The following is a 105006-nucleotide window of genomic DNA, read 5'->3' on the forward strand; positions in this document are numbered from 1 at the left end:
CCATCTGCAATGTCTTCATCGACGCCGCTCCTCCGCTATGCGATTTCACCCCACAGGCGCAGACGCGACACGCCGCCGTCCGGAAAGATATTGAAACGCACATGCGTGACCGGGCCCAGCGACGCGAGGTTGTCCGCGAAGGTGTGGACGTGGTCCATCTGCAGTTTTTGTTCGCCGAGCAGCACCGGCCAGAACATCGCCTGCGTGACGAGCGAATCGTCCGTGCCGCCCGTCACCGACGCGGCTTGCAGCGAGCAGCGGTCCGGGAAATTGCCCTTGAAGTGCGCCGTATCCACTTCGATCTTGCGGATCACGCCCGGCCTCGCCAAAGCGACGATCGCCCAGTCGTTGCCCGGCTCGCGACGGCGCCGGGTTTCCCAGCCGTCGCCCATGTTGACGCCACGGCCCGGCATCAGCATCTGCGAGGCCGGCCCGAAATGCTGGTTGTTCGCGGCGACCAGATACGCGCCGTTTTCGATGGCGGCCAGGTCCAGCAGCGTGCCGCGCTCAACGCGCTCCCAATCGCGCTTAGGCTGGCCGTACACGCGCAGGCGGGCGAGGCCGCCGTCCGGGTACAGATTCACACGCAGATGAGTGAAGGCGCGCGCGTCGCTCACGTCGACGTAGTGGTGCTGGTTGCCCTGCAACGTGGTAGCCGGCACGAGCGTTTGCCAGTCGGCGTTGTCGGGCGGCACGTCGCCGTCCACGTAGCAGGCGTCGATCGACGCGGCCGGCGGAAAATTGCCGGTGAAATGGCTCGTATCCAGGTCCACGCCGTACACGACGCCCGGGTGCGCGAGGCGAATCACACAATAATCGTGACCGGTGGTGCGCTTGCGGCGGGTTTCCCAGCCGTCCATCCACTTGCCGTGGTCGTCGTACTTACCGGGAATGAACACCGCCGGTTGCGGCTCGAGCATGCGTTCTTTCGGCGCGAAGAATTCGTCGCTGGCGAAGAGCGCCTTCGCGCCCAGGCGCGGATCGGCGAGGTTCATATAGCGACGGGTGAAAGCAGGAGCGTTGGGGTCGAGGATCGGATTAGCCATTGTCTCTAGTCTCGGTCAGGCGCGAAAAAGTGAAGGAGAGCCGGCATGTGCAGCCTCTGCCGGCGCTGAAGGCGCGCTGCGTTGGCGCGCGCGGATTCGAAAGCGGATTTCAAGCGGTTTAGACGGCAGGAGCGTGTTCGCCAGCGGCGGGCGCGGCGTCGTCGCCGGCCGGCACGTAGCGCAATGCCGCGTCGCGATTCAGCACGCGATGAGCGCGCGCCCGGTCGATATCGTTCTCCCACACGGCGACCACCACTGTCGCCACGCAGTTGCCGATCAGGTTGGTCAACGCGCGCGCAATGCCGACGAACCAGTCGACCGGCAGGATCAGCACGAGGCCGAGCACGGGAATCGCCGGAATCGCGGACAGCGTGGCGGCCAGAATCACAATGGCCGAGCCGGGAATGCCGTGCGCGCCCTTCGAGGTCACCAGCGAAACCAGCACCACCACGATCAGGTCGTGCATCGACAGTGGCGTGTTGGTGGCCTGCGCGATGAAAATCACGGCGAGCGTGAGGTAGATGGAAAAGCCGTCCAGATTGAACGAGTAGCCGGTCGGAATGACGAGGCCGACGGTCGAATCCTTGACGCCCATCCATTCGAGCTTGCGCATGATCTGCGGCAGCACGGCGTCGGACGAAGCGGTGCCGAGCACGATCGACAACTCTTCGCGCAGGTAGCGAATCAGCTTGAAGATGCTGAAGCCGGCCAGCCGCATGACGACGCCCAACACCACGACTACAAACACGAAGCAGCTCGCGTAGAACACGAGCACCAGCAAGCCGAGTTGCTTGAGCGACTCGACGCCATAGGTGCCGGTGGTGAAGGCGATCGCGCCCAGCACGCCGAGCGGCGCGAGCTTGATGATGAAACCCATCACGCGGAAAAACACTTGCGACAGTTCGTCGATCAGGCTGCTCACGCGCTGAGCCTTATTGCCGAGTAGCGACAGCGCCGAGCCGAACAGCACCGAAAACACCAGAATTTGCAGGATGTCGCCGGTGGCGAAAGCGTTGATCGCCGTGTCGGGGATGATTTTCAGCAGGAAGCCGGCCGTGTCCTTCAGGCTCTTGGCGTGCTCGGTGTACGTGGAGAGCGACGCGGGATCCAGCGAGCGCAGATCGATATTCATGCCGACGCCAGGACGCGTAACGTACGCCAGGACTGCGCCGATCACGAGCGCGATCGTCGTCATCACCTCGAAGTAGACCACGGCCTTCAGGCCGACGCGGCCCACTTTGCGCAAGTCGCCGGCATGCGCCATGCCGCTGACCACGACGCAAAAGACGATCGGGCCGATCACCATCTTGATCAGCTTGAGAAAGCCGTCGCCGAGCGGACGCAGCGATTGGGCGAAATGCGGGAATACGGCGCCGATCACGATACCGGCCACCAGCGCTATGACGACCCGGCCAAACAGCGAATTGAAAAATTTCAACACGGCTTCCTCCTGGTTTCGATTCACGTCTGTTCAGACTGGTCCGACCAGTGCTGTTATGTCGAATAGTAGGAAGCCGATATACTGGCGTCAAGGTTTCATAAAACAGTGTTTACCCGCTGTTTTTGCAGCGGTTTTTGGCCGGATCGGCGTCAGCAGACGGTAAGCTGCACGAGCGTTCGGACCGCGTATTACAATGCTGGTCAGACCGCGATTCCAAAGTGAGACAACAATGAAAAACGTCCCGCATACCGTTACCGATGCCGCCATCGCGACCATCCGCGAACGGATCGAAGCGGGCGTCTATCCCGTAGGCAGCTTGCTCCCGGCTCAGCGTCAACTCTCCGAAGAACTTGCGATCAGCCGCGCTTCGTTGCGCGAAGCGCTCTCCACGCTCGAAGCGCTCGGTTTGCTGGTGATCCGACCCGGCAAGGGCGTGTACGTGGAAAGGGCGCAGGCGCAGGCCGCGCAACCGTGGCGCTTCGCGGAGCAATCGTCACTGCCTGATACGTATCAGATGCGCTTCGCGCTGGAAGGCTTTATCGCGCGCATGGCGGCGCTCGCGGTCAGCGATTCCGACCTCGCGTGGTTCGAAGAGAACATCACGGCCATGCAAACAGCGCTCGCCTGCGACGAACTCGATGAAGCCGCCCGGCTCGACTACGACTTCCACATGCGGATCGTCAGCATTGCCGGCAATGCGGCGATCGAGTCGATCCTGAGCAGCAGCGCGGAGATCATGAAGGAAAGCCAGCGCATGCCGTATTACCGGCGTGAACTGGTGCTGTCCACGTACAACGAGCATCGCGTGATTCTGGATGCGCTGAAGGCGCGCGATTCCGCCGCGGCCGGCAAGGCCATCGAAACGCATATCTCGAACGCCGCGCAGCGCGCCGGCGTCTATTTCCCGACTCCGCAACCGCAGTAGGCGAAAAAAAACCGCTCCGAAGAGCGGTTTTTTACGCCTGCCACCGCCGACTCAAACCGGCTTTGGCAGGCATAGCTAGCGCACGAAGCGCCGTGATTTACTTCGCGTTGGCCAGCGCCACAGCCGTGTCCAGCATGCGGTTCGAGAAGCCCCACTCGTTGTCGTACCAGCTCGACACCTTCACCAGACGGCCCGACACCTTGGTCAGCGTCGCGTCGAACGTCGACGAAGCCGGGTTGTGGTTGAAGTCGATCGACACCAGCGGTGCATCGTTGTAGCCGAGGATGCCCTTCAGCGAGCCTTCCGACGCTTCCTTCATGATCGCGTTGACTTCTTCGACCGTCGTGTCGCGCGCGGCGATGAACGACAGGTCGACGACCGACACGTTGATCGTCGGGACGCGAATCGCGTAGCCGTCCAGCTTGCCGTTCAGTTCCGGCAGCACCAGGCCGACCGCCGAAGCAGCGCCGGTCTTGGTCGGGATCTGGCTGTGCGTGGCCGAGCGCGCACGGCGCAGGTCTTCGTGGTACACGTCCGTCAGAACCTGGTCGTTCGTGTATGCGTGGATCGTGGTCATCAGACCGTTCACCAGGCCGATCTTGTCGTTCAGCGGCTTGACGAGCGGCGCGAGGCAGTTCGTCGTGCACGAGGCGTTCGAGATGACCGTGTCCGATGCCTTCAGCACGTTGTGGTTCACGCCGTAGACGATCGTGGCGTCGACGTCTTTACCGCCCGGCGCCGAAATGATCACCTTCTTCGCGCCGCCCTTGATGTGCGCGCTCGCCTTTTCCTTGGTCGTGAAAAAGCCCGTGCATTCCAGCACGACGTCGACGTTCAGCTCGCCCCACGGCAGTTCAGCCGGGTTGCGGTTGGCCAGCACGCGGATCTTGTCGCCGTTGACAACCAGGTAGTCGCCGTCCACCGACACTTCGCCCGGGAACTTGCCGTGCGCCGTGTCGTATTGCGTCAGGTGAGCGTTGGTCTTGGCATCGCCGAGATCGTTGATGGCGACGATTTCGATATCGTGCTTCTTGCCGTTTTCATAGAAGGCGCGCAGCGTGTTGCGGCCGATCCGGCCGTAGCCGTTGATTGCGACGCGAATCGTCATGGTCTATCTCCTGATGGCTAAAAAAATTCGTCCAGGTTCGTCTGACTGACAGCGTTGCCGCGCGTTCGCACGCAAACGGCAACGCTTGTCCAGGATCAGCCGAGTGCGGCTTTTGCCGTCTCTACCACGTGTTCGACGGTGAAGCCGAAATGCTTGAACAGCACGCCAGCCGGGGCCGATTCGCCGAACGTGTCGATGCCGACCACGCCGCCTTCCAGACCCACGTACTTGCGCCAGAAATCCGAAACACCCGCTTCGATCGCGACGCGGCGCACGCCTTGCGGCAGCACGCGTTCGCGGTACTCGGCGTCCTGCTTGTCGAACACGGTGGTCGACGGCATGGACACGACGCGCGCCGCGATGCCTTCGCGCGCCAGCGGCTCGACCGCGTTCAGCGCCAGTTCGACTTCCGAACCGGTGGCGATCAGGATGATCTTGCGCGCGACGATTTCGTCGTTCCAGTCGCGCAGCACGTAACCGCCCTTTTCAATGTTGGCGATCTGCGCGTCCGTGCGTTCCGAGAACGGCAGGTTCTGACGACTGAAGATCAGGGCCGACGGGCCGTGATGTTCGACCGCGTGGGTCCAGGCCACCGCCGTCTCCACGGTATCAGCCGGACGCCACACTTGCAGGTGCGGAATCAGACGCAGGCTCGCAACATGTTCGATCGACTGGTGGGTCGGGCCGTCTTCGCCCAGACCGATCGAGTCGTGCGTGAACACGAAGATCGACGGCGCTTTCATCAGCGCGGCGACACGCAGCGCGTTGCGGCTGTAGTCCGAGAACGTCAGGAACGTGCCGCCGAAGGCCTTGAAGCCGCCATGCAGCGCGACGCCGTTGATCGCGGCGCTCATGCCGAATTCACGCACACCGTAGTTGACGTAGTTGCCGGCAGCCTTGCCTTCGGCATTCACGCGCACCGGCTTGGCGGCCTTCCAGTTGGTCAGGTTCGAACCGGTCAGGTCGGCGGAGCCGCCGAGCAGTTCCGGCAGCACGGCCGACAACGCCTCGATAGCCTGTTGCGACGCCTTGCGCGTCGCGACGGTTTCCGCGCGCTCGTTCGCGCCGGCAATGATCGCCTTGGCCTTTTCCTTCCAGTCGGCCGGCAACTGCTTCGCATCGCGACGCTTGAATTCAGCGGCTTCCTGCGGATATTTGGCTGCGTACGCGGCGAACGCCTTGTCCCACTCGGCTTCGTTGCGTGCGCCGGCTTCCTTTGCGTCCCATGCGGCGTAGACCTCTTGCGGGATCACAAACGGCTCCCACTTCCAGCCGATCTTCTCGCGCGTGGCCGCAACTTCCTTGTCGCCGAGCGCCGAGCCGTGCGAATCGTGGCTGCCCGCCTTGTTCGGCGAGCCTTCGCCGATCACCGTCTTGCAGCAGATCAGCGTGGGCTTGTCGGATTGCTTGGCCTGCTTGATGGCTGCGTCGACTGCCTCGACGTCGTGGCCGATCACGTTCGGGATCACGTTCCAGCCGTACGCCTCGAAGCGCTTCGGCGTGTCGTCGTGGAACCAGTGCACCACTTCGCCGTCGATCGAGATGCCGTTGTCGTCGTAGAACGCGATCAGCTTGTTCAGCTTCAGCACGCCCGCCAGCGAGCAGGCTTCGTGCGAGATGCCTTCCATCAGGCAGCCGTCGCCGACGAACACGTACGTGTGGTGGTCGACGATCGTTGCGTCAGGCTTGTTGAACTCGGTAGCGAGCAGCGACTCGGCGAGCGCCATGCCGACCGCATTGGCCAGACCCTGGCCGAGCGGGCCGGTGGTCGTTTCGACGCCCGGCGTGATGCCGTATTCCGGGTGGCCCGGCGTCTTCGAATGCATCTGGCGGAAGTTCTTCAGCTCTTCGATCGGCAGATCGTAGCCGGTCAGGTGCAGCAGCGAATACAGCAGCATCGAGCCGTGGCCGTTGGACAGCACGAAACGGTCGCGATCGGCCCATTGCGGGTTCTTCGGGTTGTGGCGCAGATGGCGCGACCACAAAGCCACGCCGATTTCGGCCATGCCCATCGGCATGCCGGGGTGGCCGGAGTTCGCTTTTTGAACGGCGTCCATGGACAACGCGCGGATTGCGTTGGCCATCAAGGAAGTGGGTGCGGGAGACGGGGTCGTCATGTCGAGTCCGGAGACAGAGTCAGAAGGCGGTACGCGCTTGAGGCCCGGATGCTCGAATGCCAGCTCACTCGGGCGCACGGTGCGGCGCCAGGAGACGCGAAACGGGCAGAGCAAACGGACAAGGCTGAAAGCGTGACATTCTAACAGAACGTTGCCCGCCCCCCCCCCGCCCCGAAAGCCGACGGGTCGTGCGGCTCGGTGCGTCCGCCGAGGCCGCGCCGTGCTTCGCCCTTTACAATTGCACAACCTCAACCCACCGCGCTCCGCACGGAGCCCGCCAGCCGTGAGCGCTCCGCTGCTGTTCCGACCGAGTCCCGACGCCGTCTACGGATTTCCGCACGCCAGGCGCGTGGCGCGCGTCGAATCGCCTTACCAGCTAGTCGAAGTCTGGGACACGCCGCAGCTCGGCCGGCTCTTCACGCTCGACGGCCGTCCGATGACGTCCACCGGCGACGAGTTCATCTATCACGAATGCATGGTGCATCCGGCCGCGCTGGCGCATCCATCGCCGCAAGCGGCGCTCGTGCTGGGCGGCGGCGACGGCGGCGCCGCGCGGCAATTGCTGAGGCATGCGGGCATCGAACGGATCGTGGTGGCCGAGTTGGACGCCGAAGTGGTCCGCCTGACGCGCGAGCATCTGCCGGAAGTGCACGGTGGCGCCTTCGACAACCCTCGCGTCGAACTGGTGATCGGCGACGCCGCGCATTACGTCGAAGCCGCGGCGCCGGCGCAATTCGATCTGGTCGTGTTCGACCTGACGCCGCCCGACTCACCCGCCGCCGGCCTCTACACGCAAGCCTTCTATCAGCAGCTCAAGCGGATCATGAGCCCGACGGCCGCCGTCTCCGTGCACCTCGGTTCGCCGTATTTTCACGCCGAGCGCATCGCGCGCCTGCTCGGCGACCTGCGCGCGGCGTTCGCCATTGTCCGCACCATGAGCACGTTCATCCCTCTGTACGGCTCGCTCTGGATGATGGCCACCGCCAGCGACACGCTCGACCCGGCCGCCCTCACCGCCGATACGCTCGCGGCCCGCCTCGCCGCGCGCCAGATCGACGACCTGATGCACTACGACACGGCCACGCACGCCGGACTGTTCTCGGCATCCCGCTCAGTGCGCGATAAACTAAGTCAATTCTTAAAGCCAGCAAGCTAACGCGTGGGCAAAATGCTCGGTTCCGTCGGACTGCGCTATCGGCATCTCGATGCGCGACCATCCGCCTGGACTTGCTGCCTATGCCCCGCCAACCCTTTGGATCCGGAGAACTCCATGACCGCCTCCCGCCCCGCCGGTGTGCCTTGGTTGACCCCCTATCTGACGGTGCGCGATGCACGTGCCGCGTCCGCGTTCTTCACGGCGGCGTTCGGCTTCGAAGTGCGCGACAGTGTCCAGGACGACGGTGTCGTCATGCATGTCGAGATGACCTACCAGGGCCAGTTGATCGTGATGTTCGCACCGGAAGGCGCGTTCGGCTCGGCTGCGAAAACACCGAAAAGCGCGGGCGCGATCGCACCGCAATCGTTCTATGTCTATGTCGACGATGTCGACGCGATTTACGCGCGGGCGCTGGCCGCCGGCGCAAAATCGCTGAGCGAGCCACAGGATCAGTTCTGGGGCGACCGCTTCGCCCAGGTCGAAGATCTGGACGGCTACCGCTGGGCGCTCGCTCGCCACCTTTCGTGAACCAATGAGTATTTTTCTGATGCCACGCTTCTTCGTCGGAACGCCCCTTCAACCCGACGACATCATGCAGCTTCCCGATGACGTCGTTCGGCATGTGCTCGTGCTGCGTTTGCAGCCCGGCGATTCCATCGTGCTGTTCAATGGCGAAGGCGGCGAATATAGCGCCGAACTCGTCGAGGTCGAGCGCCGCTCGGCCAAGGTAAGAATCCGCGAATTCCGCAATATCGAAGTCGAGGCGCCGTATCGCCTCACGCTCGCGCAGGGCATCGCCGGCGGCGACAAGATGGACTGGCTGATCGAAAAGGCCGTCGAACTCGGCGCGGCAGCCTTTGTGCCGCTGACCACCACCCGCAGCGTCGTGCGTCTGTCGGGCGAGCGCGCGCAGCGGCGCCATGCGCATTGGCAAGGGATCGTGCGGGCGTCGTGCGAGCAGTGCGGGCGCAATCGCCTGCCGGAAGTCATGCCGGTGCGCGAGATCGCCACCTGGCTGGGCGCCATGCCTCGCACGCCTGACGAAGGCGACTTGCGCATTCTGCTGTCGCCGCGGGCCAGTATCAGCTTTTCCGCGTTGCCCGCCGAGCCGCCAAAAGGCCGCGTAACAGTGCTGGTCGGCCCGGAAGGCGGCTTTTCCGCCGCAGAGGAAGCGGCCGCGACCGATCACGGTTTCACCGCCGTCGGCCTCGGCCCGCGCGTGATGCGCACCGAAACTGCCGGCATCGCAGTGCTCTCGGCGCTGGCGGCCGGCTGGGGCGGCTGGTAAGCCGCCTGCGTGCCGGGTTTGCCGCCTGGACCGGCGGCGGCGCAGGTCACGTCGGCATCTACAGCAGCAAAAACAAAGGCCCGCCATTGGCGGGCCTTTGTCACTTAGCCCAAGCAGGAAACGCCCGGGCAAAAATACAAACGAAAATCTCAGGCGAACGAGTAAAACACGCGGAATGCCACCTTGCGCTCGGCCCAGAATTCGGAGGCTTCGCGGAACACGTCCAGCAGCGTTTCGCGCCCTTCCTTGTCGAACTTCTGCGCCACCGGCAACTGCTCGAGGACGATCACGAAGCCCGGCTGCGCACCCGCCTTATGAACCAGATCGGTCAAACAGTCGTAAAGCGCGTCGTAATTCTTGCCGAAGTGTTTCGGAAACAGGAACGACGTCGCGATAGTCTCCAGCACTTCCTGTTTGGACTGCGCATTGGCGCAATACGCATACAGAAAATGCTGGCCGAGCTGGTTGGCCTCGTCGGCCAGATCCTGCACGCGGAACGCGCGGATCGACTGTACGATGTTCGGTCGTACGGTCTTGAAAAGACTCATGGGCTCCTCGTTCGATGAAACCACAGTGCCTGCTTCGCTCTGGTTCTCGCGGCCCTGATCGGCGGCTCGCATCTGCATGACGCGCTGGAACAGATTGCCGTCGCCGGCCGCGAAAAGATCCGTCGCGACTCCGGAGTCGTGCGCGTAGACGTTGTCGCTCATGCCGTTCATCCCGATGTCATTCAACAATACGATTAAAACTGGTGTAGTGGTCGTCCGAGTAGTAACAATTGTCGGTTCGCTTCAGCGGACCTCCGCAGACGATGCGACGCGCCCCGCGATTACGTGAGCGAGGCGTGGAAACGGTGTATTCGTGGTAATAGCCGCGCCGATGGGCCGGCAGCAACCGTTCGCGATTGCCGAATACGATGCCGTCCTTCTCATACGGGTAAGGCCCGCCTGCGGCAATCAAGTTCAATGTATTGACCGCTTCGCGTGGCAACTGCGCCAGCGCGATCGTGCCCTGAAACTGCGCGTTCGAGTCGGCGGGCGCCGTGGAGTCGCGTGCATACGCGCCAGGCACGGGGCCAGATAGAGCGCACAGCGTAACAGCACTGATCAGCACGCCTTTCATGCGTTGCCACTTGCGTGCCATGTATCAAGGTTCCCCGCTGTTAGATCACGAGTTTGACGACCATGAAAGACGTAAGGGTATCGCTAATGGCCCCCGGAATCAACGCTCGCCAGCCGACCCCAGACTTCCAATCAGGCGGGAATGGCCCACCGGAGGGACTTTGACGACTTTTGACAGAAAAAATAGCTTAGTCAAGCTAAAATTTATTCTAACGGTGCGAATGAGGTGAAGGCGGGCGTGTGACGGGCGGTCGGCAGCCGCTGCGTCGGCGTCTGCAGGCATCTGAATGCGCCGTTGCAATGGCTTATAGCCATTGAGCGCTCTTTGAAGGCGGAATTTTGTCTGACTTGCCGTTTTTAGGGTGAGGTATCCCCTGTTCACCCTGAGGCGTGCCCGTTGCGGGCACGCCTTTTTTTTCGTGGCGCGGACGTTCCCGCGCCATGCTTCGTCTGTATCGCGGATTAACGCGCCGCGATCACATCCGCCACCAGCAGCGCCGTCATGTTGACGATCCGGCGCACCGTCGCCGAAGCCGTCAGCACATGGACCGGCTTGGCCGCGCCCAGCAGCATCGGACCAATCGCGATGTTGTTGCCCGCGGCGGTCTTCAGCAGGTTGTACGAGATGTTAGCCGCGTCGATGTTCGGCAGCACCAGCAGGTTCGCGTCGCCTTCGAGCGTCGAGTCGGGCATCACTTCGCGGCGCAGATTCGCGTCGAGTGCGATGTCGCCGTGCATTTCGCCGTCCACCTGCAGGTCCGGCGCGCGTTCGCGCAGGATAGCCAGCGTGTCGCGCATCTTCTGTGCGGTAGGCGCGTTGCTGGTGCCGAAGTTCGAATGCGACAACAGCGCGATCTTCGGCTCGATACCGAAACGGCGCACTTCTTCCGCCGCCATGATCGTGATTTCGGCGAGTTGCTCCGGCGTCGGATCGACGTTCACGTGCGTATCCACGAGGAAGATCTGACGATTCGGCAGGACCAGCGCGTTCATCGCCGCGTAGACCTTCGCGCCTTCCTTCTTGCCGATCACCTGATCGATGAAGTGCAGGTGCCGATGCGTGGTCGACACCGTGCCGCAGATCATGCCGTCGGCTTCGCCCTTTTCCACCAGCATCGCGCCGATCAGCGTGGTGCGGCGGCGCATTTCGAGCTTGGCCATCTGCGCGCTGATGCCCTTGCGCGACATCATCTTGTGATATTCCTGCCAGAAATCGCGGTAACGCTCGTCGTGGTCGGTGTTCACGACCGTGTAGTCCTGACCCGCGACCAGACGCAGACCGTAGCGCGCAATACGCTGCTCGATCACGGCCGGGCGGCCGATCAGAATCGGCTTGGCCAGCTTTTCGTCGACGATGATCTGCATCGCACGCAGCACGCGCTCTTCTTCGCCTTCCGCGAACACAATGCGCTTCTTCTCCGGCTCGACGCCGCGCGCCAGCTGGAAAATCGGCTTCATGGTCGTGCCGCTGTGGTACACGAACTGCTGCAGATGCTGTTCGTACGCGTCCATGTCCTCGATCGGACGCTCGGCGACGCCCGAATCCATCGCGGCCTTCGCCACGGCCGGCGCGACCTTGACGATCAGACGCGGATCGAACGGCTTCGGAATCAGATACTCAGGGCCGAACGACAGGTCCTGAATGCCGTACGCCGTCGCGACGATATCGCTCTGCTCCTGGCGCGCCAGTTCGGCGATCGCATTGACCGCCGCGATTTCCATTTCCCGCGTCACCGTGGTCGCGCCCGCATCCAGCGCGCCGCGGAACAGGAACGGGAACACCAGCACGTTGTTCACCTGGTTCGGGTAGTCGGTGCGGCCCGTGCACAGCACGGCGTCCGGTCGCACTTCCAGTGCGAGTTCCGGCAGGATTTCCGGCGTCGGGTTGGCCAGCGCCAGAATCAGCGGCTTGTCCGCCATCTGCTTGACCATGTCCTGCTTGAGCACGCCGCCGGCCGAGAGGCCGAGGAAAACGTCCGCGCCGCCGATCGCTTCGGCAAGCGTGCGGGCGTCGGTTTCACGCGCGAAGCGCTCCTTGTCCGGGTCCATCAGCTCGACGCGGCCCTTGTAGACCACACCGGCCAGATCGGTCACGGTGATGTTTTCGAGCGGCAGGCCGATATCGACCAGCAGGTCCAGACAGGCCAGCGCCGCTGCGCCCGCGCCCGAGGACACCAGCTTGACTTCCTTGATGTCCTTGCCGACCACCTTCAGACCGTTGGTGATGGCTGCCGCGACGACGATCGCCGTGCCGTGCTGGTCGTCGTGGAAAACCGGAATCTTCATGCGCTTGCGGCATTCGCGTTCGACGATGAAGCAGTCCGGCGCCTTGATGTCTTCGAGGTTGATACCGCCGAAGGTCGGCTCCAGCGCCGCGATCACGTCGACCAGCTTGTGCGGGTCGGACTCGTTCAGCTCGATATCGAACACGTCGATGCCGGCGAATTTCTTGAACAGGACGGCCTTGCCTTCCATAACCGGCTTTGAGGCGAGCGGCCCGATGTTGCCCAGACCGAGCACCGCGGTGCCGTTCGTGACCACGCCGACCAGGTTGCTGCGCGCGGTGAAGCGCGCGGCGTTCAGCGGGTTCTCGACGATTTCCTCACACGCGAATGCCACGCCCGGCGAGTACGCCAGCGCGAGGTCGCGTTGGTTGATCATCTGCTTGGTCGGGGCGATCGCGATCTTCCCGGGGGTGGGGAACTCGTGGTAATCGAGGGCGGCTTCGCGGAGTTTGCTATTGACGGGAGTCGACATAAGGCGGGCTTCGAAGGGCAGATTAGAATAGACGTTCGACGGCATTGTAGCCCCAATTGCCGGCCCAATTCCTTCAATACGGGTACAACTGCCGCGACTGAAACAGAGCGAAAGGCTGGCGTAACCTGCTGGCGTCCGAACGTCACCCGTCTCGGAGTTGCCGGCGGATCGCGTCTCGATCCCTTGCCCACTTCGTACAATGCGCGCCGTTAGCCGAACTTCGCGGCATTTATCCGTTCATCTATCGCCACCATGCTCTCCGAGTTTTCGCTGATCGATCGCTTCTTCGCCCGCCGCGCTGCGGCGCGGCCCTCCGACGCCGCGGGCGGCACGCTCGGCATCGGTGACGACTGTGCGCTGCTCGCGCCGCCCGCAGGCGAAATGCTGGCGATATCAACGGACATGCTGGTCGAAGGCCGCCACTTCTTTCCTGACGTCGATCCCGAGGCGCTGGGTCACAAAGCGCTGGCGGTCAATCTGTCGGACCTCGCCGCCATGGGCGCCAAACCGCTGGCGTTCACGCTGGCGTTCGCCCTGCCGAAAGCGGATGAAGCGTGGCTCGCCGCGTTCAGCGAAGGACTGTTCGCGCTGGCCGAACGCTACGGCTGCGAATTGGTCGGCGGCGATACGACGGGGGGCCCGCTGAATCTGTGCATTACCGTGTTCGGCAGCGTGCCGCCGCGCGCGGCGCTGCGCCGCGACGCCGCGCAGCCGGGTGACGATATCTGGATTTCCGGCACGCTCGGCGACGCGCGCGCCGGCCTCGGCGTGCAGCGCGGTGAGTGGTCCGCGGATGCCAGCGACGCTGCGACGTTTCGTCGCGCCCTCGAACGCCCGGAGCCACGTGTCGCCCTCGGGCTGGCACTGCGAGGCATCGCCCACGCGGCGCTCGACCTCTCGGACGGCCTCGCCGGCGACCTGCTGCACATCCTCGAACGATCGAATCTTCGAGCCGCCGTCGACGTCGACGCCGTGCCGCGCTCGGACGCGCTGCGCCGCCTCTCGCCCGAGATCCAGCGCCGCTGCACGCTCGCCGGCGGCGACGACTACGAGCTGTGTTTCACCGCGCCGGCCTCGGCGCGCGCCTCGGTCGAAGCGGCAGGTCGCGAGGTGGGTGTGCCGGTCACCCGCATCGGTACAATAAGCGCTCTCCAGGCGGCGACCGAGCGCCCGGCGATCAGCTGGCACGACACCGCTGGCGCGCCGCTCACACTGACGTTGCAAGGCTTCGACCACTTTCATGCAGACTGATCCCCCGCTCGGCGCTGCCGACAAACTCATCGGCGGCGAACCGCCGCGCGCGCCGCGCGCGCCCGATCCGCGTCCGCCGGGCCGTCAGCCGCGCCGTGCCACCGCGCGCTTCATGCTGTCGCATCCGCTGCACATCCTGTCGCTGGGGTTTGGCAGCGGCTTGTCGCCAGTCGCGCCGGGCACGATCGGCACGCTCTTCGCGTGGGCCTCGTTCGCCGTCCTGAGCCGCTACCTGACGGTGGTTGAATGGGGCGCGCTGATCGTGGCCGGCTTCTTCGGCGGGATTGCGATTTGCGGGTTTACCGCGAAGAAGCTCGGCATCGACGATCCGTCGCCCGTGGTGTGGGACGAAATCATCGCCTTCTGGCTGGTGCTGCTGATGGTCACGCCGGTCACGCTGACCGGCCAGCTGTGGGCGTTCATCGTGTTCCGCTTCTTCGACATGGTGAAACCGCCGCCCATCGGTTATTTCGATCGACGTCTGAAAGGTGGCTTTGGCATCATGTTCGATGACCTGGTCGCCGCGTTTTTCACGCTGCTCGTGATTGCGCTCTGGCGCATGTCCGTATAACCGTTGCCCGGCGGCCCGCGCGCCGCCGGGCAGCCACCGCCGGTCCCTGCTCTCCGGATTGACGCCATGCCTACCGATTCCGTCGTTCATCAGCTCGCCATTCGCGTGAGCAACCGTCTGCGCGACGAGCGCCTGATGCTCGTCACCGCCGAGTCCTGCACGGGCGGCATGGTGGCGACCGCAATCACCGACATTTCCGGCAGCAGCGGCTGGTTCGAGCGCGGCTTCGTTACGTATTCGAATCAGGCGAAGAGCGAAATGATCGGCGTGCCCGCCGAGTTGATCGAGAAGCACGGCGCGGTGAGCGAGCAGGTGGCGCGCGCCATGGCCGAAGGCGCGCTGCGCAATAGCCGCGCGCAGGTTTCGCTGTCGATCACCGGCGTCGCCGGCCCGGGTGGCGGCACCGAGACCAAGCCGGTCGGCATGGTGTCGTTCGGCTGGAGCAACCGGCTGCATACGTCGGTGGAAACGAAGATTTTCAAGGGCGACCGCGAAAAGATCCGCGTGCAGGCCGCCGCACATGCCTTGCGCGGGGTACTCGCCTTGCTCGACGAGCGCGAGCATTAACCCTTCTTCAACGCGGAAAGCCCATGCCTGATTCGCACGCAGTCAAGGACGAACTGGTCCGCCGCCTCGATCTCAAGCCGCATCCCGAAGGCGGATTTTTTAGCGAAACATATCGGTCGGCGGAGCGCGTGATGCGCGACAAAAACGGCGGCGGTTCCACGGAAACCCGCTCGGCGTCGACAGCGATCTACTACCTGCTCAGTGACGGCGCGCATTCGGCGTGGCATCGGATCAAATCCGACGAGGTCTGGCATTTCTATGCGGGCGAGCCGTTGCACGTTCACGTGCTCGACGAAACCGGCGCGCTGGTGACGCACAGACTCGGCAACGCGCTGACGCATGCCGACGCTGTGTTTCAGGCCGTGGTGCCCGCAGGTTTGTGGTTCGCGGCGGAGTGCGCGGATCCGGCGACCTTCGCGCTGGTGGGCTGCACCGTCGCGCCGGGTTTTGAATTCAGCGAATTCGAGCTGGCGGATGTCGATGCGCTGAAAGCGCGGCATCCGCAGCATGCGGCGTTGATCGAGCGGCTAGGGCCCGTTTGAACCCCACCCGCTCATGAAGCTGTCTTCGAAAAAACAGCCTGCGATTACCGGAACGCGTTGATCCGGTCGCGCGTTTCCATCGCGGCCTTCGCTGCGGCTTCGGCGAAATCGTCACCCTTGCCCGCGTAGATAATCGCCCGCGACGAGTTGATCAGCATGCCCGTGCCATTCGCGGTACGGCCGGCGTTAACCGTGGCTTGCACGTCGCCGCCTTGCGCGCCGATGCCCGGAATCAGCAGCGGCATATCGCCGACAATCCCCCGCACCACTTCGATTTCCTTCGGGAACGTCGCGCCGACCACCAGACCCAGTTGGCCGCTTGCATTCCATTTGTCAGCCGCCAGTTGCGCGACGACCTGATACAGCGGACGGCCGCCCGTTTCCAGGAATTGCAGATCGGAGCCACCCGCGTTCGACGTGCGGCACAGCACGATGACGCCTTTGCCTTCGTGCTCCAGATACGGCTGGATCGAATCGAAACCCATGTACGGATTCACCGTGACCGCGTCGGCCTGATAGCGCTCGAACGCCTCGCGCGCATATTGCTCGGCGGTGCTGCCGATGTCGCCGCGCTTCGCATCCAGAATCACCGGCAGCCCCGGATGGTTCGCGTGAATGTGGGCGATCAACTGCTCGAGCTGGTCTTCCGCGCGATGTGCCGCGAAGTAGGCAATCTGCGGTTTGAACGACGACGCATACGGCGCCGTTGCGTCGACGATCGTGCGGCAGAAGTCGAAGATCGCGTCGGGCCGGCCCGCGAGCGCGCCCGGGAATTTAGTGGGCTCGGGATCGAGGCCGACGCACAGCAGCGAGTTAGTGCGCTGCCAGGCGTCGTTGAGTGTCTGGATGAAATTGGACATGGTGGGTCTCGCGGCGAGCAGGAAAACGGAAGAGGCGCGTATTTTACCCGTCCTGCGGGGCGGTCCGCGCTGCGAGCGTGCGCAGCGTTGGTCCGGAGCGAGATGCGGACAGGCGAGGCTAGCGTCCGCAACGCGCCCTAGGTGCGCACATGCATCGGCCTGGCGCTCGCGAAGCGTGCGAGCCGATTGCCCGCAGCGCATCAGGGCATGCACACGTCCGCCCTGTCGCGCCACCCTCGCCCGCTACTGCTTACGCTTCGAGCCGCGCGCTCCCGGCATCGAGCGCAAACCGGTGCGCTCGACGGTGAAGCGGAACGTGCGCGTGAGACGCTCGCCGCGTCCCAGCAAGGTCATGCCGTTTTCACTCGCGCCGCCGGCCAGATTCATCGCGTTGATCGGATGATCGACGGGTTCGAAGCAGAAGAAGTCTTCGCCCGGCGGCGTGTATAGCACGTAGTAATCGGTATCGGCGGCAATGTTCAGCGACAGGCGGCGCTTGGGCCACACCACCGCCGCCTGGCCGCTCCAGCCGGTGAAAGCGTGATTGACGATGGTTTCCGGCAGCGGATACGCCACGCCGAATTGCCAGGCGGGCGGCGCCGGCACGTGCCGCACGGGCAGCCAGTCGTCGCCGGAGAGCCACAGGCCGCCGGCCGCCGCCGACAACTCAGTGTCCGCGTCACGCACGAAGAAGGGATGCACGCCCAGCCCGAAAGGCAGCGCTTCACGTCCGGCGTTTTCGATTTCGAGCGTCACGACGAGTGTCGGGCCGTCCAGCGTATAGGTTTGCGTCGCACTGTATGCGTAGGGCTTGCCATCGCGGCGATCGAGCGTGAGGCGGACGTTTTCACGGTCCGACTCGGCGACCTGCCAGGCCGATTGCCAACCGTCGCCGTGAATCGGCAGGGGTTCATCGGCGCGATTGCGCGGCACCTCGACGCGACGGCCCGCCACGTTGAAATGGCCGCCGCCGATCCGGTTCGAATACGGCAGCAGCGGATAGCACGCGAGTTCGTTCGGCTGCGTATCGACCCCGACATGTCGGCAGCGCCGAAAGATCGGCGTGAGCGCGCCGTCGTTGCGCCAGTCGAAACGGGTGACGCCGCCACCGAGCGTCGGCGCGACATCGAGACGCAAATGCGCATTGGCGAGCGTAATGCACGCGACATCGCCGCCGCTGGTTTCGCCGACGGCCACCGCCGACGTGCTGGGACCCGGAAGCACCGGATTGGCCGCCGCGGCGAGTCGCGAGCGTCGGCTCTGAGAGGTCTGTGGGGAGGAGGAAACGAGATTCGCAACAGTCATATCTGGCTCCATCGAGAGGCTTGGGACGTTGCCGTCATTGCTGACGGATGCTGTAGGGCGATTTTCTTGAACGGGTCGCCTCTGGGTCCGAACTGCATGCTGCCGATTTGCTGCCACTGGTATTGCAACATCAACTTGCGACACACTTTTAGATTCAATGCCTCATTGCGCTTCGTTGCTGCGTTGCTTCGTTGCTGCCTCGAGACCGAGGCAGCGTCATTCTGCGCTAAGCAGGCGCACCTTGGAACACCGGTTCCGGCAAACCACGCCGTCCGGGCGTCGCGATGAACACGCCGCCCGCCCGCGTATCGTCGGCGAGCGCCGCCGCATCGAGGTCGCAACGCGCGCTCGTAATGTACAGCGTGCCGAGTTGCGCCCCGCCCAGCGCGACGCAACTGGGCTGCGCGGTCGGCACGTCGACGCGCTCCGTTTCCACGCCGTCCGGGCCATAACGCACCACCCGCCGGCCGCCCCACTGCGCGTTCCACAGCCCGCCGTCGCGATCGACAGTCGAGCCGTCGGGTTCGCCGGTGGCGTCGGTCAGGCGCGTGAAGAGGCGATCGTTGGCGACGCTGCCATCCGCGCGATAGTCGCAGACGCGGATTTCGCGCGTGGGCGAATCGCAGTAGTACATCGTCGCGCCGTCGGGACTGAACGCGATGCTGTTCGAGATCGCCGGCGCGGGCAGCGGCAAACGCTCCAGCGACAAATCGTGATTGAGACGGTAGAACCCGCCGACGGGCTGCACCGGCGCGCTCTCATCTTTGGTCCCGAACACGAAGCGGCCCTGACGGTCGCAGCGGCCGTCGTTCACGCGCGTGTTCAAACCGGGTTCGACGTCGACGATGCGCCGTGTCTCGCCGGTAGCCAGATCGAAGAACGCGAGATGCGTGGCGAGACCAAGCAACAGGTAATGCGGATCGGCGCACAGCGCAAACGTGGCAAGCCGCTCGGGCATGCGCCAGAACGTGCTGCGGCCGTCGCTCGGGTCATAGCGCCACAGGCGCGCGCCTTCGATATCCGTCCAGTAGAAGCGGCCGGTTTGCGCGCACCATGTCGCGCCTTCGCCGAGCGTGCACTTCGTGTCGAGCAGCAGCGCCGCGCGCTGTGCAGCCGCGCCTGACGAAGCGTTCGCACTCACGCCCAGCCTCCGTCGACGATGATGTCCTGCGCGGTGATCATCTTGCTGTCGTCGGCGGCGAGGAAGAGCGCCATGCGGGCGAGGTCGGCCGGTTCCAGCTCGGCGTCGATACACTGCCCTTCCTTGATCGAGCGACGGCCCGCGTCGTCGAGCCACAGGCGCTTCTGCTTCTCGGTCATCACCCAGCCCGGCACGAGCGTATTGACGCGGATATTGAAGTGACCGAGGTCGCGCGCGAGACCGCGCGTCAAACCCTGCACCGCCGACTTCGACATGACATACACCGGATAGCCGCCGTTCTTCAACATCCAGCTGATCGAACCGAGGTTGATGATCGAGCCGCTGTTGGCCGCCTTCATGTCTTCCATCACCGCTTGCGCCGCGAAGAACTGGTGACGGATATTCACCGCGATGCCCGCGTCGAACGACTCGCGCGTGACTTCGCCGATCGTGTGGCGTTTGTCATTCGCGGCGTTGTTCACCAGCACCTGAATGGGCCCAAGCGTGGCCTTCACGTCGGCGATCGCTTTTTGCAGCGCGTCGATATCGGTGAGATCGCACGGCAAAAACAGCGGCTTGTGCTTCGAATCGCCGAGTTCGTCGGCGAGCGCTTCACCGGCGCTCGCATCGATATCGAAGAACGCGACGCGTGCGCCTTGCGCCGCAAAATGCTCGACGAACGATGCGCCGATGCCGGTCGCGCCGCCCGTGATCAATACCGTGCGATCCACAAGACTCGGATAGCGTGCGAAGGTGCTGTCCGCGAGACGGGCGTTTGCATTGGCCGGAGACGACATCGTTCGATTCCTTTTAGAGCAAGTGAGTGGGTCGCGCGTTTAATCCCGCGAGCCGCGGTTCTTCAACTGGTCGAGCAGCACGGCGGCGAGCAGGATCGCGCCGCGCACGAGGTACTGATAGAACGCGTCGATGTTCATCAGGTTCATCACGTTCTCGACCGTACCCATGATCAGCACGCCGATCACGACGCCGGAAATCGTCGCGCGGCCGCCGAGCAGCGAGACGCCGCCCAGGACGCACGCCGAGATCACGTTCAGCTCGAAACCTTCCGCGGCATTCGGCTGACCCGACGTGATACGCGAGGCCAGAATCACACCGGCCAGCGCGGTCACCGCGCCCTGAATCAGGAAGATGTAGACGCGCGTGCGTTCCACGTTGATACCGGCCAGACGCGACGCTTCCGGATTGCCGCCGATGGCGAGCGTATTACGGCCGTACACGGTCTGGTTGAGCATCACGCCGAACACGATGAAGCACAGCAGCGTGACCCAGATCGGCAGCGACACGCCGAAGAAGCTCAAGCCGCCCAGCGCGATGAACGTGTCCGACGACACGCCAACCGCCTGACCGTGCGAGACGATAAAGCCGAGACCGCGGACGATTTCCATCGTGGCGAGCGTGGTGATCAGCGCGTTGATGCGCAGATACGCGATCACCGCGCCGTTGACGAAGCCGATCACGGCGCCCGCCGCCACCGCGGCGATGATCGCAATGAAGGTGTTGCCGGTGGCGTTGAGCACCATCGCGCACAGCACGCCGGCGAACGCGACCGTCGAACCGACCGAGAGGTCGAAGTCGCGCGAGGCCAGACAGAACATCATCGTGCACGCGACCATGCCGATCTGCGAAATCGACAGCGCGAGGCCGAGCATGTTCTCGATCGAGAAGAAGTGATCGACGGTCAGCGACATCGTGATGAACATCACGACGAAGATCACGATCAGGCTGTACTCGGTGATCTGCTGCCACCATTTCGCCTTGTCGTTGGACTGCGGAATCAGCGCATCAGCGGCGCTCTTGGCGGCCTGTTGCGCGAGGTTTTCTCTGGCTTGCATGTTGAAGACTCCTCCCGTTCCCCACGGGTTGCCGGACTTTCGTCCGAATGATGTTCAGGCCGCCTGTTGGGCAGCGGTTTCGGGCAGCGCGGTCGAGCTTTGCGGCAGCGCGAGGCTCAACACCGATTGTTCCGTTGCATCCTTGCGCGCCAGTTCGCCGGAAATCCGGCCCTGGCGCATCACGACGATCCGGTCGGACACGCCGAGCACTTCCGGCAACTCCGACGAAATCATCACGATCGCGCAGCCGCGTTCGGCAAGCTGATAGATCACGTTGTAAATTTCGTGCTTCGCGCCGACGTCGATACCGCGCGTCGGCTCGTCGAGAATCACCACTTTCAGATCCGGCTCGGCCAACCAGCGCGACAGAATCGCCTTCTGTTGATTACCGCCCGAGAGGAAACGAATCTTCTGGCGGCGGCTCGGCGTCTTGATCTTCAGGAGCTTGATGAAACGGTCCGCGGTTTCCGCTTCCTTCTTGCGATCGAGGAATATCCCCGCGCGCAGATAGTGACGGCGGCAACTGATGTTGATGTTCTCCGACACGGTCGCCATCGCGACGATGCCTTCTTCCTTGCGGTCTTCCGGACATAGCACGATGCCGTGCCGGATCGCTTCGCCCGCGCTGCGCACCTTGATCGGCTTGCCATCAAGCACCAGCTCGCCGCCCTTCTTGTGATCTGCGCCGTACACCAGATGCATCAGTTCGCTGCGGCCCGCGCCCACCAGGCCGAAGAAGCCGACGATCTCGCCGCGCCGCACTTCGAAGCTGGCCGGTTGCGCAAGCGCGTGGCCTTCGATCGCTTTCGCCGCGAAGCGCACTTCGCCGAGCGGCCGCGCCGAATAGTTATAGATGTCCGAAATTTCCCGCCCCACCATCTCGCTGACGATGGTGTCGCGCGACACGCCTTCGAGCGTCGGGTGCGACGCAATCTTGCGGCCGTCGCGGAAGATCGTGCAGGCGTCGCATAGCTCGTAGATCTCGTCCATGCGGTGCGAGATGTAGATCATCGCGCGATTGTCGGCGCGCAGGTCGCGCACGAGCTTGAACAGCACCTCGGTCTCGCGGTGCGACAGCGAGCTGGTCGGCTCGTCCAGGGCGATCACGCGCGCGTTGCGCAGCAGTGCCTTGCAGATTTCCACCATCTGGCGTTGCGCGATCGAGAGCTTGCGCAGCTTCGCGTTCGGATCGAGCGCCACGCCCATCGCTTCGAGGCGTTCGCGCACGAAGCGTTTGGCTTCGCGCTTGTTGACCCAGCCGAGCGAGTTCGGCAACTGGCCAAGCAGCAGGTTTTCCGCGACCGTCAGATCGGGCACGTATTGCAGTTCCTGGTGAATCACCGCGATCCCTGCCGCGATCGACGACGCCGCGCTCGAGAAGCGCACCTCGTTGCCGTCGATCATCACGCGGCCCGAGTCGGGCTGATATTCACCGCCGAGAATCTTCAGCAGGGTCGATTTCCCTGCGCCGTTTTCGCCCATCAGGCCGTGCACCTGGCCGACGTTGACGTCGAAGGACACACCGTCGAGCGCGCGCACGCCTGGAAAGACCTTGCCAATATTGTCAAAACGTAGCGTCGCTGACACTTCGCCTCCTGTTGCTGTGTGAACCGTCTGTCTCTACTGCTGATGTCTTATTGCTGCTGACGGCGCGCCGATCTGTGCAGAAAGGCGCGCCGGCAGTTCACTTCATTGCACTGCGTACCGAATCACCCGGCTCAATTCGCCGCGAGGCCCATCTTCTGGCGCACGTCGGCAACGTTGTCACGCGTGGCCAGCATGCCGCTGGTCAGCGTCAGTGCCGGCGGTGCCTTGCCTTGCGTGATCCAGTCGTACATCAGCGTGGAGGTTTCTTCGCCATGGCGCTTCGGGCTGATGATGACCGTGCCGTAGAAGCCCGTCGGCGACGGCTTCTTGAACTCGTTCAGCGCCGATTCCGATCCGCCGATGCCGATACCGATCATGTTGTCCGCCTTGAAGCCGCGGCCTTCCGCTGCGCGCACCGCGCCGAGCACGCCTTCGTCGTTCAGCGCGTAGGCCACCCAGTGCTTGAAGTTCGGATTTTTCGTCAACGCGATGTTGGCGGCGTTGAACGCGTTTTCCGTGTCGGTCTTCGCTTGCGGCGCGGCGATGATGTTCGCCTTCGGGAAGCCGGCGGCAATCAGGGCGTCAGTCGCGCCGCTCGTGCGGTCATGCGCGGTCGGCAGCTGTTCGTAGGTCACGTCGATCGCGCCCACGTCCTTCATGTCCCAGCCGCGCTTCTTGATTTCCGCAGCCAGGCCGTCGCCGACCTGCTTGCCGATGTTGTATGCCGAGATGCCCATATGCGGCACCGACGCGATCGGCTTGCCCGCGCCGTCGACCAGACGGTCGTCCACCGTCATCATCTTCAGGCCGTCGGCCTTCGCCTTCGCGACGATGCCCGGCCCGAGCTTGACGTCCGGCGTGCAGATCACGAAGCCTTGCGCCTTTTGCGCCGACAGGTTATCGATTGCGCTCATCACCTTCTCGCCGGACGGCGCGCCGATCTTCACCAGCGTGAAGCCCTTCTCCTTGGCGGCGATTTCGGCGAACTTCCACTCGTCCTGGAACCACGGCTCTTCCGGCTGCTTCACGAGGAAGCCGATCTTCACCGGATCAGCGGCTTGCGCGACCGGTGCGTTGAAGAGCACACCCGTCGCCGCTGCTGCAAGCGTGAGGAAAATTCTACGTTTCATGATGCGTGTCTCCTGACTAATTGGTAACGAGAAGGTATCGGCCGCGTCTTCTTGTACCGGTTATGACACACGCGGCCAGCGCGTCGTCCGGTGTACTTCTTGCGCCCCTGCGCAATCCGGGTCTTGCAAAAATCAGTCGTGATACAGCGCCGAGCGCCCACCATCCACGGTGATACAGGTGGCGTTGATGAACGGCGCTTCGTCCGAGGCGAGAAACACCGCCGTCATCGCCACCTCTTCCGGGCGGCCGATGCGCTTCATCGGTTGCAGATCCAGCGTCGCCTGCTGCGCGGCGGCCGGATCGGCCTGTTCGTTCCACCAGTCGTGCGTCAATTGCGTTTCGATGTAACCCGGCGCGATCGCGTTGACCCGCACGTTGCGCGGCGCGTATTCGATGCCGAGCGCGCGGGTCAGGCCAATCACACCGTGCTTGGCCACCGGATACGGAAAGCAGCCCGGAATGATCTTGAACGAATGCGTCGAAGCGATATTCACGATGCTCCCCGCGCCGCGTTCGACCATGCCCGGCAGCACCGCGCGGCAACCGTTCCACACGCCGTCGAGATCGACGGCGAAGCAACGGCGCCAGTCGTCGTCCGTCATGGTCAAGGGATCGCAGAACACGTTGATGCCAGCGTTGTTCACCAGCACGTCGACCGAGCCGAATGCGCGTTCGGCTTCGCTCACCGCGTGCTGAACCGAAGCCGCCTGCGTCACGTCCGTAGGCACCGCGAGCACGCGCGCGCCGGTTTGCGACTTGATATGCTCCGCCGTCTGCTGCGCGGTTTCGATGTCCAGTTCGGCCAGCACGACTGCCGCGCCCTCGCGCGCGAACGCATGCGCGATCGCCGCGCCGATGCCGCGACCGGCTCCGGTGACGAGAGCAACTTTGCCGGCGAGCCGCTTCATTTCTTCGCACCCGCGCGGGCAATGCGCAAACCGTTGATGAACGCCTTCGCGTGCGATGCGGTCACGGCCGCGCTCTGACCCGGCTTGTACAACGCCGAGCCGAGGCCGAAGCCGTTCGCGCCCGCGCTGAGAAACGGCCCCATGTTGTCGGGCGTGATACCGCCGACCGGCACCAGCGGCACTTCCGCCGCGATCACCGCGCGCCATGCCTTCACGACCTGGCAGCCGAGTTGTTCGGCGGGGAACATCTTCAGCACGTCCGCGCCGTTCTTCAGCGCGATGAACGCTTCTGTCGGCGTCGCGACGCCCGGCGCGCAGGCCATGCCTTGCGCTTTCGCGGCGCTGACCACTTCCGGATCGCTATGCGGCATGACGATCAGTTCGCCGCCCGCCGACTTCACGTCGTTGACGAAACTCGGATGCAGCACCGTGCCCGCGCCGACGATCGCATCCGCCGGCAACACCTTGCGGATCGCAGCGATGCTGTCGAACGGCTGCGGCGAATTCAGCGGCACTTCGACGATCCGGAAGCCGGCTTCGTAAAGCGCCTGGCCGTGCTCGGCGGCATCGGCGGGCGTCACGCCGCGCATGATCGCGATCAGCGGACAGGCCTCGAACGCCGCGATCAAACCCGCGTGCGGCATGTACGGAGCGGGCAGATTGATGTGAGGTTGCATGTCGGTTCCTTGTTTCGTAAGCGGCGGCGTTGCCGGTTAGCCGGCGCGTGCCGCGTGAGCCGCCGGATTGACCAGCCCTGCCTGTGAGGCGACGCGCCACAGGCCGCGCTCGGTGGCGTGCTTGACCAATTCCGCTTGGGTGCAGCCGAACTGCGCCAGCGCGAGGCGGTAGCGCTCGCACAGCGCTTCGTTGCCGATCAGGCGCAGGCTCTGCCCGGCGAGCGTGCTTTGCTGTTGCGTGAGCACCGCGTCGAGGCCGGCCAGTTCGTGCCCGATCAGCAATCCCGACAGATAGTCGGGCTGTTGTTCGCGCGAAAGTTGTCCGGTGAGGCCGAGCGTGCGCGAGCTGAATATGGTCGCGAGCACACCCGCCTGACCCTTTTCCCGCGCGATGTTCACGCCATGCAGGAATGCGCCGGTGTCCGGCAGATCCGGCGTGAGCATCGTGCGGCCGAGGATTGTGTGCTCGCGCAATGCCGCGAACACTTCGCCGGTCATGAAGGTGTGAAAACGTTCGATCCGGCCCGCCTGCACCACCGCCCATTTCGCGTGAGTGCCGGGCAGACCGATCAGTGAGCGCTTGCTGTCGGCGGGATGGGTGGCGTTCGTGGCGTTCGTGGCGTTCGTCACGTTCGCTTCTTCGCCGAGCGCGCCAAAAATCTGCGTTTCTTCGCCGCGCATGACGTTGGGCAGTTCGCCGCGCTGCAGGACGCCCGGCACGATATGCAGCGTCACACCGCAGGCTGCCTCGACGCGGACGATGCCGGCCACCAGCGCATCGGCGCTCGCCGGCGTATCCACATAAGGCGCTTCCAGCCAGCCTTGCGCGCTGCCGACCATCCCTGCCGCGATCACCGGCACGCCGGGCGCGTCTGCGAGCCAGGCGCCGCAGACGTCCTCGAAAGCCGCGTCGAAGCCGCCCTGCTCCGCGCTGCGCGGCAGATTCATGATGCCCGCCGTCGATGCGCGCGTGGCCAGCACATTGCCGGACGCGTCATACAGATACGCGCGCAGCGAGGTCGTGCCCCAATCGAGCGCGATCAGCGCGGCGTGCGCGTGCGTGGCGTCGACTGCGCCTGCTGCGGCGTGGCTGGCTGCCGGGGTGGGAGAACCCGCTTGCTTCATCGCTTGATCCTGCGGGTTGCCGGTTGCGGGGCGCGCCAGCCGAGTTCTTCCGAGATCGCGCGCGCTTCGCGCTGCACGACCGGAATCAGTTCGTCCATGCGTTCGAGCGACATATACGGAATCGTGCTCGCCACCGAGAGCGCCGCCACCACCGCGCCCGACGCATCGCGCACCGGGGCCGCGACGCAGCGGATCGACGCCTCGTTTTCTTCGAGGTCGAAGGTGTAGCCGCCGGCGGCGTAGTTGGTCATGCGCTGCATGAAGGTCTGCGCGTCGGGACGGTTATCCGGCTTGAAGCTGACGCCGGCGAGCGCGCGACGCGATGCATCGAAAAGCGACTGCCAGACGTCGGGCGTGAGATCGAGCATCATGGCCTTGCCGATTCCCGTCGACGCCAGCGGCATGCGGTGCCCGACGCGCGAGCGCATTTCGAGGCCACGCGTGCCGGGGATCTTGTCGATGTACAGCACGTCGTCGCCATCGCGCACGCCGAGGTGGATCGTGTCGAGCGTCTGTTCCGCGAGCGATTCGAGATGCTGACGCGCGACCGCGGTGAGCGGCATCTGTTCGAGGGCGATCGTGCCGAGTTCGATCAGCTTCGGGCCGAGCAGGTAGCCGCCTTGCACCTGGCGGAGATAGCGGGCCTGCACGAGGCTGCTCACCAGCCGATGCGTCGTGCTGCGGGTCGTGCCGAGGGCGGCGCCGAAGGTGCGCAGGTCGCGCACGCCGGCCGCGGCTGCCTCCAGGATCGCCAGGCCGCGCAGGAGCGTTTGCGTGCCCGCTTGCTGCGGTGTGATGTCGAGCAGCGTGCTGGGTAAGGCGATTCCGTCGACCGGCGCCGGTTGGACAGCGGCGCTGGCGCGGGGCGCTTTCGAGGCCGGCGTCGGGCGCGGCGCGGCGCGGGGCGCTTGATCGGCGGATGACGCCAGATCGGCTTCGGACGCGGTCGCGGCGTGAGTGGGCATCGCTTTGTTCATGGCGATTCGCTTTTCGGTGGTTTTTTGCGCTTACAGCGCGGGGCCGGAGAGGGGGCCTTGGGTGCTCGCTGTGCGCGCCGTTCTGGCGATGCTTTGGGCGATGCTTTGGGCGTTGTGATGCTGCCTTTTTGCCTTGGGCATGGTTGGCTTTGTCTCCGGTTTTTTTGCTGTCGCTTTCGCGCTGCGTGGCTTTTTTTGCCGTTGCTTTGTTGCGCTTTGCGTGTTGGTTCGGATTGTAGGGCGGTTTTTGGGAAACCTCCAATATGTGAGTGGTTGATCCATATAATGGGAAGGTTGGTGCGTTGGGTTTTTTGTGGCCGCTTTGGGTTTTTGGCCTTTCCTTGCTTTGTTAGTGGTCTATTGGCGTTGCCCCTGTGCGGGGCGGCACCTACTTTCTTTGCCGCGGCAAAGAAAGTAGGCAAAGAAAGCCGCTTTGAACCGCCAGCCCATAAGCGGGTCCCCCGCACAGTCACGGTAGTGGCGCATCTGGAATCGGTGTTCTCGCACATTCGGCGCAAGTGACAAGGCCGTCATACCTCCCGACTCGCGCTGCGCGCTCGCCGGAACGGTCTGCCTTGAAGTGGATTTGTCTGTGCGCCGGGGGGCCGTCGGCTTCGCCTCGGCGTGATGCCAATCATTGAAATGTCAACGCCGGCGATCCAATCGCCAGCGGTCTGACACACCGTGCTGTTCCTTCGGGCGGTTACGCCCTGCCAAGCCTGGCCGCGCCCTCGCGGACGCGATCGCGTCCACGGAGTTGATCGCCATGTGCGTGACGGCCAACAACACCATTTTTTGATGCATTCCCTCGGAAGTTACTTAGTGCGGTCGCCGCGATTCCGACGAAGTGCCTAGGAAATTTCGGAAATGATGGCGGCGCGCACCTTTTAGCTTGGGTAGGTGATCACTGTCGGCGCGACTTGTCTAAACTTGGTTTGCCGTCGCGATTGCGATGGTTCAGGTTCGACAGCCTGATGCGTAGAGTAGAACCCGCGCGTCTGTATCGCAGGCGCGCGTTAGCTTAAGCACGCCTCCTTTCCATGGGCGGGCCTTGGCATGGAGACCTACGGGTCTGCCGGTTTGGTTCTACGCCGGTCTGTCGACCTGTCACTGTGCCCGCTCACCACCCTCCACGCGCGTGACGGGCGATCCAGTCAAGTTTCAGGGAGATCGCGCCATGAGTAAATCCATCAAAAATTCTCCAATCACGTCGCGCCCACCCGTTGACGCACTTCAATACGAAAAGCTCGCCCTATCCGCTTTCGGTTTAGTTGAAAGGCAACTAGACCAACTGGACAAACTGATCAAGCTTGCGGCCTCAATAGTTAGGAGTCCGGCAGTGACGCGAGATGAGAGACATAGTCAGCGGAAGTTGCTGGAACTGTTAATCGACACTGGGGAGGATTACCAGCGCGAAGTCGAAATCGACCGTGAGTTGTATCAGGTCATCGCGCTCGACGCGAAGGGCGTTGCTCAAAGCCGCATCACAGCGCGACACGCAGCGGACCTTCTCTCGAAGGCTACGCAGACTGCATCAGAAAAGCGCGAACGCATTGGCGCCACGAGAAAGCTGGAGAACGTGCGGCCCCGCTTCCGAACGATCGCGCGAGCAACTACCACGGCACATTGACGGCGCAATGCCCCACTACGACAGGCACCTGAAAAGCTAGAAGTATCGCGGCGCTACGTGACGAAGCCGCCACCCACGCGCCCTAATCGTCTAAAGGACACTGCGACACTAACCGAAGCGCGAATCATGCGTCCACCATGAGCGCTCTGGTGAACACCAGTGCGGAGCCGCATAAAAAAATGAGGCGCACTACTACGGCATTTCGCCGAGGCGAAGCCGACGGCCCCCACAGCGCACACAAACGCAACCAATGTTTTTGAGCAGACCGTTCCGGCGAACGCGTAGCGTGAGGCGGGAGGCATGACGGCCTTGTCACGAAGGCCGAGTGTGCGAGAACGCCGATTCCAGATGCACCACTATCGTGGCTGTGCGGGGGACCCGCTTATGGGCTGGCGGTGTAAAGCGGCTTTCTTTGCCTACTTTCTTTGCCGCGGCAAAGAAAGTAGGTGCCGCCCCGCACAGGGGCAACGCCAATAGACCACAAACAAATCAAGAAAAGGCCAAGCCCCCAAAGAACAAAACCACAACCACGCCGCAAAGGCCAAAAAAAGCTAATCGGGCAACTCCGCCGCCCCCATCCTGCGAGCAATAACCCGCGACCGCTGCGCAAGATAAGGCGACCCTCGATGCTCATCAAAATACTTAGGCTGCGGCAACATAACAGCCAACCGGGCCGACTGCGCAGCAGTCAACTTACTCGCTGAAGTCTTATAGTAATAACGAGCCGCGGCCTCAGCCCCATAAACCCCATTCCCCCACTCAACGGAGTTGAGATAAATCTCAAAGATCCGTTCCTTATCCATCAAGGCCTCAAGCATCCACGTAATGATGAGTTCCTGCCCCTTGCGGATATAACTCTTCTCCCGCGACAAAAACAGATTGCGCGCCAACTGCTGAGTAATGGTCGACCCACCGCGCACAATCTTGCCCTTGGCCTTATTCCGCTCCCAGGCCTGCAAGATAGCGTCCGTCTCATACCCATTGTTATTGACGAAATTCGCATCCTCGGAAGCGATGATCGCGCGCTTCAGATTGCGCGAAATCTGGTCATACGGCACCCACGTATGCTGCACGGAAAGATCCGGCCGATCCTGCGACAAGCGCCACGCGTCCGAACGCATAAACGCAGTGCTGCGTGGATTGACGTAATTCCAAACGGCGATCTGCGCGAAATAAAACGCCTGCGTCGCAATCCAAGCGATCGCCACCACCGCGCCCAGATAGACGATCCATCGCACCGGACCTGGCCGGCTCACGCGCCGCGTTGCTGTCATCGTGCTCCAGGTCCTCGTGTCGGTAAATTCGGCAAGGTAAGACGCAGCATTTGCGTGACGCGGTTAAGCGTGCGACGGCGCAGCCAACTGCGCACGCAATTCGGCCAGCACCGGCGCGCCGTCGGGCCGCACGCCGCGCCAAACGTAAAACGACTCGGCCGCCTGCTCGACCAGCATGCCGAGTCCATCGGCGCCGCGTGCACCCAGCTTCCGCGCGTGCTCCATGAATACCGTCGGATGCGCGCCGTACATCATGTCGTAGGCGAGCGTGCCGCTGCCGAACGCGCGGTCGTCGCACTCGGGCAACGACGCGTCCAGACTACCCGCCGTCGCATTGACGATCACGTCATACGCGCTCGCTTCGATCACCCGCGCGCTACCACCGCTCAGACGACACGAGGCGTCACTCGCGGCCTGCGCGAACTGGCCGACCAATGCTTCGGCCTTCTCCGCCGTACGATTGACGATGGTGAGCGTATGCGGCGCGCGCTCCAGCATCGGCAGAACCACGCCACGTGCGGCGCCGCCCGCGCCCAGCAACAGAATGCGCGCGCCCTTCAGCGACACGCCGAGATTCACCTCGATATCGCGCACGAGACCAAAGCCATCGGTGTTGTCGCCGAAAATACCGTTCGCGTCGACGCGCAACGTATTCACCGCGCCCGCAGCCGCCGCGCGCGGCGACAACGTGTCGGCCAACGCATGCGCTTCGAGCTTGAACGGCACGGTGACGTTCAGCCCGCGCCCGCCTGCCTCGATGAAGGCCCGCACATGCGGCACGAACGCATCCACCGGCGCGAGCAGACGGCCGTACTCGACCGGCTCGCCGGTCTGTTCGGCAAAACGTCCATGAATGAACGGCGATTTGCTATGGCCGACCGGATTGCCGATGACCGCATAACGGTCGAGTGAATCGTTGGCGCTCATCGTCCCGGCTCCGCAATCTGCTGGTCGGCGGCATCGCTCGCACCGTCGCCATTGGCGGCGTCGCTCGGCGTGGCCGCCTCGTTGCCCTCGAGTTCGGCTTCGGCCTGAGCCTCGGCTTCGCCTTCGGCGCTCTCGTCGGCAGCGTCGATGATTTCCTCTTCGCTCTCGTCCGGTTCTTCAGCCTCGCTGCCGCTCGTCACGGTCGGCGCGTCGAGCACGTGCAGGAGACGCACGGACGCTTCGACAGTCAACTCGTCGATCGACATCACTTCCATCTGCAAGCGCGTGCCGCGCGCATGCACGCCGAGACCCGGCACGTGCAGCAGCAACGGAATCTCTTCGAGACGCACCAGATCGCCCTTCACGACCGATGCCACCACCTGCTTCCTGTTTTCCTGCTTCAGCCAGCGCAGACACCAGAAGTACTCCATGCGGCGCTGATGATCGGCATACGCGGTGTAGGTATCGTCGAAACCTTGCACGACGGCGAACAGGTCGGCGTCTTTCGGCTTGAACGGTGCGGCCAATTTGGCGGTCACGCCGTGCTGCACACAGGCGATCAACTGCCACTGGTTCACCAGGTCGACATAACGGCGCAGCGGCGACGTGCTCCACGCGTACTGCGTGACGCCGAGGCCTTCATGCGGCGCGGCGTTGGTTTGCATGCGCGTGCGCTTCGGGCCGGTCGGCGCGCCGAACGCGCGCTGCGTGCGATAGATGCCCGGCACGCCATGATCGTGCAGGAACGCGCCCCACGACGAGTTGGCGAGAATCGCCAGCTCGGCGACGATCGTGTCGAGCGGCGAACCGCGCCGGCGCGGCGTGATCGTGATGTGCTCGCCTTCCACGTAGAAGTTGAAATCCGTATTGCGCTGCACTTCGCGACGCAAACCGTAACCGGCGCGCGCGGTCTGACGCTTCTCGAACAGCGCCTGCGCGAACGGCCACAGCACGGCGATGTCTTCCTTGTGCGGATAGTCGCCGGTGCCGGCGGCGAGCGCCTCTTCAGTCACCAGCTCGTCGAGCGTGTTGTGGCGCAGATTGTTCTTCACGAACACGCGCTCGGCGCGCGTTTCGCTCGCGACGATCTCCTGCGTCTCGCGATTGACGATCACATACAGAGAAAGCGCGGGGCGCAAGCCGCCTTCGGCCAGCGTGAACGCTTCGACGACGCTGTCGGGCAACATGGTGATCTTGTCGCCCGGCATGTACACGGTCGACAGGCGCGTGCGCGCGATCGCATCGACCTCGTCGCCGCGCTGAATACCGAGCGCCGGCGCGGCAATGTGCACGCCGATCCGCACACGGCCATCGGCCAGATGCTCGACGGAAAAGGCGTCGTCGATTTCGGTCGTGGTGATGTCGTCGATCGAGAACGCCTGCACGTTCGCTTCGGGCAGATCTTCGGGCAACGCGCCGACGGTAACCGGCGGGAAGCCGGTGCCGTGCGGGAAAAACTCCGAGAGGAATTTCGCCTCGTGCAATGCGCGCGCCGACGGAATGGCGCCGCATTCGAGCATCAGGCGCGCTTGCGAAATGCCGCGCGCCGCCGCCGCGCCTTCGAGCGCCTTGTATTCGATCGTGTTCTTGTCGGGCTTGGTCAGCAGCGCCAGCGCCTTGCTGCCGGTGAAGGCTTCCGGCAAACGGCCGGCCTTCAGCTCTTCCTCATAGCCGGCCTGCACCAGCGCCTGCTGACGCTTGCGCTCGAGTCCGGCAAGCGCCATCTTCAGTTGTTCTTGCGGCGCGCGCTGATACATGCCGCGGCCCTTGCGGCGGAAGTACACCGGCGAGCCGTGCATGCGCAACACCAGCGCGGCGCGCTCGATCGAGCCGAAGCGCTCGCCGAAATACTCGGCGCCGAGCGTGGCGAACGGGAATTCGTCGTCAGGCGCGCATTCCCACAGGAAATCCAGGTCGATCTCCTGCGCGGCGGCGTCGGCCTGTTGCATCAACTCGGCCGCAGTCGGCTTTTCGAATTCGATCAGCACGTCTTTCGCGCGCACCTTGGCGCGGCGTCCGCCCGGCAGCTCGACCTGAAACGCATCGCCCTGGCGCGACAGCACGCTGCCCGCCTTGAAACTGCCCGATTCCTCGAAGAAAACGTTCACTCAATACTCTCGTTCTGACTTGCATCTGCCGACGCGCCCGATCTTGCTCTGCGATCGGTCACTGCATGCGCGGCACGGCAACGTGTTCGTGGTAGTGGATCCGCGGCGCGTTACACGCGCGCCGGCGGCATGAATCTGATGAGCAGCCAATGTCTCGCTGCTGGAAAGCCCGGACTGGCCGACTCTACGCGGCTTCGCGCGGGGCGGGCGGTTCGACGTCTTCCGCGTTGCAAAAGGCCAGTACCTCGTCGACGTATTGCGCGAACTCGCTGATCGCGTGGTCGCTCCCTTCGATCAGCGTAGTGCGTGCGCCGGGATAGTGCGCGAGCATTTCGCGATAGTCGAGCACTTCGTCGCCGGTCGCGGCCATCAAATAATAGCGATCGGGCCGCGTGATCGACGCGACGCCGAGCGCGCGCAATTCATCCAGATGATGCGGCTCGACGACGATGCTGCCGCCGCCGTGCCACAACGGCTGCTCGCCGAGATAGGCGCTCAGGTCGCGCTGCGGCACGACTGCCGGGTTGAGCAGCACCGCCGGCCAGCCATGCTTCTCCGCCAGATAAGTGGCGAAATAGCCGCCGAGCGAACTGCCGATCAGCGTGACGTTTTTCGGCTTGGCTTCGGCCACCAGCGACTCGGCGAGCGCCACCGTCTCGAACGGCGAGACCGGCAGCATCGGACAGCACCATTCGTCGCTGCGGCCGAGTTCGACGAGCCGCGCCGCCAGCACGCGCGCCTTGAACGAATTGGGTGACGAGCGGAAACCGTGCAGATAGAGGATCACGAAGTGCCTCGCGCGGAAAGAGCGTCGAGCAGCTTCTGGTGCACGCCGCCGAAGCCGCCGTTGCTCATCACCAGAATCTGATCGCCGGGGCGCGCGGCGTGGACTACCGCCTTGACCAGCGCGTCGAGATTGTCGAAAGCCTGCGCTTTGCCGCCGAGCGGCGCGAGCGCCTCGCCGAGGTTCCAGCCGAGCGCGTCGCGGCCGGTCGGCGCGCCGTAGCCGAACACGAGATCGGCGTCGGCGAGGCTGGCCGGCAATTGCGCTTTCATCACGCCGAGCTTCATGGTGTTGGAGCGCGGCTCCAGCACGGCGAGAATGCGCGTGTTCTCGCGCCCTACGCGGGCGCGCAGCCCCGCGACGGTCGTGTCGATGGCAGTGGGATGGTGCGCGAAATCGTCATAGACCGTCACGCCGTCCACGCTGCCGCGCACTTCCATGCGGCGCTTGACGTTGCGAAAGCTCGCCAGCGACCGGGCGGCCTGCGCCGGCGGCACGCCGACGTGGCGCGCGGCGGCGATCGCGGCCAGCGCGTTCATGCGGTTGTGCTCGCCTTGCACCTGCCACTCGACCACGCCGACGCGCTCACTGTTGTGATAGACGGCGAAACGCTCGTCGACCGGCACGCCGTCTTCCGCGGGCAAGGTTTCCCAGCCGCCCTGCACACCAAAACGCTCCACTTCGCTCCAGCAGCCGCGCGTCAGCACGCGCTCCAGCGCGTCTTCACGGCCGTTCGTCACGATGCGGCCAATGCCCGGCACGGTGCGGATCAGATGATGGAACTGCGTTTCGATCGCGGCCAGATCCGGGAAAATGTCCGCGTGATCGAATTCGAGGTTGTTCAGCACGGCGGTTTTGGGCCGGTAGTGGACGAACTTCGAGCGCTTGTCGAAGAAGGCCGTGTCGTACTCGTCGGCTTCGATCACGAAGAAGCTCGAATCGGTCAGCCGGGCCGACACGTCGAAATTCAGCGGCACGCCGCCAATCAGAAAGCCCGGATTGAGGCCGGCGTCTTCGAGCAGCCAGGTCAGCATGGAGCTGGTGGTCGTCTTGCCGTGCGTGCCGGCCACCGCCAGCACCCATTTGCCGTTCAGCACGTGCTCGCCGAGCCATTGCGGGCCGGAGGTGTACGGCAGACCGCGGTCGAGAATGGCTTCCATCAGCGGGTTGCCGCGAGAGACCACGTTGCCGATCACGAACAGGTCGGCATTCAGACCGTTCAACTGGTCCGCGTCATAACCTTCGATCAGACGAATACCCTGTGCCTCGAGCTGGGTGCTCATGGGCGGATAGACGCCGGCGTCGCAACCCGTCACGGTGTGGCCCGCGCCGCGCGCGAGGACCGCGAGACCGCCCATGAACGTGCCGCAGATACCGAGGATGTGGATGTGCATAAGCCTGTCGTGCCGCGCGGGCGTTTTTTCTGGAACGACCCCCTAAACCTGCCGCTTCGCGCCAGGCCCCCAGAGGGGCAAGAAAACTTGGGGCGGGCCGGCGTTTTCCTGAGAGGGATGGGAGCGCAGAAGAGCGGCCGAATCGACCGTCTGCAAAGGACGCTATTGTAACCGACGCCTCCCGATCGCCCTATGAACGCTTGCCCGTACTTCCCGTGCCCGGCCGCGCGGTGCGACCCGCCAGGAAAGGCTGTCATCAATCTCTAGTATGATCGGGGGATGGTTCGCAAATCACATTTCGATCCGCAGCGCGTGCGCGAGGAAATCGCCATCGCGGCTGCGCGCATGATCGCCGAAGACGGTCTGGACTACGCCACGGCGAAGCGCAAAGCGGCCCGGCAAGTGGTCGGCGAGAGCCGTGTTGCCGGCGAATGGCTGCCGGATAACGACCAGATTGAAGAAGAAATCCGGGAATATCAGTCGCTGTTCCAGGGCGACAGCCAGCCTGCTCTATTGCGGCGCCTGCGCCGTATCGCGGTCGACTGGATGGAGCGGCTCGCGCCGTTCAACCCCTATCTGACCGGCGCGGTGCTCGGCGGCACGGCCGGCGAACACTCGGACATTCACCTGCAGGTTTTCTGCGACAACCCGAAAGAAGTCGCGATCTACTTCCTGAACGCGAACATCCAGTACGACGTTTCGGAAACGCGGCATTTCGCCGGCCGCGGCTATGTCGAGACGCTCAGCTTCCTGTGGCGCCCCACCAATGAAGGGCGCGAGGCGGAACCGGTCGGCGTGCACGTCGCGCTCTACGAAACGGACGACCTGCGCGGCGCGGTACGGGCCGACGCGCGCGGTCGTACCGCGCGCGCGAATCTGCAAGCCGTACAGACGCTGCTCGACGGCAACGACGTCGCCCCATCAACTAACTAGACTGACAAGATGAACACGAGACGGATTCTGGCGGGCGCGCTTGTCGCGATCGTCGCCGCGGGCGGCGGTGTGCTGGCGAGCCACTGGCTGAACGGCGGCAAAACCGAAGTCGCGGCCAATGCACAGCCGGTTTCCGGCGAAAGCGCTGTCGCCCAACTGTGGAGCGCTCCGGTGACCACCGTGGACGGCAAACCACAAACCCTAAGTTCGCTGAAAGGACACGCAATCGTCGTCAACTTCTGGGCCTCGTGGTGCGGGCCTTGCGTCGAGGAAATGCCGGCGTTGTCCCAGCTTCAGCGCGACTACGCAGAAAAAGGCATCCAGTTCGTCGGACTTGGCGTCGATTCGGACAAAAACGTTCAGGCGTTCCTGCAGAAAGTGAAAGTGGCCTACCCGGTGTATGTCACGGGCTTCGGCGGGGCCGACCTCGCGCGAGCCTTCGGTAATACGGCGGGCGGCCTGCCCTTTACCGTCGTAATCGACGCAAAAGGTGAGATTCGCTCGACAAAATTAGGACAAATCGATCCGCAAGCGCTGAAAAAGACCCTCGACGCGCTTTAAATTTCACATTCTTTTGACACTCAAATACCCGCAGAACGCGCAAAAATACGCGCAAATCGCTCGGATTTGAGAGAAGATGGGCGCCCGGCGCGGCGGCAAAATGCCGCCGTAATCTAACCGTACGTTCGGGAAACTAGACAAGTTTCTCTAATCAGCGCTAAAGTGCGCCCAATTCCACGGAAAAAGAAGCGACCATGACGCGACTGCTGGTACTGCACGGACCCAACCTCAACCTTCTCGGCACCCGGGAACCCGAGGTCTACGGTCGCGTGACCTTGCCGCAGATCGATCAGGCGCTGGCGGACCGCGCAGCGGACGCAGGCGTCGAACTCGCGTCGTTCCAGAGCAACCATGAAGGCGCTCTGGTGGACCGCATCCAATCCGCCCGGACTGAACAGACCGATTTCATATTGATCAATCCCGCCGCGTACACGCACACGAGCGTGGCGATTCGGGACGCACTGGCGGGGGTCGGCATCCCGTTCGTCGAGATTCATCTGTCGAACGTGCATCGTCGCGAACCGTTCCGGCATCACTCGTATTTTTCCGACCAGGCGGAGGGCGTCATTTGCGGCCTCGGCTGGAAGGGTTATCTGTACGCGCTCGAATTCGCGCTCGACCGGCTCGCCGCCGGCTCGTCGCGCGGCTGATTCCAAACACGTCTAATTTGCGCCGGCTGCGTATGCGCCGGCACTTTTCGCATTGAAAGGGGCTTCCTGATGGATCTACGTAAACTGAAAACTCTGATCGACCTCGTCTCGGAGTCCGGTATTTCCGAACTCGAAGTGACCGAGGGCGAAGGCAAGGTTCGCATCGTCAAGAATGCGCCGCCGGTTTACGTGCAACCGTCCGCCTCGTATGCGCCGCAATACGCGCAACCGGCGCCGGCCATCGGCGGCGAAGCGCCGGCCGCTGCCGCAGCTGCGCCGGCCACGCCGGCCGCCGCCGCGCCGCAAGGCCACGTGGTGACCTCGCCGATGGTCGGCACGTTCTACCGCGCGCCGTCGCCGGGCGCCGACCCGTTCGTCCAGGTGGGCGACACGGTCAAGGAAGGCCAGACGATCTGCATCATCGAAGCGATGAAGCTGCTGAACGAAATCGAGTCGGACAAGTCCGGCGTGGTGAAGGAAATCCTCGTCGAAAACGGCCAGGCGGTCGAGTACGGCCAACCGCTGTTCGTGGTCGGCTGACGCGGCACGCTTAGCGCTTCTTTTTTGCGCATGCCGCCCGCGCGCCCGCAGTCCCCAAGGCGCGCGACCGATCCTCTGAGGCAGCCGGCGTTGTGATCAACCCGGCGCCCATTGATGAGTCGAAAACCCGCTATGTTTGAAAAAATCCTCATTGCCAATCGTGGCGAGATCGCGCTTCGTATCCAGCGCGCCTGCCGCGAGCTTGGCGTCAAGACAGTCGTCGTCTATTCGGAAGCCGACAAGGAAGCCAAGTACGTGAAGCTCGCCGACGAGGCGGTCTGTATCGGCCCGGCGCCTTCCAACCTGAGCTATCTGAATATGCCCGCGCTGATCAGCGCGGCGGAAGTCACCGACGCCGAAGCGATCCACCCCGGCTACGGCTTCCTCTCGGAAAACGCCGACTTCGCCGAGCGCGTCGAGCAGTCCGGCTTCACCTTCATCGGCCCGCGTCCGGAAACGATTCGGATGATGGGCGACAAGGTCACGGCCAAGCAGACCATGATCAAGACCGGCGTGCCGTGCGTGCCGGGTTCGGAAGGCGCGTTGCCGGAAGATCCGAAAGAGATCGTGAAGATTGCCCGCCAGGTCGGCTACCCGGTCATCATCAAGGCCGCTGGCGGCGGCGGCGGCCGCGGCATGCGCGTGGTCCACACGGAAGCGGCGCTGGTCAACGCGGTCAACATGACGCGCGAAGAAGCCGGCCGTGCGTTCGGCAACCCGCAGGTCTACATGGAGAAATTCCTGGAGAACCCGCGGCACATCGAAATCCAGGTGCTGGCCGATTCGTTCAAGAATGCTGTCTGGCTGGGCGAGCGCGATTGCTCGATGCAGCGCCGTCACCAGAAAGTGATTGAAGAAGCGCCGGCGCCGGGTATCGCGCGCCGTCTGATCGATCGCATCGGCGATCGTTGCGCGGACGCCTGCAAGAAGATGGGCTATCTTGGCGCGGGTACGTTCGAGTTCCTGTACGAAAACGGCGAGTTCTACTTCATTGAAATGAACACGCGCGTGCAGGTCGAGCACCCCGTGACCGAACTGATCACGGGCGTCGACATCGTCCAGGAACAGATCCGCATTGCGGCCGGCGAAAAGCTCGCCTTCCGTCAGCGCGACATCGTGTTCAAGGGTCACGCGATCGAATGCCGGATCAACGCGGAGGATCCGTTCAAGTTCACTCCGTCGCCGGGACGTTTGACGTCGTGGCACATGCCGGGCGGCCCCGGCATCCGCGTCGACTCGCACGCCTACAATGGCTACTTCGTACCGCCGAACTATGATTCGATGATCGGCAAGCTGATCGCTTACGGCGCCACGCGCGAACAGGCGATCAAACGCATGCGCATCGCGCTGTCGGAAATGGTGGTGGAAGGCATTCAAACCAACATCCCGTTGCACCGCGAGCTGATGCTGGACGCGAAATTCGTCGAAGGCGGCACCAGCATTCACTACCTCGAAAACCGGTTGGCCGCGAAGCAGCAGGCCGCGCCGGAAGAAGCGTAAGTCATGAGCTACCGGGAACTGATCGCCGAGTTGGCACGCGAGCACGCGGAGGAATTCTCCGACGCGCTGCTCGAGTTGGGCGCGCTGTCCGTATCGGTCGAAGATGCGGACGCCGACACGCCCGACGAGCAGCCGCTGTTCGGCGAGCCCGGTCTCACGCCGGATCGCACGGCGTGGCAGCGTTCGCGCGTGATCGCACTGCTCGCGCCGGAACACGAGCCGGCAGTGCTGCTGACCGCAGCAGCCAATGAAATCGGCCTGGAGACAGCGCCGTCATTCACCGTGCGTGAAGTCGAGGATCAGGATTGGGTGCGGCTCACGCAGTCGCAGTTCGATCCGATCAAGATCGGCGAACGTATCTGGGTCGTGCCGTCGTGGCACGACGCACCGGACCCTGAAGCACTCGTGCTGGAGCTCGATCCTGGCCTCGCGTTCGGCACCGGCAGCCATCCCACCACGCGGCTTTGCATGGAATGGCTGGAGCAATCGGTGAAGCCCGGGCAGTCATTGCTCGACTACGGCTGCGGCTCCGGCATCCTTGCGATTCTGGCGAAGAAGTGTGGCGCCGATCCGGTGTACGGCATCGACATCGACCCGCAAGCGGTCGAGTCGGCGCGTCACAACAGCGAGCGTAACCGCGCGGACGTCACGTACGGTTTGCCCGACGAATGTCCCACTGGCGAGTTCGATATCGTGGTGGCCAACATTCTCTCCAACCCACTCAAGCTGATGGCGTCGATGCTCTCGTCGAAGGTCAAGCCGGGTGGCCGGATCGCGCTGTCCGGCATTCTGGCTCGGCAAGCGGACGAAGTCGCGCAGGTCTACGCACGATGGATCGATATCAGCGTATGGCGCGAACACGAAGGTTGGGTATGTCTGTCGGGAACGCGCCGCGAAAGCCATTAGAATAAGGCGTATTGTCCAACCAACGGCCTTCCGGCTTATCGGCTCAATATGCTCCTGGCGACGCGTTGCCCCTTCTGTGAAACCGTCTTCCGCCTGCAAACGGAACAGCTCGCGCTACGCCGCGGGCTAGTCCGCTGCGGGCATTGCCACGAAGTATTCGACGCGTCGAGCAGCCTGTTCGACATCACAGAAGGCGGTGATTTCTCCTCCGCCAAACCGGTCGCCGCTGCCGCGGCGATCGAAGCACTGTCGGGTGTGCGTCCGAAAGGTCCGGACTTCAGCGCCGAAGCCTGGGATCCGTGGGCGCCGGCACCCGACGCCACCATCGACAATCGTCTGCGGCACCATGCCGGCAATGTGCCGCTCTCGCCGGTCTCCACCGACGCAGGCGTCGCGGTCACGCCGCGCCACGCCGCGGAGCCCGAACTGCCGGCCGGCGCATTCACCGCGCCCATTCCACCCGACCACGAACCGATTCTGGCGGACGCGCCGCTCGACCCGTTCGCGTATGACGTCGATCCGCCCGTCGAAGAAGCGCCGCGCGTCTGGCATAAGACCGAGCGCGCGTCTGACGCGCCGCTCGAAGAGCCGGTCCTGGATGAATCGGCCACTTTGCATGGCATCCCTGACAATGAGCCGCGTTTCGGCGCGGCCGGCGTAGGCGCGGCGGGCGTAGGTGCGGCCGGTGTAGGTGCGGCCGGCGCAGGCGCCGCAAGCTTCGGTGGTGCCAGCGCGGCCGCTACCGCCGGCCCGGTTCCGGCAAGCGGCGAGCCCTTCTCCGTCCAGCCGGTCAACGACGGCGCCGAGCCCTTCCCCGTCGTGCGTGAAACGCGCCCGGCCGAGCCGCGGCGCACGGGCTGGATTATCGTCGGTTCGGTGGTGGCGGGACTGTTGATCATTGCGCTGCTCGCGCAGCTCGCCTGGTGGCAGCGCGAAACGGTGATGGTGTACTTGCCGCGCTCCCAGACGCTCTACGCGAAGGCCTGCGCGACGCTCGGCTGCCTCGTCACGCCACCGCACGACATCGACGGCTTGCAGGTCGAACCTTCCGATCTTCGGCAGATCGACGGCCCGCACAAGCTCGAACTGAAGATGCCGCTGCGCAACCGCTTCAACATTGCGCTCGCCTATCCGGCCATCGAGCTCACCCTTTTGGACGATCAGAACAATGTCGCGGTACGCCGCGTGCTGTGGCCGCAAGACTATGTACCGCCCGGCACGGCGATCGCGGCCGGCCTGCCCGCCCACACGACTCAGACCATGATCGTGCATCTCGACACGGGCAATGCGGTCGCTTCCAATTTCCGCGTACAGATTTTTTATCCGTAACGCATTCTTGCGTGCCCGGCACCGACCGGGTACGTCCACCGTCATTACTGACGAATTTTCGGAGCACAACAACATGAGTCAAGTCACGCTGGGTGGCAACCCGATTGAAGTAGCCGGCACGTTCCCGTCGGTCGGCCAGGCCGCTCCTGCTTTCTCGCTGGTCGGCAAGGATCTGAAGCCGGTGTCGCTGGCCGATTTCGCCGGCAAGCGCAAAGTGCTGAACATCGTCCCGAGCCTCGACACGCCGACCTGCGCCACCTCGACCCGCAAGTTCAACGAAGCCGCCGCCAAGCTGACCAACACGTCGGTGATCGTCGTGTCGGGCGATCTGCCGTTCGCCGCATCGCGCTTCTGCACGACCGAAGGCATTGAGAACGTCGTCACGGCATCCACGTTCCGTGGCCATGAGTTCGCGCAAGCCTACGGCGTCGACGTGACGAGCGGCCCGCTGACCGGCCTGACGGCTCGCGCCGTGGTGGTGATCGACGAGAACGACAAGGTCGTTCACGCTGAACTGGTCGGCGAAATCAAGAACGAACCGAACTACGACGCAGCACTCGCCGCGCTGAAGTAAACCCTTCGCGTACGAACTCCGGCGCCGCGCTTCATGCGCGGCGCTGTCGCATCGACGCTCCCTTTTCCTTTATCGTTTTTACAGGACGCTCGCCTTGGCTACGCTCATTTGCGGCTCGCTCGCCTACGACAACATCATGACTTTCGAAGGCCGCTTCCGGGAGCACATCCTACCGGAGCAGGTCCACATCCTGAATGTGAGCTTTCTCGTGCCGACCATGCGCCGCGAGTTCGGCGGCTGTGCGGGCAACATCGCCTATTCGCTGCATCTGCTCGGCGGCGACGCGCGCATCATGGGCACGCTGGGCTCGGTCGACGCGCAACTCTATATGGACCGGTTCAAGCAACTCGGCCTGTCGACGGAAAGCGTGCTCGTGGTGCCGGACACCTATTCCGCCCAGGCGATGATCACCACGGATCTGGAAAACAATCAGATCACCGCGTTCCACCCCGGCGCGATGATGCAGTCGCATCTGAACCGGGCCGATCAGGCCAGCGGCATCACGCTCGGTATCGTCGCACCCGACGGCTACGACGGCATGATCCAGCATTCGGAGCATCTGGCGGCCGCGGGCGTGCCGTTCATCTTCGATCCGGGCCAAGGTTTGCCGCTCTTCGACGGCGAGTCGCTGCGACGCATGATTGAACTCGCTACGTATGTAGCGGTCAATGACTACGAAGCCAAACTGGTCAGCAACAAAACGGGTTGGTCGATCGAAGAAATCGCCGGCAAGGTCGAGGCGCTGATCGTCACGCTCGGCGAGCAAGGCGCGCAGATCCATCACGCGGGCGGCGTCGAAGACATTCCGGCGGTCAAGGCACGGCAAGTGCTCGATCCCACTGGCTGCGGCGACGCTTTCCGCGGCGGCCTGCTGTACGGCATCGAGAACAAGCTTGGCTGGGCCACCACCGGCCGTCTCGCGAGTCTGATGGGTGCGCTGAAGATCGAACACCAGGGCCCGCAAAACTACGCGCCCAGCCGGGCGGAGATCAACGAGCGGTTCAAGCAGGCGTTCGGATACGACCTGCCGTAATACCGAGAGCTATTGGAGTTTAGGGAATGAGAACAACGAGTCGCCTGATAGTGGCCGCCTTGATCGCCGGTTCGCTTGCCATGTCGGGCTGTGCGTACAACAGCAGTTCCGCGGACGTGTACACGGCGTCGCAGGCACAGCGGGAAGAAACGGTCCGCATGGGTACGGTCGACAGCGTGCGCGCGGTGAAGATCAGTTCGAACAACGGTCAGCCGAGCGGTATCGGCGCGATCGGCGGCGGCGCGCTGGGTGCGGTGGCCGGCAGCAGGATCGGCGGTGGCACCGGCGCGATCGTCACGGGCATCATCGGCGGTCTCGCGGGCGCGATAGCCGGCAACTCGATCGAGAACGGCGTGGCTGTGCACGATGGCCTCGAGATCACCGTGCGGCTCGATAACGGCGACATCCGTGCCATTACCCAAAGCGCCACGGGCGAGATCTTCCGCGCCGGCGAGCGCGTGCGGCTGCTCTCCAGCGGTGGCGTCACGCGCGTCACCCACTAGGTTTCCCCTCTCGCGCGGCGAGGCTTTACGCCGCCGCGGCGACCTCACACGCATGCCCTCCCCTGTGCATGCGTTTTTTTTCGCCTGCGGATTTTGAAGCGCTTCTCGTAGCCGGCGCCTTCACCGGGGCAAAAAAAATCCCGTCGCCAGAAACCCGGCAACGGGACCCTGACCGAGTAGCGCTTGGTCATGCTGCTGAAGCGCTACTCGATCATCGACACACGATACGACGTGCCGAAGTACTTCTACGGCTTACGGACGGCTGCCCGTCGGGAACGGCCATGCCGCTGCCGGGTTCAGCGCGGTCTTCACCGTCGCCGCCGGTGCGCTCGAGACAGAAGTCGCAGCGGGTGCAGGAGCCGCCTTCTTGGCGACAGCCTTCTTCGCAGGGGCAGCCTTCTTGGCAGGAGCAGCGGCCTTCTTCGCGGCAGCCTTCTTGGCAGGCGCAGCCTTTTTAGCGGCAGCCTTTTTCGCGGGCGCAGCCTTTTTCGCAGCAGCCTTTTTCGCAGGCGCAGCCTTCTTGGCAGCAGCCTTCTTAGCCGGTGCAGCCTTCTTCGCTGCAGCCTTCTTGGCCGGTGCTGCTTTCTTTGCTGCAACCTTCTTCACTGCGGCTTTCTTAGCCGGCGCTGCCTTCTTGGCCGGCGCCTTCTTCGCTGCAACCTTCTTAGCCGCAACCTTCTTCACAGCGACTTTCTTGGCGGCGACCTTCTTGGCCGGCGCAGCTTTCTTCGCTGCAACCTTCTTAGCCGGTGCTGCCTTCTTCGCTGCAACCTTCTTCACTGCGACTTTCTTTGCAGCGACTTTCTTTGCCGGTGCGGCCTTCTTAGCCGGAGCAGCCTTCTTTGCTGCGGGCTTCTTAGCAGCCGCTTTCTTGATAGTTGCCATCATTTTCTCCTTCAGGTTTTCAGATGAGAGTCAGTTCAAACTACACCCTTCGTCAAAACCCGCTTCCCGCGGACGCTTCTCAGGGCGCGCGCTACGAAGCGGGCTATTCATCGGCGTACGCAGGTGCTGCGCGCTTACGCTAATGAATGCGGTAAGGCGCGCCGTGCCACAAGGCACCGCGCGCCAGATCTGATCGGCGTTGATACTCAACGCCGGCAATTGCTTGATCGAGCCGCCGGCGATCGCGCCAGCGGCTTTTTCCGGGGGGAAGTTTGCCCATCCCACTGAAGGGTTCGCAAAGTGCCTGTCATAGTTGTGGGCCGCGAAGGCACGCGGCGCACCGGGCATGCTTTGCATCAGGCGGTTCTGCTCCTAGCCAAAATTGCCGCGGCCCAAGCCAACGGCATCCCCATCAAAGAATGCATCTGCAGCACGAACCCGGATCACTCCCAGGTCAGCGCGCCGCCAGTCTGATATTCGATCACTCGCGTCTCGAAGAAGTTGCGTTCCTTCTTCAAATCGATCATCTCGCTCATCCACGGGAACGGGTTTTCCTCGTTCGGGTACAGCGGATCGAGACCGATCTGCTGGCAACGGCGGTTGCAGATGAAGCGCAGGTAGCTCTTGAACATCGACGCATTGAGGCCGAGCACCCCGCGCGGCATCGTGTCTTCCGCGTAACGATATTCGAGTTCGACTGCCTGCTGGAAGATCTCGCGGATTTCCGCGCGGAATTCAGCCGTCCAGAGTTGCGGGTTTTCGAGTTTGATCTGGTTGATCAGGTCGATGCCAAAGTTGCAGTGCATCGACTCGTCGCGCAGGATGTACTGGTACTGTTCCGCCGCGCCGGTCATCTTGTTCTGGCGACCCAGCGCCAGGATCTGGGTAAAGCCGACGTAGAAGAACAGGCCTTCCATCACACAGGCGAACACGATCAGCGAGCGCAGCAGCGTCTGGTCTGCCTCGAGCGTGCCGGTCTTGAAGGCCGGATCGGTCAGCACGTGGATGTACGGAATCAGGAATTCGTCTTTCGCGCGGATCGAGGAGACCTCGTGATACGCGTTGAAGATTTCGCCTTCGTCGAGGCCCAGCGATTCGACGATGTACTGGTAGGCGTGCGTGTGGATCGCCTCTTCGAACGCCTGGCGCAGCAGGAACTGGCGGCATTCGGGCGCCGTGATGTGGCGGTAGGTGCCCAGCACGATATTGTTGGCGGCGAGGGAATCGGCCGTCACGAAGAAGCCCAGGTTGCGCTTGACGATGCGGCGCTCGTCTTCGGTCAGACCGTTCGGGTCTTTCCAGAGGGCGATGTCGCGCGACATGTTCACTTCTTGCGGCATCCAGTGGTTGGCACAACCAGCCAGATACTTTTCCCAAGCCCACTTGTATTTGAACGGCACCAACTGATTGACGTCGGTCTGGCCGTTGATGATGCGCTTGTCGGCGACGTTGACTCGCGCTTCCGAAACGGCAGCCGTTCCGGTAGCAGCATGAGCGACGGGAGCGACAGCAATGTCGTTCGCGAATACGTCTTGAGCCGAGGGAGCATGAGGAGCGGAACGCGTTCCGACTTGCGAACCGACAGCCGATCCCGCAGCGTTGCGCAACACATTCTGTTGCGTAGCGCTCGAGGGAGTTACGGCAGTGATCTCGTCATCCCAGTTGAGCATAAATGTCACCATCAATTTAGAACGGTTTGTACCATCTTTTCACGAGCGATAAAAGAGTTCGCTGATGAAAAATCCTGTTTTCGATTCGCGTTGCTACGTTCATACAACACTTTGTTCAACAGAGTGTGTGCGTCACCTCATGTGAAGCGTGTTGAACGAGTGTCGTCGAGGTGCTTCGCGAGCTCGAAGAGCAACGTGTCGATGCGACGTTTCGCTGCTCTATCTATCTGTATTGCGGAGCGTGCTCGTAGCGTCTTGCGATTGCTGACTGCTCACTTGCGTGGCTCGTCGCGTTACTCGTCGCGGTGGTCCGCGCTTGCCCTGCGTGTGCTTCGCATGTGCCTCGCATCTGCTGCTTCGTCAGTGCTGGCGAGGTGAAGTTCAATGCCATGTCGAGCGATGCATCGGGCCGGCTGCGTTGATCGACCCATCGATCGAAGCGTTTGCTGCGCGCACTGTGTCGCGCGCTTCGTCTGGTGCTGCCGACTGCTGACTGCCGATTGACCGCGTCACGATGGCCGGGTCACGATGACCGCGTCACGGCTTCAGTGACCTGCGCTGCTTCGCTGCGTTGCGATGAGCGGCGCGCTTCCTGTTTCACTCGCTGCGCCGCTCATCTACTTCACTTCCACTTCACTTCTACTTCTCTTCCATCTGCTTCGCTGCTCGCTGCATGCGGGTCATTACCTACTACCCGTCAGCAAGCAGCGATCCCGCTGCTTGCCCGCTACTTACTGGCAAGCTTCGCACTCGTCGAAGCCAGGGTCGCCCGGACGCATCATGCACACCGGACCATCCGCTTCCGGCGCTGCTTCAGCCGCGACTGCTGGCGTGGCCGCTGCAGCCTGAAAGCCACCTGCGGCACCGCCAGCCGCGCCGTTGTTCGCACCGAAACCACCTGCCGCGCCGCCCGCTGCACCACCCGAACCTTCGCCGCCGCCCGAGCTCACCGCGTTCAGCGCGCCGTGTGCCACCGTCGACTTCTCGACGTGGGTCGCCGCCATCGTGCGGAGGTAGTAGGTCGTCTTCAGGCCACGCACCCAGGCGAGCTTGTAGATCTCGTCGAGCTTCTTACCCGACGCGCCGCCCATGTAGATGTTCAGCGACTGCGCCTGGTCGATCCACTTCTGACGACGCGACGCTGCTTCGACCAGCCACTTCGGATCGACTTCGAACGCGGTGGCGTAGATCGCGCGCAGGTCGGCCGGAATACGGTCGATGCGCGAGAGCGTGCCGTCGAAGTACTTCAGGTCGGCGACCATCACTTCGTCCCACAGACCGCGCGCCTTCAGGTCGCGCACCAGGTAGTCGTTGACCACCGTGAATTCGCCCGACAGATTCGACTTCACATACAGGTTCTGGAAGGTCGGTTCGATGCAGGCCGACACGCCGATGATGTTCGAGATCGTCGCCGTCGGCGCGATCGCGACGCAGTTCGAGTTGCGCATGCCGTACTGGGCGATGCGCGAACGCAGTTCGGTCCAGTCCATCGACTCGCTCGAATCGACTTCGACATAACCGCCGCGCGCTTGCTCCAGCAGCTTCACCGAGTCTTGCGGGAGGATGCCGCGATCCCACAGCGAGCCACGGTAGCTCGAGTAACGGCCACGTTCCTGCGCCAGTTCCGTCGACGCGTAGTAAGCGTAGTAGCAAACCGCTTCCATCGACGTGTCCGCGAACTTGACCGCTTCTTCCGACGCGTACGGCGTGCGCAGCAGATGCAGGCAGTCCTGGAAGCCCATGATGCCCATGCCGACCGGACGGTGCTTCAGGTTCGAGTTACGTGCCTTGGCGACCGCGTAGTAGTTGATGTCGATCACGTTGTCGAGCATGCGCATCGCCACGCTGACGGTGCGCTTGAGCTTGTCGTGGTCGAGCACGAGCGTGCCGTCGGCCTGTTCCTTCAGGTGGGCGACGAGGTTCACGGAGCCCAGGTTGCAGACGGCGATTTCGGCGTCGCTGGTGTTGAGCGTGATTTCCGTGCACAGGTTCGACGAGTGGACGACGCCGACGTGCTGTTGCGGCGAGCGCACATTGCACGGATCCTTGAACGTGATCCACGGGTGGCCGGTTTCGAACAGCATGCCCAGCATCTTGCGCCACAGTTGCGCCGCCGGGATCTTCTTGAACAGCTTGATCTCGCCGCGCGCGACCTTGTCTTCGTAAGCCGTGTAAGCCGTTTCGAACTCGGCGCCGAACTTGTCGTGCAGGTCCGGGCAGGTGGACGGCGAGAACAGCGTCCAGTCGCCGCCTTCCATCACGCGCTTCATGAACAGGTCGGGAATCCAGTTCGCCGTGTTCATGTCGTGCGTGCGACGACGGTCGTCGCCGGTGTTCTTGCGCAGCTCGAGGAATTCCTCGATGTCCAGGTGCCACGTTTCCAGGTACGCGCACACCGCGCCCTTGCGCTTGCCGCCCTGGTTCACGGCGACTGCCGTGTCGTTGACAACCTTCAGGAACGGCACGACGCCTTGCGACTTGCCATTGGTGCCCTTGATGTGGGAGCCCAAAGCACGCACGCGCGTCCAGTCGTTGCCCAGACCGCCGGCGAACTTCGACAGCAGCGCGTTTTCCTTCAGTGCTTCGTAGATGCCGTCGAGGTCGTCGTCGACCGTGGTCAGGTAGCACGACGACAGTTGCGAGCGGCGGGTGCCCGAGTTGAACAGCGTGGGCGTGGACGACATGAAGTCGAAGCTCGACAGCACGTTGTAAAACTCGATCGCGCGCGCTTCACGGTCGATCTCGTTGAGCGACAGACCCATCGCGACACGCATAAAGAATGCCTGCGGCATTTCGATGCGCACACCGTCGTGATGCAGGAAGTAGCGGTCGTACAGCGTTTGCAGACCGAGGTAGCCGAATTGCAGGTCGCGGTTGTTGTCGAGTGCTGCGCCGAGGCGCTTCAGGTCGAACTGCAGCAGCTTGTCGTCGAGCAGTTCGGCTTGCACGCCGCGCTTGATGAACTGCGGGAAATATTCGGCGTAACGCTCGCCCATTTCCGTTTGCGTGACTTCCTCTTCGAGGATCTCGCGGCGAATGGTGTGCAGCAGGATGCGGGCGGTGACCTGGCTGTAAGCCGGGTCCTTTTCGATCATGGTGCGGGCAGCCAGGATGGCCGAGTCGTAGACCTGGCTCATCGGCACGCCGTCGTACAGATTCTTGACCGTTTCCGCGATGATCGGATCGGCGCTCACGGCGTCGCCCAGGTTCGAGCAAGCCAGTTCGATGACGCCGCGCAGCGCAGCCAGATCGAGCGGACGCGTCACGCCGTTGTCCGTGACGTTCAGGCCCGGCGCGCTGGCGGCCACCTGGTCGTCATGGCCGCGAGCCTGCGTGCGCTTCTCGCGATACAGCACGTACGCACGTGCGACGTTGTGTTCGCCGCCGCGCATCAGCGCGAGTTCGACCTGATCCTGAATGTCTTCGATATGGAACGTGCCGCCGTTCGGGCGGCTGCGCACGAGTGCGCGCACCACGTTCTGCGTGAGTTGCTCGACCAGCTCGCGCACACGCGCCGACGCGGCGCCTTGACCACCGTTGACGGCCAGAAATGCCTTCGTCACGGCGATGGCGATTTTCGACGGTTCGAACGACACGACGCTGCCGTTACGACGGATCACCTTGTAGTCGGCGAAGGTCGCTTGCGGCGCGAGCGCTTGTGCGCCTTGTGCCTGGCCGAAGGCCTGGCCAGTCGGTGAGCCCTCATACCGGGTCGTCACGTTGTCGGTGGTTTGCATGTGCAAAGCTCCTGGTCCTGGAAATGTTGCGGGAAGATCCGCGGATTAAAACGAACGCTGCGCCGCCGCGTGCGCAAGCGATGGGGTGCAGGAAAAAGGCCGGCTAAGCCGGGTGGCGGGATGCGACAGCGATGAAGCCTGATTCGAATTGATAACGGTCTTCGTCGTGTGTGTCGCGATCACTGGCTGAGCCCTTTTCCTGAATGTTTTCTGGATGCCGCCGGTGGTCAATCCGGCCGCGCCACAGGAATTTTTTTCGCTGCCTGGAATGCTTGCGGCGCCATGCTCGGGAGCGGGGCGCCGCGGACTTATACACTCGGTTATGCACTCAGTTATTCACACGGTTATGCACAGCTGAACACAAGATGTAGTGCAGAACCGAATTTCTGGCACCAAGTATAGTGGAGATTCGAGACAGGTCAAATCGTTTTATTTGCTTTCGAAGTCTTGACTTTTGGATAGCGCAACGCGAACAAGGCGCGCAGCCGACTCCCCGGAGAACAAGGCAGCGCCTTGCTCTCCTCGCATCACGCGAAGTCGCGCGAAGAGTCGCGAAAGGGTCGTTACGGCGTTTTGGAAAACTTGAGATAGGGGAAATACTGAGCACTGAGCGAAGTGTCGCGCTGCAGACGCGGCCACTCGAAATGCGGCCCTGGATCGGTCTTGCGACCGGGAGCAATATCCGAGTGACCGGCGAGCGCCTCGACCGGATAGCGCGCCTTGAGCGCGTTCACAAGCGCGCCGAGCGTGCGGTATTGCGCCGCTTCGAAAGGCGTGGTGTCACTGCCTTCCAACTCGATACCGATCGAGAAATCATTGCAACGCTCGCGGCCGAAAAAATTCGACGGACCGGCGTGCCACGCGCGCTCGTTGCATGACACGAACTGCTCGAGCGCGCCGTCGCGATGAATCACGAAATGTGCCGACACCCGCACGCCGCGCAGGTGCGAGTCGTAGTACGGGTGAGCGTCGCAATCGAGCGTGTTGAGGAACAGTTCGGCAATCGCGGTGCCACCGAACTCGTTGGGCGGCAGGCTGATGTTGTGGACGACGATCAGCGTCGGCACGGCCCCTTCGGGTCGCGCTTCGAAATTCGGCGATGGCAGTTTGCGTGCGGCAGCGACCCAACCGTCGGCATCGACGGTGAACTCGACGCTCATCGAGCGTCGCGGCCCGTAGGTCGTGCGCCGTGACGCTGCGCGTGCGCGGCGCTGCAGAACGGCTGCCCCGCCACCACCACGGAATCGCTTTTCGGCGCGTGCACGCCGCATTCGACGCAACGGATCATCGGCTCGGCGAGTTGCGCCGGCGCGGGAGCGGACGCGCGCGCGCCGCCGTTCGAACCATTCGGGCCTTTCGCACCCGCGGCGCCACTGGCGCCGGTACCGCTGCGTTGAGACGCCTGCGCGTCATGACGACGTAGCGCCTTCACCAGCCACTGGCCGACGATGAACAACAGGATCAACAGAAATATTTGTCGCATGGGACACGCTCACACTACAGCACGGTGCAACAGCACCTCGAAAACAAAACGGCTGCCGACGTACGCCAGCAACAGCGCGACGAACGACGCCAGCACCCAGCGCAATGCCGCACGGCCGCGCCAGCCGGAAACCTTGCGCGCGGTCAGCAGCGCGCCGAACATCACCCACGAAAGAATCGCGAACACGGTCTTGTGATCGAGTTGCAACGCACGGTCGACCAGTTGCTCGCTGAACAGAATGCCCGACACGAGCGTGAGCGTCAGCAGGACAAAACCCGCGCCGATCAGACGGAACAGCAGTTTCTCCAGCGTGAGGAGCGGCGGCAGCGTATCGAGCCAGCTCGATAGCCAGCCGTTGCCCGCCGCGGCCGTATGCCGCTGCGCAATGCCACCGCGCATGGCATGCAGACGCCGCTCGACCAGCAGCATCAGAACAGCGTGCAGCGCCGCGATCGCGAACAGGCCATACGCAATATTGGCGATCAGAAAATGCAGCTTGAACATTGGCGCGGCGGAATACGGCAGCACGCGCACGCCGTTGAACGCCAGCGGCAACAAGGAAGCGATGCAGGCGAGCGGCAAGACCAGCAGGCGCAGACCGTCGAGCGGAAAGAAAAAACTCTCGATCCAGTAGATGCCGGCGCCGAGCCAGAACATGGCCGACAGCGCGAACGCGAAACCGAACACCATCGCGTTCTGAGGAAAGATGGTGGTATGCAGCAGTACGCCGTGAGCGAGCAGCGCCACGAACAGCAGCGCGCGGCCCGAGCCGCTCATGCCCGAAGCGGCCGGCGGTGCCGGCAGAGGCGCCGCGGCGGCCGGCACCGCCGGCACGCTTTCGAGCATGGGGCGCACGGCGGCGTGCCGGTGCGAGCGCCAGCCGGCCACGGCTAAACCGCCGTAGAGGAGCGCAGTGAGGGCATACAGTACAATATCCATATTCGAAGTTTACACTAGGCCCCTACTCCGCGACGTCTTCCGCTTCGCGCGCTGCCCGGGCCGCACTGTTCATCGCTCCCCATGCTCGACAATCTGACTCAACGGATGGCGCGCGTCGTCAAGACGCTGCGCGGCGAAGCCCGGCTCACCGAGGCGAACACCCAGGAAATGCTGCGCGAGGTGCGTCTCGCGCTGCTCGAGGCCGACGTGGCGCTGCCCGTCGTGCGCGAGTTCATCGCCAAGGTGAAGGAAAAGGCGCTCGGCGAGGAAGTCATCAGCAGCCTGTCGCCCGGCCAGGCGCTGGTTGGCGTGGTGCAGCGCGAGCTGACCGCGATCATCGGCGGCGACTACGAAGGCAAGGCAGTCGAACTCAACCTCGCCGTCACGCCGCCGGCCGTCATCCTGATGGCGGGCCTGCAAGGCGCCGGTAAGACGACCACCGTCGGCAAGCTCGCCAAGCTGCTGCGCGAGAAGTACAAGAAAAAAGTACTGACCGTGTCGTGCGACGTTTACCGCCCTGCCGCTATCGCGCAGCTGAAGACGGTGACCGAGCAGGTCGGCGCGGACTTCTTCCCGTCCGAGCCGGATCAGAAGCCGGTCGACATCGCGCGCGCCGCTGTGGATTGGGCCAAGCGCCACTATCACGACGTGCTGCTGGTCGACACGGCCGGCCGTCTCGGTATCGACGAAGCGATGATGAAGGAAATCACCGCGCTGCACACCGAGCTGAAGCCGGCGGAAACGCTGTTCGTAGTCGACGCGATGCTCGGCCAGGACGCGGTGAACACCGCCAAGGCCTTTAGCGACGCGCTGCCGCTCACCGGCGTGGTCCTCACCAAGCTCGACGGCGACTCGCGCGGTGGCGCGGCGCTCTCGGTGCGTCACGTCACGGGCAAGCCGATCAAGTTCGTCGGCGTCGCGGAAAAGCTCGACGGCCTCGAAGTCTTCTACCCGGACCGCATGGCGAACCGGATTCTCGGCATGGGCGACATTCTCGCCCTCGTCGAAGAAGCACAACGCGGCGTGGACGTGCAGGCCGCGCAGAAGCTCGCCGACAAGGTCAAGAAAGGCGGCGACTTCGATCTGAACGATTTCCGCGCGCAACTCACGCAAATGAAGGGCATGGGCGGCCTGTCGTCGCTGATGGACAAATTGCCCGCGCAATTCCAGCAGGCGGCCGCCGGCGCCGACATGGGCCAGGCCGAAAAGCAGATGCGTCGCATGGAAGGCATCATCAATTCCATGACGCCGCTGGAGCGCGCGAAGCCCGATCTGATCAAGGCCACGCGCAAACGCCGCATTGCCGCGGGCGCGGGCGTGCAGGTGCAGGAAGTCAACCGCATGCTGAATCAGTACGACCAGATGCGCACCATGATGAAAAAGCTCAAGGGCGGCAATCTGCAAAAGATGATGCGCGGGATGAAGGGCATGTTGCCCGGCATGCGCTAAGCTTTAGCAAGACGGCGGCGCGCGGCTGACTTCAGCTTGTGCGGGTTTGCTCTGTACCGCGCGCCGCCGATCTCACTCACACTATGTATACAGTTACCGCCCGTCAGACGTCATGAACCGCGAAGAAGCCCTCCACATTTTTAGCCACTCCGAAGAAATCGTTTCGGCCGAAGACGTCAACGCGTCGATCAGCGGTATGGCGGCCGCCATCCGCGACGAGATGAGCGAGGACTTTCCGCTCGTGCTGTCGGTCATGGGCGGCGCGGCGGTGTTCACCGGCATGCTGTTGCCGCACCTCGATTTCCCGCTCGAGTTCGACTACATCCATCTGACCCGTTACCGCAACACCACCAAAGGCGGCAACGAGATGCAATGGCGCGTGGCGCCGGCGGAGTCGGTGAAGGATCGCGTCGTGCTGGTACTCGACGATATTCTCGACGAAGGCGAGACGATGGCCGCGATCCGCGACCGTATCCTCGCCATGGGCGCGAAGCGCTTCCTGAGCGCGGTGCTGTGCGAGAAGATCATTCCGAAGGCCAAGCCGCTGCGCCCGGATTATTGCGGGTTCGAAGTGCCGGACCGTTATGTGTTCGGCTGCGGGATGGATGCGAAGGGTTACTGGCGTAACCTGCCCACGATTCGTGCGCTGACAGAAGGCGCGTAAGTTGCCTCATTTTCTCGCCGCCGCGAGGTGTATCGCGGCGTGACGAGGAGACGAAAAAGCGGCCCTCACGGGGCCGCTTTTTTTTCATGGGAGATCGCGGGGCTTTGCGCTGCGCTGTCCGCGTTGTGTTGCGTTGCGTTGCGTTGCGCTAAGAGTTGCGAGGCGCGGATTCCGTCGCGCGACAGCGAGCGCCTTTCAAAGTTGATGCACGAACGACCGGATACCTCCGAGCATCATCTCAACTGAAATCGCCACCAGCACGAGGCCCATCAAGCGTTCGAAGGCCATCATGGCACGCTCGCCGAGCCACGCCTGAATGCGCTCCGCCAGCATCAGCACGATCGCGCAGACGACCATCGTGACGGTTAGCGCGCCAATCCACTCGAACATCTTGCCGGGCGCCTGGGATGTCAGCAGCATCACGGTGGCAAGCGCCGACGGTCCCGCGAGCGCCGGAATGGCGAGCGGCACGATCAGCGGTTCTCCGCCACGCGTGTCGCCGCCGAATGGACCATCCGGATGCGGAAACACCATTCTGAGCGCAATAAGGAACAGCACGATCCCGCCACCGATACGCAGCGACTGGTCGGTCAGGCTCATCATGCGCAGAAAGCCGTCGCCGACCACCATGAAGATCAGCAGGATCGCAAAGGCGATCGCCACCTCGCGGAGAATGACGATCGTGCGCCGCTTCGGCGACACCCCGCGCAGACAACTGATAAAGAGCGGAATGTTGCCGAGCGGATCCGTGATCAGAATCAGCAGGACGGTCGCGGACAGGAAGGTGTACTCCACCGTCCGCTCCGCTTAGCTCGCCAACGCTGCGCGAACCTTCGCGATCACCGCTTGCGCGGCCTCTTCGACCGGCAGCAGCGTCGCCTCGGCGTCGCGGCGGCCCTGGTATTCGAGCTTGCCGTCCTTGAGGCCACGGTCGCCGATCACGAGACGATGCGGCACGCCGATCAGCTCCCAGTCGGCGAACATCACGCCGGGGCGCTCCCCACGGTCGTCGAGAATCACGTCGATGCCCGCTTCGACCAACGTTGCGTACAGCCTGTCGGCCGCTTCGCGCACGGCTTCGCTGCGGTCATACCCCATCGGGCACAGCACGACTTCGAACGGCGCGATCGATTCCGGCCAGATAATGCCCTTGTCGTCGAAATTCTGTTCGATCGCCGCGCCCAGAATACGCGTGATACCGATGCCGTAGCAGCCCATTTCCATCGGCCGCGGCTTGCCGGTTTCGTCGAGGCACGTTGCGTTCATGGCTTCGGAATACTTGGTGCCGAGCTGGAACACGTGGCCCACTTCAATTCCGCGGCAGATGTCGATCACGCCCTTGCCGTCCGGCGACGGGTCGCCCTTTTTCACGTTGCGAATGTCTGCGACGACCGGTTCCGGCAGATCGCGGCCCCAGTTCACACCGGTGGTGTGGTAATCCACCTCGTTCGAGCCGACCACGAAGTCGCTCATGTTCGCGACCGTGCGATCCGCCACGACCTTGACCGGCTTCTTCGTGTTGATCGGACCGAGGTAACCCGGGGGCGTGCCAAACGTTTCGATGATCTCAGCCTCGGTCGCCATGCGGAAGTCGGCCAGACCCGGCAGCTTGCTCGCCTTGATCTCGTTCAGATCGTGGTCGCCGCGCAGCATCAACAACCAGATGGTCGGCTCGGAGCCGTCGTTTTCAGTGGCGAGGATGATCGACTTGATCGTGCGCTCGAGCGGAATGTTCAGCAACTCGGCCACCGCTTCGCACTTCGCCTTGCCCGGCGTGGCGGTCTTCTTCAGCTCCTCGGCCGGCGCCGCGCGTTCCGCGTAGAGCGGCAGCGCTTCAGCCGCCTCGACGTTCGCGGCGAATTCGGAGGTCGGGCAATAGGCGATCGCGTCTTCACCCGTCTCGGCGATCACGTGAAATTCGTGCGAACCGCTGCCGCCGATCGAACCGTTGTCCGCCGCCACCGCGCGGAAGTCGAGGCCGAGGCGCGTGAAGATGCGCACGTACGCGTCGTACATCTTGCGATACGACTCACGCAGACCTTCGATGTCCTTGTCGAACGAGTACGCGTCTTTCATGATGAACTCACGGCCGCGCATCACGCCGAAACGCGGACGGATCTCGTCGCGGAACTTTGTCTGGACCTGATAGAAGTTCACCGGCAACTGGCGATAGCTCTTGATCTGATTGCGCGCGATGTCCGTGACCACTTCCTCGTGGGTCGGCCCCAGCACGAAGTCGCCTTGCCTGCGATCCTTGAAGCGCAGCAGCTCGGGACCGTATTTTTCCCAGCGGCCCGATTCCTGCCACAGCTCGGCCGGCTGCACCGACGGCATCAACAACTCGATCGCGCCTGCCCGATTCATTTCTTCGCGCACAATGGCTTCCACCTTGCGGATCGAGCGCAGGCCGACCGGCAGGTAGTTATAGATACCGCCGGCGACACGCCGGATCATGCCGGCGCGCACCATGAGCTTGTGGCTGACGATCTCTGCGTCGGCGGGAGCTTCTTTCAGGGTACCGATAAAGAAACGGGAAGCTTTCATTCAGATTTTCCAAAAGCGGCGGCTCCGGAGGGACCGCCCGAAAGGTGAAAACGGTGGGGGAATCGGCACAGACCCGGCTCAGAGCCGGCACGGTTCGCCTGACATCGGCACACGCGCTACCCGAGCGCGATGCCGAAGCCGCCGCGCAAAGCCTTTGCACAAGGGATAAGGCACGGAAAGACTGTCAGGCTACCGCAAACGCGGGCCTTTTGCGGCGAATCGTTCCATTCTGGTGCGAATCGGTGCGTCGGGTCCGTTATCTGTTTATAATCAAAGCAATTTTAAAGGATTCGAAGGTGGTTGTATGCTGGATCGTGAAGGCTTTCGCCCGAACGTCGGCATCATCCTCTTGAACGCGCACAACGAGGTGTTTTGGGGCAAACGGCTCCGTGAACATTCCTGGCAGTTTCCGCAAGGGGGCATCAAGTACGGAGAGACCCCCGTGCAAGCGATGTATCGGGAGTTACACGAAGAAACCGGGCTGCTTCCTGAGCACGTCAAGGTGATCGGTCGCACGCGCGACTGGTTGCGTTACGAGGTGCCTGACAAGTTCATCAAGCGCGAAGTACGCGGTCATTACCGCGGCCAGAAACAAATCTGGTTTTTGCTCCGGATGGTTGGACGCGACTGCGACATCTGCTTGCGCGCCACCGACCACCCTGAGTTCGATGCATGGCGCTGGAACGAGTACTGGGTGCCGCTCGACTGTGTGATCGAGTTCAAGCGGGATGTATATCAGTTGGCGCTGACGGAGCTATCCCGTTTCATGCGCCGGGCTGCGCCGCGTGCGGAAAAACCTGGCGGGCACCATGGGCCGCGTTATCCCCGGATAGCGTCGTCAATGGAAAGTCCGCCGGATTCCACGGTAATGACGGTGACTTCTGTGACCACCGTCAGTATCGAAACATCGGTTCACGTAGCGATCGCGTCCGATTGCGGTCCGGGTTCCGGGGCAACGGCGGAAGTAGGCGCTGCGCCGGAACACGAAGACGAATCGGCAGGCGAAACGGCCGGCTCGTTGTTCCGCCCGGGCGTGCGCAATTAACAACTCTGTGCGGCTGTCCACGCCGCCTCTCCCTGGCGCGGCTCGTCGAGCCGCGCCAGTGCTTCGAGGAAATCATATTGAAAGCACTTGCTCTCGTCGTGGCGTGCGTCGCCACCGGCGCCCTGCTGGCTGGCTGTTCGAGCGCCGGCAAACCTACCAATAAAGACGACAGCGCGTTCACGTATTTGCTGGACCGCCAAGGCAACTGGGTAGAGAACAAGGTGGACACGCTCCCCCCGCTGCCGCAAGACTCGAATCTGCTGCCTTTCGAAGTCTCCGGCAATACGCCGTTGCAGTTCGCGGTCGACCGGAATTCGCTCAGCGTCGGAACGGACGGAGTGGTTCGCTTTACCGTCGTCGTGGCGAGCCCGAGCGGCGCTCGTAACGTAATCTACGAAGGGATTCGCTGCGACACGTATGAGTGGCGCCAGTATGCCGGCCTGAATTCGGATCACGACGGCTGGGACACGACGGTCGCGAACGATTTCACTCGCATCGAGAACGGCGCGCTGAACGCCTATCAGGCAGCGCTGTATCAGGATTATCTGTGCGCGAACAAGATGCCGATGGGGAATGCGAAGTCGATTCTGGAGAACATCCGGTACAAGCGTACGGCGAGTTCGTTGATTCACTGAGGCGCTTTGCTGAGCGCGCTTTGAATTTGAGCGCGCTTAAGTCGTAGACAAGAACAAGCCGCTCCAGCTTCCGCTGGAACGGCTTTTTTGTTTGCCGTGCTTGTGTGCGCGCCCTGCGCCTGCGCCGGTTACTAACTTAGACCAGCACCAGGTTGTCGCGATGAATCAGCTCCGGTTCCAGCATATAGCCGAGCACCGACTCGATTTCGCCACTCGGACGACGTTGAATCAGCTTGGTTTCAGCACTGCTGTAGTTCGTCAGGCCGCGCGCGACTTCACGCCCCGCGGCGCTCAGACAAGCAATCACCTCACCGCGCGCAAACGCGCCCTGAACGCCGACGATGCCAATGGGCAGCAGGCTCTTGCCGCCTTCGGTCAGTTTTTCGACCGCGCCGTCGTCGATCACGACATGGCCGCGCACTTGCAGGTGATCCGCCATCCATTGCTTGCGCGCCGCCATCCGTGCAGTGCGCGCGATCAACTGCGTGCCGATCGCCTCGCCTGAGGCCAGCCGTGACAGCACGTCCGCTTCGCGCCCGCTTGCGATGACGGTATTTGCGCCACTGTGGGCCGCGCGCTTGGCGGCGAGAATCTTGGTCAGCATGCCGCCGCGCCCCAGACTCGAGCCCGCGCCGCCCGCCATTGCTTCGAGTTCCGGCGCGCCGGCATCGGCCTGCTGGACGAGCGTGGCGGCCGGATCCTTGCGCGGGTCGGCGGTGAACAGCCCTTGCTGATCGGTGAGGATGACGAGCGCATCGCCCTCGATCAGGTTCGCGACGAGCGCGCCTAACGTGTCGTTGTCGCCGAATTTGATTTCGTCGGTGACGACCGTGTCGTTCTCGTTGATGATCGGCACCACACCCAATCGCAGAAGCGTGAGCAGCGTGGAGCGTGCGTTCAGATAGCGTTCGCGGTCGGCCAGGTCGGCGTGAGTCAGCAGAATCTGCGCGGTCTGGATGGAATGCTCGGCAAAGCGGCTTTCGTAGACCTGCGCGAGGCCCATCTGCCCGACGGCCGCGGCCGCTTGCAGTTCGTCGATCTCGCGCGGCCTTTTGGTCCAGCCGAGCCGTTGCATTCCTTCGGCGATGGCGCCCGAACTGACGAGCACCACTTCCTTGCCTTGCGCGCGCAGAGCGGCAATCTGTGCGGCCCAGCGGCCGATAGCAGCATGATCGAGGCCGCGCCCGTCATTCGTGACGAGGCTCGAACCGACTTTCACTACCAATCGCCGTGAATCTGCGATGACGGAACGCATTGTGCGCGGTCTCCAAGATGACGCGTGATGCAGACCGGCAGCCCGTTCGGGCGCCGGCGCTCGAGCTTCTTATTCCTGCGGGTCGATGCTGGCGTCGTCCGCCGCGGCCGGGGCTTCCGGCTTGTCGCGGAAACGTACGTCGGCGGCCAGATCTTCGGCTTCAGCCGCGCGCTGCGCGTCCGAATGCGCGGCGATGTGGTCGAACACCGCATAGCAAAGGTTTTCACAACCCTGCCCGGTCAACGCCGAGATTTCGAACACCGGACCGTCCCAACCGAAGCCTTCGAGGAATGCCGACACACGCGCTTCGCGCTCGTCTTCCGGCACCATATCCAGCTTGTTCAATACCAGCCAGCGCGGCTTTTCATACAGCAGCTCGTCGTACTTGCGCAGTTCGTTGACGATTGCCTTGGCTTCCGCGACCGGATCGACCGATTCGTCGAACGGTGCGAGGTCGACGATGTGCAGCAACAAGCCCGTGCGCTGCAAGTGACGCAGGAACTGATGGCCAAGGCCCGCGCCTTCCGCCGCGCCTTCGATCAAGCCAGGAATGTCCGCAATAACGAAGCTGCGGCTCGGTCCGACACGCACCACGCCGAGATTCGGCGCGAGCGTCGTGAACGGATAATCGGCGATCTTCGGCCTTGCGTTCGACACCGACGAGATAAAAGTCGACTTGCCGGCGTTCGGCATGCCGAGCAGGCCGACGTCCGCCAGAACCTTCAGCTCTAGGCGCACCATGCGGCGTTCGCCCGGCTTGCCGTCTGTCTTCTGACGCGGCGCGCGGTTCGTGCTGGACTTGAAATGCAGGTTGCCGAGACCGCCCGCGCCGCCCTGAGCGATCTGCACGCTCTGGTTGTGCTCGGTCAAATCGGCGATCAGCTCGCCGGTCTCCATGTCTGTGATGGTGGTGCCGACCGGCATGCGCAGCGTAATGTCGTCGCCGCCCTTGCCGTAGCAGTCCGCGCCGCGGCCGTTTTCGCCGTTGCGCGCCAGGTGTTTCTTCGCGTAGCGGTAGTCGATCAGCGTGTTGATGTTGCGGTCCGCGACCGCGATCACGCTGCCGCCCCGCCCGCCGTCGCCGCCATCCGGGCCGCCGAACGGAACGAATTTCTCGCGGCGCATCGACGCGCTGCCATCCCCTCCGTCGCCGGCGATGACTTCAATCCTCGCTTCGTCAATGAACTTCATGCGTAACTCCGTCCCGTGGTGTGCTGCCAGATAGTGCTGCTAAATTTGGTTGCTACTGGATGATGCTATTTTGCCGCGCCCGCCGGGCGCTGATCAATCGGCCGAACAGCATAGGCGCGCGGCATGAGCGCATGCAATCACGCCCATCTCGTCCGGCAAAAGCCGCCGGAATAAAAAAAAGCCCCGCTAACTTCGCGGGGCCTTTTTCCGGTCCTGAAGCCCGTGCCTGAGTAAACTCAGACTGCTGCCGGGACGACGTTGACCATGTGCTTCTTCGCTGCGCCCTTCGTCGAGAAATTGACGTGGCCGTCCGTCAGCGCGAACAAGGTGTGATCCTTGCCGATACCGACGTTTTCGCCCGGGTGCATACGCGTGCCACGTTGACGAACGATGATGCCGCCAGCGTTGATAGCCTGACCGCCGTAAACCTTCACGCCAAGGCGTTTCGATTCGGAGTCGCGGCCGTTGCGGGATGATCCGCCTGCCTTTTTGTGTGCCATTTGATTTGCTCCTTAACCGGTGCGCTTACGCGTTGATCGCGTCGATGCGCAGTTCGGTATAGTTCTGGCGGTGGCCGCCATGCTTCTGGTAGTGCTTCCGGCGACGCATCTTGAAGATGGTCACTTTTGCGTGACGACCTTGCGACACGACGGTAGCCTTGACGGAAGCCCCACTGACCAGCGGCGTACCGAACTTAATCGATTCGCCTTCGCCCACTGCGAGAACCTGGTCGAGCGTGATTTCAGCGTCAATGTCTGCCGGTATCTGTTCTACTTTAAGTTTTTCGCCGACGGCAACTTTATACTGCTTGCCACCGGTTTTTATGACCGCGTACATTGAGAACCTCACTCTGTGTTCATTTTTCCCACGCACCGCGCGCGGAAACCCGTGATTATACATAGAGTTAGCTGCTCGGTCAAAACTCATTGAGCGCCGCCGCGCCGAGCGCCCGGCGCCTTGCCGCACGCCCCGGCGCGCGGCTCTGCCACAGCCCCGGAACGCGCCGCGCCGCAGCCAGCGACCCGGAACTGCCGCGATTCGCCTTATAATTCGCGGCACTACCCAATTCAGCCATCATGTCGTCGACTGCCACCCCCTCCTCCAACGCCGCCAGCCTGCTCGCTCCGATCGCCGAAGACATGCAGCAGGTGAATCGCGTCATTCGGCACCGTCTTGCGTCCGACGTGATGCTGATCAACCAGATTTCCGAGTACATCATCAGTGCCGGCGGCAAGCGGCTGCGGCCCGCGCTGCTGTTGCTGGTGGCCGGCGCGCTGGGTGAAACCACGGGGCACCGGCACGAACTGGCGGCGGTCGTCGAATTCATCCATACGGCTACGCTGCTGCACGACGACGTGGTCGACGAATCCGACCTGCGGCGCGGTCGCCAGACCGCCAACGCGCTGTTCGGCAACGCCGCGAGCGTGCTGGTGGGCGACTTTCTGTATTCGCGCTCGTTCCAGATGATGGTCGGCGTGGGCAAGATGCGCGTCATGGAAATTCTGTCCGAGGCGACCAACATCATCTCCGAAGGCGAAGTGCTGCAACTCCTCAACATGCACGACGCCGACGTGGACGAAGCCCGCTACATGCAGGTGATCCGCTACAAGACCGCCAAGCTGTTCGAGGCCGCCGCTCAACTCGGCGCCGTGCTGGCCGGCTCGGACGCGAAAACCGAAGCGGCCGCGGCGGAATTCGGCCGGCGCATCGGCACCGCGTTCCAGATCATGGACGACTGGCTCGACTACACGGGCACGGCGGAATCAATGGGCAAGAACGCCGGCGACGACCTTCGCGAAGGCAAACCCACGCTTCCGTTGATCTATCTGATCGAACGCGGCACACCGGAACAATCGGCGCTCGCGCGGGAAGCAATCGAACAAGGCGGCACGGACCGGTTCGACACCATTTTCGAGGCAATCACGCGTTCCGGCGCGCTGGATCACACGCTCGAATGCGCGAAGCAGGAAGCTCAGGCAGCCGCCGCAGCAATTTCTTCGTTTCCTGATTCCATTTTCAAAGATAGCCTGCTAGAATTATGTTCTTACTCGACGGCAAGACAGTCTTGAACGAGACTGAAACGCTGAGTTAGTCTGAATCGAGTTCGCAGTACAAATCGGGGTGTAGCTTAGCCTGGTAGAGCGCTACGTTCGGGACGTAGAGGCCGGAGGTTCGAATCCTCTCACCCCGACCAGATTCGCCTTGTTAGTTCAAGGCTCAAAAAACCGCCCAGCTTGCTCGGCGGTTTTTTGTTTTGGGTCGCCCATATTGCTTCGCTTCACAACCGCGCTTGTCTTGCAGCGCCACTGCCGCCGCCAGTCCTGTCTTCAGCCGCCACCTCCGGCGGCTCGCGCAAGCCCCTCTGCTATATTCTCTCCATCCTTTCCCCTATCCTTCACGACGCGTGGAACAACTTCCCTTATGGGCGCAGATCGGCGCCGTCTTTCTGCTGCTCATCTGCTCGAGTTTCTTTTCGAGTTCCGAAACGGCCATGATGGCGATCAATCGCCATCGCCTGAAACATCTTGCCAACCAGAATGCGCTCGGCGCAAAGACCACTCAGGGTCTGCTCGCTCACACCGATCAACTGCTAAGCGTCGTGCTGATCGGCAACAACCTCTTCAATACGATCATTCCGGTGCTCACCACCTCGATCGCGCTGCACACGTTCGGACGTAACAACCTGGTGCTGTCGATCGCGACCGGGATCGTCGCGTTTCTGATCATCGTGTTCGCGGAGATCACGCCGAAGATCATCGGCGCGACGTTCCCGGAAAAGGTCGCCCTGCCGGCCAGCCTGCTGATCGCGCCGATGATGCGCGTCGCCAAACCGCTCGTCTGGTTCGTCAATCTGTTCGCGAACGGCATCTTGCGCGTGTTGCACATCAATACGAAAGGCGGCCACGATCAGCGGCTATCCACCGAAGAACTGCGCACCATCGTCCTCGAGTCCGGCAGCTTCATGCCGACCAAGCACCGCAGCATTCTGCTCAACCTGTTCGATCTCGAAAACATTTCCGTCGACGACGTGATGATCCCGCGCCGCCGTATCGAGGCACTCGACTTCGACGCGCCGTTCGAACAGATCCTGCATCAGCTGGAAACCTGCTATCACAACAAGCTGATCGTCTATCAAGGCGATATCGACCGGGTGCTCGGCGTGCTGCACGTACGCAAGACGCTGGCGGCGCTGCACAACCAGGAACTCGAGCGCGAGACGCTGCGCGAATTGCTGGCCGAACCTTACTTCGTGCCGAGCGGCACACCGGTGTTCCAGCAGCTGCAATACTTCCAGGAGAGCCGTCATCGCACGGCGCTGGTCGTCAACGAATACGGCGAGTTGCAGGGCCTCGTTACGCCGGAAGACATCATCGAGGAACTGATCGGTGAATTCACCACGTCGATTCCGCGTAGCGCCAATTCGCGCGGTGGCTGGAACGAGAACGGCGAATGCATCGTGGCAGGCAGCATGCCGCTTCGCGAGTTGAACCGCTGGCTGCATCTCACGCTGCCCACCGACGGGCCGAAAACGCTCAATGGCCTGATCCTCGAAATTCTCGAAGACATTCCCGACGGCGACGTGTGCGTGCAGATCGGCGAAGTCAAACTCGAAGTCATGCGCAGCGACGATCAGGCGATTCGCACCGTCAAGCTGTTCAGGCCGCCGGTGCGCGCAAAAACCGGCAAGGTGTTGCGCGGCTGAGCGACATTGCGCGACGGTCTGAGCGACACAGCCAGATACGACACACAGCAGCATCGCACACAGGCGCAACATGCGCCATTAGCCGAATGGCCGAATGGCGGCGCCCGCCGCCGTACCGGAAGATGAAGCCGTCCGTGTTCTACAGGCGGCTCATCACCGGTCCCTCATGCAAGCTTCGATTCAACCCGCAACGCCGTCGCCGCGTCCCATCGCAAGCGCTCACGAGAACGCTGCCCAGGCAAAGCCGAAGGCATTCGCACGCGACGCTGGCGCAGCAACTATCGCCAGTTCCGACGACGCCCCCGCCGTGCGTCTGCTGACCGACACGTTGCAGGAAGCCACCCGCCGCAACGCGTCGGACCTTCACATCGAACCGGCAGAACACGGCTGGCGCGTGCGCTTGCGTATCGACGGCGTGCTGCACGAGATCCCGCGGCCGCCCGCGCATCTGCGCGATGCCTTCATTACTCGCGTGAAGGTGCTCGCTCGCATGGATATCGCCGAGCGGCGCGTACCGCAGGATGGGCGGCTGCGCATTTCCACCTCGCCCGGCCGCGTCGAGGACTATCGCGTCAATTCGCTGCCTACGCTGTTCGGCGAAAAGCTCGTACTGCGAAGACTCGATGCTCTGCCCGCGAATCTTTCTCTCGACTCGCTCGGACTCGATGCGCGCCAACGCGCAACTGTCGACGCCGCGATTCGCGCGCCGCACGGCCTCGTGCTCGTCACGGGGCCGACAGGGAGTGGCAAGACGCTGTCGCTCTATTGCTTCCTGAATCTGCTCAACGGCGAGGCGCGCAATCTGTGTTCCGTGGAAGATCCCGCCGAAATCCAGTTGGCCGGTATCAATCAGGTCAGCGTGCGCGAAAAAGCCGGCATGACCTTCGCGGTGGCGTTGCGCGCCTTTCTCCGCCAGGACCCGGACGTCATCATGGTTGGTGAAATCCGCGACGAAGAGACCGCCGACGTCGCGGTGAAAGCCGCGCAAACGGGCCACCTCGTCCTGTCGACGCTGCATACGAACGACGCGCCCGCTGCAGTCGCGCGCCTGATCGATATCGGCGTGGAGCCATACAACCTCGCGGCCGCGTTGCGGATGGTGACCGCACAACGGCTGGTGCGGCGCCTCTGCGCTGCGTGCCGCGTGCCTGCGCCGCAGTCGGCGGCGGCGCTTCGGGCAGCGGGCTTCGGTGAGCATCAACTCGACGGCTGGCAGCCGTTCGCCGCCTGCGGATGCGCGGCGTGCCACGGCATCGGCTATCGGGGCCGCGTCGGCGTTCATCAGGTTATGCCCGTTTCCGATGCGATGCGCGAGTTGATCGTGGCCAGCGCCGGCACGCACGAACTCGCGCGGCTCGCGCAGACCGAACAGGTGGCCACCCTGCGTGACGCCGCGTTGGCGCGTGTGCGCGACGGCACTACCAGTCTCGCCGAAGCACTCGCCGCCACCGAGGTCGCATGAACCTAGCCACGACCCATCGACCGTTGCCCGCCGACACGCGTTTCAAATGGCGCGGCGTCGACGCCAACGGCGTGCGAAAAAGCGGCTCGCTCATTGCGCCGGACGCGGCCACCGCACGCATGCTCCTCAAACGCGACCATCTCTTTGTCATCGAGTTGACGGCGCATGGCGCCGCACCTCGCCCGACCGCACGCGCAGCGGACATCACGCTATTCACCCGGCAACTCTCCAGCCTGCTGCGCGCCGGCCTGCCACTCGCGCCCGCGCTGGACCTGCTCGCACAAGCGCAGACTTCTCGCCATCAGGGCATGCCGCGAATCGTCGGCGCTTTAGCGCGCGACATTACCGGCGGGCTGAATTTTTCGGCGGCGTTGCAGCGGCATCCCGCGCAGTTCAACGCGCTGTACTGCCAGCTGGTCGAAGTCGGCGAGGCAGCAGGCGCGCTCGCAGCCGTCCTCGCTCGCATCGCCGAGGACCGCGAACGCGCCGCCGCGCAGCGTGCGAAAGTGCGCGCGGCACTGACCTATCCGGTCGCGATACTCGTGCTTGCCATGGCGATTACCGCCGCATTGCTCGTATGGGTCGTGCCGACCTTCAAGCAGATTTTCGACGGCTTCGGCGCCAGACTGCCCGCGCCGACGCAATTCGTGCTGGCGTTGTCGTCCGGCGTGGCGCGTTGGAGCATACCGGCACTCGCCATGACTTTCGCCGCCGGTTCGGCAGCGACATTTCTGCTGCGACGTTCCGAAGCGGCGCGCATCCGGTTCGCGCGCGCATCGCTGACAATACCGGTTGCCGGCCCGCTGCTGCGCACTCTGTGCGCGGCTCGCTGGAGCCGCGCGCTAGGCACGTTGCTATCGGCCGGCACACCGCTGGCCGACGCATTCGACTCATTGACTCACGCCACCGGCAACGCCTTCTTCGACCGCGCCACCGTGGAAATCGCCGCGCGGCTGCGGCGCGGCGAGCGGCTCGCCGCGGCCATGCGCGGGGCGCGCTGCTTCCCGCCCGAGGTCGTTCAGCCCATCGCGGTTGCCGAGGAGTCCGGAGCACTCGACACCATGTTGATCGACGTAGCGTCGCTCGCCGATCGCCAGGTAGACGAGAAGATCGGCACGCTGTCGAGCCTGTGCGAGCCGCTCGTCATCATCGTGCTGGGCGCGCTGGTCGGCGGCCTCGTGATCGCGATGTATCTTCCCATTATTCAACTCGGCAACGTGGTGTAGGATCCCAGCCGAATCCATCCCTTATCCATGCGGGCGACAACTCTTCTCGTGCCAGACACCTCTTCCAGCCTGCTGCCGGGCTTACTGCCCGGCCGTATCGATCATTTCGCAACCGGTCTCGGTTTCGCGTTCGGCAGCTTGCCCACGGGCCTGCAGATCACGTTTGCCATCGTGTTCGGCCTCGTGATCGGCAGCTTCCTGAACGTGGTCGTGCATCGGCTGCCCATCATGCTTGAACGCGCATGGCGAGCGGAAATCAGCGAGGCCGCCGGTGAACCGATGGAACAGGACGGCCTGCCGGCGCGCTACAACCTGTGGGTGCCGCGCAGCGCGTGCCCTCACTGCGGCCACGTATTGAGCGCGTGGGAAAATCTGCCGGTGCTGAGTTACGTGCTGCTGCGCGGGCGCTGTTCCGCCTGCAAGGCACGTGTGAGCCTGCGATATCCGTTGCTCGAAATCGCCAGCGCGGGGTTCGCGGCCGGCTCGCTTGTACTGTTCGGCCCAACCCTCACGGCGCTCGCAGCCTTCGGACTGTGCGCGGCGCTGCTCGCCATGAGCGCGATCGACATCGACACCCACCTGCTGCCCGACTCGTTGACGCTGCCGTTGCTGTGGGCCGGCATCATCGTCAACTTCGACGGCATGTTTGCGAATCTCCACGACGCGGTGCTCGGTGCGATCTTCGGCTACCTGGTGCTGTGGGTTGTCCATTGGCTGTTTCGCCTGGTGCGCGGCGTCGAAGGCATGGGTTACGGCGATTTCAAACTGCTCGCGGCGCTCGGCGCGTGGCTCGGCTGGGCGGCGCTGCCGCAGATCGTGCTGATCGCGGCGGTGGCCGGCGCCGTAGTCGGACTGCTGGCAACGTGGCGTGGCCGCATGCGCTTCGAAGAGCCGTTGCCTTTCGGGCCGTTCCTCGCGGCAGGCGGCGCACTGACACTGTTTCTCGGCACACCGCTTTATCTGGCTCTGGGAGGCTGAAGCATGTTCGTTGTGGGACTCACCGGTGGCATAGGCAGCGGCAAATCGACTGTCGCCGACCTGTTTGCCGCGCACGGCGTGCCGCTGGTCGACACCGACCTGATCGCGCATCGCATCACCGCGCCGCATGGCGTGGCGATGCCGCAGATCGCCACCGAATTCGGCGAGGCGTTCGTCGCCGCTGACGGTTCGCTCGACCGTGCCCGCATGCGCACCCTCGTATTCAGCGACGACAGCGCGCGCAAACGCCTCGAGGCCATCACACATCCACTGATTCGTGCGGAGACCGAACGTGAGCAGCGCGAGGCCCAAGGGCCTTATGTGATCGTGGTGGTGCCGCTGCTGGTCGAATCCGGCAGTTGGAAAAGCCGCGTGAATCGCGTGCTGACGGTCGATTGCAGCGTGGAAACGCAGATTTCGCGCGTGATGAGCCGCAACAATTTCAGCCGCGAACAGGTGCTGGCAATCATCGCCCGCCAGGCCACGCGCGAAGCACGCCTCGCCGCAGCCGACGACGTGATCGACAACGACAACGCGCCGCTCCACGCGCTCAAGGCGCAAGTCGACGCGCAGCATCGCGTGTATCTGTCGCTTGCCGGAGCATGAGGCCGGCGCGTCACCTCGGGAAATCCCGGTTGAACTTCACAGCGACGCGCATGCCAAAAGCGCGTTGAAAACCGCCTGAAACACGTGAAAAAAATTGCGAAAGCGCGCTGAAAAAGTGCGTGATTGCTAGGGTAGTCTCACGGCATTAGAATGTTCTGCATTCCCGTCACCGACCACGCCCGAGGCGAGCCCGCTTGATCCTTTACGAGTATCCCTTCAACGAGCGAATCCGGACGCTGCTGCGCCTCGAAGATCTGTTCGAGCGCTTCACGTTCTTTCTGACTCAGGAAGACGCCAGGGAACATCACGTCGCACTGACCACGCTGTTCGAAATCTCAGAGGTTGCGGGTCGCGCGGATCTGAAGTCGGATCTGATGAAAGAACTCGAGCGCCAACGGCAAACGCTGGCGCCGTTTCGCGGCAATCCAGGAATCGAGCAGAACGCGCTCGAGGCCGTACTCGGCGAGATCGAGCAAACGCTCGCGGGGCTTTCGCAGATGCAAGGCAAAACCGGCCAGCACCTTGCGGACAACGAATGGCTCGCCAGTATCCGCAGCCGCGCGATCATTCCGGGCGGCACCTGCAAGTTCGATTTGCCGTCCTACTATGCCTGGCAACAGATTCATCCCGATCAGCGCCGCCAGGACATCGCCAAGTGGGTCACGCCACTGCTGCCGCTGCGCGACGCGGCCACCATCGTTCTGCGGTTGGCGCGCGAATCCGGCCAGGCGTCCAAGGTCATGGCCATGCAGGGCAGCTATCAGCAAATGCTGTCCGGCCGTTCGTATCAATTGATGCAGGTGCGGGTGGCGCCGGAATTGCGCGTGATCCCCGAGGCCAGCGCCAACAAGTACATGCTGTGGGTGCGCTTCACGGTGCAGGACGGCGATCTGCGTCCGCGTGCGGTAGATGTCGACGTACCGTTCCAGCTCACGCTTTGCAGCCTGTAGCCAGCGCTCACAAGCCTGTCATGTTTGCCGGGTAAATCCGGACCGAAGGAAGGGCACGCCTTTAAAGCGGCGAGAAATGCCCCTATATTCGTTACTTATTCCGTTTGCGATTGACTGCCTGACCGTATGCCTACTGTCGTCAAATGCCCCACTTGCGGAAAGGACGTCCGCTGGACACCTGAAAACCGCTTCCGCCCCTTCTGCTCTGACCGCTGCAAGCAGATCGATCTCGGCGCCTGGGCCGCTGAGAAGTACAAGATTGGCGGATCCGAGCAGGAAGCGTCGTCGGACGAGACGCCTGGCGGGGATTACAGCGCGCATTGAAGGTGGCGCGCTGTCCGCGTCGCGTTGGTCGGGTCGTGCGGTCCGGTCACACTGACCGTCTCCGTTAGCGCAACGCCTACGACGGCACGCGCAGCCTGACTGAGCCTGCCAAGGGTAGCGCGCCTCAGCCAGGCGCACAGCGTTTTCCCCTTCTCTTTCCCTGTCAGTTCTTTTCCGCCGCCAGCCATTCCAGCACGGGAATGGTCGCCGGCAAGAGAGGCTCGACATCCGCAGGCAGCGTCTGCCAGACAAAAGCCTGACCTTCGCGGCCGTGCGGTTCGCCGGACCACTGCGTTACCTTGCAGAAAAAGAGCCGCACGTAGGCGTGCGGGTAATCGTGTTCGAGCGTATGCCACAGATGGCTCGCCTTAACGTCGATACCCAGCTCCTCGTGCAACTCACGGGCGAGCGCTGCCTCGACCGACTCGCCCGCTTCCAGCTTGCCGCCCGGAAACTCCCAGTACCCCTCGTACGGCTTGCCGGCCGGGCGCTGCGCCAGCAGATAGCGCCCATCGGGTTGAACCAGCACGCCGACCGCGACTTCCGTCACCTTGCGGCCCGCGGCGTTCTTCTGCGTGTCGTCGCTCATGCCGAGGCTCACGCTGAGGTCTTGCGGCCGGACCAGTCGCGCGCGAACTGCCACGCAACACGTCCCGAACGCGAGCCGCGCTCCAGTGCCCACACCAGCGCATCGCCGCGCGCCGCTTCGATTTCGGCGTCGTCGCAGCCAAAATGCCGCAGCCAGTGGGCGATGATCGACAGGTAGTCGTCCTGCTTGAACGGATAGAAGCTGACCCACAGCCCGAAACGCTCGGACAGCGAGATCTTCTCTTCCACCAGTTCGCCCGGGTGAATCTCGCCGTCGGACGTGTGCTTGTACGTCTCGTTGTCGCTCATATACTCGGGCAACAGATGACGGCGATTCGACGTCGCGTAAATCAGCACGTTGTCCGACTGCGCGGCGATCGAGCCGTCGAGCGCGACCTTCAGCGCCTTGTAGCCCGATTCGCCGTCTTCGAACGAGAGGTCGTCGCAGAACACCACGAAGCGCTCCGGCCTCTGCGCGATCAGGTCGACAATATCGCCGAGGTCGTGCAGATCGTCCTTGTCCACCTCGATCAGACGCAGGCCGTCTTTTGCATAGGCGTTCAGACACGCCTTGATTAGCGACGATTTGCCGGTGCCGCGCGCGCCCGTCAGCAGCACGTTGTTGGCCGGTTGCTTATGCACGAATTGCCGGGTGTTCTGCTCGATCAGGCCTTTCTGGCGATCGATATTCTGCAGGTCGTCGAGCGTGATCGCCGAGATAGCCGGCACCGGTTGCAGGTAACCGCGCCCCTGGCGCTTGCGCCAGCGGAAGGCGACTGCGGCCGACCAGTCGATATCCGGTGCGGCGGGCGGAAGCATGGCCTCCAGGCGGACGAGCACGGCTTCGGCCCGGGTCAGAAACTGTTCGAGTTTGTCCATGGCTGTGTGGAGAGCGGCCCGCAGGCCGCGTTAAAACCCCAATGAAAAACCTGGTTACGAACGATAGTCGGCGTTGATGCTCACGTAGTCGTGCGACAGGTCGCAAGTCCAGATCGTGGCTTGCGCATCGCCGCGCCCGAGTACGACACGAATGCCGATCTCGCTCTTTTTCATGACGCGCTGGCCGTCTTCTTCACGGTAGGCCGGATTGCGGCCGCCGGCAGTGGCAACCAGCACGTCGTCCAGATACAGATCGATCTTGCCGACGTCGAGATCGTCCACACCGGCATAGCCGATGGCCGCGAGAATGCGGCCGAGATTTGGGTCCGATGCATAGAAGGCCGTCTTCACGAGCGGCGAGTGGCCGATCGCATACGCGATCTGGCGGCATTCGCCGACGCTCGAGCCGCCCTCCACCTGCACGGTCATGAATTTGGTCGCGCCTTCGCCGTCGCGCACGATCAGTTGCGCGAGAGTCTGGGCGACTTCGGTTACCGCGTCGCGCAGCGCTGCGTAAGCGGGCGAATCGGTGGACGTGATCGCCGGCAGGCTCGATTTGCCCGACGCGATCAGGATGAACGAATCATTGGTCGACGTATCGCCATCGATCGTGATGCAGTTGAACGAGCGATCCGCCACGTGCTTGACCAGCGCATCGAGCACCGGCTGGGCGACGGCGGCGTCGAACGCGAGAAAGCCGAGCATGGTCGCCATGTTCGGCTTGATCATGCCGGCGCCCTTGCTGATGCCGGTCAGCGTGACCGTGTGGCCCTCGATCGTGACCTGGCGCGACGTGGCCTTGGGCAGCGTGTCGGTGGTCATGATCGCCTGGGCAGCGTCGTACCAGTTCGCTTCCTTGCGGTTGGCCAGCGCAGCCGGCAGACCCGCCTTCAGACGATCGACCGGCAGCGGTTCCAGAATCACGCCCGTCGAAAACGGCAGCACCTGTTCCGGTGTGATGTCCGCGAGACGCGCAAGCTCAGCGCAGGTTTCGCGCGCCGCCACGAGGCCCGGTTCGCCCGTGCCCGCGTTCGCGTTGCCGGTGTTGATCACCAGCGCGCGAATCGGCTTGCCGCCTGCGCGCACGCGTTCCAGATTCTCACGGCATACCGTGACGGGCGCCGCGCAAAAGCGGTTCTGCGTGAACACGCCGCCGACCGTGGCGCCTTCGCCCACGGAAATGACGAGCACGTCCTTGCGGTTCGGCTTGCGGATATTCGCCTCTGCCCAGCCAAGCGAAACGCCGGCGACGGGATGGAGTTGAGCGGGATCGATCGAGGGGAAATTGACAGCCATGGTCGCGACCTGTCGAAGAAAATGCCGGCAGGCGCCGGCATCGAGGGAAACGGAAACTGATGGTCCGGGCATGTTGCCGAACCACCGCGAAATCAAGACAAAGTACCGCGTAAAACGACGCGGCGCGCCTCTGAGCGCGCCGCCTTCGGCATTACACGATCTTGCCGTGGCACTGCTTGTACTTCTTGCCGCTGCCGCACGGGCACGGGTCGTTACGGCCGACCTTCGGTACGTTGTCCGCGCTCACGTTCGCTGCCACCGGTTGCGACGAGCCGTGGCTCATCGCGTCGCCGATCATGGCGGCCGTGGCCGCCTCAGCGGCAACAGGCGCCGCCGCTGCGGCTTCGGCAAATTCAGCGTGGCGGAACTCGACGTTTTCGAGGTGGCTGCCCTGCTCTTCCAGCTGTTCAGCGGCCTGTTCCAACTGTTCCGGCGACTGGATCTGCACGTTCATCACCACGCGGGTGACTTCGAGCTTCACGGCGTCGAGCATCGCGGCGAACAGTTCGAACGCCTCGCGCTTGTATTCCTGCTTCGGGTTCTTCTGCGCATAGCCGCGCAGATGGATGCCCTGACGCAAGTGATCGAGCGCGGCCAGATGTTCGCGCCAGCTGCGGTCGAGCGTTTGCAACATGATCGAGCGTTCGAACGCGCTGAACGACTCGCGGCCGACCAGTTCGACCTTCGCTTCATAGGCTTCGTCGGCGGCGGCTTCAACCGCTTCGAGAATCTCGTCCGCGCTGATCGAGTTCGACTCGTTGATCATTTCCTGGATCGCGAGGTCGAGCTGCCATTCGTTGCGCAGCACCTCTTCCAGCTCGGGCACGTCCCACTGTTCTTCAATGCTGCCTGCCGGCACGAACTGGTGGACGATATCGGCGATCACACTCTGGCGCATCGCACCGATGGTCTCGGTGATGTCGTTCGCTTCGAGCAATTCATTGCGCTGCTGGTAGATCACCTTGCGCTGATCGTTCGACACGTCGTCGTATTCGAGCAATTGCTTGCGAACGTCGAAGTTGCGTGCTTCCACCTTGCGCTGCGCCGATTCGATGGAGCGCGAGACGATGCCAGCCTCGATCGCTTCGCCCTCCGGCATCTTCAGGCGGTCCATGATCGCGCGCACGCGGTCGCCCGCGAAAATGCGCAGCAGCGGATCTTCCAGCGACAGATAGAAGCGCGACGAACCCGGGTCGCCCTGACGGCCCGCACGGCCGCGCAACTGGTTGTCGATCCGGCGCGATTCGTGACGTTCGGTGCCGATAATGTGCAGACCGCCCGCGGCCTTCACCTGATCGTGCAGCGCTTGCCATTCGTCGTGCAGCTTCTGGATGCGGCGCTGCTTGTCGTCTTCAGCCAGCGTTTCGTCCAGTTCAAGGAACGACGCCTGCTTTTCCGCATTGCCGCCCAGCACGATGTCCGTACCGCGGCCGGCCATGTTGGTGGCGATCGTGATGCGCTTCGGACGGCCCGCTTCAGCGACGATCTCCGCTTCACGCGCGTGCTGCTTGGCGTTCAGCACTTCGTGCGGCAACCCGGCCTGCTTCAGCAGATGCGACAGCAGCTCGGAGTTTTCGATCGACGTGGTGCCGACCAGCACCGGCTGACCGCGCTCATAGCAATCGCGGATGTCGCGGATCACCGCGTCGTAGCGTTCCTTGGCGGTCTTGTAGATCTGATCCTGCTTGTCGATCCGCTTGGGCGGACGGTTGGTCGGGATCACGACCGTTTCGAGTCCGTAGATCTCGTTGAATTCGTACGCTTCCGTGTCCGCCGTACCGGTCATGCCGGACAGCTTCGCGTACATACGGAAGTAGTTCTGAAACGTGATCGACGCGAGCGTCTGGTTCTCGCTCTGGATCTTGACGTGTTCCTTCGCCTCGACCGCCTGGTGCAAGCCGTCCGACCAGCGGCGGCCCGACATCAGACGCCCGGTGAATTCGTCGACGATCACTACTTCGCCGTTTTGCACCACGTAATGCTGGTCTTTGAAGAACAGCGTGTGCGCGCGCAGCGCGGCGTACACGTGGTGCATCAGCGTGATGTTCTGCGGCGCGTACAGGCTTTCGCCTTCACCGATCAGGCCCCACTCGGCGAGCAGGCGCTCGGCCTTTTCGTGGCCCGATTCCGTCAGGAACACCTGGCGGCCTTTTTCGTCCAGCGTGTAGTCGCCCGGCTTTTCGACGCCGGTGCCGTCCGCTTTCTCTTCGCCGATCTGGCGTTCGAGCAGCGGCGGCAGCGCATTCATGCGCACGTAGAGTTCGGTGTGATCTTCGGCCTGGCCGGAGATGATGAGCGGCGTACGAGCCTCGTCGATCAGGATCGAGTCGACCTCGTCGACCACTGCGAAATTCAGGGCTCGCTGCACGCGCGCGTCGGTCTCGTAGACCATGTTGTCGCGCAGGTAGTCGAAGCCGAATTCGTTGTTGGTGCCGTACGTGATGTCTGCCGCATAGGCTTGCTGCTTGGACTCGTGGTCCATCTGCGACAGGTTGATGCCGACCGACAGCCCGAGGAAGTTGTACAGACGCGCCATCCATTCGGCGTCGCGCTGGGCGAGGTAGTCGTTGACAGTAACCACGTGCACGCCGCGGCCCGACAGCGCATTCAGGTACACCGGCAGCGTGGCGACGAGCGTTTTGCCCTCACCGGTGCGCATTTCGCCGATCTTGCCGTAATGCAGGACCATGCCGCCGATCAGCTGCACGTCGAAGTGGCGCATTTTCAGCACCCGCTTGCTGGCCTCGCGGCACACCGCGAAGGCTTCCGGCAGGAGCTTGTCGAGCGACTCGCCGCTCGCCACGCGCTGGCGGAATTCACCCGTTTTGGCGCGCAGTTGATCGTCCGTCAATTGCTCGATCTGCGGTTCGAGCGCATTGATCGCCGCGACGGTCTTTTGATATTGCTTGACTAGCCGCTGGTTGCGGCTGCCAAAAATCTTCTGTAGAAAACCGGTGGTCATCGGATCGGTGTCTGCGTCGCGGCTTCGGCTGGGTCGCACCGTGCGGGTCGTGCACGTGCGCTCCGGGGTCGGAAGGGCCTCGGCGGCTTAGTCCAAGAGTGAATTCGAATCGGGCATTTTAGCACGCGCCCCCGCCCACGCCTGTGTCAGCGAAGCGACGGCGGCCGGGCCTCCGAAGCCCGCCGCAGCGGCCCCGGACAGTCCGCATTGAGGCCGGCCTGCGTGCATCCCGCGCGGTACAATCGCGGCGTGAACGCGCATTGGGTGCGAACACGCCGCTACCCACCGAACATGAGCCGCTTTCCTTCCTTTTCAAGGCCGCCGCCCCAGCAGTTCAAGGCGCGCCGCCCGCAGCCGGTCGCCGAGGTGCTCAACCGCACGGACGCGTTCGCGGCCCTGCGCGCGGGCGTCGAGCAGATTGCGGCGCTGGAGAAGGATCTGCGCGCGCTTCTGCCCGACTATCTGGCAACGAGCGTCGAGCCCAGCTTTATCAAGGAAGGCGTGCTGGCGCTGTTCGCCGGCCATAACGCGCTGGCGGCACGTCTCAGGCATCTGGAGCCGCGGCTGCTGTCGGATCTGCAGCAGCGCGGCTGGCCGGTCAATGCACTGCGCATTCGAGTGCGGCCGCAGCCGGTCAAGGAGCCGCCGCCGGTCAAGCAGGCGCGCATGACGCCGGCCGGCGCGGACGCGCTCCATGCGCTGAGCGAATCGCTCGCGCCGTCGCCATTGCAGGAAGCCTTGGCGAAAATGGCGGCCCGGCATCGGAGAAATCGCTGAGCGAAAAAAAAGCGGCCCGTCAGGGCCGCTTACTTTTCATGCACTCGCCGCGGACATTTCCGCGAAAGCGTTAGGCAAACGCCGTCTGCGTTTCGTAGGCAAATCCGCGCGGCGCTTTCTGCGTATCGTCGAAGGTGACGATTTCGTACGAATCTTCATGCGCCAGCAGTTCGCGCAGCAGCGCGTTGTTCAGGCCGTGGCCCGACTTGTACGCGTTGTACGACGCCAGCAGCGGATGACCCACCACATACAGGTCGCCGATCGCGTCGAGCATCTTGTGCTTCACGAACTCGTCGTCGTAGCGCAGGCCGTCGTTGTTCAGAATGCGGTACTCGTCGAGCACGATCGCGTTGTCCATGCTGCCGCCGCGTGCGAGACCCAGTTCGCGCATCATTTCCACTTCATGCGCAAAACCGAAGGTGCGGGCACGCGCGATTTCGCGCACGTACGACGTATTGGCAAAATCCACTTCCAGCGCCTGACCGGTCTTATCCACCGCCGGGTGACGGAAATCGATCGTGAATTTGAGCTTGAAACCGAAATACGGGTCGAGACGCGCGAATTTATCGCCGTCGCGGATTTCGACCGGCTTGGTAACCTTGATGAATTTCTTCGCCGCGTTCTGCTCTTCAATCCCTGCCGATTGAATCAGAAACACGAACGAACCGGCACTGCCGTCCATGATAGGAATTTCTTCGGCGGTGACGTCGACATACAGGTTGTCGATGCCAAGACCGGCGCAGGCGGACATCAGATGCTCGATGGTCGAGACGCGCGCGCCGTCTTTCTGCAAAACGGAAGCCAGACGCGTATCGCCAATCGCCATCGCCGACGCGGGAATGTCCACCGGCGTGGGCAGATCCACGCGCGAAAACACGATGCCCGTGTCCGGCGCGGCCGGACGGAGCGTCAGTTCGACCTTACGGCCCGAGTGCAGGCCGATGCCGACTGTCTTGACGATTTGTTTGATTGTGCGCTGCTTCAACATGGTGATCTTCTATTCGATTGAAAATCCCAATCGGGACTTTTTATTCCATAGCGCGAAGTATACTCCAATACCCTAAGGAGCGTCTTTGCGCGGAACGTATCAATCTGTTTCGCTACGTTACCCTCGGGCGCCCGTCAGGGAAGCGTGACGGGCCGATGTCCCGGAACGGAGGCGTTTCCGGTCATCGGCCCGCGTAACGGCCTGTCACAAAAGCGTCTTATCGACCGTTGCCCAGTCACAACGCGCGTACCGCGCATGCACCAAGGCGAAGGCCACGACGCCGCGTGCTTAGCTCAACGTAGCGAGAATACTCCCTGCATCGCTAACTTCGAATTTGCCGGCAGCCTCGACGTTCAACGTCTTGACCACGCCGTCGTCGACAACCATCGCGTAGCGCTGGGAACGGATTCCCATGCCGCGCGCCGACAAATCCTGCTCGAGACCGAGCGCTCGCGTGAAAGCCGCACTGCCGTCCGCCATCATGCGCACCTTGCCCGAGGCGTGCTGATCGCGTCCCCACGCGCCCATTACGAACGCGTCGTTGACGGACACGCACCAGATCTCGTCGATGCCAAGCGCGCGCAACTGCTCGGCATGCTCGACATAACCCGGTACATGTTTGGCTGAACAGGTCGGCGTGAATGCGCCCGGCAATCCGAAGATCACCACGCGCTTGCCCGCCGTCTGCTCGCGCACGTCGAAGCTGTTAGGCCCGATCGTGCAGCCCGCCCGCTCGTCTTCGATCAACTCGAAGAGCGTTGCGTCGGGCAGCTTGTCACCTGCTTGAATCATGCTCAGTCCTTTGCATCGATGCGAAGCACACTCGCACGTCGTCGTGTCGCAGTGAAAAATCCGGCGTGGGCACCCACCACTGCATGCTCCGCCGTCCGGCGACAGTCGCCCACTCCGCTTCGCGAAACCGAAGAGGGCAGTTGTCCTTGCCGCGAATCTTCAAAGATACGCGACTTGTTTGCCGTTCACCCGCCACGCTCGTGCATTCGTCCGCCAACGCTGCACTGCTCGACAAACGCAGCGCGGCAACGAAAGCCTGCTCGTGCGCTCAGTCCGCCTGCTTGCGCAGGAATGCCGGAATGTCGTACGTGTCGACGCCCTTTTCCTGCAGCGCCTGCACATGCGAAGCGGCCGTATCGCGCGAGGTGCGCCACACTGCCGGCGTATCCAGCGCGCCGTAGTCGGCGGTGCTCGCGTGCGAGGTTTGCGGTGCGTAAGCAGCGTGCGCGTTGATCGGCTGGTTGTCGGTGCCGGTGCGCAGCAGCGTCATCGGTGCCGACTGCTGCTTCTTCGCCGCACGGCCCAGACCCGTTGCCACGACCGTCACGCGCAGCGCGTCGCCCATTGCATCGTCGTACACCGCGCCGAAGATCACGGTTGCGTCTTCTGCGGCATAGCTCTTGATGGTGTTCATCACTTCGCGCGTTTCCGACAGACGCAGCGAACGGCTCGACGTGATGTTCACCAGCACGCCACGCGCGCCCGACAGATCCACACCTTCCAGGAGCGGGCTGGCGACAGCCTGCTCAGCAGCGAGGCGTGCGCGATCGACGCCGGCAACCGTCGCCGTGCCCATCATCGCCTTGCCCTGCTCGCCCATCACCGTCTTCACGTCTTCGAAGTCGACGTTCACCAGACCGTCGACGTTGATGATTTCCGCGATGCCGGCAACTGCGTTGTTCAGAACGTCGTCTGCGCACTGGAAGCACTTGTCCATCTCGGCGTCATCGCCCATCACCTCGAACAGCTTGTCGTTCAGGACGACGATCAGCGAGTCGACGTGATCCTCCAGTTGCTGCGAACCGGCTTCCGCGACGCGCATGCGCTTGCCGCCTTCGAATTCGAACGGCTTGCTGACCACGCCAACGGTCAAGATACCCATTTCTTTAGCGATCTGCGCAACCACGGGTGCTGCGCCCGTGCCCGTGCCGCCGCCCATACCGGCCGTGATGAAGACCATGTGCGCGCCGCGCAGTGCGTCGGCAATACGCTCACGCGCTTCTTCCGCTGCGGCGCGGCCCATTTCCGGCTTCGCGCCGGCGCCCAGACCCGTGTTGCCGAGCTGGATCACCGCGGAGGCGCGCGAACGCGACAGCGCCTGCGCGTCCGTGTTCATCACGATGAAGTCGACGCCTTGCACGCCTTTGTTGATCATGTGCTGAACGGCATTGCCGCCAGCGCCACCTACTCCGATCACCTTGATGATGGTGCCGTTCGTTTCGGTTTCCAGCATTTGGAAATCCATGATGCCTCCGTCAAGATAAAAATTTACAGCCACTTCGGCCGTTATTCGGCAGGAGATCGGGCAACCCCCTGTCGCGCGCCGGCCGCCGGCACCAGCGCGTATTCCTAAAACCCGGTTGAAACCTGTTCGACAACCCGTTCTGTGCAGCGGTACTACGAATGCTTTAGAAGTTGCCGAGGAACCAGTCCTTCATGCGCGTGAACACCTGGCCCATCGAGCCCGACTGCACCGCCACCTTGCGGCCGCGCATGCGTTGCGAGCGTCCCTCGACGAGCAGGCCCATCGCCGTCGAGTAGCGCGGATTGCGCACCACATCGGCGAGACCGCCCGCGTATTCCGGCACGCCGATACGCACCGGCTTCAGGAAAATGTCCTCGCCGAGTTCGACCATGCCGAGCATCATCGACGCGCCGCCGGTCAGCACCACGCCGGAGCTCAGCAGTTCCTCGTAACCCGACTCGCGCACCACTTGCTGCACGAGCGAAAACAGTTCTTCGACGCGCGGCTCGACCACCGCCGCCAGCGCCTGGCGCGACAGCGTGCGCGGGCCGCGCTCGCCCAGCCCCGGCACTTCGATCATTTCGTCCGGATCGGCCAAAGCCTGCTTGGCGATGCCGTAATCCACCTTGATGTCTTCCGCGTCCGGCGTCGGCGTGCGCAGCGCCATGGCAATGTCGCTCGTGATCTGGTCGCCGGCGATCGGAATCACCGCCGTATGCCGGATCGCGCCTTCGCTGAAAATCGCGATGTCCGTCGTGCCGCCGCCGATATCGACCAGCACCACGCCGAGTTCTTTTTCGTCTTCCGTCAGCACCGCGAGCGACGACGCCAGCGGCTGCAGAATCAGATCGTTCACTTCGAGCCCGCAACGGCGCACGCACTTCACGATGTTCTGCGCCGCGCTCACCGCGCCGGTGACGATATGCACCTTCACTTCGAGGCGAATGCCGCTCATGCCGATCGGCTCGCGCACATCTTCCTGGCCGTCGATGATGAATTCCTGCGTCAGGATATGCAGCACCTGCTGATCGGTCGGGATGTTGATCGCCTTCGCCGTTTCGATCACGCGCGCCACATCCGTCTGCGTGACTTCCTTCTCCTTGATCGCCACCATGCCGCTGGAGTTGAAGCTGCGGATATGGCTGCCGGCAATTCCGGTAAATACGTTCGTGATCTTGCAGTCGGCCATCAGCTCGGCTTCTTCGAGCGCGCGCTGAATGGACTGCACGGTGGCTTCGATATTCACCACCACGCCTTTCTTGAGCCCCTTCGATTCGCTCTGGCCGAGGCCGATCACCTCGTAGTGACCTTCGCCCTTCAACTCGGCGACGATAGCCACGACCTTCGACGTCCCGATGTCGAGGGCGACCAGCAGATCTTTATAGTCTTTACTCATAGCGTGCTCATTGCGTGTGATGTCCGTTTACTTCTTGCCCTTGTCGGGTTCGCTGATGAAGCGCATGCCAGCGGCACGAATCGCGAAACCGTTCGGATAGCGCAAGTCCGCATACTCGATATCCTTTCCCCAACGTTGCGTCACCGCGTTCCACGCCGCGGTCAGGCGGCGGCTCCGATCGAGCAGCGTGTCCTGATTGCGTTCGCGCCCAAGTTCCACCTGCGTGCCGTTCGAGAGCTTCACCGTCCACGCGTAGCGCGGCGACAGCGTCACTTCTTCGGGCGTCGCGCCCAACGGCGCGAACCATTTCTGAAAATCGTGATAGCGCGTGACTACTTCTTTTGCCGTGCCGTCCGGACCGTCGAAGGCGGGCAGATCCTCTTCGAGCTCGCCCTGATTCGCCGTGAACAACTCGCCGTCCACGCTCACCAGCTGATCGCTGCCCCACGTCCCCAGCGGTTTGTACTCCTCGAGCGTGACAGCCAGCGCGTTCGGCCAGACGCGCCGCACGCTCGCATGACGCACCCACGGCATCTGCTCGAACGCCTGACGCGCCACGTCGAGGTCCACCGTAAAAAAGTTGCCCTTCAACCGACCCACGACACCCGCGCGCACCGTCGGCGAATTGATGTGCTCGGTATCGCCGTCGATCTGGATTTCACGCAGCGCGAAATTCGGGCGCTGGATCAGCCAGTAACCGCCTGCCGCCACCAGCACGAGCACCAGCAACACATGCAATGCGTTGGCGGCGAAATTGAGCTGGCGAACGTTGTTCCACATGGAGTTGCTTTCGGGTCGCCCCGGTTAGTCCTTAAGCGTCAGCGCCAACACGCCGACAACCAGTTCCTGATAGCCGATGCCCACCGCGCGCGCCGCTTTCGGCGGCAGCGAGTGATCGGTCATGCCGGGCGCCGTGTTCACTTCGAGGAAGTACGGCTTGCCGTCGGCGTCGAGCATGAAATCCGCCCGGCCCCAGTCGGTGCAACCGAGCACGTCGAAGGCGCGCCGCGCCAGCACTTTCAGATGCGCTTCCTCGTCCGCCGCCAGACCGCACGGGATCAGATACTGCGTGTCGTTCGCGATGTACTTCGCGTGGTAGTCGTAAAACTCGCCGGCCGGCACGATGCGGATCACCGGCAGATCGAGATTGCCGGCAATGCACGCGGTGTATTCGCCGCCGCCCTCGATGCTCTTTTCGACCACCACGATCTTGTCGAACTTGACCGCTTCGAGCAGCGCGGCCGGCAGCGCGTCGGCGCTCTTCACCTTGATCACCGCGACGCTCGAACCTTCGCTCGCCGGCTTCACGAAAAGCGGCAAGCCGAGCTTGGCGACGATCTCTTTCGCGCGCGCTTCGTAGTCGTCGCCACGCAGCACCGCTTCGAACGGCGGCGTCGGAATGCCGAGCTGCTGCCACACGAGCTTGGTGCGGAACTTGTCCAGACCGAGCGCCGAGCCGAGCACGCCGCTGCCCGTGTACTTGATGCCGTAAAAGTCGAGCGCGCCCTGAATCTGGCCGTTCTCGCCGTAGCCGCCATGCAGCGCGTTGAACGCGCGCACGAAACCCTCTTCCTTCAATGCGGCGAGCGGACGCTCGGCCGGATCGAACGGATGCGCGTCGATACCGGCGTCGCGCAGACCTTGCAACACGAGACGCCCGGAATTGAGCGACACCTCGCGCTCCGCGGAATTGCCGCCGAGCAAAACTGCCACTTTGCCGAATTGTTTAGGGTCGATACTGCTCATCTCACACCTTCGTTTCCTGAGCGAGGCGACCCGGCACACCGCCGATCGAACCCGCGCCCATCGTGATCACCACATCGCCGTCGCGCACAATCGCTGAGAGCGCGTCCGGCACTTCGTCCACCGTATCGACAAACACCGGTTCGACCTTGCCCGCCACACGCAGCGCACGCGCGAGAGCACGGCCGTCCGCGGCGACGATCGGCGACTCGCCGGCCGAATAGACTTCGGTCAGCACGAGCGCGTCGACGGTCGACAGCACTTTCACAAAATCCTCGAAGCAGTCACGCGTGCGCGTGAAGCGGTGCGGCTGGAACGCCAGCACCAGACGCCGGCCCGGAAATGCGCCGCGCGCCGCCGCCACCGTGGCCGCCATTTCGACCGGGTGATGACCATAGTCGTCCACCAGCGTGTAGGCGCCCGACGCTTTGCCTTCGGTGAAAACCGGCACTTCGCCATAGCGCTGGAAGCGTCGGCCCACACCGTTAAAATCCGCCAGCGCTCGCTGGATATCGGCATCTTTCACTTCAAGTTCAGTCGCAATTGCAATTGCGGCCAAAGCGTTCTGCACGTTGTGCTCGCCCGGCAGGTTCAACACGATGTCGAGCGGCGCGGCATCTTCACGCATCGCGGTGAAATGCATCTTGCCGCCGAGCGCTTCCACATTGACCGCGCGCACCTGCGCATCCGGCGCGAAGCCGTAGCGGATGATCGGCTTCGACACGAACGGCAGGATTTCCTTCACGTTCGGATCGTCGACGCACAGCACCGCGATGCCGTAGAACGGCAGACGGTGCGTGAACTCGATGAACGCCTGCTTGAGCCGCGCGAAGTCGTGGCCGTAGGTGTCCATGTGATCGGCGTCGATGTTCGTGATGACTTCGATCACCGGGAACAGATTCAGGAACGACGCATCCGACTCGTCGGCTTCCGCGACGATGAAGTCGCCCGTGCCCAGGCGCGCATTCGCGCCCGCACTGATCAGCCGGCCGCCGATCACGAAGGTCGGGTCGAGTCCACCCGCCGCGAGCACGCTCGCCACCAGCGAGGTGGTCGTGGTCTTGCCGTGCGTGCCGGCAATCGCAATGCCCTGCTTCAGGCGCATCAGTTCCGCGAGCATCACCGCGCGCGGCACGATCGGAATGCGCCGATGACGCGCGGCCAGCACTTCCGGGTTGTCGCTGCGCACTGCCGTGGAAACGACCACTGCATTCGCGCCTTCGATGTTCTCCGCCGCGTGACCGATCGCGATCCGCGCGCCGAGTGCGGCGAGGCGATCGGTGATCGCGTTGCTCGACAGATCCGAGCCGCTCACCTGATAGCCGAGATTGACCAGCACCTCCGCGATGCCGCTCATGCCGACACCGCCGATGCCGACAAAGTGAATATGTTTGACGATGTGTTTCATTACTTTCCTTCTGGGCTCGCGCCCGAAATCGAACCCGCCACTGTCGCGCAAATCTGCGCGACTTGCTCCGTGGCGTCGGGTTTCGCGAGCGAGCGCGAACGCTCCGCCATTTCCGCGAGAGTCTCCCGCGTCTGGCTGCGCAACCAGTCAGCGAGGGTTTCCGCCGACAGATCGCGTTGCTGCACGACCAGCGCCGCGCCGTTATCGGCGAGGAACGCTGCATTAGTGGTTTGGTGATCGTCTACCGCATACGGGAACGGCACGAACAGCGCCGCCACGCCTACTGCCGAAATCTCTGAAACGGTCATCGCGCCCGAGCGGCAAATCACCAGGTCCGCGTTTGCGTAAGCGCTCGTCATGTCGTCGATGAACGGCACGAGTTCAACGTCGGCGCCCGCTTGCAGACCCGCCGCCGCGTAGTTCTCGCGCAGTGCTTCAATGTGCTTCGCGCCCGCCTGATGCACGATGCGCGGACGCTCGTTCGGCGCCAGCAAAGCCACCGCGCGCGGCACGACTTCATTCAATGCCGCCGCACCCAAACTGCCGCCCACCACCAGCACATTCAACGGACCGCTGCGCTGCGCGTAGCGTGCTTTGGGTGCAATTGAGCGCGCAAGTTCCGCACGAATCGGGTTTCCTGTCCATTCGCCGTGCGGCAGTGCATTCGGGAACGCAACCAGCACGCGTTTGGCGACTTTCGCGAGCACCTTGTTCGCGAGACCGGCAATCGAATTCTGTTCATGCAGCACGAGCGGACGGCCGCTCAACGCGGTCATCAGGCCGGCCGGAAACGTGATGTAGCCGCCCATGCCGAGCACGACGTCCGGCTTCACGCGGCGCAGCACGCTCAAGCTTTGCGTACAGGCGCGCAGCAGATTCAGCGGCAGCATCAGCTTGGTCTTCAGGCCCTTGCCGCGCAGGCCGCCAAAGCGCACGTATTCCATCGGGATGCCGTGCTTCGGCACCAGCGTTGCTTCCATGCCCGCGGGATTGCCGAGCCATACGACCTTCCAGCCCCACGCCTGCATCAGATGAGCGACCGCGAGCCCCGGGAACACGTGTCCCCCGGTGCCACCGGCCATCACCATCAGCGTGCGTTGCGGCAGAGCGGTCATACCTTTCCTCCGCGCATCAGCACCCGGTTCTCGTAATCGACACGCATCAGCACGGCGACAGCCACACAGTTCAGCAAAATGCCCGAGCCGCCGTAACTGACGAGTGGCAACGTGAGACCTTTGGTCGGCAGCAAGCCGAGGTTCACACCCATGTTGATGAAGGTCTGCGCGCCGAACCAGATGCCGATGCCCTTCGCCACCAGACCCGCGAACGTGCGGTCGAGCGCGAGCGCCTGACGACCGATCTCGAACGAACGGCGCACGATCCAGTAGAACATCAGGATCACGACGAGCACGCCGACAAAACCCAGTTCCTCGCCGATCACCGCGAGGATGAAGTCGGTATGCGCTTCCGGCAGATAGTTGAGCTTCTCGACGCTGCCGCCGAGTCCCACGCCGAACCACTCGCCGCGCCCGAACGCGATCAGCGAGTGCGTCAATTGATAAGCCTTGCCCTGCGCGTAACGGTCGTCCCACGGATCGAGGTACGCGAAAATCCGCTCGCGACGCCACGGCGACGCCCACACCAGCAGGCTGAATGTACCGACCGCGGTCGCCACCAGACCACCGAACAGCTTGCCGTTCACGCCGCCGAGAAACAGCAGGCCCATCGCGGTCGCCGCGATCACCATGAACGCGCCCATGTCCGGCTCGAGCAGCAGCAACGCACCGACGAGGCCCACGGCGACTGCCATCGGCAAAAAGCCTTTGGCAAAGCTGTGCATGTATTCCTGCTTGCGCACGGTGTAATTCGCCGCGTAGATCGCCACCGCGAGCTTCATGATTTCCGACGGCTGCATGTTCGTGATGCCGAGCGGAATCCAGCGGCGCGCGCCGTTCACACCCTTGCCGACGTGCGGGATCAGCACGATCACCAGCGCGACCAGCGAAATCAGAAACAGCTTCGGCGCGTACTTGTCCCACGTTGCGATCGGAATGCGGAACGACACGATGCCGACCACCGCGCCCATCACCACGAAGATGATCTGGCGCACGAGGAACGCGTAGTCGCGATACGACGCGTACTTCGGCGAATCGGGCATGGCGATCGACGCCGAATACACCATCACCACACCGAGACCGAGCAGCGCGACGACCACCCACAGCAGCGAGTGATCGTAGTCGAGCATGCGCGAGCGCAGCGGACGCACGCCGTTGACGGCGCTCGCAAGACCACTGCCGCCCGAGCGGCCGCCGGCGCGAGCCGAAGCGCCCGAAGCACCCGCGTCGCCGGTGGCGGCCTGACGTGAACCGAAACGTTCCGACCAGCTCATATCATCGTCCCCCGTTCGGCCGCGATGTCTTCCACCGTGCTGCGGAACACCGCGGCGCGATGCGCGTAACCCCTGAACATGTCGAAGCTCGCGCAAGCCGGCGAGAGCAGCACGGCGTCGCCCGGTTCCGCGAGCGCGGTTGCGGCGCGGGTCGCTTCTTCGAGCGTGGCGTGGTCCGTTATGGCAATGCCGGTGTCTGCCAGCGCGGCGCGGATTTGCGGCGCGTCGCGGCCGATCAGCATCACCGCGCGGCACCAGCGCATGACCGGCGCGGCGAGCGGTTCGAAATCCTGCCCCTTGCCGTCACCGCCGGCGATCAGCACGATGCGCTGCGCGAGACCGTCGAGCGCGGCGACCGTCGCGCCGACGTTGGTGCCCTTGCTGTCGTCCACATAGTCGATACCGTCGATCGACGCGATCAATTCCACGCGATGCGGTTCGCCGTGATATTCGCGCAGACCGTGCAGCAGCGGCGCGCCCGGCAGGCCGACCGCGCGCGCGAGCGCGTAAGCGGCGAGCGCATTGGCGGCGTTGTGCAAGCCGCGAATGCGCAAGGCGTCGGCCGGCATCAGGCGCTTGAGCGCGATGTTCGGCGGCGTCACGACTTCGTTCTTGCGGCGGCGCTTCGGCACCGGTTCGTCGCTCGCGTCGCGGTCATGCGCTTCGACGAGCCAGATCATGCCGTTGTCGCGCAGCAAGCCGTAGTCGCCGTCGTTCTTCGGCTCGGTGACGCCGAATGTGACCACCTCGGCTTCGCTGTCTTCCGAAGGCGCGAGCTTCATGACGCGTGAGTCGTCGCGATTCAACACGCGCACGGTTTGTGTACCAAAGATGCGGCCCTTCGCGGCAGCGTATGCATCGAGACCGCCGTGCCAGTCGAGGTGATCCTGGGTGATATTCAGCACGACCGCCGCGTCGGGCGTAAACGTGTGCGCGGTTTCGAGCTGGAAGCTCGACAGCTCCAGCACCCACACATCCGGCAACGCGGTGTTGTCGATCGCTTCCGTTAGCTTGTCGAGCAGCGCCGGGCTGATATTGCCCGCCACCGCGACCTTCTTGCCCGCGCGTTCGCACAGCAGGCCGGTGAGGCTCGTGGTCGTGGTCTTGCCGTTGGTGCCGGTGATGGCGATCACTTTCGGCGCATAGCCGCTTTCGCCGAGCGACTTCAGTGCCTGGGAGAAGAATTCGAGTTCGCCCCACACGGGGATGCCCTGCTCGCGCGCCGCCGAGATTAGCGGCAACAGATCGGCGGCGAGCGGCGACAAACCCGGGCTGATGGCGACCAGTTCGATACCTTCGAGCAGTGCCGGCGAAAACGGGCCGCCGACGAATGCGGCGTCGATGCCGTGCGCTTCCAGCGCGTGCAGGTTCGGCGGCACCTCGCGCGTATCGGCCACTCGCAGCCGACAGCCGTGCCGCGCGCACCAGCGCGCCATAGCGAGACCGGATTCACCCAGTCCCAGCACGAGCACCATCGGCTTTTGCCGATCCCGAAACTTCTCGCCGAACATCGCCTGCTTCCTTAATGACCTGCTGCTTAACGCAGTTTGAGCGTGGACAAACCAAAGAGACACAACATCAGGGTGATGATCCAGAAGCGCACGACCACCTGCGTTTCTTTCCAACCCGACAATTCGAAATGGTGATGCAGCGGCGCCATCTTGAAGAGACGCCGCCCTTCACCGAAACGGCGCTTGGTGAATTTGAACCACGTGACCTGCAACATCACGGAGAGCGTCTCCGCGACGAAAATGCCGCCCATGATGAAGAGCACGATTTCCTGACGCACGATCACAGCGACCGTGCCGAGTGCGCCGCCGAGCGCGAGCGCACCGACGTCGCCCATGAACATCTGCGCCGGGTGCGTGTTGAACCAGAGGAACGCGAGCCCTGCCCCACCCATTGCCGAACAGAAAATCAGCAATTCGCCCGCGCCGGCGATATGCGGAAACAGCAGGTATTTCGAATAGACCGAGCTGCCCATCACATACGCGAACACGCCGAGCGACGCGCCGACCAGCACGACGGGCATGATCACGAGCCCGTCGAGACCGTCGGTGAGGTTGACCGCGTTGCTCGCGCCGACGATCACCAGATACGTCAACACGATGAAGCCCCACACGCCGAGCGGATAGCTGATCGATTTGACGAACGGCAGCATCAGGTCGGCGTGAGGAGGCAGGCCCATCGAGAGGCCGCTCCTCACCCACGCCATGAACAGGTCGAACACGCGCACATTGCTCGCTTCGGACACACTGAATGCGAGATACACGGCAGCGAACAGTCCGATCACCGACTGCCAGAAATACTTTTCGCGCGACGACATACCGCGCGGATCCTTGTAGACCACCTTGCGGTAATCGTCGACCCAGCCGATCACACCGAAACCGAACGTGACCAGCATCACGATCCAGATGAAGCGGTTGGTCAGGTCGGCCCACAGCAACGTGGCCACGGCGATGCCGAGCAAAATCAGCACACCGCCCATTGTCGGCGTGCCGGATTTCACGAGGTGAGTTTGCGGACCGTCTTTACGAACGGCCTGACCGACCTTCATGGCGGTCAGCTTGCGAATCACCGCCGGGCCGCAGACGAGCCCGATCAGCAGCGCGGTGATGGTCGCCATCACCGCACGGAAAGTCAGATAACTGAACACGCGCAAGAAGCTTGCGTCATTCTGCAGCCATTGCGCCAGCGCCAGTAGCATGCTTCGGTCCTTCTATTTCAATGTGCGGCGGGCGTACTGCCCGCTGCGTTGGGTTGTGGACTCGTTACGGCGTCCACCACGCGCTCCATCTGCATGAAGCGCGAGCCTTTCACGAGAAGCGTTGCGGCAGGACCGAAACCGGCCTGCTGCAATTGCGCGACCAGCGTGCCGATATCGGCGACGTGATGCGCGCTCGCGCCGTACGCGGTGCAGGCGTCGCGCGAGGCGTCGCCCATGGCGTATAGCGCGTCGATACCGCGTTCCTTGGCGTAAGCGCCGATTTCGCGGTGAAACGCCGGACCGTTGTCGCCGACTTCGCCCATGTCGCCCATCACCAGCACGCGCGGCGCGGCGCGGGAGGCGAGCACGTCGATCGCGGCGCGCATCGAATCGGGATTGGCGTTGTAGGTGTCGTCGATCACGGTCGCGCCGGCGAGCGTGCCGAGTACGGCTTGCTTCACCTGCAGGCGGCCCTTCACGGCGCCGAACGATTCGAGACCGCGCTTGATCGCGTCGAGCGAAACGCCCGCAGCCAACGCGGCCGACGTTGCGGCCAGCGCGTTGTGCGCGTTGTGGTTGCCGAGCACTTGCAGCGTGACTTCGATTTGGCCTTCTGGCGTGTTGATGCTCAACACGTTGCCGTCGAACGTGCCCTTCACTGCGGCTTCGGTGATGCGTTCGGCGGAATTCAGCGCGAAGTCCATGATGCGATTGCCGGTCGCGGCTACGCGCCAGATGCTCGCGTAGGCGTCGTCGGCCGGGAACACCGCGACGCCTTCCGGCGACAACGCGTGAATCACGCTTGCGTGTTCGAGCGCGACGGCTTCCACCGTCGCCATGAATTCCTGATGCTCGCGCTGCGCGTTGTTCACCACCGCGACCGTCGGCTCGGCGATTTTCGCGAGCTCCGAGGTTTCGCCCGGATGGTTCATGCCGAGTTCGACCACCGCAAGCTGATGCGCGGCGTGCAGACGGAACAGCGTGAGCGGCAAGCCGATGTCGTTGTTGAAGTTGCCCGCGGTGGCAAGTCGCGCTTCGGCACCGACCGCGGCGGCGAAGATCGACGCGATCATTTCCTTGACCGTGGTTTTGCCGTTGCTGCCCGTCACCGCGACGAGCGGCATGCTGAACTGGCGGCGCCAACCGCGCGCGAGCGCGCCGAGACCCACGCGCGTGTCGGTGACTTTGAGCGCCGGCACATTCCAGTCTTGCGGCGTACGCGTGACAAGAACTGCCGTCACGTTGCGCGCGGCGACGTCCGGCAGGAAGTCGTGCGCGTCGAAACGATCGCCCTTGATCGCGACGAACAGGTCGCCGGGGCCGGCGCTGCGGCTGTCGGTACAAACGCGTTCGAACGCAACCGTCTCGTCGCCGAGCACGGTCGCGCCCGGGATCAGCGCGGCGGCTTTACGCAGCGAAAACATGCTCATTCGCCACCTCCGCGTGCGTGCGTCGCGCGCGCGGCCAGCGCGAGGCGAGCGTGATCCTGATCGGAGAAAGCGCGTTTCTTACCCATGATTTCCTGTGTTGCTTCGTGCCCTTTGCCGGCCAGCACGATGACGTCTTCGCGCGCGGCGCTGCGGATTGCTTGCAGGATCGCGCTTGCGCGGTCCTCGATACGGCGCGCCTTCGACGCGTCCTTCATACCCGCCGCGATCTGCTCGATGATCGATTGCGGATCTTCGCTGCGCGGGTTGTCGCTGGTCACGACCACGCCGTCGGCGATCTTCTCGGCGATCGCGCCCATCAGCGGACGCTTGGTCGCGTCGCGGTCGCCGCCGCAGCCGAACATGCAGATCAGTTCGCCGCCGCGTGCGGTTGCCATCGGGCGCAGCGCTTCGAGGGTCTTTTCCAGCGCATCCGGCGTGTGCGCGTAATCGATCACGACGAGCGGCTCGTCGTTCTGCAAGCGGCCACCCAAACGCTGCATGCGGCCGTTCACCGATTCGAGCTTCGCCAGTTCGGCCAGTGCGGCTTCGAAAGGCACGTCGGCGGCGAGCAACGCGCCCAGCACGCCGAGCAGATTGCTCACGTTGAACGCGCCGAGCGTCTGCACTTCGACTTCGGCATTGCCCCAGTCAGAAGTGCTCAGATGGAACGCGGTGCCCGTGGCGGTTGCGCGCACATTCGATGCGAGCAGCAATGCGTCGGCTTGCGGTGCGTCTTTTTGCAGGTCGCCCAACCCGTAGGCGATCGTGCGCGCGTGGCCTTGCGTGCTGGCGAGCAAACGGCGGCCGGCCGCGTCGTCGCGATTGATCACGGCCGCGCGCAGTTCCGGCCAGGCGAAGAGGCGGGCCTTCGCGGCTTCGTAGGCTTCGAACGTGCCGTGGTAGTCGAGATGGTCTTGCGTGAGATTCGTGAACACGGCGATGTCGAACGCCGTGCCGTTCACGCGCCCCTGGTGCAGCGCGTGCGATGACACCTCCATGGCGACCGCCTGCGCGCCCGCGTCGCGCAACTGCGCGAGGCTGCGTTGCAGTTGCGGCGCGTCGGGCGTCGTAAAGCCGGTGTGCACCAGTTGGCCGGGCAGACCCGTGCCGAGCGTGCCGATGATCGCGCAACGCGTGCCGAGCGCGGTCAACGCCGCCGAGATCCACTGGCTGCACGACGTCTTGCCGTTCGTGCCGGTGACGCCGACCGTCAGCATGCTGTCGCTCGGATCGTTATACCAGCCGCTTGCGATCGAACCCGCGAGTTCGTTCAACGCCGGCACGGCGAGCGTGTTCGACGGATCGATCGCACCGCTGAAACCCTCGGGCTGAACCAGCACGGCGGCGGCGCCACGTTCGATCGCACCCGAGATGAACGGGCGGTTGTCCGCGCCGTCCACTGCGTAGGCGAAAAACGCGTCGCCGGCTGCGAGCGAGCGCGTGTCGGCGTGCAGATGCGCGCCTGGCTGCACGTGAGCGTGCAGCCAGTTGAGGGCGTCGGCGATTTGCCGCTGCTCGGGATGCTTCTCGCGCAGCGCGCTCATCGCACGACTCCCGGGTGGCTTTTCGCGTTCGCGGAAATCGTCATCTTCTTGGCGCCGGCGCTGGTGGAAAGTTTCTTGGCCGTGGCTGGCGTGGCGGGCGCGCCCGGCGCGGCCGGGGCCAAGTCGTCGGACACCACCATCTGCTTGACCGGCATGTCCGGCGGCACATTCAACGAACGCAACGTATCGCCGACGATCGCCGAGAACACCGGACCCGACACCTGACCACCGAAGTGGCTGCCCGCCGTCGGCTCGTCGACCGAAACGGCCACGACGATGCGCGGATTCGGCATCGGCGCCATGCCGACGAACGACGCGCGATACTTGGAGTGGTCGTAACCGTGCGCGCCGTGCTTGTACGCCGTACCGCTCTTGCCGCCGACGCGATAGCCCGGCACCGCCGCATCCGGCGACGTGCCGCCCGGCGCCGTGACGGTTTCGAGCATGGCGCGCACTTCGCGAGCCGTGGTCGGCGCGAAGATTTGCGGGCCGGTGGCCGGCTGATCGCCAGGCGTGCGGAAGATCGATACCGGCATGATTTCGCCGTCATGCGCAATCGCGGTGTAAGCACGGCCCAACTGGAACAGCGAGACCGACAGACCGTAGCCATACGACATGGTCGCCTGTTCGATGCGGCGCCAGCCTTTCCACGGACGCAGACGGCCCGCCGCCGCGCCCGGGAAGCCGACCTTCGGCGCCTGGCCGAGACCGATGCTGGTGTACATGTTCCACATCTCTTCGGGCTTGAGCTGCATGGCGATCTTCGTCGCGCCGATGTTGCTCGACTTCTGGATCACGCCGCCCACCGTCAGCACGCCGAACGCGCTGTCGTCGGTAATCGGCGCACCGTCGAGCACGAAGCGGCCGCCGCCTGTATCAACCAGTGTAGTCGGCGTGACGCGGTGCAGATCGAGCGCGAGCGAGACCGTGAACGGCTTCATGATCGAGCCGGGCTCGAACGTGTCGGTCAGGATGCGATTGCGCAACTGGTCGCCGGTCAGGTGGGAACGGTCGTTCGGGTTGTACGTGGGGTAATTCACGAGCGCCAGCACTTCACCGGTACGCACGTCGATCACCATCGCCGCGCCGGCCTTCGCCTTGAATTTTTCGACGGCCGCCTTCAGGTTCGTATAAGCGATGTACTGAATCTTGCTGTCGATCGAAAGATCCACGTCCTGGCCGTTGTGCGGCACGACCTGCTCGTCCACGTCCTCGATGATGTGGCCCATGCGGTCCTTGATCACGCGGCGGCTGCCCGACATGCCGGCGAGCAGCTTCTGGTCGCCGAGTTCGACGCCTTCCTGGCCTTCGTCTTCCACGTTGGTGAAGCCGATCAGGTGGGCCGTGATCTCGCCTTCCGGATAGAAGCGCTTGTACTCGTCGCGCGCGTAAATGCCTGGGATGTCGAGCGCCGTGACTTTTTCCGCGATGTCCACCGGCACCTGGCGCTTCACATAGACGAAGGTTTTGTCCTCCGACAGCTTGGCGCGCAGCTCCTTGTTCGTCATGCCGAGCAATTTGCCGAGCGAAGTCAGCTTGTCGGCGCCGAGGTCGTCCGGCACCGATTCGGGGATAGCCCAGATCGCGCGCACCGGCAAACTCGTGGCCAGCACGAGCCCGTTGCGATCGAGAATCTTGCCGCGCGTGGCCGGCAATTCGAGGCGGCGCTGATAGCGGATTTCACCCTGCTTCTGATAGAACGCGTTGCCCGGGCCCTGAATCCAGAACGCGCGCGCGGTGAGCGCGACGAACGCCATGAACAGCATGAACACGACGAGCTTGGAGCGCCACATTGGCAGGCGCACCGACAGGATCGGATTGGCCGAGAAAGCCACGCTCTTGCGAGCCGACGATTTTTTCATCGCACGCCTCCGCGACGGGTCGCCACCGGCGCCGAGGCCGGGCCGGAAGTCGGGATCGGCGCATCTTCAGCCTTTGCCGCGCCCGGATCGAGCGTGAGGTACTGGGTACGGCCGGTCGTAACCGATTGCATCTTCAGGGAATCAGTGGCGATCTGCTCGATGCGCGACGTTTTCGACAACGCGCTCTGCTGATATTGAAGTTGCGAATAGTCCTGCTGCAGCTGGCGCTCCTGCGATTGAGCGCGCTGCAACTGGATAAAGATCTGACGCTGCTGATTGGTCGCGTTGACGACAGACAAGGCGCAGCCCATCACGATCATCAGCAGGAAGATATTGAGGCGGTTCATGGTGCGATCCGCTCCGCCACGCGCATCACGGCAGAACGGGCGCGCGGGTTCGCGGCGACTTCAGCGTCGCTCGCGAACACGCGGCCGATGATCTTGAGCGGAGGGCTCGGCAGATCGACTGCGCGAATCGGCAGACGGCGATCCACCGCAGGCGTACTGGCGTGCGCCTGCATGAATCGCTTGACGATCCGATCCTCGAGCGAATGAAAGCTGATGACCACCAGCCGCCCCCCTTGCTCCAACAGCGACAACGCTGCTTCTAAAACGACTTGCAGCTCCGCAAGCTCTTGATTGATGTGAATCCGTATAGCTTGAAAGGTGCGGGTTGCCGGATCCTTGCCCTTCTCACGGGTTTTGACGACGTTAGCCACGATTTGGGCAAGCTCGCCCGTGCTGACGAGAGGCCCAAGACGGTCGGACTCTGCCCGGCGAGCAACAAGCGCCTTTGCAATCTGAAAAGCAAACCGTTCTTCCCCATAATCTCGTATCACCTCCGTCAATTCCTGCACCGTGGCCCGCGCCAGCCAGTCAGCAGCCGATTCGCCGCGCGTCGGGTCCATCCGCATATCGAGCGGGCCGTCGGCGCGGAAGCTGAAGCCCCGCTCCGGATCGTCGACTTGCGGCGACGACACGCCCAGATCCAGCAAAACGCCCGACACCCGTCCTACGCCGCGCTCCGCAATCGCGGTGCGCAGTGAAGCAAAACTCTCGTGCACGATGCCAAAGCGCGGATCCGTGATCTGCTGAGCCGTGGCGATGGCGAGCGGGTCTTTGTCGAAAGCGATCAGACGCCCCGACTCACCCAGCTTCTCCAACACCAGCCGACTATGCCCCCCGCGCCCGAACGTGCCGTCCACATACACGCCGTCCGCGCGTGTGACCAGCGCTTGAACCGCTTCTTCCAGCAACACCGTGCGATGCTGCAATTCATTTCCCATCGCAGGCGCCATATAAGTAAACCGCGATCAGAACGTGAAATCTTTCAGGGCGTCGGGCATGCCCTCTGCCATTGCCGCCTGTTCCTTCGCGGCATAAGTTTGTGCATCCCATAACTCGAAGTGACGACCCATGCCGAGCAAGGTCACTTCTTTTTCCAAACCGCCGGCCGTGCGCAATTCCGGCGACACGAGCACGCGCCCTGCGCCGTCCATATCGACGTCCATTGCATTGCCGAGAAAAATGCGCTTCCACCAGGTCGCGTTCATGGGCAGCTTGTCGACCTTGTCGCGAAAGATTTCCCACTCCGGGCGCGGAAAGAGCAACAGGCAGCCGTCCGGGTGCTTGGTGATCGTCACCCGGCCCTCTGCCTGTGTTTGCAGCGCATCCCGATACCGAGAGGGAATAGACATCCGCCCTTTCGCATCGAGCGTCAGCGCCGACGCCCCTTGGAACACTTCGCTCTCCCCTGTGGCGCGTTTGCGCCCGCTGCCCGATTCGTGAAAATCTACCCGAAACCGCCTGTGAGATCACACAAAAATACACTTTCTCACACTGTCTCCCACTTTAGAGGAACGCTAAACAGGGGTCAAGGGAGATACACGGTTTTCCGACGAATTTTGTTTGTTAGAACAAGGACTTAGCGCGACTCCTTCACGTCGGACATAGAAACGGAAAACCGTTATAAATGAATGAGCTAGTGCAACTTGTGAAGGTGATACGTGAAAAGTGCGAGGGAAAGGCGCGGAATGAAAGAGATCGTCAAGCGGGATCGGGCAGTGTGGGATGGCGTTGCCGGGTACTTCAGGTGGACGGCGCGCGATGCGCCGGTCCACTTTCGGGAGGTACGTAAATAGAGGACTCGAGCTTATATGTAATAGGCAGTGCGAGTCATGACTTTCGACACGGCGCGCATGAGTGCGCGCGCGGGGAATGGCAACTCGACCCCGCCGGCGTCCATTGCAGCCTTGCCATGTTCCACCTCGTCCACGCGCATCTGCTCGACGATCGCGCGCGACTCCCGGTCGGCTGCCGGCAGTTGTTCCAGATGGCTATCGAGATGCTGCTCCACCTGACGCTCGGTTTCGGCCATGAAACCGAGGCTGACACGGTCGCCCATGCGCCCTGCCGCGAGGCCGATTGCCAGCGCGCCGGCATACCACAGCGGGTTCAGCAGACTGGGACGCGAATCGAGCGCTTCGAGCCGCCTGGAAGTCCAAGCGAGATGATCCTCCTCCTCGATCGCCGCGCGATTGAACACGACACGCAACGAAGGAGACTTGGTCGCAAGTTTCTGTGCCTGATAGAGCGCCTGGGCGCATACCTCGCCGACGTGGTTCACGCGCATCAATCCAGCCGAGTGTGCACGCTCGGCCGGCGAGAGTTCGGGCGCAGCATCCGTCACCGCGGATTCGTGCGGAACCGGCAGCGGGCGACTCATTCGCGACACACCGGTCATTGAGCGTAAACCCCGATCAAACTCGCTAATCAACTCATCCAGAAACATTCCGCGCTCCCTCGTTCAACAGCCGCCTCATCGATCCAACTGGTCCGCGCCATAAGGCTTTACGGCGCAAAACAGGCTTCGCGAAAAGCTTCAAACCGGGTGAATCCGGCAGCTAATTTCTGATTTTAGACCATGTTGCGTAAACGAAACAGGAGGCTTCCTGTCCCGCTCCTTTTTCTTTGTCCCATGTAGGCCTTTTGTTACATTACGTGCAACTTCTCGCGAAGTTGGACAAGCAAGGCCTCAACGCTAGATAAATATTCTGCCTTGTACAAAAGATTCGTAATCCTTGGAGATCATTCGATGAAAAAGTCGCTTCTCGCTCTCGCAGCACTGGGCGCATTCGCAGGCGTCGCACATGCTCAGAGCAGCGTGACCCTGTACGGTATCATTGACGAAGGCTTCAACATCAACACCAACTCGGGTGGCAAGCACCTGTACAACCTGTCCAGCGGCGTTATGCAAGGCTCGCGTTTCGGCCTGCGTGGCACGGAAGATCTGGGCGGCGGTCTGAAGGCAATCTTCGTGTTGGAAAACGGCTTTGACGTGAACAACGGCAAGCTGGGTCAAGGCGGCCTGATGTTCGGTCGTCAAGCTTACGTCGGCCTGTCGAGCCAATTCGGTACGGTCACGCTGGGTCGTCAGTACGACTCCGTCGTCGACTACGTTGGTCCGCTGGAAGCCGGCGACCAGTGGGGCGGCTACATCGCTGCTCACCCGGGCGACATCGACAACTTCAACAACGCATACCGCACGAACAACACGGTCAAGTACACGAGCGTTGACTACGGTGGCCTGAAGTTCGGCGGCACGTACAGCTTCGGCGGCGTTGCTGGCAACGTCACGTCGAACCAGATCTGGTCGTTGGGCGCTGGCTACAACAACGGTCCCCTCGTTCTCGGCGTTGGTTACTTGAACGCACGCAGCCCGGCAGCTTCGGGTGGCCTGTTCAACAACGGCGGTACGGCTGCAGCACCGGCCGCTGCTGTGAGCTCGCCGGTCTACGCTGGCTTCGCATCGGCTAACACGTACCAGGTCATCGGTGCAGGCGGCGCATACACGTTCGGCGCAGCAACGGTCGGCGTGACGTACTCGAACATCCGCTTCGGCAACCTGGGCGCTTCGTTCGCATCGCCGTTCAAGGGCCAGTCGGCTACGTTCAACAACGCGGAACTGAACTTCAAGTATCAGTTGACCCCGGCATTGTTGGTCGGCGCAGCGTATGACTACACCCGCGGCGCGGAAATCAACGGCAACTCGCGTGCTCAGTACCACCAAGGCGCGATCGGCGTGGACTACTTCCTGTCCAAGCGCACGGACGTGTACGTGATCGGTGTGTACCAACACGCTCTGGGCGACACGGTCAACGCAGCAGGCGCTACGGTCGACGCAACGGCAGGCATCAACGGCCTGTCGGGTTCGTCGAACCAGAACCAACTCGCAGCTCGCGTCGGTATCCGCCACAAGTTCTAATAAGTCGTAATAAAGCAGTTTGCCTCAAAGGCGCCTTCGGGCGCCTTTTTTTATGGCTTGCGGCGCATCGCCGATTGGCCGGCTTTAAATGGTGACGGCGGTGGCATAAACGGAAAAAAGCCCGGCAAACTTTCCTCTGCCGGGCTTTTGCTTTTTTTCGCTAATGCACCACTTCGTGCCTGCTTCGTACGTGATTAGCGCCCGATTCTGCTGGCCTATGCTCGCCCGTCGCGCAACTCCCGGCGCAGAATCTTACCGACATTGCTCTTCGGCAATTCAGTACGGAACTCGACGATCTTAGGTCGCTTGTAGCCAGTCAACTGCTGCTTGCAGTACGCGAAGATGTCGGCGTCGGTGAGCGCCTGGTCCTTCTTCACGACAAACAGCTTCACCGCTTCGCCGGAATGCTGATCCGGTACACCGACCGCAGCGACTTCGAACACACCCGGCAGTTTCGCCACGACGTCTTCGATTTCGTTCGGATAGACGTTGAAACCCGACACGAGAATCATGTCCTTCTTACGGTCGACGATCTTGACGAAGCCACGTTCGTTCATCAGGCCGACATCGCCCGATTTGAAGAAGCCATCCGACGTCATCACTTTCGCCGTTTCGTCGGACCGGTTCCAGTAACCCGCCATGACCTGCGGACCGCAGATGCAGATTTCGCCCGGCTGGCCGAGCGGCACTTCGTTGCCTTCGTCGTCACGAATCGAGATTTCCGTCGACGGCAGCGGCAAGCCAATTGTCCCGCTGTATTCGGTGACGGTCACCGGATTGCAGGTCACGCACGGCGACGTTTCCGACAACCCGTATCCTTCGATGATCGGGGTGTGCGTATGCTCGTACCAGCGCTTGGCAACGGCCTCCTGCACCGCCATTCCGCCACCGTTCGCGGCGATCAGCTTCGAAAAATCGAGCTTATGGAAATCCGGGCTATTCAACATCGCGTTATACAGCGTGTTGACGGCGGGAATTGTCGTGATCGCATACCCTTCGAGCGCCTTGATCATGCCCGGAATGTCGCGCGGATTCGGAATCAGCACGCCGAGGCCGCCGGTACGGATGGTCAGCAACCCGCAAACCGTCAGCGCAAATACGTGATACAGCGGCAATGCAACGACGGTAATGAACTGATCGATGTCCGTACGATTCGCGCGAACCGGATCGAGCCAGATCTCCGACTGCAGCACATTGGCAATCAGATTCCGATGCAGTAGCGTCGCGCCCTTGGCCACGCCTGTCGTGCCGCCCGTGTATTGGAGAAACGCGACATCGTTCGGGCCTTGCTGCACCGGATTGAAATTCTGGCGTCCGCCTTCCGCGATCGCAGTATTGAATTTGACGTGACCTGGCAGACTCCATGCCGGCACCATCTTCTTCACCTTGCGCACGACGAAGTTCACAAGCGTGCCCTTGATCCCCATCAGATCGCCCATCGCCGCCACGACGACATGCTTGACCGCTGTGTTGCGTACGATCGCCTGCAGCGTGACTGCGAAGTTCTCGAGCAGAATGATCGCTTCCGCGCCGCTGTCCTTGAGCTGATGCTCCAATTCGCGTGGGGTATAAAGCGGGTTCACGTTCACGACCACGTAGCCCGCGCGCAGGATAGCGGCAATCGCCACCGGATATTGCAGCACGTTCGGCATCATGATCGCGATGCGCGTACCGCGGGCAAGGCCCTTCGACTGGAACCAGGCTGCCAGCTTGCGCGAAAGCGCGTCGAGCTCGCCATAGCTGATCGTCTCGTCCATGCAGACGAACGCCGGTTTCGCGCGGTGTTCGCGGAAGGCTTCTTCCAGCAGTTCTCCGAGCGACGAATAGCGGGTCGGGTCAATCTCTGCGGGAACGCCGGGTGGATAAGATTTCAGCCAGATTTTGTCCATGCAGCGTCTCCTCCTTTTATTTTCGAATGGTCGTGCTAAAAACGCATCGTAGCATGGGCACCTAGGTGTTAATCGCGAAAAGCGGCCGGGTTAGACTGCAACCTCGAACCTCCAAAACGCGAGCATCGCGGGATGATTGAGCGTGATTCAGACGCGCTCGACTTCGACCAGGCAGTCGTAGAAAGTTGCCGATCCGCCTAGATCGGTGAGCGCCTGGCTGGTGACCTGATTGGCATTGCGGCCGTCCGGCGCAAGCTTCTTCCACCAGATCGACAGGCCGACCACGAGCCCCTCGCGTGCCTTATCGGTAACGCGGACGCGCGCCTGCATCGAGCCGCGATCGTTAAAAATACGCACTTGATCGCCATCGACGATCTCTCGCGATTGCGCGTCGGCCGGATGCATGTCGAGATGCGGCTCGCCTTCGGTGGAACGCAGGCTTTCGACGTTCACGAACGTGCTGTTCAGGAAGTTGCGGGCCGGTGGCGAGATCATGGCCAGCGGATATCGGGCGGCAAGTTCAGGTGCGCCGTCGGCGGACTCGTGCGGCGGCAGATAGTCGGGCAGCGGGTCGAGTCCTTGTTGTGCGAGGCGTTCGCTGTAGAACTCGCATTTGCCGGACGGTGTTCGGAAGCCACCCTCGGCGAACGGCGCATCGGGCAGGTTCAGCCTGGCCCAGCCAGTTTTCTTCAGGCTCTCCCAGTCGACGCCTTCGAGCGTTCTGTCTTGCCAGCTGAACGCCGCCTGTGCAACGGTCTCGTCGCTCTCGAATAGCGCTGGCTCCTCGAGCCCCATATGACGCGCGATGCCCCGGAAAATCTCTGTGTTCGGAACCGCCTGGCCGACCGGGGCGATCGCCGGCAGGTTGACCATTACGTGTGTATGGCCGTAGGACTTGTGGACGTCGAGGTGCTCGAGTTGGGTCGTCGCGGGGAGCAGCAGATCGGCGTAGTCGGCAGTGTCGGTCTGGAAATGTTCGAGGACGATTGTGAACAGATCTTCGCGCGCGAAACCTGCGGCGACCCGCTCGGAATCTGGCGCGACCGCCACGGGGTTCGAATTGTAGACGACGATAGATTCGATTTTCGGGCCGAATGCCGCGTCGCCCTTGTGCAGCAACGCGTCGCCGATTGCGTTCATATTGATGACGCGGCTCGTCCTGGTCGGCCAACCCGGCATCAGATCCGGCCGCTGCAACGCATGCGAGTCGACCGGTGCCCAACCACCCGACGACAGCAACGCACCGCCCGCTCGCTCCCGCCACGCACCCGTGAGCGACGGCAGGCAGGCGATCGCGCGCACGGCGTTACCGCCACCACGTACCCGTTGCAGGCCGTAGTTCATGCGAATCGCAGCTTTTTTCGTGCCGCCGTACAGTCGCGCAAGATCGACGATCACGCTCTCATCAATACCGCAGATGTCGGCAACACGCGATGGCGGGTAGCTGAGCGCACGGGCCTTAAGTTGGTCGAAGCCTAACGTATAGGCGGCGATGTATTCGTGATCGAGCAGATTTTCCGTGATCAACACATTGATCATGCCGAGCGCCAATGCGCCGTCGGTGCCGGGTTTCAGGGCAATGTGCTGATGGCATTTTTCAGCCGTCAGGGAGCGGTATGGATCGATCGCGATCAGCCGTGCACCGCGACGCTTGGCCTGCTGGGCGCGTGACCAGAAATGTAGGTTCGACGCTATGGGATTCGAACCCCAGATCAGGATGACTTCGCTCTCGTCAAAAAACTCGGTGAGCATGCCAAGGCTCGCGCCATAGGTGTACTTCAGCCCGGCCGCGCCGGCGGCCGCGCAAATCGTGCGATCCAGTTGCGATGCGCCGAGCTTGTGGAAGAACCGCTGCGCAATGCTGTCCCCCTGAACCAGCCCCATCGTGCCGGCGTAGCTGTACGGGAGGATCGCTTCCGGCGCGCGGCCTGCAATCTCCGAGAGGCGGCGAGCAGCGAGTTGGAACGCCTCGTCCCAGCTGATCGGCTCAAAGTGGCCTTCGCCCTTACGGCCGACACGCTTCATGGGTGCCGTCAATCTCTGCGGATGATGCACGCGCTCCGCATAGCGGCTGACCTTCGTGCATAGCGCACCTTGCGTAGGAGGGTGCTCGGGATCCGCGAAGACCTTGATAGCGCGACCGGCCTCGACCGTCACGCGCATCGCACAGGTGTCGGGGCAGTCGTGCGGGCAGACGACGCGAGCGTGTTCAGTCGGAGCATTCATCGGCGGTCCGTTCGAGGGAGCAGTAGAGCAATGCGGGATTCTATTACGTCAATTGCCTGTCGACTTGCACCGTGCCGCCAAAAAGGCCTTCGGCGTAGAATCGATTATCACCGTGCCCGGACCAATGTGGCCCCGAGCGATTCCACGCAAGCCAAAGCACACACGCATCATCACTCCATCATGAAACTTATCCCAGAAATCCAGGCCGCTCACGGCGAAATCCAGACTCTCCGACGAACGATCCACGCCCATCCGGAACTGCGATACGAGGAAACCGCAACAGCAGATCTGGTCGCACGAACTCTCGAATCGTGGGGTATCGAAACGCATAGAGGATTGGGCAAAACCGGCGTGGTCGGTGTACTGAAACGCGGCAACGGCTCACGCTCCATTGGTTTGCGCGCCGATATGGATGCGCTGCCGATTCAGGAACTGAACAGCTTCGACCATCGGTCGAAAAACGATGGAAAAATGCACGCCTGCGGTCATGATGGGCATACCGCGATGCTGCTCGGTGCTGCGCGGCACCTGGTCAAACATGGCGAATTTGATGGCACGATCGTGTTCATCTTTCAGCCCGCCGAGGAGGGCGGCGCAGGCGCGCAGGCCATGATCGACGACGGCCTGTTCGTAAAGTTTCCGGTCGACGCGGTGTTCGGGATCCATAACTGGCCGGGCATGAGGGCGGGTCAGTTCGGTGTAACCGAGGGCCCGATCATGGCTTCGAGTAACGAATTTCGTATTGAAATCACAGGCGTAGGCTCGCACGCGGCTATGCCGCACAACGGTCGCGATCCTGTTTTCACAGCGGTACAGATCGCGAATGGACTGCAGAGCATCATCACGCGGAACAAGAAGCCGCTCGACACCGGAGTGCTGTCAATCACACAGATTCACGCCGGCGACGCCGTCAATGTCGTCCCGAACAATGCGTGGATCGCAGGCACGGTGAGGACTTTTACAACAGAAACTCTCGATCTTATCGAGGCGCGCATGCGCAAGATCGCAGAGAGCACGGCCGAAGCCTACGACTGCTCCGTCGACATTCAATTCCACCGAAACTATCCGCCCACGGTCAACAGTCGCGAAGAGGCTCGCTTTGCGGCGACGGTCATGAAGGAAATTGTCGGCGCGGAAAACGTCGACGATGCGGTCGAACCGACGATGGGCGCGGAAGATTTTTCCTTCATGTTGCTCGCCAAGCCGGGCTGCTACGCATTTTTGGGCAATGGCGACGGTGGCCACCGGGATTCGGGTCACGGCGCGGGTCCGTGCATGCTGCATAACGCGAGCTATGACTTCAACGACGAGTTATTGCCGCTCGGTTCGACATACTGGGTGCGACTTGCCCAGCGGTTCTTGGCGCAAGAGAAATAGAAATCTCTCGGGGTTTAAGGTGGCGATTAATTCGCCGCCTGTTATGTCGTTGCATTGGGGATACGAATGCGACAGTTGAACCCGCTTAGCGTCTAAGCGCGAGGTTGAGTAGGGGTAACTCTGGGCGGCGGCCGTAAACGCAGAAACCCCACCTTTTCGGGGTGGGGTTTCTGATACTA

95 protein-coding genes and 1 tRNA gene (1 of these 96 running past the window's edge) are annotated in these 105006 nt (G+C 63.1%); 35 read left to right on the forward strand and 61 right to left on the reverse strand.

The window, feature by feature from the left end; all coding sequences use genetic code 11:
• The 3 genes from P0D68_RS11140 to P0D68_RS11150 form a co-directional block, all read right to left on the reverse strand.
• On the reverse strand, nt 1-19 hold the beginning of the coding sequence (locus P0D68_RS11140; protein ID WP_408186905.1) for an ureidoglycolate lyase. It extends 494 nt beyond the left edge of the window; only the first 19 of its 513 coding nucleotides appear in the window; the start codon lies at nt 17-19; its stop codon lies beyond the left edge, outside the window.
• A 16-nt stretch (nt 20-35) separates the two neighbouring features.
• Nucleotides 36-1046, reverse strand: coding sequence for an allantoicase (gene alc, locus P0D68_RS11145; protein WP_408301194.1), 1011 nt, complete (start codon nt 1044-1046; stop codon nt 36-38).
• A gap of 118 nt (nt 1047-1164) precedes the next feature.
• Complete coding sequence (locus P0D68_RS11150; protein ID WP_408186907.1) at nt 1165-2487, reverse strand: C4-dicarboxylate transporter DctA; 1323 nt, start codon at nt 2485-2487, stop codon at nt 1165-1167.
• A gap of 229 nt (nt 2488-2716) precedes the next feature.
• Here P0D68_RS11150 and P0D68_RS11155 point away from each other — a divergent pair, with 229 nt between their 5' ends.
• Complete coding sequence (locus tag P0D68_RS11155; RefSeq protein ID WP_408301192.1) at nt 2717-3412, forward strand: FadR/GntR family transcriptional regulator; 696 nt, start codon at nt 2717-2719, stop codon at nt 3410-3412.
• Between the two features lie 97 nt (nt 3413-3509).
• Here the strand turns inward: P0D68_RS11155 and gap are convergent, their stop codons facing one another.
• Entirely contained in the window at nt 3510-4520 is a 1011-nt protein-coding gene (gene gap / locus P0D68_RS11160) for a type I glyceraldehyde-3-phosphate dehydrogenase (protein WP_408182856.1), read from the reverse strand.
• Between the two features lie 95 nt (nt 4521-4615).
• Nucleotides 4616-6637, reverse strand: a complete 2022-nt coding sequence (gene tkt, locus P0D68_RS11165) for a transketolase (RefSeq protein ID WP_408301190.1) — start codon at nt 6635-6637, stop codon at nt 4616-4618.
• A 283-nt stretch (nt 6638-6920) separates the two neighbouring features.
• Between tkt and speE the strand changes: the two genes are divergently transcribed.
• From speE to P0D68_RS11180, 3 genes are all read left to right on the forward strand, one after another.
• Nucleotides 6921-7793 carry a polyamine aminopropyltransferase gene (gene speE / locus P0D68_RS11170; RefSeq protein ID WP_408301188.1) on the forward strand — a complete coding sequence of 291 codons (873 nt, stop codon included), beginning with the start codon at nt 6921-6923 and terminating at the stop codon, nt 7791-7793.
• A gap of 114 nt (nt 7794-7907) precedes the next feature.
• Entirely contained in the window at nt 7908-8321 is a 414-nt protein-coding gene (locus tag P0D68_RS11175; protein ID WP_011489849.1) for a VOC family protein, read from the forward strand.
• Between the two features lie 19 nt (nt 8322-8340).
• A complete protein-coding gene (locus tag P0D68_RS11180) occupies nt 8341-9081 on the forward strand; it encodes a 16S rRNA (uracil(1498)-N(3))-methyltransferase (protein ID WP_408186917.1) in 741 nt (246 codons plus the stop codon).
• Between the two features lie 149 nt (nt 9082-9230).
• Here P0D68_RS11180 and P0D68_RS11185 read toward each other — a convergent pair whose 3' ends face one another.
• From P0D68_RS11185 to P0D68_RS11195, 3 genes are all read right to left on the reverse strand, one after another.
• On the reverse strand, nt 9231-9791 hold the full coding sequence (locus P0D68_RS11185) for a barstar family protein (RefSeq protein WP_091801013.1): 561 nt from the start codon (nt 9789-9791) through the stop codon (nt 9231-9233).
• Nucleotides 9792-9807: 16 nt separating this feature from the next.
• Nucleotides 9808-10224 carry a ribonuclease gene (locus P0D68_RS11190; RefSeq protein ID WP_408301185.1) on the reverse strand — a complete coding sequence of 139 codons (417 nt, stop codon included), beginning with the start codon at nt 10222-10224 and terminating at the stop codon, nt 9808-9810.
• Nucleotides 10225-10664: 440 nt separating this feature from the next.
• Complete coding sequence (locus P0D68_RS11195; RefSeq protein WP_091799086.1) at nt 10665-13004, reverse strand: NADP-dependent malic enzyme; 2340 nt, start codon at nt 13002-13004, stop codon at nt 10665-10667.
• Between the two features lie 207 nt (nt 13005-13211).
• Between P0D68_RS11195 and thiL the strand changes: the two genes are divergently transcribed.
• The 4 genes from thiL (at nt 13212) to P0D68_RS11215 (ending at nt 15890) form a co-directional block, all read left to right on the forward strand.
• Complete coding sequence (gene thiL / locus P0D68_RS11200) at nt 13212-14210, forward strand: thiamine-phosphate kinase (RefSeq protein WP_408186909.1); 999 nt, start codon at nt 13212-13214, stop codon at nt 14208-14210.
• Complete coding sequence (locus P0D68_RS11205; protein ID WP_177205066.1) at nt 14200-14781, forward strand: phosphatidylglycerophosphatase A family protein; 582 nt, start codon at nt 14200-14202, stop codon at nt 14779-14781. Before thiL ends, P0D68_RS11205 begins: the two co-directional genes overlap by 11 nt.
• 66 nt (nt 14782-14847) lie before the next feature.
• The gene (locus P0D68_RS11210; RefSeq protein ID WP_091799080.1) at nt 14848-15348 is read left to right on the forward strand and encodes a CinA family protein; all 501 of its coding nucleotides are present in this window, start codon (nt 14848-14850) and stop codon (nt 15346-15348) included.
• 23 nt (nt 15349-15371) lie between these two features.
• Nucleotides 15372-15890: a cupin domain-containing protein gene (locus P0D68_RS11215; RefSeq protein WP_408301182.1), complete on the forward strand. Its 519-nt coding sequence runs from the start codon at nt 15372-15374 to the stop codon at nt 15888-15890.
• 44 nt (nt 15891-15934) lie between these two features.
• Here the strand turns inward: P0D68_RS11215 and pyrF are convergent, their stop codons facing one another.
• From pyrF to P0D68_RS11270, 11 genes are all read right to left on the reverse strand, one after another.
• Nucleotides 15935-16750, reverse strand: coding sequence for an orotidine-5'-phosphate decarboxylase (gene pyrF / locus P0D68_RS11220; protein ID WP_408301180.1), 816 nt, complete (start codon nt 16748-16750; stop codon nt 15935-15937).
• A 243-nt stretch (nt 16751-16993) separates the two neighbouring features.
• On the reverse strand, nt 16994-18055 hold the full coding sequence (locus tag P0D68_RS11225; RefSeq protein WP_091799071.1) for an aldose 1-epimerase: 1062 nt from the start codon (nt 18053-18055) through the stop codon (nt 16994-16996).
• A gap of 226 nt (nt 18056-18281) precedes the next feature.
• Nucleotides 18282-19196 (reverse strand): SMP-30/gluconolactonase/LRE family protein, encoded by a 915-nt coding sequence (locus tag P0D68_RS11230; RefSeq protein ID WP_408301178.1) that lies wholly within the window; start codon nt 19194-19196, stop codon nt 18282-18284.
• Entirely contained in the window at nt 19193-19993 is an 801-nt protein-coding gene (locus tag P0D68_RS11235) for an SDR family NAD(P)-dependent oxidoreductase (RefSeq protein ID WP_408301176.1), read from the reverse strand. Before P0D68_RS11235 ends, P0D68_RS11230 begins: the two co-directional genes overlap by 4 nt.
• A gap of 39 nt (nt 19994-20032) precedes the next feature.
• Nucleotides 20033-21049: an L-arabinose ABC transporter permease AraH gene (gene araH / locus P0D68_RS11240; protein ID WP_408301174.1), complete on the reverse strand. Its 1017-nt coding sequence runs from the start codon at nt 21047-21049 to the stop codon at nt 20033-20035.
• Nucleotides 21050-21103: 54 nt separating this feature from the next.
• Entirely contained in the window at nt 21104-22636 is a 1533-nt protein-coding gene (araG, locus tag P0D68_RS11245) for an L-arabinose ABC transporter ATP-binding protein AraG (RefSeq protein WP_091799058.1), read from the reverse strand.
• Nucleotides 22637-22767: 131 nt separating this feature from the next.
• A complete protein-coding gene (locus tag P0D68_RS11250; RefSeq protein ID WP_091799055.1) occupies nt 22768-23766 on the reverse strand; it encodes an arabinose ABC transporter substrate-binding protein in 999 nt (332 codons plus the stop codon).
• Between the two features lie 132 nt (nt 23767-23898).
• A complete protein-coding gene (locus P0D68_RS11255; RefSeq protein ID WP_408186913.1) occupies nt 23899-24675 on the reverse strand; it encodes an SDR family oxidoreductase in 777 nt (258 codons plus the stop codon).
• A complete protein-coding gene (locus tag P0D68_RS11260) occupies nt 24672-25352 on the reverse strand; it encodes a 2-dehydro-3-deoxy-6-phosphogalactonate aldolase (protein ID WP_095418212.1) in 681 nt (226 codons plus the stop codon). The genes P0D68_RS11255 and P0D68_RS11260 overlap by 4 nt, the downstream gene beginning before the upstream one ends.
• Before the next feature lie 36 nt (nt 25353-25388).
• Nucleotides 25389-26477, reverse strand: coding sequence for a 2-dehydro-3-deoxygalactonokinase (locus tag P0D68_RS11265; RefSeq protein ID WP_408301171.1), 1089 nt, complete (start codon nt 26475-26477; stop codon nt 25389-25391).
• Complete coding sequence (locus P0D68_RS11270; RefSeq protein ID WP_408301169.1) at nt 26474-27454, reverse strand: IclR family transcriptional regulator; 981 nt, start codon at nt 27452-27454, stop codon at nt 26474-26476. The genes P0D68_RS11265 and P0D68_RS11270 overlap by 4 nt, the downstream gene beginning before the upstream one ends.
• A gap of 1177 nt (nt 27455-28631) precedes the next feature.
• Here P0D68_RS11270 and P0D68_RS11275 point away from each other — a divergent pair.
• Nucleotides 28632-29084 carry a hypothetical protein gene (locus tag P0D68_RS11275; RefSeq protein ID WP_408301167.1) on the forward strand — a complete coding sequence of 151 codons (453 nt, stop codon included), beginning with the start codon at nt 28632-28634 and terminating at the stop codon, nt 29082-29084.
• A gap of 551 nt (nt 29085-29635) precedes the next feature.
• On the opposite strand, the gene mtgA is transcribed toward P0D68_RS11275, so the two are convergent.
• From mtgA to mpl, 5 genes are all read right to left on the reverse strand, one after another.
• The gene (mtgA, locus tag P0D68_RS11280; RefSeq protein WP_091799039.1) at nt 29636-30358 is read right to left on the reverse strand and encodes a monofunctional biosynthetic peptidoglycan transglycosylase; all 723 of its coding nucleotides are present in this window, start codon (nt 30356-30358) and stop codon (nt 29636-29638) included.
• Nucleotides 30359-30421: 63 nt separating this feature from the next.
• Nucleotides 30422-31285 carry a shikimate dehydrogenase gene (aroE, locus tag P0D68_RS11285; RefSeq protein WP_091799036.1) on the reverse strand — a complete coding sequence of 288 codons (864 nt, stop codon included), beginning with the start codon at nt 31283-31285 and terminating at the stop codon, nt 30422-30424.
• Complete coding sequence (locus P0D68_RS11290; RefSeq protein WP_408301165.1) at nt 31282-33393, reverse strand: ribonuclease catalytic domain-containing protein; 2112 nt, start codon at nt 33391-33393, stop codon at nt 31282-31284. The genes aroE and P0D68_RS11290 overlap by 4 nt, the downstream gene beginning before the upstream one ends.
• A gap of 184 nt (nt 33394-33577) precedes the next feature.
• Nucleotides 33578-34180, reverse strand: coding sequence for a YqiA/YcfP family alpha/beta fold hydrolase (locus P0D68_RS11295; RefSeq protein WP_408301163.1), 603 nt, complete (start codon nt 34178-34180; stop codon nt 33578-33580).
• On the reverse strand, nt 34177-35571 hold the full coding sequence (gene mpl, locus P0D68_RS11300; protein WP_408301161.1) for a UDP-N-acetylmuramate:L-alanyl-gamma-D-glutamyl-meso-diaminopimelate ligase: 1395 nt from the start codon (nt 35569-35571) through the stop codon (nt 34177-34179). The genes P0D68_RS11295 and mpl overlap by 4 nt, the downstream gene beginning before the upstream one ends.
• Nucleotides 35572-35850: 279 nt before the next feature.
• Between mpl and P0D68_RS11305 the strand changes: the two genes are divergently transcribed.
• The 10 genes from P0D68_RS11305 (at nt 35851) to P0D68_RS11350 (ending at nt 44100) form a co-directional block, all read left to right on the forward strand.
• On the forward strand, nt 35851-36504 hold the full coding sequence (locus P0D68_RS11305) for a UDP-N-acetylmuramate--alanine ligase (RefSeq protein ID WP_408301159.1): 654 nt from the start codon (nt 35851-35853) through the stop codon (nt 36502-36504).
• A gap of 9 nt (nt 36505-36513) precedes the next feature.
• Nucleotides 36514-37065, forward strand: a complete 552-nt coding sequence (locus tag P0D68_RS11310) for a TlpA family protein disulfide reductase (protein WP_408301157.1) — start codon at nt 36514-36516, stop codon at nt 37063-37065.
• A gap of 194 nt (nt 37066-37259) precedes the next feature.
• Nucleotides 37260-37715, forward strand: coding sequence for a type II 3-dehydroquinate dehydratase (gene aroQ, locus P0D68_RS11315; RefSeq protein WP_091799017.1), 456 nt, complete (start codon nt 37260-37262; stop codon nt 37713-37715).
• Nucleotides 37716-37784: 69 nt separating this feature from the next.
• Nucleotides 37785-38255: an acetyl-CoA carboxylase biotin carboxyl carrier protein gene (gene accB, locus P0D68_RS11320; RefSeq protein ID WP_012434379.1), complete on the forward strand. Its 471-nt coding sequence runs from the start codon at nt 37785-37787 to the stop codon at nt 38253-38255.
• A gap of 132 nt (nt 38256-38387) precedes the next feature.
• Nucleotides 38388-39755 carry an acetyl-CoA carboxylase biotin carboxylase subunit gene (gene accC, locus P0D68_RS11325; RefSeq protein WP_091799014.1) on the forward strand — a complete coding sequence of 456 codons (1368 nt, stop codon included), beginning with the start codon at nt 38388-38390 and terminating at the stop codon, nt 39753-39755.
• 3 nt (nt 39756-39758) lie between these two features.
• Nucleotides 39759-40661, forward strand: a complete 903-nt coding sequence (gene prmA, locus P0D68_RS11330) for a 50S ribosomal protein L11 methyltransferase (protein WP_408301154.1) — start codon at nt 39759-39761, stop codon at nt 40659-40661.
• A 48-nt stretch (nt 40662-40709) separates the two neighbouring features.
• Nucleotides 40710-41990 carry a zinc-ribbon and DUF3426 domain-containing protein gene (locus P0D68_RS11335; RefSeq protein WP_408301152.1) on the forward strand — a complete coding sequence of 427 codons (1281 nt, stop codon included), beginning with the start codon at nt 40710-40712 and terminating at the stop codon, nt 41988-41990.
• A gap of 73 nt (nt 41991-42063) precedes the next feature.
• Nucleotides 42064-42564, forward strand: a complete 501-nt coding sequence (gene tpx, locus P0D68_RS11340; RefSeq protein WP_091799005.1) for a thiol peroxidase — start codon at nt 42064-42066, stop codon at nt 42562-42564.
• Between the two features lie 94 nt (nt 42565-42658).
• Complete coding sequence (locus P0D68_RS11345; protein ID WP_408186845.1) at nt 42659-43597, forward strand: carbohydrate kinase family protein; 939 nt, start codon at nt 42659-42661, stop codon at nt 43595-43597.
• 26 nt (nt 43598-43623) lie between these two features.
• Nucleotides 43624-44100, forward strand: coding sequence for an outer membrane lipoprotein (locus P0D68_RS11350; protein ID WP_091798999.1), 477 nt, complete (start codon nt 43624-43626; stop codon nt 44098-44100).
• A gap of 252 nt (nt 44101-44352) precedes the next feature.
• Here P0D68_RS11350 and P0D68_RS11355 read toward each other — a convergent pair whose 3' ends face one another.
• The 7 genes from P0D68_RS11355 to P0D68_RS11385 form a co-directional block, all read right to left on the reverse strand.
• Entirely contained in the window at nt 44353-44985 is a 633-nt protein-coding gene (locus tag P0D68_RS11355; protein ID WP_408186857.1) for a histone H1-like repetitive region-containing protein, read from the reverse strand.
• 30 nt (nt 44986-45015) lie between these two features.
• Nucleotides 45016-45342 carry a hypothetical protein gene (locus P0D68_RS11360; RefSeq protein WP_091798993.1) on the reverse strand — a complete coding sequence of 109 codons (327 nt, stop codon included), beginning with the start codon at nt 45340-45342 and terminating at the stop codon, nt 45016-45018.
• Between the two features lie 86 nt (nt 45343-45428).
• Nucleotides 45429-46655, reverse strand: a complete 1227-nt coding sequence (locus P0D68_RS11365) for a ribonucleotide-diphosphate reductase subunit beta (protein WP_091798990.1) — start codon at nt 46653-46655, stop codon at nt 45429-45431.
• 731 nt (nt 46656-47386) lie between these two features.
• Entirely contained in the window at nt 47387-50392 is a 3006-nt protein-coding gene (locus tag P0D68_RS11370; protein WP_408301148.1) for a ribonucleoside-diphosphate reductase subunit alpha, read from the reverse strand.
• Between the two features lie 563 nt (nt 50393-50955).
• Nucleotides 50956-51552 carry a 1,6-anhydro-N-acetylmuramyl-L-alanine amidase AmpD gene (ampD, locus tag P0D68_RS11375; protein ID WP_408301146.1) on the reverse strand — a complete coding sequence of 199 codons (597 nt, stop codon included), beginning with the start codon at nt 51550-51552 and terminating at the stop codon, nt 50956-50958.
• On the reverse strand, nt 51549-51875 hold the full coding sequence (locus P0D68_RS11380) for a PP0621 family protein (RefSeq protein ID WP_091798981.1): 327 nt from the start codon (nt 51873-51875) through the stop codon (nt 51549-51551). Before P0D68_RS11380 ends, ampD begins: the two co-directional genes overlap by 4 nt.
• A 9-nt stretch (nt 51876-51884) precedes the next feature.
• On the reverse strand, nt 51885-52814 hold the full coding sequence (locus tag P0D68_RS11385; protein WP_091798978.1) for a cytochrome C assembly family protein: 930 nt from the start codon (nt 52812-52814) through the stop codon (nt 51885-51887).
• 81 nt (nt 52815-52895) lie between these two features.
• On the opposite strand from P0D68_RS11385, the gene ffh reads away from it, so the two are divergent.
• The gene (gene ffh, locus P0D68_RS11390; protein WP_091798975.1) at nt 52896-54263 is read left to right on the forward strand and encodes a signal recognition particle protein; all 1368 of its coding nucleotides are present in this window, start codon (nt 52896-52898) and stop codon (nt 54261-54263) included.
• Between the two features lie 112 nt (nt 54264-54375).
• The gene (locus P0D68_RS11395) at nt 54376-54927 is read left to right on the forward strand and encodes a hypoxanthine-guanine phosphoribosyltransferase (protein ID WP_091798973.1); all 552 of its coding nucleotides are present in this window, start codon (nt 54376-54378) and stop codon (nt 54925-54927) included.
• 195 nt (nt 54928-55122) lie between these two features.
• Here the strand turns inward: P0D68_RS11395 and P0D68_RS11400 are convergent, their stop codons facing one another.
• Together P0D68_RS11400 and P0D68_RS11405 are read right to left on the reverse strand one after the other, a co-directional pair.
• Nucleotides 55123-55722 carry a MarC family protein gene (locus P0D68_RS11400; protein ID WP_091798969.1) on the reverse strand — a complete coding sequence of 200 codons (600 nt, stop codon included), beginning with the start codon at nt 55720-55722 and terminating at the stop codon, nt 55123-55125.
• A gap of 12 nt (nt 55723-55734) precedes the next feature.
• On the reverse strand, nt 55735-57471 hold the full coding sequence (locus P0D68_RS11405; RefSeq protein WP_408301143.1) for a proline--tRNA ligase: 1737 nt from the start codon (nt 57469-57471) through the stop codon (nt 55735-55737).
• A gap of 304 nt (nt 57472-57775) precedes the next feature.
• On the opposite strand from P0D68_RS11405, the gene P0D68_RS11410 reads away from it, so the two are divergent.
• Entirely contained in the window at nt 57776-58516 is a 741-nt protein-coding gene (locus P0D68_RS11410; protein ID WP_408186850.1) for an RNA pyrophosphohydrolase, read from the forward strand.
• Nucleotides 58517-58593: 77 nt separating this feature from the next.
• Nucleotides 58594-59151, forward strand: a complete 558-nt coding sequence (locus P0D68_RS11415) for a CNP1-like family protein (protein ID WP_091798956.1) — start codon at nt 58594-58596, stop codon at nt 59149-59151.
• Nucleotides 59152-59287: 136 nt separating this feature from the next.
• On the opposite strand, the gene proB is transcribed toward P0D68_RS11415, so the two are convergent.
• From proB to rplU, 4 genes are all read right to left on the reverse strand, one after another.
• Nucleotides 59288-60406, reverse strand: a complete 1119-nt coding sequence (gene proB / locus P0D68_RS11420) for a glutamate 5-kinase (protein ID WP_091798953.1) — start codon at nt 60404-60406, stop codon at nt 59288-59290.
• Between the two features lie 69 nt (nt 60407-60475).
• On the reverse strand, nt 60476-61597 hold the full coding sequence (cgtA, locus tag P0D68_RS11425) for an Obg family GTPase CgtA (RefSeq protein WP_408186851.1): 1122 nt from the start codon (nt 61595-61597) through the stop codon (nt 60476-60478).
• 236 nt (nt 61598-61833) lie between these two features.
• The gene (gene rpmA, locus P0D68_RS11430; RefSeq protein ID WP_007180330.1) at nt 61834-62097 is read right to left on the reverse strand and encodes a 50S ribosomal protein L27; all 264 of its coding nucleotides are present in this window, start codon (nt 62095-62097) and stop codon (nt 61834-61836) included.
• 25 nt (nt 62098-62122) lie between these two features.
• The gene (rplU, locus tag P0D68_RS11435) at nt 62123-62434 is read right to left on the reverse strand and encodes a 50S ribosomal protein L21 (protein WP_007180329.1); all 312 of its coding nucleotides are present in this window, start codon (nt 62432-62434) and stop codon (nt 62123-62125) included.
• Nucleotides 62435-62673: 239 nt separating this feature from the next.
• Here rplU and P0D68_RS11440 point away from each other — a divergent pair, with 239 nt between their 5' ends.
• From P0D68_RS11440 to yacG, 9 genes are all read left to right on the forward strand, one after another.
• Complete coding sequence (locus tag P0D68_RS11440) at nt 62674-63666, forward strand: polyprenyl synthetase family protein (RefSeq protein WP_011489900.1); 993 nt, start codon at nt 62674-62676, stop codon at nt 63664-63666.
• A 48-nt stretch (nt 63667-63714) separates the two neighbouring features.
• A tRNA-Pro gene (locus tag P0D68_RS11445) sits at nt 63715-63791 on the forward strand.
• A gap of 210 nt (nt 63792-64001) precedes the next feature.
• Entirely contained in the window at nt 64002-65300 is a 1299-nt protein-coding gene (locus P0D68_RS11450; RefSeq protein ID WP_177205063.1) for an HlyC/CorC family transporter, read from the forward strand.
• A 166-nt stretch (nt 65301-65466) separates the two neighbouring features.
• On the forward strand, nt 65467-66762 hold the full coding sequence (locus P0D68_RS11455; protein WP_408301139.1) for a GspE/PulE family protein: 1296 nt from the start codon (nt 65467-65469) through the stop codon (nt 66760-66762).
• Nucleotides 66759-67988: a type II secretion system F family protein gene (locus P0D68_RS11460; RefSeq protein WP_408301137.1), complete on the forward strand. Its 1230-nt coding sequence runs from the start codon at nt 66759-66761 to the stop codon at nt 67986-67988. Before P0D68_RS11455 ends, P0D68_RS11460 begins: the two co-directional genes overlap by 4 nt.
• 27 nt (nt 67989-68015) lie before the next feature.
• Nucleotides 68016-68966: a prepilin peptidase gene (locus tag P0D68_RS11465; RefSeq protein ID WP_408301135.1), complete on the forward strand. Its 951-nt coding sequence runs from the start codon at nt 68016-68018 to the stop codon at nt 68964-68966.
• A 3-nt stretch (nt 68967-68969) separates the two neighbouring features.
• The gene (gene coaE / locus P0D68_RS11470; RefSeq protein ID WP_408301133.1) at nt 68970-69572 is read left to right on the forward strand and encodes a dephospho-CoA kinase; all 603 of its coding nucleotides are present in this window, start codon (nt 68970-68972) and stop codon (nt 69570-69572) included.
• A 194-nt stretch (nt 69573-69766) separates the two neighbouring features.
• Nucleotides 69767-70522 carry a cell division protein ZapD gene (gene zapD / locus P0D68_RS11475; RefSeq protein ID WP_091798841.1) on the forward strand — a complete coding sequence of 252 codons (756 nt, stop codon included), beginning with the start codon at nt 69767-69769 and terminating at the stop codon, nt 70520-70522.
• A 126-nt stretch (nt 70523-70648) separates the two neighbouring features.
• Nucleotides 70649-70846 carry a DNA gyrase inhibitor YacG gene (gene yacG / locus P0D68_RS11480; RefSeq protein WP_091798839.1) on the forward strand — a complete coding sequence of 66 codons (198 nt, stop codon included), beginning with the start codon at nt 70649-70651 and terminating at the stop codon, nt 70844-70846.
• A 163-nt stretch (nt 70847-71009) separates the two neighbouring features.
• On the opposite strand, the gene P0D68_RS11485 is transcribed toward yacG, so the two are convergent.
• The 4 genes from P0D68_RS11485 to secA all read right to left on the reverse strand — a co-directional run bounded on the left by P0D68_RS11485 (nt 71010) and on the right by secA (nt 76571).
• A complete protein-coding gene (locus P0D68_RS11485) occupies nt 71010-71435 on the reverse strand; it encodes an NUDIX domain-containing protein (protein WP_408186855.1) in 426 nt (141 codons plus the stop codon).
• An 8-nt stretch (nt 71436-71443) separates the two neighbouring features.
• Nucleotides 71444-72313, reverse strand: a complete 870-nt coding sequence (locus P0D68_RS11490) for an ATP-binding protein (protein ID WP_091798833.1) — start codon at nt 72311-72313, stop codon at nt 71444-71446.
• Between the two features lie 54 nt (nt 72314-72367).
• On the reverse strand, nt 72368-73609 hold the full coding sequence (gene argJ, locus P0D68_RS11495; protein ID WP_116138950.1) for a bifunctional glutamate N-acetyltransferase/amino-acid acetyltransferase ArgJ: 1242 nt from the start codon (nt 73607-73609) through the stop codon (nt 72368-72370).
• 151 nt (nt 73610-73760) lie between these two features.
• Nucleotides 73761-76571, reverse strand: a complete 2811-nt coding sequence (secA, locus tag P0D68_RS11500) for a preprotein translocase subunit SecA (RefSeq protein WP_091798827.1) — start codon at nt 76569-76571, stop codon at nt 73761-73763.
• Nucleotides 76572-76862: 291 nt separating this feature from the next.
• Here secA and P0D68_RS11505 point away from each other — a divergent pair, with 291 nt between their 5' ends.
• A complete protein-coding gene (locus P0D68_RS11505) occupies nt 76863-77348 on the forward strand; it encodes a DciA family protein (RefSeq protein ID WP_408301129.1) in 486 nt (161 codons plus the stop codon).
• Nucleotides 77349-77418: 70 nt separating this feature from the next.
• On the opposite strand, the gene lpxC is transcribed toward P0D68_RS11505, so the two are convergent.
• The 18 genes from lpxC to coq7 form a co-directional block, all read right to left on the reverse strand.
• Nucleotides 77419-78336, reverse strand: a complete 918-nt coding sequence (gene lpxC, locus P0D68_RS11510) for a UDP-3-O-acyl-N-acetylglucosamine deacetylase (protein ID WP_091798821.1) — start codon at nt 78334-78336, stop codon at nt 77419-77421.
• Nucleotides 78337-78624: 288 nt separating this feature from the next.
• Nucleotides 78625-79128 (reverse strand): peroxiredoxin, encoded by a 504-nt coding sequence (locus P0D68_RS11515; protein WP_012434415.1) that lies wholly within the window; start codon nt 79126-79128, stop codon nt 78625-78627.
• Nucleotides 79129-79396: 268 nt separating this feature from the next.
• Nucleotides 79397-80593, reverse strand: coding sequence for a cell division protein FtsZ (gene ftsZ / locus P0D68_RS11520; RefSeq protein ID WP_091798815.1), 1197 nt, complete (start codon nt 80591-80593; stop codon nt 79397-79399).
• Nucleotides 80594-80756: 163 nt separating this feature from the next.
• Nucleotides 80757-81989, reverse strand: coding sequence for a cell division protein FtsA (ftsA, locus tag P0D68_RS11525; RefSeq protein ID WP_007180311.1), 1233 nt, complete (start codon nt 81987-81989; stop codon nt 80757-80759).
• A gap of 27 nt (nt 81990-82016) precedes the next feature.
• The gene (locus tag P0D68_RS11530) at nt 82017-82769 is read right to left on the reverse strand and encodes a cell division protein FtsQ/DivIB (RefSeq protein WP_408301126.1); all 753 of its coding nucleotides are present in this window, start codon (nt 82767-82769) and stop codon (nt 82017-82019) included.
• Nucleotides 82770-82793: 24 nt separating this feature from the next.
• Nucleotides 82794-83735: a D-alanine--D-alanine ligase gene (locus tag P0D68_RS11535; protein WP_091798809.1), complete on the reverse strand. Its 942-nt coding sequence runs from the start codon at nt 83733-83735 to the stop codon at nt 82794-82796.
• A 1-nt stretch (nt 83736) separates the two neighbouring features.
• Entirely contained in the window at nt 83737-85140 is a 1404-nt protein-coding gene (gene murC, locus P0D68_RS11540; RefSeq protein ID WP_091798806.1) for a UDP-N-acetylmuramate--L-alanine ligase, read from the reverse strand.
• Complete coding sequence (gene murG, locus P0D68_RS11545) at nt 85140-86255, reverse strand: undecaprenyldiphospho-muramoylpentapeptide beta-N-acetylglucosaminyltransferase (RefSeq protein ID WP_408301124.1); 1116 nt, start codon at nt 86253-86255, stop codon at nt 85140-85142. Before murG ends, murC begins: the two co-directional genes overlap by 1 nt.
• Nucleotides 86252-87529 (reverse strand): putative lipid II flippase FtsW, encoded by a 1278-nt coding sequence (gene ftsW, locus P0D68_RS11550; protein ID WP_091798800.1) that lies wholly within the window; start codon nt 87527-87529, stop codon nt 86252-86254. Before ftsW ends, murG begins: the two co-directional genes overlap by 4 nt.
• On the reverse strand, nt 87526-89040 hold the full coding sequence (murD, locus tag P0D68_RS11555; protein ID WP_091798798.1) for a UDP-N-acetylmuramoyl-L-alanine--D-glutamate ligase: 1515 nt from the start codon (nt 89038-89040) through the stop codon (nt 87526-87528). The genes ftsW and murD overlap by 4 nt, the downstream gene beginning before the upstream one ends.
• Before the next feature lie 26 nt (nt 89041-89066).
• Entirely contained in the window at nt 89067-90236 is a 1170-nt protein-coding gene (mraY, locus tag P0D68_RS11560; protein WP_012434424.1) for a phospho-N-acetylmuramoyl-pentapeptide-transferase, read from the reverse strand.
• 17 nt (nt 90237-90253) lie between these two features.
• On the reverse strand, nt 90254-91666 hold the full coding sequence (locus tag P0D68_RS11565; protein WP_408468405.1) for a UDP-N-acetylmuramoyl-tripeptide--D-alanyl-D-alanine ligase: 1413 nt from the start codon (nt 91664-91666) through the stop codon (nt 90254-90256).
• Nucleotides 91663-93210 (reverse strand): UDP-N-acetylmuramoyl-L-alanyl-D-glutamate--2,6-diaminopimelate ligase, encoded by a 1548-nt coding sequence (locus P0D68_RS11570; protein WP_408301119.1) that lies wholly within the window; start codon nt 93208-93210, stop codon nt 91663-91665. The genes P0D68_RS11565 and P0D68_RS11570 overlap by 4 nt, the downstream gene beginning before the upstream one ends.
• Complete coding sequence (locus P0D68_RS11575; protein WP_408301117.1) at nt 93207-95072, reverse strand: peptidoglycan D,D-transpeptidase FtsI family protein; 1866 nt, start codon at nt 95070-95072, stop codon at nt 93207-93209. The genes P0D68_RS11570 and P0D68_RS11575 overlap by 4 nt, the downstream gene beginning before the upstream one ends.
• Nucleotides 95069-95419, reverse strand: a complete 351-nt coding sequence (gene ftsL, locus P0D68_RS11580; protein ID WP_091798783.1) for a cell division protein FtsL — start codon at nt 95417-95419, stop codon at nt 95069-95071. The genes P0D68_RS11575 and ftsL overlap by 4 nt, the downstream gene beginning before the upstream one ends.
• The gene (gene rsmH / locus P0D68_RS11585) at nt 95416-96369 is read right to left on the reverse strand and encodes a 16S rRNA (cytosine(1402)-N(4))-methyltransferase RsmH (RefSeq protein WP_091798781.1); all 954 of its coding nucleotides are present in this window, start codon (nt 96367-96369) and stop codon (nt 95416-95418) included. The genes ftsL and rsmH overlap by 4 nt, the downstream gene beginning before the upstream one ends.
• A 15-nt stretch (nt 96370-96384) precedes the next feature.
• Nucleotides 96385-96813, reverse strand: a complete 429-nt coding sequence (mraZ, locus tag P0D68_RS11590; RefSeq protein ID WP_091798777.1) for a division/cell wall cluster transcriptional repressor MraZ — start codon at nt 96811-96813, stop codon at nt 96385-96387.
• Nucleotides 96814-97223: 410 nt separating this feature from the next.
• Nucleotides 97224-97862: a 2-polyprenyl-3-methyl-6-methoxy-1,4-benzoquinone monooxygenase gene (gene coq7, locus P0D68_RS11595; RefSeq protein WP_091798774.1), complete on the reverse strand. Its 639-nt coding sequence runs from the start codon at nt 97860-97862 to the stop codon at nt 97224-97226.
• Nucleotides 97863-98165: 303 nt separating this feature from the next.
• On the opposite strand from coq7, the gene P0D68_RS11600 reads away from it, so the two are divergent.
• Nucleotides 98166-99335: a porin gene (locus P0D68_RS11600; RefSeq protein ID WP_091798771.1), complete on the forward strand. Its 1170-nt coding sequence runs from the start codon at nt 98166-98168 to the stop codon at nt 99333-99335.
• Between the two features lie 215 nt (nt 99336-99550).
• Here P0D68_RS11600 and P0D68_RS11605 read toward each other — a convergent pair whose 3' ends face one another.
• Both P0D68_RS11605 and P0D68_RS11610 read right to left on the reverse strand, forming a co-directional pair.
• Nucleotides 99551-101224, reverse strand: coding sequence for a long-chain fatty acid--CoA ligase (locus P0D68_RS11605; RefSeq protein ID WP_408301113.1), 1674 nt, complete (start codon nt 101222-101224; stop codon nt 99551-99553).
• Nucleotides 101225-101371: 147 nt separating this feature from the next.
• A complete protein-coding gene (locus tag P0D68_RS11610; RefSeq protein WP_408301111.1) occupies nt 101372-103450 on the reverse strand; it encodes a molybdopterin-containing oxidoreductase family protein in 2079 nt (692 codons plus the stop codon).
• A gap of 180 nt (nt 103451-103630) precedes the next feature.
• Here P0D68_RS11610 and P0D68_RS11615 point away from each other — a divergent pair, with 180 nt between their 5' ends.
• Nucleotides 103631-104827: a M20 aminoacylase family protein gene (locus P0D68_RS11615; protein ID WP_408301269.1), complete on the forward strand. Its 1197-nt coding sequence runs from the start codon at nt 103631-103633 to the stop codon at nt 104825-104827.
• Nucleotides 104828-105006 lie beyond the last annotated feature (179 nt).

This window comes from Paraburkholderia sp. RL17-380-BIE-A (genome assembly GCF_046028085.1).
In the GTDB taxonomy this organism is placed as follows: Bacteria; Pseudomonadota; Gammaproteobacteria; order Burkholderiales; family Burkholderiaceae; genus Paraburkholderia.

Excerpts from the sequence above, each read along its gene's own strand:
- alc (WP_408301194.1), bottom strand. The coding sequence starts at position 1,046 with ATGGCTAATCCGATCCTCGACCCCAACGCTCCTGCTTTCACCCGTCGC.
- P0D68_RS11155 (WP_408301192.1), top strand. The coding sequence starts at position 2,717 with ATGAAAAACGTCCCGCATACCGTTACCGATGCCGCCATCGCGACCATC.
- gap (WP_408182856.1), bottom strand. The coding sequence starts at position 4,520 with ATGACGATTCGCGTCGCAATCAACGGCTACGGCCGGATCGGCCGCAAC.
- tkt (WP_408301190.1), bottom strand. The coding sequence starts at position 6,637 with ATGACGACCCCGTCTCCCGCACCCACTTCCTTGATGGCCAACGCAATC.
- P0D68_RS11175 (WP_011489849.1), top strand. The coding sequence starts at position 7,908 with ATGACCGCCTCCCGCCCCGCCGGTGTGCCTTGGTTGACCCCCTATCTG.
- P0D68_RS11180 (WP_408186917.1), top strand. The coding sequence starts at position 8,341 with ATGCCACGCTTCTTCGTCGGAACGCCCCTTCAACCCGACGACATCATG.
- P0D68_RS11185 (WP_091801013.1), bottom strand. The coding sequence starts at position 9,791 with ATGAGCGACAACGTCTACGCGCACGACTCCGGAGTCGCGACGGATCTT.
- P0D68_RS11190 (WP_408301185.1), bottom strand. The coding sequence starts at position 10,224 with ATGGCACGCAAGTGGCAACGCATGAAAGGCGTGCTGATCAGTGCTGTT.
- P0D68_RS11195 (WP_091799086.1), bottom strand. The coding sequence starts at position 13,004 with ATGCCGTCGAACGTCTATTCTAATCTGCCCTTCGAAGCCCGCCTTATG.
- thiL (WP_408186909.1), top strand. The coding sequence starts at position 13,212 with ATGCTCTCCGAGTTTTCGCTGATCGATCGCTTCTTCGCCCGCCGCGCT.
- P0D68_RS11205 (WP_177205066.1), top strand. The coding sequence starts at position 14,200 with ATGCAGACTGATCCCCCGCTCGGCGCTGCCGACAAACTCATCGGCGGC.
- P0D68_RS11210 (WP_091799080.1), top strand. The coding sequence starts at position 14,848 with ATGCCTACCGATTCCGTCGTTCATCAGCTCGCCATTCGCGTGAGCAAC.
- P0D68_RS11215 (WP_408301182.1), top strand. The coding sequence starts at position 15,372 with ATGCCTGATTCGCACGCAGTCAAGGACGAACTGGTCCGCCGCCTCGAT.
- pyrF (WP_408301180.1), bottom strand. The coding sequence starts at position 16,750 with ATGTCCAATTTCATCCAGACACTCAACGACGCCTGGCAGCGCACTAAC.
- P0D68_RS11225 (WP_091799071.1), bottom strand. The coding sequence starts at position 18,055 with ATGACTGTTGCGAATCTCGTTTCCTCCTCCCCACAGACCTCTCAGAGC.
- P0D68_RS11235 (WP_408301176.1), bottom strand. The coding sequence starts at position 19,993 with ATGTCGTCTCCGGCCAATGCAAACGCCCGTCTCGCGGACAGCACCTTC.
- araH (WP_408301174.1), bottom strand. The coding sequence starts at position 21,049 with ATGCAAGCCAGAGAAAACCTCGCGCAACAGGCCGCCAAGAGCGCCGCT.
- P0D68_RS11250 (WP_091799055.1), bottom strand. The coding sequence starts at position 23,766 with ATGAAACGTAGAATTTTCCTCACGCTTGCAGCAGCGGCGACGGGTGTG.
- P0D68_RS11255 (WP_408186913.1), bottom strand. The coding sequence starts at position 24,675 with ATGAAGCGGCTCGCCGGCAAAGTTGCTCTCGTCACCGGAGCCGGTCGC.
- P0D68_RS11260 (WP_095418212.1), bottom strand. The coding sequence starts at position 25,352 with ATGCAACCTCACATCAATCTGCCCGCTCCGTACATGCCGCACGCGGGT.
- P0D68_RS11265 (WP_408301171.1), bottom strand. The coding sequence starts at position 26,477 with ATGAAGCAAGCGGGTTCTCCCACCCCGGCAGCCAGCCACGCCGCAGCA.
- P0D68_RS11270 (WP_408301169.1), bottom strand. The coding sequence starts at position 27,454 with ATGAACAAAGCGATGCCCACTCACGCCGCGACCGCGTCCGAAGCCGAT.
- P0D68_RS11275 (WP_408301167.1), top strand. The coding sequence starts at position 28,632 with ATGAGTAAATCCATCAAAAATTCTCCAATCACGTCGCGCCCACCCGTT.
- mtgA (WP_091799039.1), bottom strand. The coding sequence starts at position 30,358 with ATGACAGCAACGCGGCGCGTGAGCCGGCCAGGTCCGGTGCGATGGATC.
- aroE (WP_091799036.1), bottom strand. The coding sequence starts at position 31,285 with ATGAGCGCCAACGATTCACTCGACCGTTATGCGGTCATCGGCAATCCG.
- mpl (WP_408301161.1), bottom strand. The coding sequence starts at position 35,571 with ATGCACATCCACATCCTCGGTATCTGCGGCACGTTCATGGGCGGTCTC.
- P0D68_RS11305 (WP_408301159.1), top strand. The coding sequence starts at position 35,851 with ATGGTTCGCAAATCACATTTCGATCCGCAGCGCGTGCGCGAGGAAATC.
- P0D68_RS11310 (WP_408301157.1), top strand. The coding sequence starts at position 36,514 with ATGAACACGAGACGGATTCTGGCGGGCGCGCTTGTCGCGATCGTCGCC.
- aroQ (WP_091799017.1), top strand. The coding sequence starts at position 37,260 with ATGACGCGACTGCTGGTACTGCACGGACCCAACCTCAACCTTCTCGGC.
- accB (WP_012434379.1), top strand. The coding sequence starts at position 37,785 with ATGGATCTACGTAAACTGAAAACTCTGATCGACCTCGTCTCGGAGTCC.
- accC (WP_091799014.1), top strand. The coding sequence starts at position 38,388 with ATGTTTGAAAAAATCCTCATTGCCAATCGTGGCGAGATCGCGCTTCGT.
- prmA (WP_408301154.1), top strand. The coding sequence starts at position 39,759 with ATGAGCTACCGGGAACTGATCGCCGAGTTGGCACGCGAGCACGCGGAG.
- P0D68_RS11335 (WP_408301152.1), top strand. The coding sequence starts at position 40,710 with ATGCTCCTGGCGACGCGTTGCCCCTTCTGTGAAACCGTCTTCCGCCTG.
- tpx (WP_091799005.1), top strand. The coding sequence starts at position 42,064 with ATGAGTCAAGTCACGCTGGGTGGCAACCCGATTGAAGTAGCCGGCACG.
- P0D68_RS11350 (WP_091798999.1), top strand. The coding sequence starts at position 43,624 with ATGAGAACAACGAGTCGCCTGATAGTGGCCGCCTTGATCGCCGGTTCG.
- P0D68_RS11355 (WP_408186857.1), bottom strand. The coding sequence starts at position 44,985 with ATGGCAACTATCAAGAAAGCGGCTGCTAAGAAGCCCGCAGCAAAGAAG.
- P0D68_RS11360 (WP_091798993.1), bottom strand. The coding sequence starts at position 45,342 with ATGCAAAGCATGCCCGGTGCGCCGCGTGCCTTCGCGGCCCACAACTAT.
- P0D68_RS11365 (WP_091798990.1), bottom strand. The coding sequence starts at position 46,655 with ATGCTCAACTGGGATGACGAGATCACTGCCGTAACTCCCTCGAGCGCT.
- P0D68_RS11370 (WP_408301148.1), bottom strand. The coding sequence starts at position 50,392 with ATGCAAACCACCGACAACGTGACGACCCGGTATGAGGGCTCACCGACT.
- ampD (WP_408301146.1), bottom strand. The coding sequence starts at position 51,552 with ATGAGCGTCGAGTTCACCGTCGATGCCGACGGTTGGGTCGCTGCCGCA.
- P0D68_RS11380 (WP_091798981.1), bottom strand. The coding sequence starts at position 51,875 with ATGCGACAAATATTTCTGTTGATCCTGTTGTTCATCGTCGGCCAGTGG.
- P0D68_RS11385 (WP_091798978.1), bottom strand. The coding sequence starts at position 52,814 with ATGGATATTGTACTGTATGCCCTCACTGCGCTCCTCTACGGCGGTTTA.
- ffh (WP_091798975.1), top strand. The coding sequence starts at position 52,896 with ATGCTCGACAATCTGACTCAACGGATGGCGCGCGTCGTCAAGACGCTG.
- P0D68_RS11395 (WP_091798973.1), top strand. The coding sequence starts at position 54,376 with ATGAACCGCGAAGAAGCCCTCCACATTTTTAGCCACTCCGAAGAAATC.
- P0D68_RS11405 (WP_408301143.1), bottom strand. The coding sequence starts at position 57,471 with ATGAAAGCTTCCCGTTTCTTTATCGGTACCCTGAAAGAAGCTCCCGCC.
- P0D68_RS11410 (WP_408186850.1), top strand. The coding sequence starts at position 57,776 with ATGCTGGATCGTGAAGGCTTTCGCCCGAACGTCGGCATCATCCTCTTG.
- proB (WP_091798953.1), bottom strand. The coding sequence starts at position 60,406 with ATGCGTTCCGTCATCGCAGATTCACGGCGATTGGTAGTGAAAGTCGGT.
- cgtA (WP_408186851.1), bottom strand. The coding sequence starts at position 61,597 with ATGAAGTTCATTGACGAAGCGAGGATTGAAGTCATCGCCGGCGACGGA.
- rpmA (WP_007180330.1), bottom strand. The coding sequence starts at position 62,097 with ATGGCACACAAAAAGGCAGGCGGATCATCCCGCAACGGCCGCGACTCC.
- rplU (WP_007180329.1), bottom strand. The coding sequence starts at position 62,434 with ATGTACGCGGTCATAAAAACCGGTGGCAAGCAGTATAAAGTTGCCGTC.
- P0D68_RS11440 (WP_011489900.1), top strand. The coding sequence starts at position 62,674 with ATGTCGTCGACTGCCACCCCCTCCTCCAACGCCGCCAGCCTGCTCGCT.
- P0D68_RS11455 (WP_408301139.1), top strand. The coding sequence starts at position 65,467 with ATGCAAGCTTCGATTCAACCCGCAACGCCGTCGCCGCGTCCCATCGCA.
- P0D68_RS11460 (WP_408301137.1), top strand. The coding sequence starts at position 66,759 with ATGAACCTAGCCACGACCCATCGACCGTTGCCCGCCGACACGCGTTTC.
- P0D68_RS11465 (WP_408301135.1), top strand. The coding sequence starts at position 68,016 with ATGCGGGCGACAACTCTTCTCGTGCCAGACACCTCTTCCAGCCTGCTG.
- coaE (WP_408301133.1), top strand. The coding sequence starts at position 68,970 with ATGTTCGTTGTGGGACTCACCGGTGGCATAGGCAGCGGCAAATCGACT.
- yacG (WP_091798839.1), top strand. The coding sequence starts at position 70,649 with ATGCCTACTGTCGTCAAATGCCCCACTTGCGGAAAGGACGTCCGCTGG.
- P0D68_RS11485 (WP_408186855.1), bottom strand. The coding sequence starts at position 71,435 with ATGAGCGACGACACGCAGAAGAACGCCGCGGGCCGCAAGGTGACGGAA.
- P0D68_RS11490 (WP_091798833.1), bottom strand. The coding sequence starts at position 72,313 with ATGGACAAACTCGAACAGTTTCTGACCCGGGCCGAAGCCGTGCTCGTC.
- argJ (WP_116138950.1), bottom strand. The coding sequence starts at position 73,609 with ATGGCTGTCAATTTCCCCTCGATCGATCCCGCTCAACTCCATCCCGTC.
- secA (WP_091798827.1), bottom strand. The coding sequence starts at position 76,571 with ATGACCACCGGTTTTCTACAGAAGATTTTTGGCAGCCGCAACCAGCGG.
- P0D68_RS11505 (WP_408301129.1), top strand. The coding sequence starts at position 76,863 with ATGAGCCGCTTTCCTTCCTTTTCAAGGCCGCCGCCCCAGCAGTTCAAG.
- lpxC (WP_091798821.1), bottom strand. The coding sequence starts at position 78,336 with ATGTTGAAGCAGCGCACAATCAAACAAATCGTCAAGACAGTCGGCATC.
- P0D68_RS11515 (WP_012434415.1), bottom strand. The coding sequence starts at position 79,128 with ATGATTCAAGCAGGTGACAAGCTGCCCGACGCAACGCTCTTCGAGTTG.
- ftsZ (WP_091798815.1), bottom strand. The coding sequence starts at position 80,593 with ATGGATTTCCAAATGCTGGAAACCGAAACGAACGGCACCATCATCAAG.
- ftsA (WP_007180311.1), bottom strand. The coding sequence starts at position 81,989 with ATGAGTAAAGACTATAAAGATCTGCTGGTCGCCCTCGACATCGGGACG.
- P0D68_RS11530 (WP_408301126.1), bottom strand. The coding sequence starts at position 82,769 with ATGTGGAACAACGTTCGCCAGCTCAATTTCGCCGCCAACGCATTGCAT.
- P0D68_RS11535 (WP_091798809.1), bottom strand. The coding sequence starts at position 83,735 with ATGAGCAGTATCGACCCTAAACAATTCGGCAAAGTGGCAGTTTTGCTC.
- murC (WP_091798806.1), bottom strand. The coding sequence starts at position 85,140 with ATGAAACACATCGTCAAACATATTCACTTTGTCGGCATCGGCGGTGTC.
- murG (WP_408301124.1), bottom strand. The coding sequence starts at position 86,255 with ATGACCGCTCTGCCGCAACGCACGCTGATGGTGATGGCCGGTGGCACC.
- ftsW (WP_091798800.1), bottom strand. The coding sequence starts at position 87,529 with ATGAGCTGGTCGGAACGTTTCGGTTCACGTCAGGCCGCCACCGGCGAC.
- murD (WP_091798798.1), bottom strand. The coding sequence starts at position 89,040 with ATGTTCGGCGAGAAGTTTCGGGATCGGCAAAAGCCGATGGTGCTCGTG.
- mraY (WP_012434424.1), bottom strand. The coding sequence starts at position 90,236 with ATGCTACTGGCGCTGGCGCAATGGCTGCAGAATGACGCAAGCTTCTTG.
- P0D68_RS11565 (WP_408468405.1), bottom strand. The coding sequence starts at position 91,666 with ATGAGCATGTTTTCGCTGCGTAAAGCCGCCGCGCTGATCCCGGGCGCG.
- P0D68_RS11570 (WP_408301119.1), bottom strand. The coding sequence starts at position 93,210 with ATGAGCGCGCTGCGCGAGAAGCATCCCGAGCAGCGGCAAATCGCCGAC.
- P0D68_RS11575 (WP_408301117.1), bottom strand. The coding sequence starts at position 95,072 with ATGAAAAAATCGTCGGCTCGCAAGAGCGTGGCTTTCTCGGCCAATCCG.
- ftsL (WP_091798783.1), bottom strand. The coding sequence starts at position 95,419 with ATGAACCGCCTCAATATCTTCCTGCTGATGATCGTGATGGGCTGCGCC.
- rsmH (WP_091798781.1), bottom strand. The coding sequence starts at position 96,369 with ATGGCGCCTGCGATGGGAAATGAATTGCAGCATCGCACGGTGTTGCTG.
- coq7 (WP_091798774.1), bottom strand. The coding sequence starts at position 97,862 with ATGTTTCTGGATGAGTTGATTAGCGAGTTTGATCGGGGTTTACGCTCA.
- P0D68_RS11600 (WP_091798771.1), top strand. The coding sequence starts at position 98,166 with ATGAAAAAGTCGCTTCTCGCTCTCGCAGCACTGGGCGCATTCGCAGGC.
- P0D68_RS11605 (WP_408301113.1), bottom strand. The coding sequence starts at position 101,224 with ATGGACAAAATCTGGCTGAAATCTTATCCACCCGGCGTTCCCGCAGAG.
- P0D68_RS11610 (WP_408301111.1), bottom strand. The coding sequence starts at position 103,450 with ATGAATGCTCCGACTGAACACGCTCGCGTCGTCTGCCCGCACGACTGC.
- P0D68_RS11615 (WP_408301269.1), top strand. The coding sequence starts at position 103,631 with ATGAAACTTATCCCAGAAATCCAGGCCGCTCACGGCGAAATCCAGACT.